The sequence below is a fragment of the Pseudocitrobacter sp. 2023LY-00077 genome (genome assembly GCF_055796175.1).
The window spans coordinates 115,344-227,945 of sequence record NZ_JBSPEI010000011.1 but is presented as its reverse complement, the minus strand read 5'-3'; the positions used below and the strand labels follow the sequence as shown (position 1 = coordinate 227,945).

Below are 112,602 nucleotides of genomic sequence, written 5' to 3'. Positions count from 1 at the left end.
AGGCTGCTGAGGATAAAAGCCAGGGGATACCGAAACCGGGAGCGCTTTAAACTGGGGGTGATGTTCCACTACGGAAAGCTGAATATGGCGTTCTGAGCCTTCCCACCATGATCGGGGAAGACCCATGTTTATACAGTATTATGCGCTATAACCGGGGGCGGACGTCAACAGATTTGTCACCAGTATCCCGCAAATTGCGCACTACATTTCAAAAATGTTAATAACCTTCTGCGTAATTGTTATTTTGTAGCCCTAAGGCTTTCCCCTACAGTGGCGAAACAGAAACAACAATAATCACATCGCACATTTGGGGCCGCACCATGCACGCTAAAAAAACCTTTTTCGCCAGAACCGCATCTGCGCTGGCGCTAACGTTCGCCGCGTTTTACAGCCAGGCAGAGGCGTTACCGACATTAAGTCTTGATTACGCTTACTACGCCCCGGAAAGCCTGATCGTGAAGAAAAATCACTGGCTGGAAGATGAATTAAAACCGCAGGGGACGGAAGTGCGCTGGGTATTATCGCGCGGCTCGAATAACTCGCTGGAGTTCCTGAACAGCGGCTCAACGCAGTTTGCGCTCACCTCCAGTATTTCGGCGTTTGTCAGCCGCACCAACGGCCAGCCGGTGAAAGCGGTATACAGCTATCTCTGGTACGTCCCAAGCCTGCTGCTCATTCAAAAAGATTCACCGCTGAAATCGATCGATGAACTGAAAGGCAAGAAAATTGCGGCGACCAAAGGCACCGATCCCTATTTCTTCCTGCTGCGCGCACTGGAAGCCAACCAACTGAAACCGAGCGATGTGAACATTGTTCATCTTCAGCATCCTGATGGCCGTACCGCACTGGAGCAGGGACGCGTTGACGCCTGGGCCGGGCTGGACCCGCATATGGCGGCGGGGCAACTGGCAGGAGATAAAGTGCTCTACAGTAACGACAAATTTGGCGTTGCGGCGTTCCTTAATACCAACGAGAAATTCCTTGCGGAACATCCTGACACGGTAAAACAGGTGATTGCCGCTTACGACAAAGCGCGCCAGTGGATCATCGCCAATCCGGACGAGGCCGTGAAAGTGATTGCCGCAGAAACCAAACTGCCGGAACCAGTTATCAAGCTGCAGCTCAGCCGTTATGACCTGACCAAACCGATCCCTGGCGAAGCGCATCTGAATGCCATCAAACCGGTGATTCCTCTGCTACAGCAGGACAAAATTTTGCGTTCCGGCACCGATCCTGAAAAAGCGTTGAATACGCTGGTGGATAGCGCGCTGGCCAAGCAGGTTGTGGGGGAATAAGCCTATGTCCGATATCTTGCGGGGGACGAAGGTTAAACCGCCACGACGATTTACCGTTAAGCGCTATAACCTGCGCGGATGGGCGCTGCCGATTCTGGCGGCGCTGGCCGTGGAGATAATCGTGCGGCTGGGGATTATCCCGGCATGGGTGATGCCGCCCCCGGAAGAGCTTTTCTACAGCTTTGTCGAGCTGGCGCAGGGGGAACTGTGGCAGCATATTCTGGCCAGTTCTCTGCGCGTGCTGGCAGGCTTTACCATCGGCGCGTCGCTGGGCGTGCTGGTGGGATCGCTGGTGGGGTTGAGCCGTAGCCTCGAAAGCTGGCTTGACCCGACCTTCCAGGCGTTGCGCGCGGTCCCAAGCCTCGCGTGGGTGCCGTTGCTGCTTATCTGGATGGGCATCGACGAAAGCGCCAAAATCACGCTGATCGCCATTGGCGCGTTCTTCCCGGTTTATCTCAACCTGGTGGCCGGGATCCGCAACGTCGATCGCAAATTGATTGAACTCGGCACGCTCTATCGCCTGAGCGGGGCGCAGCTGATCCGTCGAATTATCCTTCCCGCCGCGCGGCCTTATCTGTTTACCGGGCTGCGCAGTGGGCTTTCAATGTCCTGGCTCTGCGTCGTGGCGGCAGAACTGCTGGCGGCGACGCAGGGTGTCGGCTATCTGCTGACCGATGGTCGTGAAAATTCGCGCCCGGACCTGGTGCTGGTGGCGATTATTACGCTTGCGATGATGGGCAAACTCTCCGATAGCCTGCTGAAAAAACTGGAAAACCGCATGATGACCTGGCGGGATAACTACGAAGGAGGTCGTTAATCATGGGTGCAATTTTACAGCTGGAGCACATTGAGAAAAGCTTTGCCGAACGGACTATTCTGCGCGACATCCACATTCGCCTGGACGAGGGCGAAATCGTCAGCCTGTTGGGCGCCAGCGGCTGCGGCAAAAGTACGCTGCTGCGAATTGCTGCCGGGCTGGACACCGATTATCGCGGGCGTTGCCTGTACGGCGAAGAGCAGAGCACCCGCCAGGATCACCGCGTCGGCGTGGTGTTTCAGGAAGCGCGCCTGTTCCCGTGGCTGACCATTGAACAAAATATTGGCTTCGAAGACGACAACCGCGCCGACGAGGCCTGGGTGACACAATTGCTTAACGATGTCGGCCTCAGCAGCCATCGCGGCAAGCTGCCCAAACAGCTTTCCGGCGGACAGGCGCAGCGTGTAGCGATTGCGCGCGGACTGTACGGGCGCCCGAAGATTTTGCTGATGGATGAACCCTTTAGCGCCGTTGATCCGTTTACGCGCATGAACCTGCAAAATCTGGTGCTCAATCTGGCGCGTCAATACGGGATTGCGGTACTGCTGGTAACTCACGATCTGGATGAAGCGTTTTATCTCAGCGACCGGGTGGTCATCTTGGGCGGCGAACCAGGGCGTGTACTGCGTGATGTCGCGGTTTCGCTCCCGCATCCGCGCGATCGTAACGCCAGTGAACTCGCCAGTTATCGCAAGAGCGCGCTGGATTTACTGGTCAGTCACCACGCCGTTTCCTGAATCCTTTTCATGCATTTCTTACCTTTTATCGCCGCGTTGCGAGGGGAGCCCCTTGATGAAAAAACAGATACGACTGAATGCCTTTGAGATGAACTGCGTCGGGCATCAGGCTTCCGGGCTGTGGCGACACCCGCGCGATCGCTCCTGGCAGTATAAAGATCTCGCCTACTGGACGGAGCTCGCCTGCCTGCTGGAGAAAGGGCTGTTCGACGGCCTGTTTATCGCTGATGTGATTGGTTATTACGATGTTTACGGTGGTAATACCGAAGCGGCGCTGCGCGATGCGGCGCAGATCCCGCTTAACGATCCTTTACAGTTGATCGCGCCCATTGCAATGGTCACCGAACATCTGGGGATTGGCGTCACAATTTCCACCAGTTATGAGCATCCGTACACCTTTGCCCGCCGTCTGGCGACCGCCGATCATCTTTCCGGCGGTCGCGTGGGCTGGAATATTGTGACCTCCTATCTCGACAGCGGTGCGCGCAATACCGGGCAACAGGCGTTGCTGGAGCACGATGCGCGTTACCAGCGCGCCGGAGAGTACATGGAAGTGGTGTATAAGCTGCTGGAAGGCAGCTGGGAGCAGGATGCGGTGGTGCGCGACAAGGAAAAGGGCATTTTTGCGCATCCAGAGAAAGTGCATCCCATTCGCCACCACGGTGAACATTTTCGCGTGCCGGGCGTGCAGATGAGTGAACCTTCGCCCCAGCGCACGCCGCTGCTATTCCAGGCCGGTTCCTCCGGCGCGGGCGTCAACTTTGCGTCTCGCCACGCCGAGAGCGTGTTTGTGAATTCTCACACCCTGAGCGGCTTGAAGAGTTATGTCGCCTCCCTGCGCGAACAGGTTGTCGCTAACGGGCGGCAGGGAAGCGATGTGCTGGTCTACACCCTGGTGACGGTGATTGTGGAAGAGACCGATGAAAAAGCACAGCAAAAATATGAGGAGTATCAGCGCTATATCTCTCGCCCCGGCGCACTGGCGCTGATCTCGGGCTGGACGGGGCTTGATCTTGCTGCGCTGCCGCATGATGTGCCGTATCCACAATTACCGGAACCGGCATCTGGACTGGTGGCGCGTTTTGCGGCGGGCGACACCTCATGGACGCTGAACGATCTCGCTGATTATGGTGCCATTGGTGGCCTGGGCCAGGTGTTTGTGGGATCGGCCTCAACCGTCGCGGACAAGCTTCAGCAATGGGTTGAGGAGAGCGACGTGGACGGCTTCAACCTTTCGTATGTTGTGGCGCATGAAACCTTTAATGATGTGGTGAAGTGGCTGGTGCCGGAATTGCAACGGCGCGGCGTTTACCGAACCCATTATCCACAGGGAAAAACGCTGCGGGAAAAAATGTTTGGCCGGGGGCCGCTGCTGCCGGAAAACCATCCGGCGCACGCGTACCGCGATCCTGCCCGCTATACCGACAACTTCAAACAAGAGGTAAAACAATGACCGCATTCTGGGCGCTACAAAGCAATGATAACGATCCGCAATACGCCGCGCTGGCAGAAACTTTTCGCCCTGTGTTTGCGCGTATACGTGAAGGCGCGCAGGCCCGTGAGCAGCAGCGAGAACTGCTTTTTGAACCGCTCCAGTGGCTGAAAGCCGTGCGCTTCGGTGCGCTGCGCGTGCCGGTTGCGGCGGGCGGCTATGGTGCCAGCTTGCCGCAGTTCTTTGCGCTACTAACCGAACTTTCTGCGGCGGATTCCAATATTACCCAGGCGCTGCGTGGTCACTTTGGTTTTGTCGAAAGCGTGCTGGCGTCTGCGGATGTCGGGAAGCAATCACGCTGGTTTGCCCGACTCGCCCAGGGGGACTGGGTTGGCAACGCCTGGAGCGAACCGGGTGACGCGAAGCAGGGAACGTTTACCTCACAGATAGTGCGCGAAGGGGAACACTATCGACTGAACGGTAAAAAATATTACACCACCGGGTCGCTGTATGCCGACTGGATCAACACCGGCGTGAGCGATGAACAGGGTGTGTGGGTCAATGTGGTGGTGAATCGCCACGCTGAAGGGGTAACGGTAGAAGATGACTGGGACGGATTCGGTCAACGGCTGACGGCCAGCGGCACGACGCTGTTTGCCGACGCGCCAGTGCAGGCGGAAGAGTTGACGCGCCATGAATCGGCGACGTCCTACGATCCTGCGTTCTATCAACTGGTGCATCTTGCGACATTAACCGGCATTGGTCTGGCGGCCGCACAGGATGTGGCGCAGGCAGTGCGTACCCGCACGCGCAGCTACTCCCACGGCAACGGCCCGCGTGCAGCGCAGGACCCGCAAATCTTACAGATCGTGGGTGAGGTCTACAGCGCGGTGTATGGCGCGAATGCGATTGTGGTGCAGGGCGCCCGCGCCTTGCAGCAGGCATTTGACGCTATCGGACACGCCGAGGCGGCGGATCGCGCCAATCAGCAGGCGGAACTGGCTATTGCCCAGGGGCAAACCGTGGTGTCAGCGTTAATTCTGGATGCGGTGACGCGTCTTTTTGATGCGCTTGGCGCATCGGCAACGTCTTCTGCGCACGGGTTGGATCGCTACTGGCGCAATGCCCGCACGCTGGTCTCGCATAACCCGCGCGTTTACAAGGCGCGCATCGTGGGGGATTACGCCGTGAACGGCACGCCGCCGGGGTATCAGTGGCGAATTGGTACGGTGTGATTGATTGCCGGTGGCGCAGTTCGGCGCCATAGCCGGGGGCGCTGCGCTTGCCCGGCCTACAACGGCTCAAAACCCGTAGGCCTGATAAGCGCAGCGCCATCAGGCGCAGTTCGGCACAGTTGCCGGGGGCGCTGCGCTTGCCCGGCCTACAACGGCTCATAACCCGTAGGCCTGATAAGCGCAGCGCATCAGGCGCAGTTCGGCACAGTTGCCGGGGGCGCTGCGCTTGCCCGGCCTACAACGGCTCAAAACCCGTAGGCCTGATAAGCGCAGCGCATCAGGCGCAGTTCGGCACCATTGTCGGGGGCGCTGCGCTTGCCCGGCCTACAACGGCTCATACCCGTAGGCCTGATAAGCGCAGCGCATCAGGCGAGTTCGGCGCCATTGCCGGGGGCGCTGCGCTTGCCCGGCCTACAACGGCTCAAAACCCGGAAGACCTGATAAGCGTAGCGCCATCAGGCGCAACTCGGCACCGTTGCCGGGGGCGCTTCGCTTGCCCGGCCTACAACGGCTCAAAACCCGGAAGACCTAAAAAGTGCAGCGCCATCATTGCTCAAGTGTTGGAGGGAGAAAACGCTCGACTGGTTTACAGCAGTTGTGAGCCGATTCAGGGCCGGGTGGTCGGGCAGCTAAAAATTCGACTGGATACGCCGATGACGCGGGAGGTGTTGCGCCTGGCGGAGCAGGTAGCGGACAGGATTGCTGTACACGAATAGCGCGAAATTGACCGTCGTCTCAGGAGGTGACGCGGTCAATCAGTTAGCAGGGTGAGCGCACAGTTCATTCCAGTAGGTTTCGCGGATAAGACGTTTCTCAGCGTGCTTTGTCACGAAACCACTCCGGCTCAATATTAGCGACATCCACACCGTACAGGCTGGCGACGGGTAACACAGACTCGATAACGCGTTCAGCGCTATGTTCATCAGACCCCAGCCATATTTGTTGCAGATGCTGTAAAAGTGCTGTCAGTAATGTTTTCATTCTTCTCTCCAGAGTGATTTAAACCGTATAAAACCAGTAAACCCCCTTCCTTTGAAAAGATGAAATAACAATATTGGCTGACCTTTTGCGATAACTGGCATTAGGCTTTGTTAATTTGTTTACCTTCATACAACAATGTTTTCACTAATATTTTTTTGCTCTTGATAATAAAGATTCGTTATTTGGTGAGAACGAAAGCTTATGGGAGCGTAACAGCACACAACAAAAACAGGGATATCGGAGAAAAACTATGGCACTGAAATTACACACCGTACAGAAGCTGGCAATATTTGTGGGGCTGGCCGTCAGCTCGCTGGCGGTTATTCCGGCACAGGCCGATCAGCTGGCAGATATTAAAGCCAAAGGCGTGGTGAAAGTGGCAACCTTTGACGCCAATCCGCCGTTTGGCTCAGTCGATGCCAAAACGCATGAGCTGGTGGGGTATGACATTGACTTTGCTAAAGCCCTGGCAAAATCACTGGGCGTGAAACTGGAACTGGTGGCGACCAACCCGGCTAACCGCATTCCGCTGCTGCAATCGGGCAAGGCGGACCTCATCGTCGCGGATATCACCATCACCCCGGAGCGTGCGCAGGTTATTGATTTCTCGACGCCTTATTTCGTGACCGGGCAGCAATTCCTGGTGCCTGCGGCGTCTGGCGATAAACTGGATGATTACAGCAAAGCGCGCATTGGCGCGGTAAAAGGTACAACCGGCGAACAGACGCTTCACCAGCGTTATCCGCAGGCGCGTGTGCTCTCCTATGACGATATCCCGCTGGCGCTCACCGCGCTGCGTAATGGCAACGTGCAGGCGATAACCCAGGACAGTACTATCCTGGCGGGCCTGCTTGGCGAAGCGCCGGATAAAGCGAAATTCAAAATCATCCCGGATTTACTGAGCAAAGAAGAAATTGGCGTGGGTGTGAAAAAGGGCGAACCCGCGCTGTTAAAAGCGGTGAATGATGAGCTGGTGAGCCTGGAGAAATCGGGCGAAGCGGCAAAAATTTACGACACCTGGTTTGGCCCGGCGACCAAAGCGCCGCAGCCGCGTTCTTTCACCATTGAAGCAAAATAGTATGTTGTCGGCATTATTCTCTCGTTCCGCGGCAAAGGCCGCGGATTTCTCCCATCTTCAGCAGGCGAGCGTGCAATTTCGTCAGGCAGTGAAAAGCTATGGCGACCATCGCGTGCTGAACGGTATCGATTTAACGATTCACTCCGGGGAAGTGGTGGCAATCCTGGGCCCATCTGGCTCGGGAAAATCGACGCTGATTCGCCTGATAAACCAACTGGAAAATCTGAGCGGTGGTGAAATTCTGATTGATGGTAAAGCGACCTCTCAGCTTACGGGTAACGCGTTAAGGCAGTTGCGTAGTCGTATTGGCTTCGTTTTTCAGCAATTTAACCTCTACGCCCATCTGACTGCTCGACAAAATATCATGCTGGCGCTGGAGAAAGTGCATGGCTGGCCACATGCCAAAGCCGAAACCAGGGCGCTGGAGCTGTTGCGTAAGGTCGGGCTGGAAGAGAAAGCTGACCATATGCCCTCGCAGCTTTCCGGCGGCCAGCAACAACGCGTTGCGATTGCCCGCGCGCTCTCATCCTCACCGCAGATAATTTTGTTCGACGAGCCTACGTCGGCGCTGGATCCTGAAATGATCGGCGAAGTGTTGCAGGTCATGCAGACGCTGGCGCACAGCGGCATCACGATGATTGTGGTGACGCACGAAATGCAGTTTGCGCGTGAAATCGCTGACCGGGTGGTGTTTATCGACGGCGGTGACGTGCTGGAAGTTGCGCCGCCTGAGGCGTTCTTTACGCGGCCACAGCATCCCCGCGCCGTGCGGTTCTTGCAAAAAGTGCTCGACCCGCTGCATCAGGAGCGTGCTGAGTGACTCACTTGTTTGACTGGCAGGGCGTGCTGAGCGGGCAGCCTTTGCAATGGATCTTTTCCGGGTTCCTGACCACCCTGTGGGTAACGCTGGCAGGTATTGTGCTGGCGAGTCTGCTGGCGATTCTGTTTCTGGCGCTGCGTCTGTCGGGCGGAGGCGTGGGGCGTGGCATCACCGCCGCGTGGGTGTCTCTGTTTCGCAATACGCCACTGCTGGTGCAGCTTCTGTTCTGGTATTTCGCCGCGTGGAATCTGCTGCCGCAGGGCGTGCGGGATTTCGTCAATGACGACCACAGCTGGTCTATCCTGCCGGGTGATGTCTGGTGGCTAACGCCGGAGTTTCTCTGTTCTGCATGGGGGCTCGGCGTATTTACCTCGGCGTTCTTGATTGAAGAAGCGGCATCGGGCCTGCATAGCGTATCGAATGGTCAGCGGGAAGCTGCGCTGGCACAGGGTTTTAGCACGTGGGGTATGTTGCGACATATTCTGCTACCACAGGGGCTGGCGAACGCCTGGCAACCGATCGTGGGGCAGTATCTGAATCTGATGAAACTCTCCTCCCTCGCGAGTGGTATTGGTTTCGCCGAGCTGACCTATCAGGTGCGCCAGATTGAAAGTTATAACGCCCATGCGCTGGAAGCCTTTGCGGTCGGCACGGGGCTGTATCTTCTCACCGGGATCGTGTTGGGTTTACTGTTCACGCGCTTCGGCCCATCGCCAGTGGGCAGCGCGAAACGGGTAAAAAATGTCACGTTGAAGACAGCAAGGAGCGTTGAAGATGGACGCTAATATGGCGGTCATTATTGATAACCTGGATTATTTACTCTGGGGCCGCCTGATGGACGGCGAACCCGGCGGCGTAGTATTGACGCTGATGATGGCATTAGGGGCTGGGGCGCTGGCGCTGCCTGGCGGTATTGTTCTCGCCTGCCTGGCCTGGCGCTATGACGGTGTGGTACGCAAGCTACTCTATTTGTGGGCGGAAATTATTCGCGGTATCCCGCTGATTTTCGTCATCTTCTGGCTCTGGTATCTGTTGCCGATGTTGACCGGCAGTGATTTACCCGGCGCATTGACGGTCACACTGGCCCTGGCCTGGTTCACGGCCGCATCGGTGATGCATTCGGTACTGGCGGGGCTTCGCGCGCTTTCAGCCGGGCAATATGAAGCCGCGTTGACGCAAGGTTTTAGCGCCGGGCAGAGCTTGCGTTTTATCCTCCTGCCGCAGGTGCTGAAGAACGTCATGCCGTCGCTACTGGGGATAATCATCGGCCTGCTGAAAGATACCTCGCTGGCGTTTATCGTCAACGTGCCGGAATTGACCACCGTCGCCGGGCAGGTGAACAATCGGGTGCAAATCTACCCGATGGCGATATTTATCTTTGTCGGTCTGGTGTACTACCTGCTGTGCGCCGCGCTGGGCCTGCTGGCGAAACGCTGGCAGCCTGGCCGTTATTCGCCAACGTGATGAAATTAAGCGCTTAATCCCAGCTTTGCGAGCTAACCCCCGGAAAATTGTCACATTACTGTCACAATCAAGCGGTGGGTTATCACGCAAAGAGGATTGAGGGATGAAAAAAGCCGTACTGGCCGTCGCGGTGGCGACGACACTATTAACCTCCATTGCCGCGCAGGCAGAGACCTCCCCGGAGGGATACCAGCTCCAGCAAGTGTTGATTATGAGCCGGCACAACCTGCGCGCACCGCTCGCCAATAATGGCAGCGTGCTGGAACAATCCACTCCGCAAAGCTGGCCGGAATGGGATGTCCCTGGTGGGCAACTCACCACCAAAGGCGGCGTGCTGGAAATCTATATGGGCCATTACATGCGTGAATGGCTGGCGCAGCAGGGGATGGTGACTTCTGGCGAGTGCCCGACGGATAACACGGTTTATGCGTATGCCAATAGCCTGCAACGCACGGTGGCGACGGCGCAATTCTTTATCACGGGTGCGTTTCCGGGATGTGATATTCCGGTTCATCATCAGGCTGAAATGGGGACCATGGACCCGACCTTTAACCCGGTGATCACCGTCGATTCTGCGCAGTTCAGCCAGCAGGCCGTACAGGCGATGGAAAAAGAGCGCCAGCAGATGCATCTCGACGAGAGCTATAAGCTGCTGGAGCAAATCGCCGATTACCGCCAGTCGCCGAGTTGCAAAGAAAAACAGCAATGCGACCTGAACGGGGCGAAAGACAGCTTCAGCGCGCAATACCAGAAAGAGCCGGGCGTTTCCGGGCCGTTGAAGGTGGGTAACTCGCTGGTGGATGCCTTTACGTTGCAGTATTACGAGGGCTTCCCGCTGGATCAGGTGGCGTGGGGTAAAATCAAAACCGACCAGCAGTGGCGCGTGTTATCGCAGCTGAAGAACGGTTATCAGGACAGCCTCTTCACCTCAAAAGAGGTGGCGCAAAATGTCGCTGCGCCGCTGGTGAAATATATCAATAACGCGCTGGTTGCGCAGGCAGACAAATCTGCCAAAGTGACGTTGATGGTGGGACATGATTCCAATATCGCCTCGCTACTGACCGCGCTCGATTTCAAACCTTACCAGCTGCATGACCAGCACGAACGCACGCCGATTGGTGGAAAGATCGTCTTCCAGCGTTGGCATGACGCGAAGGGCAATCGTGATTTGATGAAGATTGAGTATCTGTACCAAAGCACGAAACAAATTCGCGACGCGCAGGCGTTAACGCTGCAATCGCCACCACAGCGCGTGACGCTGGCGCTGAACGGGTGCCCGGTCGATGCCAACGGTTTCTGCCCGATGGAGACGTTTAAAACGGTGATGAAGGACGCGGTGAAGTAGGGGAAGGGCATAATAACGAAAAGGCTCCCATCGGGAGCCTTTGTCTTTCACACAGAAATTTCATTAAACGTTTTTACGTTCAATGGTTTGCTCGCCCCAAAAGAGCGAATCTTTATCGGTTTTACTGAACGCCAGGGCGAGGACTTCATCACTGCCTTCTTCCCAGATCTGTTCGGCCAGTTTTTCATCATATTTGGCCACCTCGAAAATCGCCTGGGCGATTTCCGGCGAGGTGTTGCGCAAGCTCGCCCATTCGTTTACGTGGTGAGCTTTTGCTTCTTGTGTTGGCATAGAAATCCTCCTGCTGAAGATTAACCTTTTAACTTAACCGCAAGCCCGGCGACATGTTCACCCTGATAGCGGGCAATCGCGAGTTCTTCCTCGCTCGGCTGACGTGAACCGTCGCCGCCCGCGATGGTGGTCGCGCCATATGGCGTACCGCCGCGAACCTGGGAGACATCAAACAGTTCCTGCGCGCCGTAGCCGATAGGAACAATCACCATCCCATGATGAGCAAGCGTAGTCCATGTTGAGGTAATCGTCTGCTCCTGACCACCGCCGGTACCGGTAGAACTGAATACGCTACCGATTTTGCCGTACAGCGCGCCAGAAGCCCACAGACCGCCAGTTTGATCAAGGAAGGTCCTCATCTGCCCGGACATATTGCCGAAGCGGGTTGGGGTACCAAAGATGATGGCATCGTACTCAGCCAGCTCCTGTGGCGTGGCAACCGGCGCGGTGTGCGTTTTTCCGCCCGCTTTAGCGAAAGCTTCCGGTGACATGGTTTCCGGTACGCGTTTGACGACAACTTCGGCGCCAGAAACCTTATTTGCACCCTCTGCGACGGCTTTGGCCATCGTCTCAATGTGTCCATACATGGAATAATAAAGCACCAGAACTTTTGCCATCTGCAACACTCCTCGGTTTATCGTTACACAGCTTTTCGCTGTCCTTCTTTAAAGATAAGCCGTGTCGACAGGAGTGCAAACTTTAGAACCATTTCTTTGATTTGTAACAATGACGCATGTGATTGAATGTAAAATAAAGATTCTTTGTTAATGTTTTGAAATGCTCTGATTGAATAATGTGCAGAAAGACATCATCCTCTGGTTGCCAGGACGATTACGCGGGCAAGAAAAGCCCGCGTTTATTTTAAAATGTCACACCGCGTGTTTTAAGCCAGTGACGAGCACATACCTCCGAACAGGTACGAAAGTGAATATCAATAGTCAGCCTGCTGTCACGGGTGACGTTAAAAACGCTGGCTGGCCCGTTGGCGTTATGATCGTTGACCAATAGATCCCCTGAGGCTGGCCTTTCACCTGACAGCAACGTTCCAATGATAAACTCTCCATGTTCGTTAAGGCTGCAAATACACCCGGTTCTGGCGCTGAAATGCAACACCACATTGCACAATTCGCTTCCTCCTGCGATCGCTCAGTTAACCGGACGCAAGGTTGGGAAGAGAATGACATCGCGAATGGTAGGGGAGTCGGTGAAAAGCATCACCATCCTGTCGATACCAATACCCAGCCCTGCCGTGGGCGGTAATCCATATTCCAGTGCCGTGACATAATCAGCGTCGTAGTACATTGCTTCATCATCGCCCGCATCTCGTGATGCAACCTGTGCCATAAAACGTTCAGCTTGATCTTCGGCATCATTCAGCTCTGAGAAGCCATTGCCTATTTCTCGCCCACCGATAAAGAACTCGAAGCGGTCGGTTATCTCAGGGTCAAGATCATTACGACGTGCCAGTGGCGAAACTTCTGCAGGGTATTCAGTAATAAACGTTGGTTGAATCAGATGGCTTTCAGCGACGACGTCAAAGATTTCCGTGATGATGCGTCCGTGCCCCCAGCTTATCTCTGGCTTAATCCCCAGTCGTTGCGCCAGCGTGAGCGTTGACTCAGCCGAATCAAGCTCTTCAGGTTGGATGTCGCTGCCATATTTCACAATGGCTTCTTTCATCGTCAAACGTGTAAATGGTTTGCCAAAGTCAAAGGACCACTCGCCATAGGTTACTTCTGTACCGCCCGTAACGTCCTTTGCAACCTGTCGGAACAGCGCTTCTGTGAGGTCGATGAGATCGTTGTAATCGGCATAAGCCATATAGAGTTCCATCATGGTGAACTCGGGGTTATGGCGCGGCGAAATACCCTCATTGCGGAAGTTGCGGTTGATCTCGAATACGCGTTCAAAGCCGCCCACCACCAGGCGCTTGAGATACAGTTCGGGAGAAATACGCAGGAACATATCCTGGTTTAACGCATTATGACGCGTAATAAATGGCCGAGCCGATGCACCGCCAGGAATAAGCTGCATCATGGGCGTTTCGACTTCCATAAAGTGACGCGTATTCATAAAGTCGCGAATCACAGACATGATTTGTGAACGCACTTTGAAAGTGTGGCGTGTTTTTTCATTGGCGATGAGATCCAGATAACGCTGGCGATAGCGACGCTCCTGGTCTGTGAGGCCATGAAATTTATCGGGTAAGGGTTTGACGGCTTTGGTGAGGAGGCGCACGTCTTTGCAGTCGAGGGTTAGTTCTCCGGTTTGTGTTTTAAACAACACACCGGTTGCACCAAGGATATCGCCCTGATCGATGAGTTTAAGAAGCGCGTCGTAGCGGTCGGCGTTAAGACTCTTAGCGCTAATATAGAGTTGAATTCTTCCCCCCATATCTTGCAGCGTTAAGAACGACGCCTTTCCCATCACCCGACGAGTCATCAGCCGCCCTGCGACAGAAACGCTTATTTTATGATCGTTAAGTGCTTCAGCGCTAAATGCATCATAGAGATGATGCAGGGATTGTGATGTCGCATCTCGGCGAAAATCGTTAGGGAAGGCATTACCGGACTGACGAAGTAGCGCAAGCTTTTGTGTTCGCACGCTAAATTCGTCTTGTAAATTTTGCTCGTTATCTGAAGTTTCCATACTCGTAGCCTCCTGGGCAGTGGTCGCTATCGCGTACTGTACTGCCAGGATGAGCTTTATTGCAACACAAATTGATCGTTATAGAGATCAATTTGTGTTTGTTCTATATCTCGCTTTTTATCCTGGATTTCATTGTCGCCACCAGCGTGAGTGCCTGATTATAGAATTCACTTCGCTGAGTGCTGTTGAGTTCGGATAAGGCCTGAGCCAGGTTATTACGCTGTTCTGCCTCACGTAAAATCCCCTGAATCCCCTCTTTGTGAATCAGTTTAAGCAGCGCTTCTTGTTCGTGTTTGTCGAGTGAATTGAATACCAGCATCCAGGCCAACTGTAACGGATCGCTTTGCGCAGAATCCGTTCTATTTGCATGATAAATAGCAGATTCTTCTTGAAGGCTAACTGGCGACTCCTCGCGTTCCTTCCCGGCTAACCACTCAATGGACACGCCTTCCAGCTCGGCAATTTTTGCCGCCACACTGAGAGAGGGCTCCGTTCCGCGAGTGATGTAATTGTTAAGCGTAGAGTAGGAGAGTTGCCAGGCCTTCGCGGCAGCCCGAGTGCTTCGACTGCCAATCAGATAGCGCAGCCTGCCAGCTAAAGAAATCAGTTCATCCTTCTCATCAATGTGCCGCTCTTCATTACTCATTTTTATCCGTCCATCGTCATTGAGCGTTGCGATTGACTCACATAGAGATCAAAAAAGTACGACTAAACTCACATAATTTGTGTTTAGTACTTTTTGTGGACTCAAAAGAGATCAATGCTATTGCCAGCATCATCATATTGAATTCATCCCATGGGGTTAACCCAAGGGGTAACTGCAGAGGGTAATCCAATTATGGTCACAAATGAAGATCGTGCTGACTGGCACAGAGTAGATATTGTTGCGGCCCTCCATAAACAGGGGCTTTCTATTCGTGAACTGTCTGTACGTTCGGGCCTCAAGCCAGACACACTCAAGAATGCGCTTTCACGAGCCTATCCGAAAGCCGAACGCATTATCGCCGATGCGCTGGGCCTTACCCCGGACAAAATCTGGCCCAGCCGTTACCCCAATGCCGGAAACACATCGACAAAAACGCCTTCATTAATCAATTAATTCTCGTCTTACAAGGAGCGTCTTATGACGTAGCGAAACTGTACGCGGTAAAAAGAGTGTCGTATTCAAGGAAATTATAATTTTATTATAAAGAGAAGTCATTATGAGTAATCCCGGGAATAAAATGGGCGTAATGCACCTGACCATATTAACGGCAGTGAACATGCTGGGGTCAGGCATCATTATGTTACCAACAAAGCTTGCCGAAGTAGGAACAATGTCTATATTGTCCTGGCTGGTGACGGCATTTGGGTCACTTGCTCTTGCATGGGCATTTTCTAAATGTGGTTTATTTAGTACGAAAAGTGGCGGAATGGGTGGTTACGCTGAATATGCGTTTGGTAAATCAGGGAACTTTATCGCTAATTACACTTATGCAATAAGTTTATTAATTGCCAATATTGCCATAGCAATCTCTGCTGTAGGTTATGGAACCGTTTTATTCGGAGTTGACCTTACGCCAGTCCAGGTTTGCGTGGCAACCATTGTGGTGCTGTGGGTGACCACCGTACTTAATTTCGGTGGGGCGAAAATTACGGGGCAGATTGGTTCCATTACCGTTTGGGGGGTTATTATTCCTGTTGTTGGGTTATGCGTTATTGGTTGGTTCTGGTTTAGTCCATCGCTTTATATTAGCGCCTGGAATCCCAATAACATGGATTTCTTCTCCGCAATATCCACATCAATCTCCATGACGCTGTGGGCATTCCTTGGTCTGGAATCTGCTTGTGCGAATATGGATGCTGTAGAAAACCCGCAGAAGAATGTCCCCATCGCCGTCTTCGGTGGTACGCTGGTTTGCGCGATTATTTATATTTTATCCACTAATGTTATTGCTGGTATTGTCCCTAATATCGATCTGCTGCACTCCACTGCACCGTTTGGTTTGGCCTATGCCTCAATGTTTACGCCCGTTGTTGGAAGCGTTGTGATGTTCCTGATGGCCTTGGCCTGCATTGGGTCGCTGCTGGGCTGGCAGTTTACTGTTGCTCAGGTCTTTAAGTCTTCTGCGGATATCGGTTATTTCCCTCGCGTGTTTTCACGTATAACGGCGAAAGATGCCCCCGTTATTGGCATGATTATCTTAGGGGTTGTGCAGACGCTGTTAGCATTAATGACGATTAGCCCCTCGCTGAATAAACAATTTAACAGCCTGGTTAATCTGGCCGTTGTGACAAATTTGGTGCCTTACGTACTCTCTATGGCAGCATTAATACCGATGCAAAAATTATCCAGTATTCACGGTGGGCAGATGAAAACCAATACGGTTATTGCGCTGCTGGGCACTATCTATAGTTTCTATGCGCTCTACGCATCTGGAGAAGAGGCCATGATGTTAGGTGCGTTAGTCACATTCTCTGGCTGGACATTCTGGGGAATGTTTATTCAGAAAAAGGACGAAGGTTCAGTAACGGCTTATCAGGGATAAAAAATGAACATAATCGCAATTATGAATCACTTTGGTGTTCTGGCAAAAGAAGCGCCTATCGAAGAACTCCATAAAAAGTTACTGGCAGAAAATTATCGTATTATCTATCCAGAAGATGTGGATGATCTTATGGAGTTGGTTGAAAATAACGCGAAGGTTTGTGGCGTTATTTTTGACTGGGATACATGGTCAGTACTCTTGCCGAAGAACATTTCAGGGCTAAATGAGCAACTGCCAATGTATGCGTTTTCAAGTCAACGCAAGCAACTTGATATAGCTGTGGATGATCTCGGTCTTAACCTTCATTTCTTCGAGTATGCCTTTGACGCGGTTGAAGAGATTGCTGCACGTATTCAACGAGGAACTGATGTCTATTTTGACGCGATTCTCCCGCCTTTTACTAAAGCGCTATTTCGCTACGTTGACGAAGGGAAATACACATTTTGTACGCCTGGCCATATGGGCGGAACTGCTTTCCAGCAAAGTCCGGTAGGGAGTCTGTTTTACGACTTCTTTGGCGCAAATACCATGAAGTCGGATATCTCGGTATCCGTCTCTGAACTCGGTTCACTGCTTGACCACTCTGGTCCACATCGCGAGGCAGAGAATTACATCGCCGACGCCTTTAACGCTGACCGTAGCTACATGGTGACAAATGGCACATCGACGGCAAATAAGATTGTGGGCATGTACGCAGCACCAGCGGGAAGCACTATTTTAGTTGACCGTAATTGCCACAAATCGTTGACCCACTTAATGATTATGAGCGATGTCACGCCAATCTATTTCCGTCCAACGCGAAATGCGTGGGGGCTCTTAGGCGGAATTCCCCGCAGTGAGTTTGCGCGAGAAACGATTGAAGCGCGTGTAAGGCAAACACAAGGTGCCACCTGGCCTGTGCATGCAGTGATCACCAATTCCACGTATGACGGGCTGCTTTATAACACTGACTACATCAAACAGACGCTGGATGTAAAATCAATCCACTTTGATTCAGCCTGGGTGCCTTATACCAACTTTAGCCCCATCTACAAAGGACTCTGTGGAATGAGCGGCCAGCGCGTACCAGGTAAAGTGATATACGAAACGCAGTCTACGCATAAATTGCTGGCCGCCTTTTCCCAGGCATCGATGATTCATATTAAAGGTGAGGTGGAAGAAGAAACCTTCAACGAAGCGTTTATGATGCATACGTCCACGTCGCCGCATTACGGCATTGTTGCATCCATTGAAACCTCCGCAGCGATGATGAAAGGCAACTCGGGTAAGAGGTTGATGGACAATTCCATCCTTCGGGCTGTTCGCTTCCGTAAGGAGATTAAAAAAATCAAGTCTGCCTCTGATGACTGGTTCTTTGATGTCTGGCAGCCTGAAGGCGAGGCGTTAGCCCCTTGTTGCTGGAATCTCACGCCGGGTGCAGAGTGGCACGGATTTAACAATCTCGATGAAGGGCATATGTTCCTTGATCCTATCAAAGTCACTCTGCTAACGCCTGGTATGGATAAGCAGGGCAAAATGGAGGATCAGGGGATTCCGGCATCCATCGTGGCGAAGTATCTCGATCAACATGGCATTATTGTGGAGAAAACCGGCCCCTATAATCTCTTGTTCCTCTTCAGCATTGGTATCAATAAAACCAAAGCGCTGAGCCTGTTGCGGGCGTTGAATGACTTCAAACGTGACTACGATCGTAATGTGTTCGTCAAAGATATGCTGCCTTCCGTTTATGAGCAGCAGCCCACTTTCTACGCTGGTATGCGAATTCAGGAACTTGCAAACGGCATTCATCAATTGATTCGTCAGCATAAGCTGCCGGAACTCATGTTCCGCGCTTTTGAAAACTTACCGACGATGGTGATGAACCCTCATGCGGCTTTCCAGAAAGAGCTGCATGGTGAAATTGAGGAGGTTTATATCGACGAGATGATTGGCCGAGTCAGTGCAAATATGATCCTGCCTTATCCTCCAGGCGTGCCGTTAGTGATGCCCGGTGAGATGCTGACCGAGGAGAACCGTCCTACGCTCGAGTTTATTCAGATGCTCTGTGAAATCGGTGCCTGGTATCCGGGTTTTGAAACAGATATCCACGGCGCTTATCGACAGGCAGATGGGCGTTATACGGTTAAAGTGATTAAGAATGCGCGCTAAGCGCATCTGACAACCTGCCCCTTATCTCTGAGGGGCAGGCAGAAGCATCATGACACACTTTCAGTTATGCATTTTTCTTCTGCGATAAGAGTTAATTATGACCCGTGCTTATCGCACCGGGAATGTGAGACCCTAAACCCATTACAAAATGTTACGTTCTTCCTCATAAACCCGCACAGTCCGCTAAGCTTAGTGTCACGCAGCACAAAAAATGGTCAATGCCAGTGCTGTGGGGGAATGACTCCCTGATTTCACGTAATGCAATATGATGTCTAATCAACTGGAGGTCAGAAATGGCAAATCATCGTGGTGGTTCAGGTAACTTTGCTGAAGACCGGGACAGAGCATCAGAAGCAGGTCGTAAGGGTGGCCAGCACAGCGGCGGTAATTTCAAAAATGACCCGCAACGCGCCTCCGAAGCAGGTAAAAAGGGAGGGAAAAACAGCCATGGTAGCAACCGCAACAGCTAACCTCTTATAGGGCTGAGTTAATCCGTAGCGAGTGTTTCTGCACTCTGTAACCCCCTCCGCCGCCGATGGATTCGGCGGCTTTTTATTTTCACTTCACCGGGTTGAACTGTGACCTTGCTCACTGCACACTGTAAGGCTGTTTGATTTCCGGGCGGCATCATGTCTTTTTTCTCACGCTACGCATTTTCTGTTAAGCCTCAGGAAGCCATCCTGATCCTCATCACCATGTTCTGGGGCGGCACCTTTCTCGCTGTACAGTACGCCGTCACCCTCAGCGGGCCGTTCTTCTTCGTGGGCGTGCGCTTTGCGATGGCAGCGGTTGCCGTTGGGCTGCTTTGCGCCCGCTCACTGCGTGGCCTGACCCGGCTGGAACTGAAAGCGGGCGTCGTGATTGGCATCGCCATTGCGCTGGGCTACAGCCTGCAAACCTGGGGTTTGCAGTCGATTCCCAGCAGTAAATCCGCGTTTATCACCGCCATGTATGTGCCGCTGGTGCCGCTGTTGCAGTGGCTCTGTTTGGGGAGAATGCCGGGGCTGATGTCCTGCGTGGGCATCGTGCTGGCTTTTATCGGCCTGATTTTTCTTGCCGGGCCAAATGGCGATTTGCTGGCGCTCGGGCAGGGCGAGCTGATTACGCTTGCCAGCGCGGTGGCGATTGCGGCTGAAATTATTCTTATCAGCGCCTGGGCAGGGAAAGTGGATGTGCGGCGGGTCACCGTTGTGCAACTGGCGACGGCGTCGATTGTGGCGTTCGCTATGATGGTACCTGCCGGTGAAAGTGTGCCGCCTGTATCGTCTGGCTTGCTGCTCGTGGCGCTGGGGTTGGGCATTTTCAGCGCCGTTATTCAGGTGACCATGAACTGGGCGCAGCGTAGCGTGTCGCCGACGCGCGCGACGGTTATCTACACCGGTGAACCAGTATGGGCGGGGATTTTTGGCCGACTGGCGGGAGAGCGCTTACCGGCGCTGGCGCTGCTGGGCGCGGCCTTTATCGTGGTTGGCGTGTTGGTCAGTGAACTGAAGTTTAAGCGTAAAAAAAAGTCACAACTGACTACGGAAGCATCACTTAATCACGAGCCGTAAGTATCACTCCTGTGTATGCCTCCCGCTTTTGCTATGCTGTGGAGGCTAATAACAGGAGAGGGCGTATGGCTCAGGACGCAACAAAGAAAAGCGGAAAACGCTCGCAGGCAGTCAGTGCAAAAAAACAAGCCATTCTCTCGGCTGCGCTCAATACTTTTTCCCAGTACGGCATTCATGGCACGCGCCTTGAGCAGGTAGCGGAGCTTGCCGGCGTGTCAAAAACCAATCTGCTTTATTACTATCCGTCGAAAGAGGCGCTTTATGTCGCCGTGATGCGGCAAATTCTGGCTATCTGGCTGGCGCCGTTGAAAGCGTTTCGCGAAGATCTCGCCCCGCTGGTGGCGATTAGAGAGTACATCAGGCTGAAACTGGAGGTCTCGCGCGACTATCCGCAGGCTTCGCGACTGTTCTGCCTTGAGATGCTGCAAGGCGCGCCGTTGCTGATGAACGAACTGACAGGCGATCTTAAAGCGCTGGTCGAGGCTAAATCCGCGATTATCGCCGCGTGGGTGAATGCGGGAAAACTCGCGCCGGTTGACCCGCACCACCTCATTTTTATGATTTGGGCGACAACCCAGCACTATGCGGATTTCGCCACTCAGGTGGAAGCGGTTACGGGTGCGACATTGCAGGATGAAGCCTTCTTTCAGCGCACGGTCGACAATGTGCAGCAGATGATTATCGAAGGCATTCGCCTACGTTAATTGGCATTTGCTGGCGGCAGCGGGCAGCTCAGGTCGCCCTCTTCGCATTGTAAAAGGGAAGAGAGAAAGGCTTCGCGCTCGGCGGTTTTATCCGTCAGACATTGGTTGCGCACCATTGGCTGAACGCTACCGCCCTCGCTGCTGGAGCTGAGCAGTTCGCAATCGGCGTCACGGGAAGCAATCCATGCGATCTGCGCTTTTTTCAGCTGCTCACGCTGCGGTTCCTGCGCCCGTTTTTGTGCCGCCTGATACGTCTCGTTTAATTTTTTGTCCGCCGCCTGATACTGAGCAGCAGTGCATTGATTCAGGTCGCTCTGAGTGCTGGCGTCTTTGCATTCATCCGCCAGCGCCAGGCCGCTTGCCATCAGGGTGATCATCGCCAGCAAGGTACGTTTCATCTGTTCACTCCCTTAAAAAAGATGCCGTTGAATATAGTATGAATCATGGTCCATGTGAAAGGGGCGTTAATGCTTTGCACTCACAATTATCTCCTCCAACCAGCGTTCGCTTTTCTGATTTTTGACCCTGCCGTAGACCGCGCCAATAAAGATGGTTAATCATCATCTACTGCTATTTAAATAATGTTCAATAACAGGGATGGCGGACGATGTCAGGCGGGGAAAATACCTTCAGGCTTGGGCTTTATACATTGGCGTGGCCGATATTTATCGAACAGTTGCTGCGATTGCTGATGAACTATGTCAGCGTGTTTATGCTGGGGCATTACTCGGATGAAGCGGTTGCCGCCACCGGTGTCGCCAGTCAGATTCTGGCTATCTCGGTTATCTTTTATGGCTTTTTGACCGTGGGCGTGCAAATTGTCGTCGCGCAGCTTATCGGCGCGAAAAAATTTCACCGGGTGGAGTACGTCATCACCAATGGGCTGGTGGTGGCGTTTATCATCGGTGTGGTGATGAGTTTTATCTTCATCTTTCTGGGGGAAGGGTTCCTGCGTGCATTGGGGCTGAGTGAACGCCTGGTCAGCGTTGGTGCGCCCTTTATCCAAATCATTGGCGGCAGCTCGGTGATTATTGCGCTTTACTCCTCGATGCTGCCTATTTTACGTACCCATGGTTACGTGCGTCAGGCAATGGTCGTGCCCATCACCGTGAGCGTGGTTAACGTGATCCTCAACTATATGTTCCTCTATGGGCCGCTTCATTTTCTGGACATGGGCGTGACCGGCGTCGGCATTGCCAGCAGTTTTGCCAATATGGTTGGGATGGCGCTGAGCGTCTGGCTGCTGAATAAATACATTGGCTATCGTTTCCGCTGGCAGAAACTGAAACAGTGCTCGCGTAAGATGCTGGGTTCTATTCTGCAATACGGCCTGCCTTCCGCCGGAGAGAACTTGTCCTATGCAGGGTCGCAGTTGGTGGTGACCGCCATTATCGCGCTGTTGGGCACCGAAGCGCTGACCACCAAAATTTACGCCTCCAGCATAAGCCAGTTTGTGGCGCTGTTTGCCATGTCGATAGGCCAGGCCTCGCAAATCATTATTGGCCGGGCGATTGGCGCACGCGAGCTGGATACCGCGTATCGTCAGGGGATACGCAGTTGGCGAATTGGCTTGCTGATTGCCTTGCTGGTGAGCGCGTTATTAGCCACGTTTGCCAGGCCGATTATGGCGCTGTTTACGCCCAGCGAAACGATTATCGAGATGGCTCGGGTGCTGTTTATGTACTCTATTTTGCTGGAGCTGGGGCGGGCTACCAATATCATTGTGATCAGCTCGTTAAACTCGACCGGGGATGTGCGTTTCCCGTTTATCTGCGGGATTATTGTGATGTGGATTATCAGCCTGCCATTCTCGTATGTGCTCGGCATTTCCGCCGGCCTGGGGCTGGTGGGGGTATGGCTGGCATACATTATTGATGAGGGCGTGAGGGCCGCGTTGATGTACCGACGCTGGCAGAGCCGAATCTGGACGACGAAATCGCTGTTTTAATCATCGGCGAACCGGGGTTAATAATGTATTAATAAGCCATTATTAACCCCGCTTTCTGCATTGGTTCGGTAAACTCAGCGCCTGTTTTTTACCCGGTTTTGCTTGTTATGTCTTCGTTATCTCTCCCCGGATTTCTGCGCCCGGGTCTGTTTTCGCTATGTGTATTGCTTCCTGCTATGTCACTTGCTGCTACACCGCACACCGCCTTCAGCTACGCCGCCCGCCAGCGGATGCAAAACCGTGCGCGGGTACTCAAACGGTACCAGGCACATCTGAAAAAACAGGCCAGCTACATTGTGGAAGGCGATGCGCAAAGCAGAAGGGCGCTACGCCAGCACAACCGTGAACAGATAAAACAGCACCCCGAATGGTTCCCTGGCCCGCTGAAGCTGAGTGATAAACAGTGGCAAACGCTGGCGGAGAATAACCACTTCTTAAGCAGCGACCATCTGCACAATATTACCGAAGTGGCGATTCACCGTCTGGAGCAGCAGCTTGGTAAGCCTTACGTCTGGGGCGGCACGCGGCCTGATAAAGGCTTCGACTGTAGCGGGTTGGTTTTTTATGCCTACAACAAAATCCTCGAGGCGAAGCTCCCGCGCACGGCTAATGAGATGTATCACTACCATCGGGCAACGATTGTGGCGAACAACGACCTGCGCCGGGGAGATTTGCTGTTTTTCCATATTCACAGCCGCGAAATTGCCGACCATATGGGCGTGTATCTGGGCGATGGGCAATTTATCGAGTCGCCACGTACCGGTGAAACCATTCGGATAAGTCGGTTAGCCGAACCTTTCTGGCAGGACCATTTTTTGGGCGCGCGGCGGATTTTGACGGAGGAGACAATTTTGTAGGGCGGATAAGGCGTTCACGCCGCATCCGGCAATTGTGCGCTGATGCCGGATGCGCTTACGCTTATCCGGCCTACAAATCTGTGCATTTTTGCGAGCCGCTTTCCCGTTATTCCATCACCTCATTGCCGACCTTTCCTTTTCTTTTTACCGTTGAGAAAAAGGAGTCGCCATGTCTGAATATCGTCGTTATTACATCAAAGGGGGAACCTGGTTTTTCACGGTAAATTTACGGAATCGTCGAAGCCAGCTTTTGACCGCTCAGTTCCAGATGCTCCGTAAAGTCATTATTAACGTTAAGCGAGCCAGACCTTTTGAAATTAACGCCTGGGTAGTTTTGCCGGAACATATGCACTGTATCTGGACATTACCCGAAAGCGATGATGATTTTTCCTCTCGCTGGCGGGAGATTAAAAAACAGTTCACCCATGCTTCTGGATTGCAAAATATCTGGCAGCCGCGTTTTTGGGAGCACGCCATCCGCAATACCAAAGACTATCGCCATCATGTTGATTATATTTATATAAATTCAGTGAAACATGGCTGGGTAAAGCAGGTGAGTGATTGGCCATTCTCAACGTTCCATCGCGATGTCGCGAAAGGTTTATACCCCATCGATTGGGCGGGGGACGTAACGGATTTTAGTGCCGGGGAGCGTATCATTTTATAATTGTGCGCAGATGCCGGATGCGCTTACGCTTATCCGGCCTACGAATCGTGCCTTAACGGTAGGCCGGATAAGGCGTTCACGCCGCATCCGGCAATTGTGCGCCAGTGCCGGATACCTACATCAATGCCCCCATAATCTTCAACTCCAGCTCATCCGGCACTTCGTTATACGACAGTACATGCAGCCCCGGCGCAAACAACCTTGCATAACGCGCCAGCAAGGGGCGCAGCTGCGGCGGCACCAGCAGCACCGGGTCTTTCCCCGCCGCTTTCATCTGCTCTTTTACCTGCGGCATCGTGCTCTGGAACTGGTTGAGCATATTCGGGTCAACCGGCACGGTGTCGAGCATCACTTTCCCGCCCTGTTGCGCCTGATTCACCACATTGGTCAGCAGATTTTCCAGTTCATTATTCAGCGTATATACCGTCAGCTCCTGCTTGCGAACGAACGGATGGGTGATACTGCGCCGCAGTGCCAGGCGCACATCGGCCGCCAGCAGAATATGATCTTTGGTGACGGTGCTACTGGCGACCAGCACGGTGGCGATGGTGACGATATCGCGCAGGGAAACGCCTTCGGTCAGCAACGCCCGGTACACTTTCAGCAACTGGCTGTAATTCAGCGCCGCGCTCAAATCTTCCGCCAGACGCGGTGCCATCGACGACAATCGGTTATGCAACTGCGTAATATCATCATAGTTAAACAAATCAGGAATATAGCTGCGCACAATCTTATTTACATGGGTAGCAATCACGCTGGCGCTGTCGATCACCTGATACCCCATATTCAGCGCCTTCGCTTTCTGCGCAGGCTGAATCCAGGTGACCGGCATCCCGTACGCCGGGTCGTTCCCCAGCACGCCGCCAATCTCGCCGTAGGTTTCGCTGGAGGGCAGGGCCATCAGTTTATCCGCCGGAATATCCGCTTCATCGGCCTTTATGCCGTTGATGAAAATGGCGTACTGACTGGGCTTGAGGCGGAAATTTTCCCGAATGCGGATCTCCGGCAGCAGCACGCCGTTGCCGTCGGAAATCACCTGCCGCACGCCGCGAATACGCTGGGTGAGCGGGTTGCCCTGCGCTTTATCTACCAGCGCCACCAGTTTGTAACCGAGGCTTAAACTGATGGGCTCGATCAGCGGAATGGTTTCCCAACTGACCTGTTGCTCGCTGGTTTCGGTGATGGTGCGGGTCAGCGTTTCGAGGCTTTTCTCTTCCGCCTCCGCCGCCTGCGGCTGTTTGCTCATTCGCCAGCCGGTAAAACCCAGCAGGGCGCTGAACAGCAAAAACGGCAGGTGCGGCATCCCCGGCACCACCGCCAGCACAAACATAATCCCGGTGGCGGTGTAGAGCACCGACGGGCTTGCCAGCAACTGGTGGCGCACGTCATGGGCGATATCGCCGTTGTCGCTGACGCGGGTGACGATAATCGCCGCCGCCGTGGAGAGCAGCAGGGAAGGGATCTGCGCCACCAGGCCGTCGCCGATGGTCATCAGCACATACTGCTGGAAGGCGGCATCGGCGCTCAGGTTGTATTTGAAGATCCCGATACAGACGCCGCCTATCAGGTTGATCGCCAGAATCATCATCCCGGCGATGGCATCCCCGCGTACAAACTTCGATGCCCCGTCCATCGCGCCGTAGAAATCGGCCTCGCTGGCAACATCTTTACGCCGGGTTTGTGCCTGCGCCTGGTTGATCAACCCGGCGTTAAGATCGGCGTCAATCGCCATCTGTTTGCCGGGCATCGCGTCTAAGGTAAAGCGGGCAGAAACCTCGGAAATACGCTCGGCCCCTTTGGTGACGACGATAAAGTTGATTGTTAACAGCGTGAGTAAAACCGAGCGTGAAAGCATTATCGCCGCGCTGCACGGGCAGTCGATTTTCAACGGTGGCGGGTTATCGCCGTTAAATAAAATCAGCCCGACCCGCCCGCCGAAACCTGCCACCGTAGCGGTGCCGGAAGAGACGGAGAAAAAAGCGCGCGATGTAAATGAGAAAACAGCGCTGCTGAAGAAGAAATCCGCCACTGAGCTTGGCGAACTGGCAACCGATATCAACACCATCGCCCGTGATGCACATATGGAAGCGAATCTGGAGATGGAGATTGTCCCGCAGGGATTGCGCGTGCTGATTAAAGACGACCAGAACCGCAATATGTTTGAGCGCGGCAGCGCGAAGATTATGCCGTTCTTTAAAACGCTGCTGGTGGAACTCGCGCCGGTATTCGACTCCCTCGACAACAAAATTATTATTACCGGGCATACCGATGCAATGGCCTACAAAAGCAATATCTACAACAACTGGAACCTTTCGGGCGACCGCGCGCTTTCGGCTCGTCGGGTGCTGGAAGACGCCGGAATGCCGGAAGATAAAGTGATGCAGGTGAGCGCGATGGCCGACCAGATGCTGCTGGATGCGAAAAATCCGCAAAGCGCGGGCAACCGGCGCATCGAGATTATGGTGCTGACCAAAAGCGCGTCCGATACGCTATATCAATATTTTGGTCAGCATGGGGATAAAGTGGTCCAGCCGCTGGTGAAAAAGCTGGAACAACGAGGCCGGTAGGCCGGATAAGGCGTTTACGCCGCATCCGGCATCTGCGCGGTTTAACCAATCGTCATCAGACTCGCATTCCCACCCGCAGCCGCAGTGTTCACACTCAGCGAACGTTCGTGATACAGGCGTTCCAGCAGTAGATTCGTTTCGCCGCGTGCGAAGCCCTGCACTGAAACAATCGCGCCGTCGCGGGCCGCAACCTGTTCACACAGTTTACGCAGCTGATCGGAATCGCCGTGGTAAATCACCGCATCGAAGAACTGGCTCATGAGTACATCCGCTTTGGCGAAGCGGATACGCTCGCTCACCTCTTTCGGCAGCTTTTTCGCCAGTTCGCGCTGGAGTGGGGTTTCCGGCCACAGCACTTCGCTACCGACAGCCATGACGGCCGCCAGTTGGGTCAGCGCATCCTGTTCGTCATCGGCGACGCAAAGTACACGTTCGCGCGGCATCAGCGTCCAGGTGTTGCGTTCACCGGTCGGGCCCGGCAGTACGCGTTGGGTTCCGGCTTGCGCCAGTTCGCCATACTGCTGGCACAGCGCGCTCAGCGAGGCATTACCGTTGCCCCAGTTTTTCAGCGCGGTGAGCGGTTTTTCCAGCAGCGCTTTCAGCTGTGCGTCTACCGGGTATTCCGCGTCCTGACGTGCAAGCGTTTTGCCCAACGCCGTTTCCGGGCGGCTGGTCAGCAGGCGATAGAGATAGAGCGGGCCGCCCGCTTTCGGGCCGGTGCCGGATAATCCTTCACCGCCGAATGGCTGCACGCCCACCACTGCGCCGACCATGTTGCGGTTGACGTACAGGTTGCCGACTTTCGCGCTACCCGTGACCTGAGCGATGGTTTCGTCGATACGCGTATGCACACCCAGCGTCAAACCGTAGCCAGAGGCGTTAATTTGCTCAATCAGTTTGTCCAGATTATTGCGGTTGTAACGCACCACGTGCAGTACCGGGCCGAACACTTCTTTCTTCAGTTCATCAAAACTTTCCAGCTCGATAAGCGTCGGGGCAACAAAGGTACCGGACTGCCATTCGCGCGCGTCGTCGCTGTTTTCGCGTGCTGCCTGGAAGACGGTGCGGCCTTTGGCGCGCATCGCCTGAATGTGGCGTTCGATATTGGTTTTGGCTTCGTCATCAATCACCGGACCGATGTCGGTAGTCAGACGGCCAGGGTTGCCCATGCGGCATTCACCCATCGCACCGCGCAGCATCGTGAGGGTGTGATCGGCAATATCGTCCTGCAGGCAGAGTACGCGCAGGGCGGAGCAGCGCTGGCCTGCGCTATCAAAGGCGGAGGCGACGACATCCACCACAACCTGCTCGGTGAGCGCGGAAGAATCGACGATCATCGCGTTCATCCCGCCCGTTTCGGCGATAAGCGGTGTTGGGCGACCTTGTGCATCCAGACGCGATGCAATGTTGCGTTGTAGCAGGGTAGCGACTTCCGTCGAGCCTGTGAACATCACGCCACGTACGCGGTTGTCGGAGGTGAGTTGCGCGCCCACGGTTTCGCCTCGGCCCGGCAGCAGTTGCACCACGCCCGGCGGTACGCCTGCTTCCAGCAGAATGGCAATCCCCTGTGCGGCAATCAGCGGCGTTTGCTCGGCGGGTTTCGCCAGCACGCTGTTACCGGCGGCGAGGGCGGCGGCAATTTGCCCGGTAAAGATGGCCAGCGGGAAGTTCCACGGGCTGATACACACCACCGGGCCCAGCGGACGGTGAGTTTCGTTGTCGAAATCGTGACGCACCTGACCGGCGTAATAGTGCAGGAAATCGACCGCTTCACGCACTTCAGCAATCGCGTTGCTGAAGGTTTTCCCGGCTTCGCGCACCAGAATGCCAATTAACTGCTGCATCTGGCCTTCCATCAGCACGGCGGCGCGTTCCAGAATGGCGGCACGTTCCTGCGGTGGTGTGGCAAACCAGATTGGCGCATTGTTCACCGCGCTGGTGAGCGCCTGTTCGACTTCGTTTTCGCTGGCTTCACGCACGTAGCCAACGATATCCTTCGGCTCTGCCGGGTTAAGCAGCGGCGTCATTTCGCCTTCGGCGACCGGATGCTCCAGCATCGGCAGGGCACGCCATTTTTGCAGCGCACTGTTCAGCAGCGAGGAAGAGAGCGAGGCCAGACGATGTTCGTTAGCGAGATCGAGACCCGCAGAGTTGGCGCGGTCTTTCCCGTACAGATCGCGCGGCAGCGCGATTTTCGGATGCGGCAGGCCAGCGGCCCCTTCCTGAATGGCCATTTTCTCAACGGCTTCAACCGGATCGGCCACCAGTTCATCGAGCGGCAGGGTGGTATCCGCGATACGGTTTACGAAGGAGGTGTTCGCACCGTTTTCCAGCAGACGGCGCACCAGATACGCCAGCAGCGTTTCATGGGTGCCGACCGGGGCGTAAATACGGCACGGACGGTTTAATTTGCCCTCGGCGACTTTACCCACCACTTGTTCATACAGCGGTTCACCCATGCCGTGCAGGCACTGGAACTCATACTGACCCGGATAGTAGTTCTGCCCGGCCAGTTGATAAATGGCTGCCAGGGTGTGGGCGTTATGGGTGGCGAACTGCGGATAAATCAGGTTCGGCACGCCAAGCAGTTTCTTCGCGCAGGCGAGGTAAGAGACGTCGGTGTACACCTTGCGGGTGTAGACCGGATACCCTTCCAGGCCGTCCATTTGCGCGCGTTTGATTTCGCTGTCCCAGTACGCGCCTTTCACCAGACGAATCATCAGGCGGCGACGGCTGCGGGTCGCGAGGTCAATCAGATAATCAATGACGAACGGACAGCGTTTCTGGTACGCCTGAATAACAAAGCCAATGCCGTTCCATCCCGCCAGTTCTGGCTCGAAGCACAGTTTTTCCAGCAGGTCGAGGGAGATCTCCAGACGGTCAGCTTCTTCAGCGTCGATGTTAATGCCGATATCGTACTGGCGCGCCAGCAGCGTCAGCGATTTCAGGCGCGGATAGAGTTCGTCCATGACGCGGTCATACTGCGCACGGCTGTAGCGCGGATGCAGGGCAGAAAGCTTAATCGAGATGCCAGGGCCTTCATAGATGCCGCGCCCGTTAGAGGCTTTACCAATCGCATGGATCGCCTGTTGATAAGAGACCATATAGGCCTGCGCATCGGCGGCGGTCAGGGCTGCTTCACCCAGCATATCGTAAGAGTAGCGGAAACCTTTCTCTTCCAGTTTACGCGCATTGGCCAGCGCTTCGGCGATGGTTTCCCCGGTGACGAACTGTTCGCCCATCAGGCGCATCGCCATATCCACGCCTTTGCGGATCAGCGGTTCACCGCTTTTGCCGATAATGCGGTTGAGCGAGCGAGAAAGGCTGGCTTCGTTGTGGGTGGAGACCAGTTTACCAGTGAACAGCAGGCCCCAGGTCGCCGCGTTGACAAACAGCGATGGACTACGGCCAATGTGCGATTGCCAGTTGCCATTGCTGATTTTGTCGCGGATCAGCGCATCACGCGTCGCTTTATCCGGAATACGCAGCAGCGCTTCGGCCAGGCACATCAGCGCCACACCTTCCTGCGAGGAGAGTGAAAACTCCTGCAACAGGCTCTGCACCATGCCCGCACGTCCGCTGGCGGTTTTTTGATTGCGCAGTTTTTCCGCCAGTTTCCATGCCAGCTGGTGAGCCTGAGCGGCGATATTTTCCGGCAGACGAGCCTGCTCCATTAACATAGGAACCGCATCGGTTTCGCTGCGGCGCCAGGCGGCAGTGATGGCAGCACGACTCACGGACTGCGGCAGGATCTGTTCGGCGAATTCGAGGAACGGCTGGTGTGGCTCTTCCTGGGCGGTGATGATTTCATCGCTCTCATTGGCGGCCCCGGCGAGCAGTGCCGGTAATTCTGGCAAGACTTCATCGTTTTCCAGCTTTTCCAGGTAATTAAAGATTGCCTGCTTAATTAACCAGTGTGGGGTGCGATCAATTCGCGTGGCCGCACTTTTAATTCGCTCGCGCGTGGCTTCATCCAGCTTAACACCCATGGTGGTGGTGCCCATGCCATCTACTCCTGTTGTTTTGTAGTCATATTTTAGGCGTAGCAAGAATATCTACTATGTTGCAACTTTGTGCAACCGTGTTAAATGTGACATCAATTGCAACCTGAGAAATGAATTTATTGTTAAAAGAAAAACTGATGGTATGGAATGTAACCGATGTATCTGAAAGCTTGATTTTGAGGGCTAGTTAACAGTTCTAAATGGTGCAACCCTAAAAAGCGTGAGGGAGTGCAACCTATAGGAAAATGGTATTACGACAGGGATGCATTCGATGTGAATGCAGTGTTAAATCATTTGTGAAAAATCTTCGCTTCCGTCAGGATACGGTCGCCTGAATAACAGAACAGGCCTTTACCTCGTTCCGGTAAGGGAATAACGACAAGTCGGATGTTGTCGACGAATAAATCTGGAGAGTTTAATGAATATAAGCACACCGATGCTGGTGACTTTTTTTGTCTATATCTTTGGCATGATATTAATTGGGTTTTTCGCCTGGCGATCGACGAAAAACTTCGATGATTATATCCTCGGGGGACGAAGTCTTGGGCCTTTTGTGACGGCGCTTTCTGCGGGCGCGTCGGATATGAGCGGTTGGCTGCTGATGGGCCTGCCGGGGGCCATTTTTATCGCCGGTATCTCGGAAAGCTGGATTGCTATCGGCCTGACCGTTGGCGCGTGGATCAACTGGAAACTGGTTGCCGGTCGTCTGCGTGTACACACCGAAGCCAACAATAATGCGCTGACGCTGCCGGATTACTTCACCGGACGCTTTGAAGATAAGAGCCGCGTACTGCGCATTATCTCTGCGCTGGTGATTCTGCTGTTCTTCACCATCTATTGTGCGTCAGGCATTGTGGCCGGGGCGCGTCTGTTCGAAAGCACCTTCGGCATGAGTTATGAAACGGCGCTGTGGGCCGGTGCCGCCGCGACCATCATTTACACCTTTATCGGCGGCTTCCTCGCCGTGAGCTGGACCGACACCGTGCAGGCCAGCCTGATGATTTTCGCGCTGATTCTGACGCCGGTGATGGTTATCCTCGCCGTGGGCGGCCTGGATGATTCGATGGAGGTTATCAAGCAAAAGAGCATTGAGAACATCGATATGCTCAAAGGGCTGAACTTCGTCGCCATCATTTCCCTGATGGGCTGGGGGCTTGGTTACTTCGGTCAGCCGCACATTCTGGCGCGTTTCATGGCGGCAGATTCCCACCACAGCATCGTGCATGCGCGTCGTATCAGTATGACCTGGATGATCCTGTGTCTGGCGGGTGCGGTCGCGGTTGGCTTCTTTGGTATCGCCTACTTCCAGAATAACCCGGCGGTTGCGGGCCCGGTAAGTCAGAACGCCGAACGCGTGTTTATCGAACTGGCGCAAATCCTGTTTAACCCGTGGATTGCCGGTATTCTGCTTTCAGCGATTCTGGCCGCGGTGATGTCTACCCTGAGCTGCCAGTTGCTGGTGTGCTCCAGCGCGATTACGGAAGACCTGTACAAAGCGTTTCTGCGTAAAAACGCCAGCCAGAAAGAGCTGGTGTGGGTAGGGCGTTTGATGGTGCTGGTGGTGGCGTTGGTGGCGATTGCGCTGGCGGCAAACCCGGAAAACCGCGTACTTGGTCTGGTGAGTTACGCCTGGGCAGGCTTTGGCGCGGCGTTTGGCCCGGTGGTACTGTTCTCGGTGCTGTGGTCACGTATGACGCGTAACGGCGCGCTGGCGGGGATGATTATCGGTGCGGTAACCGTGATCGTCTGGAAGCACTTCGAGCTGCTGGGCCTGTACGAAATCATTCCGGGCTTCATTTTCGGTAGCCTGGGGATTGTTATCTTCAGCCTGCTGGACAAAGCACCGTCAGCGGCGATGCGTAAACGCTTCGAAGAAGCGGACGCACATTACCATTCTGCACCGCCGTCGCGTTTACAGGCGGAGTAAACACGTTGCCGGATGCGCTGCGCTTATCCGGCCTACAGGAGAATTTGTAGGCCGGATAAGGCGTTAGCCGCATCCGGCATTTTATCATCCGAAATTTCCCGCCTGCACATCTTACTGCTTTTACATTTGCTTATCATTTCCGACATATTTCACTTGAATTTCGTCTTTGCGTAATGATAATCGCTATCACTCACATTTACTTTTCTTTGCATGTGTTGACTGCGATTCACATTTAAGGACGTTCGCATGTTTGTGCCTTTTTTGATTATGCTGCGCGAAGGATTAGAAGCCGCGCTGATTGTTAGCCTTATCGCCAGCTATTTGAAACGCACACAGCGTGGTGGCTTGATAGGCGTGATGTGGATTGGCGTATTCCTGGCTGCGGCGCTCTGCCTCGGGCTGGGTATCTTTATCAACGAAACCACCGGCGAATTCCCGCAAAAAGAACAGGAGCTGTTTGAAGGTATCGTGGCGGTTATCGCCGTCGTCATCCTGACCTGGATGGTGTTCTGGATGCGCAAAGTATCGCGCAACGTAAAACAGCAGCTGGAACAGGCGGTGGATAACGCGCTGGCGCGGGGCAATCACCACGGCTGGGCGCTGGTGATGATGGTCTTTTTCGCCGTGGCGCGTGAAGGGCTGGAATCGGTGTTCTTTCTGCTGGCGGCATTCCAGCAGGATCTCGGTATCTGGCCACCGCTGGGCGCGGTGCTGGGGCTGGCGACAGCCGTCGTGCTGGGCTTCTTGCTCTACTGGGGCGGCATTCGCCTGAACCTTGGCGCGTTCTTCAAATGGACCAGCCTGTTTATTTTGCTGGTCGCCGCAGGGCTTGCCGCCGGAGCGATTCGCGCGTTCCACGAAGCCGGGCTGTGGAACCACTTCCAGGATGTCGCGTTTGATTTCAGCGGCACGCTCACCACCCACTCACTGTTTGGCACGTTGATGGAAGGCATATTTGGCTACCAGGAAGCGCCAAGCGTCAGTGAAGTGGCGGTCTGGTTACTCTATTTACTGCCTGCGCTGGCGCTCTTTTTCTGGCCAGCGCGCGCGCCGAATGCAGCATCACGTATCGCCCCGTAAGGCAAATGGCTTTTACTCATTGAAAGGGATGGACCATGAACACTATTTTTCGCCGTAGCGTGCTCGCCGCGCTGTGCTCTTTCGCATTCTCTGCGCAGGCTGCTGACATTCCGAAGGTCAATGTCACGGTAAACGACAAACAGTGTGAGCCGATGACGCTCACCGTCAATGCCGGTAAAACACAGTTTATCATTCAGAACCATAGCCAGAAGGCGCTGGAGTGGGAGATCCTCAAGGGCGTGATGGTGGTAGAAGAGCGTGAAAATATCGCGCCGGGCTTTACGCAAAAAATGACCGCCAATCTGCAACCGGGTGAATATGAGATGACCTGCGGCCTGCTGACCAACCCGAAAGGCAAGCTGATTGTTAAAGGTGAAGCCACGAAGGATGCGGCGAAAGCCGATGCGGTATTAAGCCTGGGCGAGGCGATTACCGCCTATAAAACCTATGTGACTGCGCAGACGGCAGAGCTGGTAAAAGCCACTAAAGCCTTTACCGATGCGGTGAAAGCGGGGGATATCGAAAAAGCGAAATCCCTGTACGCACCTACGCGTCAGTACTACGAACGTATTGAACCAATTGCAGAGCTGTTCTCTGACCTCGATGGCAGCATCGATGCCCGTGAAGATGATTATGAGCAGAAAGCCGCTGACCCGAAATTCACCGGCTTCCACCGTCTTGAGAAGGCACTCTTTGGCGACAACAGCACCAAAGGAATGGATAAGTATGCCGAACAGCTTTACAGCGATGTGGTTGACCTGCAAAAGCGTATTGCAGAATTGGCCTTCCCGCCGTCAAAAGTGGTCGGCGGTGCTGCCGGGCTGATTGAAGAAGTGGCCGCCAGCAAAATCAGCGGTGAGGAAGATCGCTACAGCCATACCGACCTGTGGGATTTCCAGGCCAACATTGATGGCGCGCAGAAGATTGTTGACCTGCTGCGTCCGCAACTGCAAAAAGAGAACAGTGCGCTGCTGGCGAAAGTGGATGCCAACTTTAAGAAAGTCGATGCGATCCTCGCCAAATATCGCACCAAAAACGGTTTTGAGACCTACGACAAACTGACCGATGCGGATCGCAACGCGCTGAAGGGGCCAATCACCACTCTGGCGGAAGATTTAGCGCAGCTGCGCGGGATTCTGGGTCTGGATTAAGCATCATGGCAGAGCAACATAAAACCGGCGTGAATGAACCTTCACGCCGTCGCTGGCTGAAGGGCGTAGGCGCGCTGGCGCTGGCGGCGGGTTGCCCGGTGGCGCACGGTGCGAAAGCCGTTGCGCCAGCGGTGACCGGGCGCGATGAGAAACAGCCTTTTTACGGGGTGCATCAGGCGGGCGTGCTAACACCGCAGCAGGCATCGATGATGCTGGTGGCGTTTGACGTGCTGGCCTCCGATCGCGCCGATCTACAACGGTTGATGCGTCTGCTGACCACGCGGATTGCCTTTCTCACTGAGGGAGGCCCGGCGCCAGAGACGCCAAATCCGCGTTTGCCGCCGATGGATTCCGGTATTCTTGGGGCGTGGATCGCCCCGGATAACCTGACCATGACGGTATCGGTCGGGCAGTCACTGTTTGATGAGCGTTTCGGGCTGGCAGCGCATGCGCCGAAAAAGCTGCAAAAAATGGCGCGCTTTCCGAATGATTCATTAGATGCGGCGTTATGCCACGGTGACCTGCTGCTGCAAATTTGCGCCAATACGCAGGATACGGTTATCCATGCGTTGCGCGACATCATTAAGCACACGCCGGATCTCCTGAGCGTACGCTGGAAGCGGGAAGGGTTTATCTCTGACCACGCCGCACGCAGTAAAGGTAAAGAGACGCCGGTTAACCTGCTCGGTTTTAAAGATGGCACCGCAAACCCGGATAGTGGCGATAAATCGCTGATGGACAACGTGGTGTGGGTGACGAAGGATCAACAGGAACCCGCGTGGGCGGTGGGCGGCTCGTATCAGGCGGTGCGCATCATTCAGTTCCACGTCGAGTTCTGGGATCGAACGCCGCTCAAAGAACAGCAGACCATTTTTGGCCGCGATAAGCAGAGTGGTGCGCCGCTCGGAATGCAGCATGAGCATGATGTACCCAATTATAGCCGTGATCCAGAAGGTGAGGTGATTGCGCTGGACAGCCATATCCGATTGGCAAACCCGAGAACCGCCGAGACGCAGTCCAGCCTGATGATGCGTCGGGGGTACAGCTATTCTCTCGGCGTGACCAATTCGGGGCAACTGGATATGGGGCTGTTATTTGTCTGCTATCAGCACGATCTGGAAAAGGGATTTCTCGCGGTACAGAAACGGCTGAATGGTGAAGCGCTCGAGGAGTATGTTAAACCCATCGGCGGCGGCTACTTCTTCGTGCTGCCGGGTGTGCCGTCATCGGCATCCTATCTTGGGCAAACGCTGCTTGAAGCCTGAATCATTCCAAACTTGCCTGATGGCGCTGCGCTTATCAGGCCTACAAAATGCCTGCAAAAATTTGTAGGCCGGATAAGGCGTTTACGCCGCATCCGGCATTAACCAGGCGCACGTTGTCAATAATCTGAAAAACACCTACCTCTTTGGGTAGGTGGTATATCCACTCTTTTTTCTTGTTTCTATCCCATTGATATAATTCTGTAATATAAATAGAAGAGACTGTCTGTGAACGGATGGGATCTAATTTGTTACTTTTAGGTAAAATTTAAATTGCATTCTTAATTATTTTTGATGTATTTAATAAGTAGTAGCGGTAGTTCCCGGTTGTGATGTAGCTCACTATGGAGATCGCGAATGGTAGCGTCCTTTATCGGACAAGGTAAAAACAGTCACCGCACCACTCCGAGCGGAGGTTCAGCTTCCGGCAGCGATTTCGTCACCTCAAAAATATCTCATTCTGAAAACAACACTCCCTTTCCCGATGTGGAACGCGATGCGCGTAGTCGTGCTTTCACGTCAGTTCGACAGGCAAGCAATGGCTTACAAGGAAGCCAAACCTCAGACGTTCGTGCGCATAATCGTGCTGCCAACGGCACGTGTGATGTAAACCTACAACTCAAGGTGCTATCCATGGGAAGACAAAAAGCAGTGACTAAAGCTCGTCGTGAAGCGAAACGTGTGCTGAGACGGGATTCACGTAGCCATAAACAGCGTGAAGAAGAATCGGTCACCTCGCTTGTGCAGATGAGTGGCGTGGAATCTATCGGTATGGCGCGGGACAGCCGCGATAACTCACCGATTAAGGCCCGCAATGACGCTCAGGCGCATTATTTGAATGCGATTGAAAGCAAACAGCTGATCTTCGCGACCGGCGAAGCAGGCTGCGGTAAAACCTGGATAAGTGCAGCAAAAGCGGCTGAAGCTCTGATTCATAAGGACGTGGAGAGGATAATCGTTACCCGCCCGGTATTGCAGGCTGATGAAGACCTCGGCTTCCTGCCCGGTGATATCTCTGAGAAGTTCGCGCCTTACTTCCGGCCCGTCTATGACGTGCTGGTGAAACGGCTAGGGGCGTCCTTTATGCAGTACTGCCTGCGCCCGGAAATCGGCAAGGTGGAAATCGCGCCGTTCGCTTATATGCGCGGACGTACATTTGAAAATGCGGTGGTCATTCTCGACGAGGCCCAGAACGTCACCGCTGCGCAAATGAAGATGTTTTTGACGCGCCTCGGGGAGAACGTGACGGTTATCGTCAACGGTGATATCACCCAGTGTGACCTGCCGCGCGGCGTCTTGTCCGGGTTAAGCGACGCGCTGGAGCGCTTTGAAGAAGATGAGATGGTAGGGGTAGTGCGCTTTACCAAAGAAGATTGTGTGCGCTCGGCGCTGTGCCAGCGAACGCTGAAAGCGTATTACTGATGCGGTGAGGTTGTGGCAAAGCCCGGGTAACCGGGCTTTGGTGTTTTTGGGCGTGGTGCGGTATTTGTCCCCTCACCCTAACCCTCTCCCCAAAGGGGCGAGGGGATCGAATGTGCTCGCTGTTAAGTTCGGCGCTGGTTTTCTCCCTCGCCCCTTTGGGGAGAGGGCCGGGGTGAGGGGAGCAGGCGACACCTGAACAACAGGCGAAAAAAAAGCCCGTACTTTCGTACGAGCTCTTTCTCGAATATGGCGGTGAGGCGGGGATTGACTCGCTGCGCTCGCCCTGCGGGCAGCCCGTTCACTACGTTCACGGTCTGTCCAACTGGCTGCGCCAGTTGTCGAACCCCGGTCCGGGCTTCTCACCCCGCCTGGCTGTGCAACAGGCGAAAAAAGAGCTCGTACTTTCGTACGAGCTCTTTCTCGAATATGGCGGTGAGGCGGGGATTCGAACCCCGGATACGTTGCCGTATACACACTTTCCAGGCGTGCTCCTTCAGCCACTCGGACACCTCACCATATTGTTTTGCTGCCGAACTGCTTGGGTGGCAACGGGGCGCTACTATAGGGAGTTGCCCTAAAACGGTCAAGCATAATTTCTTAATTATCTCTCGTTCGGTTAAGCATTGAACATATTCCCCGTCCGGATGCGAACGGGGAGGTAAATCAACGTTGTGAATCAAGCAATTCGTTATTTTTCACGACGTCCTGCGCTTTACCATAGCTTTCAATCAATAACTGATAGGCAGGGAAGATGTTGGTATAAACGTCTGCCCACTCTGCTGCGTCCTGGCGATTCCATGTGCCTTGCAATTCCGCAGCGACCGCTGCGGTATCCATTGGCACAACACCTGCCTGAACCACCCGTGCGAGGGTAATCTCTTGTGCCATTTTACTGTAAGTACCCGATGCGTCGATCACGGCAAAAACTTTGTATCCTTCAGCGACAGCCGCAATGGCCGGGAAAGCCATGCATACACTGGTGATCGTTCCGGCGATAATTAAGGTATTACGCCCCGTCGCTTTGACCGCTGCGACAAACTCCGGGTTATCCCAAGCATTAATCTCCCCCCGACGCGAAACGTACTGTGCATGTGGAGCATTCTGGTGAATCTCCGGGATCAAAGGACCGTTTGGCCCCTGTGGAACAGATGCCGTGGTGATGACCGGTAGTTTTGCCAGCGTCGCCATTTTTGCCAGCGCAGCCGCACGGGCACGCAATTCCGGCATAGGCATGTCGGCCACGGTCTGGAACAGGCCGCTTTGATGATCAATCAGTAGCATTACGGCATCATTAACATCAATAACCGGACGGGTATTGTTAAAATTAGCGGGAATAGACATGTTATTTACCTCGTGTTGTTAAATCTGGCCGAAGCGGCCTGAATTAAAATCGCGAATCGCTTCGGCGATTTGCGCCTTGTTATTCATCACAAATGGCCCGTACCCAATAATCGGCTCGTTCAGGGGCTCACCTGCCAGCAGGAGAACGCTGGAATCCGCTTGTGCCTGAAGATGTATCTCTTCACCCTGCTGGTCGAAAACCACTAACTGGCCCTCCAGCGCAGATTTCTCTCCGTTAAGGGTTACTTCGCCTTTTAGCACGACCAGCGCGGTGCTCCAGCCATTGGGCTGCTTAAATTCAACGTCATGCCCGCGTTTTAACTGCATATCCCACACATTCAGCGGCGAGAAGGTGTGCGCCGGCCCGTTGATGTCGTGATAGTGGCCTGCAATGATGCGCAGAGTGCCACCGCCATCGGGTAATGCGATGTGCGGAATATCCTCTGCACGGATGCTTTGGTAGCCTGGCGTCGCCATCTTGTCTTTTGCCGGCAGGTTGACCCATAGCTGAATCATCTTGAGTTCACCGCCGGTTTGGCTAAAGGCTTGAGAATGAAACTCTTCGTGCAAAATTCCCGCGCCTGCTGTCATCCACTGGACATCACCTGGGCCAATCACGCCACCTTTACCTGTTGAATCGCGATGTTCCACTTCGCCGTCGTACACCAGCGTGACGGTTTCAAATCCACGATGCGGATGTTCCCCGACACCGCGCTTCTCGCTTCCTGCCGGAAAAGTGAAGGGCCCGGCATAGTCGAGGAGCAGGAAGGGGCTCAACTGCTCACCGTGGCTCTGGTACGAAAACAGTGAACGTACCGGGAAGCCATTGCCCACCCAGTGCGGGGCGGGGGCGGTATACACGCCTGTAATCTTTTTCATCGTTATCTCCTGCATCTCTGTTTCTGATGTCATTAAGCTTACTTTCGGCGTTAATATCCCGGTAGATGGCAAAATAGCGCTACACTGTTCTGAAAATGGAACGATGAGGTAGATATGCAGGATCTCAATGATTTCGCATGGTTTGTGCAGGTGGTGGATCACGGAGGATTTGCAGCGGCCGGTAGGGCGCTCGATCAGCCGAAGTCGAAACTGAGTCGGCGCATTGCGCAGCTGGAGGCGCGGCTTGGGGTGAGGTTAATCCATCGCACCACCCGGCACTTTACGGTGACAGACGTTGGGCAGACGTTCTATCAGCACTGCAAAGCCATGCTGGTAGAGGCGGAGGCGGCGCAGGACGCGGTGGCGACATTACAATCAGAACCGCGCGGTACGGTACGGATCGTATGCCCTGTCACATTACTGCATGTGCACGTTGGTCCGATGCTGGCGCGTTTTATGGTGCGTTATCCGGGCGTCAATGTGCAGCTCGAGGCGACCAACAGACGTGTAGATGTCGTGGCGGAAGGGATAGATATCGCGATACGCGTACGTCCTCGGCCCTTTGAAGATAGCGATCTGGTGATGCGCGTGCTGGCGGATCGTGGCCATCGACTGGTCGCGAGCCCCGAGTTGGTTGCGCGTATGGGCAAGCCGCTGGCACCCGCTTCGTTGAGCAGTTGGCCTGGCTTAAGCCCTGGCGCGGGTAAACAGCATCGCTGGGAATTGAGTGGACCGGAGGGCGCGCGTGCTGAAGTCTGGTTTACACCGCGCATGATAACAAGCGACATGCTGGCGCTGCGTGAAGCCGCGATAGCGGGGGTAGGCATTGTGCAATTACCTCTATTGATGGTGAGGGAGCAGCTGGCGTCAGGGGAGCTTGTGTCAGTACTTGATGAGTGGCAACCGCGTCGCGAGGTGATCCATGCGGTGTTTGCATCCAGGCGTGGATTACTGCCTTCGGTCAGAGCATTGGTCGATTATCTGGCTGAGGAGTACCAGAAGATGGAGGAGGAATAAAAGGGGGGGGTGACCCGCTGCGCCAGTTGTCGAACCCCGGTCCGGGCTTCTCACCCCGCCTGGCGGTGCAACATGCGAAAAAAAAAGCCCGTACTTTCGTACGAGCTCTTCTTAAAATATGGCGGTGAGGCGGGGATTCGAACCCCGGATACGTTGCCGTATACACACTTTCCAGGCGTGCTCCTTCAGCCACTCGGACACCTCACCATATTGTTTGTTCCGTTGCTGCTGGAACGGGCGCTAATTTAGGGAAATCCGCTGCTTGCGTCAATAAACTTTTTTAAAAAAAGGTTCGTTTAGACAAACTTCAAGCAACTTGCTTTTAAATCAGTCATAAATCGCCTTTTTTGCCACCACAATGCTTTTTACGGGACTGATAAGATAATTTTGCTATGCTGAGGATCCGCTAAAAAAATCAATCAATACCGCGCCGAAGAGATAAAAATACGATGGCGCTTTATGTCAGGAGTAGTTATGGAGATCATCTTTTACCATCCGACCTTTGATACCCCGTACTGGATTGCCCAACTGAGCAAGCAACTGCCGGGCGCGAACGTTCGCGAGTGGAAAAAGGGCGACAATCAGCATGCCGACTATGCGCTGGTCTGGCATCCACCGGTAGAAATGTTGCAGGGCCGCGATTTAAAAGCCGTGTTTGCGCTGGGGGCTGGCGTAGATTCCATTCTCAGTAAGTTAAAAGCGAACCCGGAAATGCTGCCGGAGTCGATTCCGCTGTTTCGCCTCGAAGACACCGGCATGGGGCTGCAAATGCAGGAATATGCCGTAAGTCAGGTGCTGCACTGGTTCCGCCGCTTTGATGATTATCAGGCGCAGCAGCAGAAATCTGAGTGGCAGCCGCTGGCCGACTATCATCGCGAAGATTTCACTATTGGTATCATGGGCGCAGGTGTGCTGGGCGGTAAAGTGGCTGAAAGTCTGCTGGCGTGGGGCTTCCCGGTACGCTGCTGGAGCCGTAGCCGCAAAACGTTGCCCGGTGTGCAAAGTTTTGCCGGAACCGAAGAACTGGGCGATTTCCTGCGTGAAACGCGCGTTTTAATCAACCTGTTGCCGAATACGGCGGAAACCGTTGGCATTATTAATCTCGACCTGTTGAATCAGTTGCAGGATAAGAGCTATCTGTTGAATCTGGCGCGCGGCGTGCACGTCGTGGAGGATGACCTGTTGCAGGCGCTCAACAACCATAAGCTGAAGGGCGCGATGCTCGATGTCTTCAGCCGTGAGCCGCTGCCGCAGGAAAGCCCGTTGTGGCAGCATCCGCGCGTGGTGATGACCCCGCACATCGCAGCGGTCACCCGCCCGCAGGAGGCCATTGCCTATATCGCCCGTACAATTACGGGGCTGGAGCGCGGCGACCACGTGAGTGGCCAGGTCGACCGCCAGCGCGGCTATTAATCACCTCCACAAACCCGGCTTCTGCCGGGTTTTCGCTAATAAAAGGCCAGGTTTCCTGCTATTCTTGGCGCTAACACGATAGAGGAGAATGTGATGTATCCCGTTGACCTGCATATGCACACTGTTGCCAGCACGCATGCTTATAGCACGCTGCATGACTATATTGCCGAAGCGAAACGTAAAGGCATCAAACTCTTTGCTATCACCGATCACGGCCCGGATATGGCCGACGCACCGCACGCCTGGCACTTTATTAATATGCGTATCTGGCCGCGTATCGTTGATGGCGTGGGGATCCTGCGCGGTATCGAAGCAAACATCAAAAATACTCAGGGTGAAATCGACTGTACCGGGCCCATGCTGACCTCGCTCGATTTCATTATTGCGGGCTTCCACGAGCCGGTTTTCCCACCGCAGGATCAAGCCACGCACACCCAAGCGATGATTGCCTCGATGGCCAGCGGTAATGTGCATATGATTAGCCACCCGGGGAACCCGAAATTCCCGGTGGATATCCAGGCCGTAGCCGAGGCAGCAGCTAAATATCAGGTAGCGCTGGAGATCAATAACTCATCGTTCCTGACCTCGCGTGTGGGTAGCGAAGGTAACTGTCGCGCCATCGCCGCAGCGGTTCGCGATGCCGGCGGCTGGCTGGCGTTGGGCTCAGACTCCCACACGGCATTTACCCTGGGCGAATTTACCGAGTGTCGGAAGATCCTCGATGCCGTCAATTTCCCCGAAGATCGTATTCTTAATGTTACCCCACGTCGTTTCCTGAATTTCCTGGAGTCACGCGGCAAAGCTCCGGTTCCTGAATTTGCCGAATTTTAATGAATGAGATGGATTAATTAATGAACGAGTTTTCAATTCTCTGCCGGGCGCTGGGCTCGCTGTACTACCGTCAGCCGCAGGACCCGCTGCTGGTACCGCTGTTCACCCTGATCCGCGAAGGGAAGCTGGCGGCGAACTGGCCGCTGGAGCAGGATGAACTGCTGACCCGTCTGCAAAAGAGCTGTGATATTCAGCAAATTGCCGCAGATTATAATGCCCTGTTTGTGGGCGAAGAGTGCCGGGTTTCCCCATACCGTAGCGCATGGGTTGACGGTGCGGCAGAAACCGACGTGCGCGCGTTTCTGACTTCGCGCGGCATGCCGCTGGGTGAAAATCCAGCCGACCATATTGGGACGTTACTGCTGGCGGCTTCCTGGCTGGAAGATAATTCGGCAGAGGATGAAAACGAGGCGCTCGAGACGCTGTTCGAAACGTATCTTCTTCCATGGGTCGGCACTTTCCTTGGCAAAGTAGAAGCCCATGCCGCGACCACGTTCTGGCGTACTCTGGCGCTCCTGACCCGCGAAGCGATTAGCGCCATGTGGGACGAGCTGCAGGAAGAGGAAGAAGAGTGATTTAAATCACGTTTATGATGCAATGGATGTAATTGCATTGCGTAAAACGTGTTCACGATCTCAATAACTCGGCGGGCATCTGCTAAAATGCCCGCCATGAACATACTTCTCTCTATTGCAATCACCACAGGCATTCTCTCCGGCGTTTGGGGCTGGGTAGCGGTGTCGTTGGGATTATTAAGCTGGGCCGGTTTCCTCGGCTGTACCGCCTATTTTGCCTGCCCACAAGGTGGGCTGAAGGGCCTGCTTATCTCCGCATGCACCACGATGAGCGGCGTGCTGTGGGCGCAGGTGATTATTTACGGCAGCGCAATGGCGCCGCATCTGGAAATCGTTGGCTATCTGATGACGGGCGTGGTGGCGTTTCTGATGTGTATTCAGGCAAAACAGCTGTTGCTGTCGTTTGTTCCCGGAACGTTTATCGGGGCCTGCGCAACGTTTGCCGGGCAGGGCGACTGGCGCCTGGTGGTACCTTCACTGGCCGTTGGGCTGGTTTTTGGTTTCGCGATGAAAAACAGTGGGCTATGGCTGGCAAATCGGCGAACTTCTGCCTCAACACAACGCGCAGTAGAATAATAAAAACCGGCGACCTTGTGTCGCCGGTTTTGTTTTTTAGTTGCTCATGCCGCTAATTTCAATTTGCGAGGTTTGATTGGTTTTTCTATCGGTAATATTCATCACCAGCTGACCATCTGTATTGGTCACGTTAACGATAAAATCTTCCGTCACCAGCTTACCGGGTTTCCCCTGACTGACGTTACCCATCAAGCTCCCCAGCAACTGAGACTGGATTGATGATGTAAAGGCGCTGAGTGCAGAGGTTTGATCAAACGAATCATCGGAGTTCGGCGCTGAGTAGCCGTTTTGCGCCTGTGCTTCGGAAAGCAGCGTGGAGCCATTTAATGGGTTACCACCAAAATTTGGGTTAACCGGGGTATAGACAAGCTGCCCCGCGATACAGACGTTCGCCAGCATAATGCCTGCCAGACCCAACAGCACTTTATGACGTTTTAACATGGTGTGCCCTCAATCAAATACTGCGATATTGTTTTTTGAGAACGCGTGGTATCACGACGCTTTTATCATAGTTCCCCATACAAAGATTTCCACGGTATCTAATGTAAACGCTCTGAATAAGCAAAGCACAAAATAATATTAGTGAGAAAAATCAATCTGATTCTTTATTTGCGGCATAATACCTTGTCAGAAAAATAGCACTTTTTTCTGACGGAAACGGACAAATCCTGTTTTTGTATGAGTACGAAATATCCGCAGGGGAATAATCTTATTACCATATGTGAAATTTTGTATATGCTTGGCAACGTGCCGGGATGCAGTAACATATTCGTTTTTTACAAGGGGGTAATCAATAGTTTAATTACATCGACCGGAGGTATTCTATGAGAGGCTATGTCCTCGCAGCACTACTGACATTCACTCCTATGGGTGTTTATGCGCATTCTAATTCAAATGAACATCCTGATTTGTCCTCCCTGTCTGCTGAAGATTACGCGTTACCAGATAAATTGAACTTACCTCGCAATGCGACCAACGCATGGATCAAACAGAATGGTGATGGGCTCCGGGCTGATATTGATCAATATCATACAGGTAGAAATACCAACGCAATTATTCAACAACAAGGTGGAGGGCATACGGCTGATATTACACAACTTTATGGCAATAATGATCTTGCTATTATTAGTCAGGCGGGTTGGGGTAATGATGCTGAAATAATACAAAAAGGTTCTGGGAACGCAGCGGCTATTTCTCAGGACGGTTATTCGAATTATGCGAAAATTGTTCAGGTTGGAAATAACCTGGCAGGTATTAAGGTAAGTCAAACTGGAGTAGGTAAAACTATCACCGTAAAAGTCACCCATGGCTATACGAGGTAGTTCATTTAACCCGTTACGTTAACTACATAATAGGTACTACTATGAATCTCTGGAAATTGACAGCAATCGCATCATTAGTTATTTCTGGAAGTGCCTTCGCGCAATATACCGGACCTGCGGTAACCGACGGTGGTAATTCCGAACTCACCACAACCGCTGGGCTTGCTAACGACGCGGTTGCCGCACACGGCAGCGAATTACCAGGCTTCGGGCCGAATGCGGGTAACAACAGTGAACACGTCGCCATCTACCAGGGCGGCTCAAGCGGCAGTGGCCATGGTGGCCACGGCGGTCATGGCGGTTGGGATGATAAAGGCGGCTCGGGTTATGGCAGCGGCAATAATCTGGCCAACGTCGAGCAGGATGGGGCAAAAGGCTCCTCAACGCTGATTTATCAGGAAGGGGGAAATAACTCCCTGAGCACCCTGCAAACCGCCAAAAACAGCCTGTTGTATATCCGCCAAAGCGGGGGTAAAAACAACACCATCGGTACCGGTCTACTCGATTCGAAAGGCGGCTCTTCCGGTAATACCTTCACCCAAAGTGGTTCTGATAACCAAATGGTGATTAACCAGGATCAGAGTGATAACCACATCTACAGCCCTGGCCAATCAGGTACGCATAACAAGGCGGTGATTTACCAGAAAGGTAAAAATGACCTGACCGCGAACCTTTCCGGTAACTATAACGAAGCCTATATTAGCCAGAATGGCCAGGGCAACGGCGCAACCGTGAATCAGTCAGGTAGCTTCAACGACCTGACACTGAAACAGAAAGGCAACTACAACACCGCAGACCTGACGCAAACCGGCGGCGGCTTCTACGACGGTAAAAACGATCGTAAAGGCGGTAGTGGTCACAGCAGCGGAGGCAACGTGCTGGATGTGACTCAGCTTGGCTTCAAAAACGATGCTACGGTTAACCAGAATGGTAGCAGCAACACCATTACGCTTGAACAAAACAGCAGTAATGGTATCGCGACTATCGATCAAAGCGGCGGGACCAGTCGTAACACTGTCACTGCGACCACCAACGTCAATAATGGTCTGGTGGATGTCGATCAGACCAGCGGCACCAAAGACAGCGATGTTGTCATTAATCAGAGTGGCGGCAGCAGCTGGGATAAATCGTTCGATGATGATAAACACGGTGGCGGCTACGGCACCCTGGTGGCAGCCGCTAAAGTGCTGCAAACCAGCGCCAATGGCAGCAGTGTGAACATCAATCAAACCGTCGCAGGCATTTCAACCACGGCATATGTGAAACAGACCGGGTCTGGCAACACAGCAATTGTGAATCAACACTAAGTGATGTTTTGCCTGATGAGCCGCCACGTTTGTGGCGGCTTTTCTGTGCGCGGAATAAAGGAACAAAAACCGGCTGTGCAGAGCAGACAGCCGGCAAGATACGCTATCAGGAGCTGCTTTCGCTCGCGGCTTTCGGCAACGGTGCCTGCGGTGGGGCGAGATTCTGCTGTGGAGCCTGCGCTGGCACGTTCGGGCGAACCGTCTGCGGCGGCGGTGATTGGGTCAGCTCGTCGGGCATCAGCAAGCCTTCTACCGCCTCTTTACGGTAGCGGGTCAGCACTTCGGAGTTGATGTCCGCGGCATTACTCAGCGCCCACAGTTTCTTGTTGATTCCATCGTTAATCAGGTGGATGACGCCTTCTTCAATGGCCGACATCAGGCAGGTCATCACCGGCTCGTTGGTGGTAAAGCCCGCTTCGCCTTCTTACAGACGCTGGTAATCAATAAAGCGGAAGACGCCTGCCTGAATTTCATAAGAGAGAATCGTTTTGCTGGTATTCACCGAGGAGAGCACTTCGCCAGTATGGACATTCACAATACGCAAGTTAACGGCCACCTGATCTAATTGATACTGGGTGCTGCCGCCAATACCAAAATAGCGCGCGCCGAAGCCACCGGTTTTCACGTTGCTGGCATAGCCAATAATCGACCCTTCAACAATCACGTTTGCTGAATAGAGTGAAGGAAGCGGGCTGGCGTTATTATCACCGACGGTACCATTTTGCTGCGCCGCACGAATAATTTTTCGTTCATTAAGCAGGTTATTCAACCCCTGACGCTCCAGAGGAACAAACCAGCGAGAGTCTTTCAGAGAGGAAACCAACATTGCCGTGGCGCTTTGTGGTACCGATGTTGAAAAGTTACTGGCCGGATAAGGCTGGAACTGGCCCGTCTCATCCTGGATATTATAGACAGCAACATATATTTTTCCGCGCGGCTGAGGGAGCGAAACCAGATCTTTATAGGTCGCATCACGCGGAAGTAATGTAGGTTTGGCGGCTTCTTGTGGCGGTGTTGTAATGCACCCAGACAAGAGTCCAGCTACAACTGCCAGAGTAACGATACGCATCTTGTTCTTGCCTCTCTGAATGGTGACATTTAAATACCCCTCTGTGAAATATTTACGCAAGAAGCCGTGAGCACAATTAATAATAATTAATTGCGCTACGACTATTTTCCGGGTTGTAAATTACAACAGCACAAAAGGACTATTTCTATATAATATATTTCAGATTAGTATTCGTCGGAGGAAAGGTCTCCAGTTTGCAATAACGCTTGATTTATAATCCTTTTTTGTATTTCTTCCTGTACTGATGCGACGGCTTGTGTAATCACCGCATCATAATTTCGCATGACAGGTGAAACTATTGTCTGGAAGACAATATCTTGATTATAGCGAATGGTCATAATACTGCCCCAGCGTGCGCTGGGGCGTTCAATAATAATCAGGTTAATTTTATTATCTGTCCAGTGCTCGCTAAAATCTCGGCAGAACTTTTGTCCCACCGAGGTAACAGCACGAGTGACAATCAACCCTGGAACTTCAAGTTCTGCCGCCGGGGCTGGCGCAAGATGTAAAAGCAGAACTGTCGCCAATACAGGAACGGTTTTCATGATAGTCACCGTAGGTATTTGTTCGCCCAAAACACGGCCTGAGTTCGGTTCTTCACCGAGAGCTTTTTAAAGAGATTGTAGATATGCGTTTTGACTGTGTTCTCGCTGATGAACAGCAGATGAGCAATTTCGATGTTGGAGGCGCCTTGTCGAAGTTTGCTCAGGATCTGTTTTTCGCGATGTGTCAGGTCAACGGTTTCATTCCACTGCGGATGGGACAAATTTAGCTGCTGTGTAAGATAGTCATTAATCGACTTAGGAAAAAATTTCTCACCCCGGCATACGGTTCTGATACCTTCTATTAAATTTTCTTCGCCGGTTTCTGTATGGAATATGCCGTTAATCATCGGCCATTCGACAATGTCGCGGTGATGATAATGTGGCGGAATATTAAAAAGCAGTGTTTTAAACTTTTTCTGGCAGTTTTGCAGATCCTGGCACCACTGCCGCGAAGTCTGTTCTTCAAGGGACATCATGTCGAATAAAAGCAGATCGCCATCCTCAATCGTTGAACTGTCGATGACATCGCAATGTTTAAGTGTCACTTCATTGTAGAAACGCTTCTTAAGTGCCTGTAACAAAAGCGTTGATTGCAACGACGGCTTTGTTATCAGAAACAAAAATCTGGGCTCAGACGGATTCTTATTCGTTCTCATGGTTCACTCCAGAGAGATATATGCCATTTTTATATAGTTGAAATATAAGGTTAAACAGTAACAACACGCACGCTCAGGCGGCCGCAGGAAGCGCGGCAATGCCAATGGACTACGAAATATGAATTAATCTAAAATTTAGGTAGGGCAAATTAATTAAACAAGTTTATATAGTGTAACAAAATGTAAATTTGAGTTATGTTTTTTTCTAAACTCAGTTTCGTATGATGAATGTCAAAGTTTAAAAACAGAATTAATTTTTACTTTATTGATATCTAATGAATTTATCAAAAATAATAAAAAAGCATTAGTTACATTATCTGCACGGTTGAGATAGATTTTTATTAATTTTATTAAGCAATTTAATGGTATTATAAATAATATATTTGAGGATTTTCACCTGTGACAATAATAGCTTAGGACAATTCTTATTGAACTCATGGCGATGGAGGTTATGAGCGCGTTATGTTGGCTCGGTCTGGTCGCTGACACACTACAGAGAGGTTAATCATAAGATGCCTGGTCTCATTCTTGCTGCAATGGTCATTGGAACGTTGAGCTTTGAGTCGAAGAAAGAAGGCGATCAGGTTACCGTGATCCCGATGGTGACGCTGCCCGTAGAGTGCCAGTGCGAAGTCAGCATGGAAACCGAACGACTGGGCGCATCGGGCACCAGTCGAAGCCGGCAAAAAAGTGTGCTGGTGATTCATGCGCGCAGACCGCAGGCGCTGGCCACGCTGATACTGACGCCTGCGCCGGGCGACAACGTGGTGGTGACCGTGCGCGTGTCTGATGGCCGCAATATCGATCTCACAGAAACCTGGACCCTTGACCCACAAAAAACCTGAATGCCTCTCTGTCTAAAGTATCTTCCCCCACTGCCGATAGCTTCTCTGTTGGTAATCGCGGTTTGAATTGCCAATAGCGGGTCATTTAACTCTCTGAAAATAAATGACGTATTGAACAACACAACATTTAATTTCATTCGCTGATTGCTGATTCCTCCAAAACATCTCATGTGCTGCTAGCCTGAAAAGATGCACAGATGACCCATCGTAATCAACAATCAGGGATGAGGCTTTGTGAAGAGGCTTACATGAAAGCATTTTTCGGTAATGCGTTGTTGATACTCTGTTTTACTCCCGCCGTCTGTTTCGATGCGCTGGCGGGGTCCGAGCGATTAGGCCAGGGAGGCGTTATTCACTTTCGCGGGCAAATTGTTGAAGGGGGATGCACGGTGGACCCCTCGATGCGCAATGTTAAAGTTTCTTGTTACCGCGACGGTAATCATCATCAAAATACGATTCCTGTTACGTCGCTTTCGCACGGAGAAACACAACATCTGAAGGATGCCACGCTGGATATGCAGTGGCTGAATAAACAGAAAACGCTTGCTGTGATAAGCGTGCAGTATCAATAATGGCAACCCCGCAGAGGGTTTCTATTATTTGTCAGTAAGCTCACCACCTCTATTGTCTAAACGGATAACAGGTTTGTGGTCGGCAGGAGGTCAGCATGACAGCACGTATTCAGGTGTTGCAGGGAGATATCACCCAACTTGACGTGGATGTGATCGTCAATGCGGCAAACCCATCTCTGATGGGTGGTGGCGGCGTTGATGGTGCCATTCACCGTGCCGCAGGCCCGGCGTTAGAAGAAGCCTGTGCGGTCGTGCGTCAGCAACAAGGGACATGCCCGCCGGGTCATGCTGTGATTACCCACGCGGGTAATCTGAAGGCGAAGGCGGTTATCCATACTGTCGGGCCAGTATGGAAAGGCGGCGATGCGCATGAAGCCTCGCTGCTGGAGCAGGCCTATCGTAACAGCTTGCAGCTAGCGCTGGATAACGGCTATCAGAGCGTTGCGTTTCCGGCAATCTCGACAGGCGTGTACGGCTACCCGAAACCCGCCGCCGCAGAAATCGCTTTTCATACGGTTGAGCGTTTTCTGACGTTTCACCGCACGCCGGAGAAAGTCTGGTTTGTTTGTTATGACGAAGAGAACGCCCGGCTGTATAAACGGTTATTAAGCCAACAGGGCGACGACGTCGACGCATAAAAAAACGCCTGATACCGCAACGTATCAGGCGTTTTTGTTTGGGCGTTAGCCGCGTGAAGGCTGCGCTTTTTCAACCTTCTGCTGCGGTTTTCCTGAGAACAGGAAACGCAGTAGCGGAATACGCAGGTGGATCTCGTACAGCACCAGCGCGCACCCAATCACAAAGACCAGCCCGGTAACAAAGCCCACGATATTGGAGCTAATATTCGGCGTGATCCACGCGCCATAAAACAGCGTTAGCGGATGGTGCACCAGGTAGATAAACAGTGAGGCGTTAACGAAATAGGTCACGCGCGCAGACTGGAAATTCAGCAGGCGGTGGCCCAGCGAGAACACAACATTAACCATCCACAGACCCAGCACCATGGTGATCACCGACTCGGTTTCATACATCCACGCATCGCCGGAGCCGTATTGTTGATTCAGACGATAGGCGATGAAACCAGCAATGGCGGCAATCACGCACGGCCAGGAGGTGGTGGTAAACAGCTCTTTCACGCGTGGGTGAATAAATGCCAGCGCGCCCAGCACGAAGAAGGGGATATAGAACAGCGTTTGCATCACCGCAAAGTTAAACAGGCCGTCGCTGAGAATGGGCGGGTAAACGATAAACAGCGTGCGTCGGATTGCGGCGTACAGCACGCCCAACAGCAGGAACCAGACCGTCAGTTTTCCCATGGTCAGGTTATCTAAACACCCTGGCGTCTGACGGCGTTTAATGACCTTGAATGCCCAGATGCCAAGTGTGGTCAACACCACAAGAACCAATAAAAACCACAGATGTGACACCAGTTCCCATGCCAGCGTATTATATTTGTCATAGAGCGACAGCGTGTGCCAGCTTTCCGTCTTGCCTTTGACGTGTTGCAGCATCAAAAACTGCGGCAGCGTCAGCAGAGGGATCGCGGTCAACATGGGGATCCCGACGCGCTCTACGCGCACTTTCCACCATTTCTTCAGCGGATAACGCAAAAACAGCATGTAGGAGAAGTAGCCGGAGATGACAAAAAACACCTGCATGCGGAAGGCATGAATAAAATCATTAAATAGCGTGAGCCACCATGAGGGTTCAACGCTGTTAACATGCCAGGTGTGGCTGGAGTAAATCAGAGAAATGTGAAAAGGGATACCCAGGAGCATCAGCCATGCGCGGATGGAATCGAGGAAATACTCGCGCTGTGCAGGTACATTATTCATAGAGTTAGCTAAATTCTCAGACTATTCGTCTTATCGCACGCGGCGATAACGTTTACATTCGACGCAACCCTACACGAAGTCCGGGTACCTGTCTCCAGGATAAGCACGCAAAGTGCAAAAAGCAGTTAACGGTTGCTTATTCCCTGAGCCGCTATGCTGAACAATATGGGGATTATGTTGTCGGATTGCTTGAGTTTCCAGTAAAATGGATCGGATCGATTTAAGCACACAAAGGGGGAAGTGCTTAGCTATATGAACAATAAACCACAGATGATGAAAATGCGCTGGATTGGCGCTGCCGTAATGTTGTCCCTGTGTACTTCATCTGCATGGGCGTTTAGCATTGATGACGTTGCAAAGCAGGCGAAATCACTGGCCGGGAAGAGCTATGAAGCGCCGAAAAGCAACCTGCCTTCCGTATTCCGCGAGATGAAATACGCGGACTACCAACAGATTCAGTTCAACCACGATAAGGCCTACTGGAGCAACGTTAAGACCCCATTTAAGCTCGAGTTCTACCACCAGGGTATGTACTTCGACACGCCGGTTACCATTAACGAAGTTACCGCTACGTCCGTACGCAAAATTAAATACAACCCGGACTACTTTAACTTCGGTGATGTACAACACGATAAAGACACGGTAAAAGACCTTGGCTTCGCCGGTTTTAAAGTGCTTTATCCTATCAACAGCAAAGGCAAAAACGACGAAATCGTCAGCATGCTGGGTGCCAGCTATTTCCGTGTCCTGGGCCAGGGGCAGGTGTATGGCTTATCCGCACGTGGTCTTGCTATCGACACCGCTTTACCGTCCGGTGAAGAATTCCCGCGTTTCCGTGAATACTGGATCGAGCGTCCGAAAGCCACCGACAAGCGCCTGACCATCTACGCACTGCTGGATTCTCCACGCGCCACCGGAGCTTACCGTTTTGTCATCATGCCGGGTCGCGACACGGTTGTGGATGTACAAACCAAAATCTACCTGCGTGACAAAGTCGGTAAACTGGGTGTCGCGCCGCTGACCAGTATGTTCCTGTTCGGGCCGAACCAGCCGTCGCAGGTCACTAACTATCGCCCGGAACTGCATGACTCCAACGGTCTGTCTATTCACGCGGGCAACGGTGAGTGGATCTGGCGTCCGCTGAATAACCCGAAACATCTGGCCGTCAGCAGCTATGCGACTGAAAATCCGCAGGGTTTTGGCCTGCTGCAACGTGGCCGTCAGTTCTCCCGCTTTGAAGATCTCGACGATCGTTATGACCTGCGCCCAAGCGCCTGGATCACGCCGAAAGGTGACTGGGGCAAAGGCACCGTCGAACTGGTTGAAATTCCGACCAACGATGAAACCAACGATAACATCGTCGCTTACTGGACACCGGACCAACTCCCGGAAGCCGGTAAAGAGATGAACTACAAATACAGCATCACCTTCAGCCGTGACGAAGACAAACTGCATGCGCCGGATAGCGCGTACGTCATGCAGACGCGTCGCTCTACCGGTGATGTGAAACAGTCCAACCTGATTCGTCAACCGGATGGCACGATGGCCTTTGTGGTTGATTTCACCGGTGCGGACATGAAAAAACTGCCGCAGGATACGCCTGTTACTTCACAAGCCAGCATTGGCGACAACGGTGAAATCGTTGAAAACAGCGTACGTTATAACCCGGTCACTAAAGGCTGGCGCTTGACGTTGCGCGTTAAAGTGAAAGATCCGAAGAAAACCACTGAAATGCGCGCGGCGCTGGTCAACGCTGACCAAACGCTGAGTGAAACCTGGAGCTATCAGCTGCCTGCCAATGAATAAGACAACGAAGTACATTGACGCGCTGTCGCTCACGGAGGCTGAAAAATCGGCGCTGCCCGATTCCAGCCTGCGTGCCGTGCACGAAGCGCTGGATACCGAGCATCAAACGTTTGAACGCGATGACGATACCCCGCTCGCATCCGTGAAAGCGCGTCTTGAGCAAAACTGGCCAGACTCTCTGGCCGGTGACCAGCTCATCAAAGATGACGAAGGCCGCACCCAGCTTCAGGCAATGCCGAAAGCGAAGCGATCTTCCATGTTCCCGGACCCGTGGCGCACCAACCCAATTGGTCGCTTCTGGGATCGCCTGCGCGGTCGTGATGTTACCCCGCGCTATGTCTCTCGTCTGACGAAAGAAGAGCAGGAGCACGAGCAAAAATGGCGTACGACGGGTTCTATCCGCCGTTACATTTTGCTAATCCTGACGCTTGCACAGACTGTGGTGGCGACCTGGTACATGAAAACCATTCTGCCGTATCAGGGCTGGGCATTTATTAACCCTGCCGATATGGTCGGCCAGGACCTGTGGGTCTCCTTTATGCAGCTGCTGCCGTATCTGCTGCAAAGTGGCATCCTGGTGCTGTTTGCTGTGCTGTTCTGTTGGGTCTCTGCCGGTTTCTGGACCGCGCTGATGGGCTTCCTGCAACTGCTGATTGGCCGGGATAAATACAGTATTTCCGCGTCCACGGTGGGTGATGAAGCGCTGAACCCGGAACATCGCACTGCGCTTATCATGCCTATCTGTAACGAGGACGTCGATCGCGTCTTCGCGGGCCTGCGTGCAACGTGGGAATCGGTGAAAGCGACCGGTCAGCAGAAACACTTCGATGTGTACATTCTGAGCGACAGCTACAACCCGGATATCTGCGTTGCTGAGCAGAAAGCGTGGATGGAGCTGATTGCCGAAGTGCAGGGCGAAGGGCAGATCTTCTACCGTCGTCGTCGTCGTCGTGTGAAGCGTAAAAGCGGTAACATCGATGACTTCTGCCGCCGCTGGGGTAGCGAATACAGCTACATGGTGGTGCTGGATGCCGACTCCGTGATGTCCGGCGATTGCCTGACCAACCTCGTGCGCCTGATGGAAGCGAACCCGAATGCCGGGATCATCCAGTCATCGCCGCGTGCGTCCGGTATGGATACGCTGTATGCCCGTTGCCAGCAGTTCGCCACACGCGTCTATGGCCCGCTGTTTACCGCCGGTCTTCACTTCTGGCAGTTGGGTGAATCCCACTACTGGGGGCATAACGCGATTATCCGCGTGAAACCGTTTATCGAGCACTGTGCGTTAGCACCGCTGCCGGGCGACGGTAACTTTGCCGGGTCGATTCTGTCGCACGACTTCGTGGAAGCCGCGTTGATGCGTCGTGCAGGGTGGGGCGTGTGGATAGCCTATGACCTGCCGGGCTCCTATGAAGAACTGCCGCCAAACCTGCTCGATGAGTTGAAACGTGACCGTCGCTGGTGTCAGGGTAACCTGATGAACTTCCGCCTGTTCCTGGTAAAAGGGATGCACCCGGTTCACCGTGCGGTGTTCCTGACTGGCGTAATGTCTTACCTTTCTGCGCCGCTGTGGTTCCTGTTCCTGGCGTTGTCTACGGCGCTTCAGGTGGTGCATGCGCTCACCGAGCCGCAGTACTTCCTGCAACCCCGCCAGCTGTTCCCGGTGTGGCCGCAGTGGCGTCCTGAACTGGCGATTGCGCTGTTTGCTTCAACCATGGTGCTGCTGTTCCTGCCGAAACTGCTCAGTATTATTCTGGTGTGGTGTAAGGGGCCGAAAGAGTACGGCGGCTTTATCCGCGTGACGATTTCTCTGCTGCTGGAAGTACTGTTCTCCGTGCTGCTGGCACCGGTGCGTATGCTGTTCCACACCGTGTTCGTGGTCAGCGCGTTCCTTGGCTGGGAAGTGGTCTGGAACTCGCCGCAGCGTGATGATGACTCTACGCCGTGGGGCGAAGCGTTTATGCGTCACGGCTCTCAGCTGTTGCTGGGTCTGGTGTGGGCCGTTGGTATGGCATGGCTGGATCTGCGTTTCCTGTTCTGGCTGGCGCCGATTGTCTTCTCGCTGATCCTTTCGCCGTTCGTCTCGGTTATTTCGAGCCGTTCAACGATGGGTTTGCGCACCAAGCGCTGGAAATTGTTCCTGATCCCGGAAGAGTACAACACGCCGAAAGTGCTGGCGGATACGGATGCCTACCTGCAACTGAACCGCAATCGCACGCTGGAAGATGGCTTTATGCACGCGGTGTTTAACCCGTCATATAACGCGCTGGCGACAGCCATGGCAACCGCACGTCACCGTGCCAGCCATGTGCTGGAGATTGCGCGCGACCGCCACGTTGAGCAGGCGCTGAACGAAACGCCGGACAAACTTAACCGCGACCGTCGTTTAGTGCTGCTGAGTGACCCGGTGACCATGGCGCGTATGCACTATCGCGTATGGGCTGCGCCTGAGAAATACACATCCTGGGTGGATGAGTATTCGAAACTGGCGATTAACCCGCTGGCGATGAAAGCAAAATAAGCCGTAAAAATAAGAAAATACCGGCGTTAAAGCCGGTATTTTTTTGTCTGACGTTGAGGTATTGCATGAAATTCGTACTGGTCATCGCGATGACGCTGTTATTGAGCGGATGCGGCAGCGTTATCAGTCGCACCATTCCGGGCCAGGGGCACGGAAACCAATACTATCCCGGCGTGCAGTGGGACCTGCGTGACTCCGCGTGGCGTTGGCTGACGATAATTGACCTGCCATTTTCGCTGATCTTCGATACGCTCCTGTTGCCTATCGACGCCAGCCACGGCCCTTACGAATAATCAGCGCTCATCCCACTCATCTGCGGCAGCCTGGCCCTCCTCGGTATCCAGCGAGGGTTCAAGCTGAAATTCGCCTTCATCCCATTCATGCAGCGTATTCTCTTCCAGCCACTCCTGGCGTAACTCAATTTCGTCATAATCGCCGTCAAAGACGCTCTGGGCCGCTTCCCCACTCAGGACCGGCAGGCACTCGCCTTCTTCGCTGTCGTCGGCAAAGAATTCTGCCTGCCACATGATATCGCCATCCTGCAAAACGTACTTCTGGATATTCAACTGCTGAACATCCGCATCGCTCTCTTCAACGGAGGGGTTATCGGCGAGGAACTCTTCTCGCGCCGCGTCAATAGCTTCTTCAAGCGTGGCATACATAGTCATCTTATTCTCCCTGCGATTTGACGTGGTCTCGGGTGTTGCCCGTTCAGACGGGCAACATTCCGGGTATATTCAGGGAAAGAATAGCTTAAGATTGGAACGGGCAAGAAAAAATGGCTGAAAATCACCCGACTGTCTTAGCCGGGGCGCGACGACGCAGGCTAAAGCCGGTATAAATCGCATTGCACAACACCACCGCGGCGGTAATGCAGAACACCGCGCGAAAACCGTAGGTCGCCGACACCGCCGAGCCAATCAACGGCCCGGTCACGTTACCAATATCGCGAAACGACTGGTTATAGCTGAACACCCGCCCGGCAATCTGGTTGCTGGCGTTATACACCAGCAGCGTTTGCACTGCGGGCAGTAAAGCGCCATCGGCGGCGCCAAGCAGAAAACGCAGGATGCCAAGCTGCAACGGATTTTGTACAAACGACATGGGGATCAGCAGCAGCACGGAGAGAACCAGCGCGGTGATAAGAATTTTTTCCGGACCAATTCTGTCGCCCAGTTTCCCCAGCCTTGGCGCGCTCAGCAGCGCGGCGACGCCGGGTACGGAGGCAATCATCCCGCTGATAAACGCAATGTTGCTGACGTTGCCGGCGAGATCGCGCACGTAAAGCGTCAGAATCGGCGCAATAGAGCCGGTGGCGACCTGGATAATCAGGGTGGTGACAAACAGGCTGAGCACCAGTTTGGGGTTCTTCAGCGAGCTGATTACCTCGCGGGCGTGAAGCATCTCTTTTTTATTGACCGGGGTGAACTGTTCGCGAATCAGCAGCAAGGTCAATACAAAGCACAGGAACAGCACTGTGGCAGTAATGAAAAAGACGGGTCGTAAACCGTAGCTATCGGCCAGCAAACCGCCTGCCAGCGGCCCGAGGAGCGCGCCGCTGACGCCACCCGTTGAAAGTGTCCCCAACGCCCAGCCGCTTTTATTTCGTGGTACCTGAGTGGCAATCAGCGCATTGGCATTGGGCACAAAACCGCCCAGCACGCCAAGCAGCGCGCGCAGCACTAAAAATTGCCAGATATTCTGTGCCAGACCCATCAGCAGCATGACGATAGCCATTCCCAGCGCCGAGCGCAGTAGCATGATTTTTCGGCCTTTTCGATCGGCCAGACCGCCCCAGAATGGCGAAGCAATGGCGGAAAACAGGAACGTAATACTGAAGACAATCCCTGACCACAGATTAAGTTCGCTGTGGCCGGTCACGCCAAGTTGCTCGACGTAGAGAGGAAGAAAAGGCATCACCAGGCTGAATGCCGCGCCGGTCAGGAAGCAGCCAAGCCAGGCGATGGTAAGATTACGTTTCCAGTTTATGGGAGCATCAACATCAGAAGCAGGCATAAAATTCCAAAAGTGAGCAGGGGAACAGATAATTCAATAAGCCTGCTAATTATGCGCTCGTGTGATTGTTACTGCAATGCCAGGCATCAGCGCAGCCGTGAAGGCTGCGCTAACGTTCAGTAGCGGGAAGGCATCCCTTTCGGGCGCGTCTTGAAGCGACGGTGTAGCCACATATACTGCTCCGGGGCCATCATGATGCACTTCTCGACAATCTTGTTCATCCACGCGGCCGTGGTTTCTGCGTCATCCAGCGGCGGGGAGAGTTCCGGCTCAAGGATAATCAACTCGTAGCCTTTGCCGTCAGGTTTGCGGCGCGGCACAAATGGCACAATACTGGCCTTCGACATGCGTGCCAGCATCCAGGTGCCTGACGTCGTGGCGGCTTGCTCGACGGCAAACAACGGCGCAAATACGCTGGCGCGCGGGCCGTAGTCGTGGTCAGGCGCATACCAAACGATTTCGCCGTTTTTCAGCGCGCGGATCATGCCTTTCAAATCTTTCCGGTCGATCATCGATTTATTGGAACGCATCCGCCCCCAGGTTTGCAGTAAATCGATAACCGGGTTGTCGTTCGGGCGATAGACGCCAATGCCTGGGTTGAAGAAACCGAACATTCGCGCACCCATTTCGAGCGTCAGAAAGTGAATACCGATCAGCAAAATACCGCGTTTCTGTTCCTGCATGGCGGAGATATGCTCCAGACCGCTGGCATCCGTCCAGCGATCGATACGGCGATCGGGCCAGAACCACGCCATCCCGGTTTCCATCAGGCCCATACCGACCGATTCGAAATTCTTCACCACATGTTGATGACGTTCGGCTTCACTCATTTGCGGGAAGCATAATTCGAGATTGCGATAAGCGATTTTTGAGCGGCGTTTCATAAAACGCAGCGCCACGCGGCCAATGGCATTGCCGAGACGATAAATGATCGGGTAGGGCAACTGTACGATAAGCCACAGCAGGCCAATTCCCAGCCAGGTTAGCCAGTAACGTGGATGCAGCAACGCCGCGGTAAATTTGGGTAACTGGGTCATGTCTTTCCTGTTTTATCGAGCCACTCCCGCTATTGTCGCATTATTTTCCCGCCAGCCAAACTGACGAGGGTACGAGTGTCGATAATTCGAGCAAATGTTTCAGTCGATGTTTTTATAGAGAGACAAATGTAGCGCAAAATGTGTGGATGTAAATTGTCGATGATTGCTATATCATCCGCCCGATCTATATATTTCATTCCCTTTTGCAGGATTAGAGCACCATGCCAGTGTTACATAACCGCATATCGAATGAGACCCTGAAGGCGCAGATGCTCGCTGAAACCGAGCCGCGTACGACAATCTCATTCTATAAGTATTTCACCATCGTTAACCCGAAAGCGACCCGTGATGCCCTTTACCTCGCACTTTCCGAACTGAAAGTGTTTGGTCGCATCTATCTGGCCCATGAAGGGATCAACGCGCAGATTAGCGTTCCCGCAAGCAATGTCGAAGCGCTGCGCGAGTTGTTGTACCGTTTTGACCCTGCGCTGGACGGGCTGCGCTTTAACATCGCGCTGGATGACGACGGCAAATCATTCTGGGTGCTACGCATGAAAGTGCGCGACCGCATTGTGGCGGACGGCATTGACGATCCCTCGTTTGATGCGAACGATGTCGGCGCTTATTTAAAAGCGGCGGAAGTGAACGCGATGCTGGATGACCCGGATGCGGTGTTCATCGATATGCGCAACCACTATGAGTATGAAGTCGGCCATTTCGAACGCGCCATGGAGATCCCGGCAGATACGTTCCGCGATCAGCTACCGAAAGCCGTCGAGATGATGCAGGAACATAAAGACAAGAAGATTGTGATGTACTGCACCGGGGGAATTCGCTGCGAAAAAGCCAGCGCCTGGATGAAACATAACGGGTTTAAGCAGGTGTGGCACATTGAGGGCGGCATTATTGAATATGCCCGCCGCGCGCGTGAGCAGGGGTTACCGGTGCGCTTTATCGGCAAGAACTTTGTGTTTGACGAGCGGATGGGAGAGCGTATTTCTGACGAGGTGATTGCCCACTGCCACCAGTGCGGGACGGCCTGTGACAGTCACACCAATTGCCTGAACGACGGCTGCCATCTGCTCTTCATTCAGTGCCCGGCCTGCGCAGAGAAATATGACGGCTGCTGTAGCGAAGCCTGCCAGGAAGAGCACAAACTGCCGGAAGAGGAACAGCGTAAACGCCGCGCCGGACGTGAAAATGGCAACAAGATTTTCAATAAATCGCGTGGTCGGCTGAATACTAAACTGGGTATTCCTGACCCTCAGTGATCAGGCGAAAAAAATCCAGATAAGATCGATCAGGGCCAGCAGCAGACAGAGCGCGACGTAAATCATAAAGTGCTCGCGCAGATTGTTGACCAGATAGTGATATAGACGCTGCATCATTATTCTCTTTAAAGGCACATCATCGTATGTGCCTGCGTTTTTGTCAGGTGCTTTCGAGTGTAGGCCTGATAAGCGCAGCGCCATCAGGCAAACCGCACTAATTAATCGTCAAAACGGGAAAGCGAGAAGGGCGCCAGGTTAAAGGTTTCTGGCTGTGACTGCGCGAATCGCGTGGCGATTTCACCCAGCACGGTCGCGAACTTGAACCCATGACCACTCAACCCGCCAATCAGTAAAGTATTTGGCTGACCGGGTAGCGTATCGATAATGAAATCTTCATCCGCGGTGTTGTCGTAGGTGCAGGCGGCACCGTGCAAACAGCCGCCAATACCGGGCAGAATATTACGCAGGAAGCTGAAAGCCTCAGAGCCATCGGTGGCGACGGTACCGAACGGTTTGCGCCCTTGTGGCGTATTGATTAGCTGGCCGCCATTATGCTTGCCGATTTTAAGTTCATTCTCAACCGCCGGGAAACCGTAGAACTGATCGCCATTCGGCAACTCCCCCGTAAACGCCGGGAAGTTATTTTTGCGGCTGTAGCGCCCATCGGCCTGGAACCAGGCAAACACTTTCCTAACCGGTTGTATTGGCAATTGTGGGTAGAGCTGCTTAACCCAGGTACCGGCGCTGAGCAACAGTTTCTTCCCTTCAAAGCGGCCTTCTGACGTTTCTATCGCGACTCCGTTAGCGTGATGTTCAATTGCGGTGACAGGGCAATTGAAGAGCTGCGCGCAACCCGCTTCCTTTGCCAGCGCGATCAATGTTTTTACCGCCAGCTCGCTTTTCAGCACGCCAGACGCGGGCTCAAAGATGGCCTGATAGTCTTCGGGCACCTGAATTTCAGGCCAGCGGGCCATTACGCCTGCGGCATCCAGTCGTTCTACATCAAGGCCAAATTTTTCCGCACTCTCCGCCACGGTGGCAAGAAAGGTTGAATCTGCCGGGCCAAAATTCACCACGCCGCTACGTTCGAACAGGTCTTCACCGCTGGTGGCGGCCAGCGCGTCCCACAGCTGCTGCGCGCGCAGCACTAGAGGAACATATTTTTCGCCTTCACCATACGCGTGGCGAATCAGACGCGTGTCGCCGTGGTGGCTGCCTTCGGTATGAGGCGGCATGTGGGCATCGGTCATCAGGACATTCAGTCCCGCTTTACGGGCGTAGTATCCGGCAGCCGCCCCGACGGAGCCACTGCCGACAATGATTAAGTCATATTGCATAGCGCTTCCTGGAATTGTTTTTTGATAAGCCGCATCAGCATGCAGGATGATGTGTATAGCAGGGTAATTAACAAGCCAGCCTGATACAAGCCTGAAAATAAAGAAGGCACCCGAAGGTGCCTGTTTGATAATTATTCGTATCAGCACTAATGCCTGCGATACTCATTCGCCTGGTAATCGCCGGATTCAATTTTGGCGATGCCCGCCTCTAATATAGAAATAAATTGACGAGCGACATCGGTTGTTAACCAAAGCGTTTGACCTATTTCAGCTTCTTTCTTGCTCGATTCATTGGGGTCTTGGTAGTGCAGGCGCAGCATCAGCGCATCGTAGCTATCAACGGTGCTGATGTCCCATCCAACGAGGGGATGGGTCTGGATGACTTCATTATTCTTTTCCATCATAACCCCTTATATCTTTGTTAAAAGGCAACAACTCTCGAGGTTCAATGCAGGTTTTTTTCGAAGCTTTTTCAGTATACCAACAACTTACTTAATATTCGAGATTTTAAATAAAATGCAACACAAATTCCTAAAGTACGCGTTTTGTTGCGCAATAAATCACCATTGTGGCTGAGATTTTATTAATGGAATAAGAATAAGGCCAAAAAGAAGCGGGGCGGCGAGAAATAAAAAAGCCGGGGCGACCCGGCAAAGAACACAATGGGGAGCAAATTAGTCGGTTATGAACCAGTCATCCGCGCTTTCCCAGGTCTCCTGGAGAATTTCGCTGATCCGGTCTTTGTCTTCTTTAATGCCACCGATAACCGAAAGGTTATTTGCCGATGCGTAGCGTACCGAAACGGTGCCGCCGCTATCCGGAAACTGATTGTTAATTCGTCGGGAGAGTTCACCCGCCAGTGCGTCAAGCGCGCCAGCGGGGAGGGTTGTGGTTTTAGCAATAGTCACTTCAATGCGCATGGTTGCCCCCTGTATGTGTACTGTATATTTATACAGTTAAAGCAAAAAACTTACAACAGGGAGCGTGCGATTTATTTTTTTACCGTCCAGCGTACGGTTTCACCGGCGAGGAAGGGGATCAGGGCATCGTCAGAAAGGGCAATACTCTCAACCACCTGGCTCTCTTCACGTACCAGCTCAACGGTAGACTCATTCACCGGCAGGCCATAGAAACGTGGGCCGTTCAGCGAGGTGAAGGCTTCGAAGTGCTGTAGCGCATTCATCTCTTCAAAGACGGTGGCATAGCTACCGAGCGCGGTGGGCGCATTAAAGCAGCCTGCACAGCCGCAGCTGGCTTCTTTGCGATGACGTGCATGCGGCGCGGAGTCAGTCCCGAGGAATGCGCGCTCGAAGCCGCTGGCGACCAGTTCGCGTAGCGCCTGCTGGTGGATATTACGTTTGAGGATCGGCAGGCAGTAAAGATGTGGGCGCACGCCGCCAACCAGCATGTGGTTGCGGTTGAACATCAGATGCTGCGGGGTGATTGTCGCAGCCAGCAGTTCATTGCCCTCACGTACATAATCTGCCGCATCTTTGGTGGTGATGTGTTCAAACACGACTTTCAGCCCCGGCAGACGCTGGCGCAGTGGCTCCATAACCGTCTCGATAAAGCGTGCTTCGCGGTCAAAAATATCGATGTCGGCGTGAGTGACTTCACCGTGAACCAGCAGTGGCATTCCGAGTTTTTCCATCCGCTCCAGCACCGGCATAATCGCATCGATACTGGTGACGCCGTGGCTGGAGTTGGTTGTCGCGTTTGCCGGATACAGCTTAGCTGCTGTAAATACGCCTTCCTGAAAACCGCGTTCCACTTCATTCGGATCGAGGGAGTCGGTGAGGTAACAGGTCATCAGCGGGGTAAAATCGTGGCCTGCCGGAACGGCATCCAGAATGCGCTGGCGGTAGCTGATGGCCGCTTCCACGGTGGTGATAGGCGGCACCAAATTTGGCATGATGATCGCACGACCATAGAGCTCGCTGGTATAAGGCACGACGGTTTTCAGCATCTCGCCATCACGCAGATGGATATGCCAGTCGTCTGGGCGGCGAATTTTCAGAACTTGCGGTAATGCGGTCATGGGTGTGCTCCGGCCTGGTGGGAAATCAGTCATTAGGGCTGTTTTTTGCCGGGCACTAAGGATAAACGTAAACGTTTTCCTTTGCACTCCTTTCTGTAAAAAAAAGACGCCCGACGAAAATATCCGCCGGGCGTCTTTTTTACGATGTTAATCCGTAAACGGGATGATAATTTGTCCTGGTTTTACCTCAATGCCTTTCGCATATTTTTTAGCCAGTGCTTCGCCTTTGCTGGCATCTTCTTTCAGCACGTAAGCCGGTTGCTGATTAAAGTAATTGCGCAGTGACTGGTTCAGATAAGGCACTAAAGTTTGCACCACCGATTGCATTTTCTCCGGGGTCACTTTGGCATCGACCACTTCCATCTCCTGCAGGAAAATCGCACCTTTCTCTTTATTGAAGACTGGTAACGCCTTCAGTTTCAGGTCAATGGTCGCTTTCTGGCTGCCAAACAGCGAGTTTAAATCCAGTTTAGCGTCACCGGTGAGGGTGACTTTATTCGGCTCTTCACGGCCAATGGCGCTGGTGAGATTATTCAGCACGATGTGCGCGTCGGCCACGCCGGGCAGGCCAATATCTTTCGAGAAATTATTGTGCTTTTGCAGCGCCTGATTAATTTCCTGTTCACTCACTGTGTATTGCGTCAGTTGATTACAACCCGCCACCAGGCCGCCAACGATCAGTGCGGCAATGACAAAAAATTTCTTCATGAAGTTCCTCAATATGATGCTGTGCTGTAATCCTGTCCACAGGCAGCTTGCGCTTTCAGTCGTGATTATGACAGCGGAAAATACTGAAAGTGCCATCTCTTCTTTCTTAGGATGAGATTCTACTGATGGCCTGCGTGAATTGCAGGCCATCAATTGCGCGGAATAAAAGGGCTAAAGGCGGGGTTCAAGCATACCGGAGGCGGCGCGTTTAGGGCTGAACTGCCACCATAAGGCAACAAACGTGATGATGCCGATAAGCCCCAGCATCGCCCACGGCAGTTCCGGCTGGTTTAGCGCTTTCCCGCTATCGAACAGCCAGCCGCCACCGGTGTAGCCGAGTGCGCCGCCAAAGGCAAGCCCCAGACGGCTGAAGCCCATGTAGCTGCCGCGCGCGCGGGCATTGGCCAGATGTGCGCTCAGCGTTTCACGTGCCGGTTCCGCAATAATCGAACCGATGTAGAACGTACAAATTAACGTGAACAACTGCTGTAGCGAGGTTGCCAGACCAATCGGAAACATGGAAACCGTCATGATCAGCAGGCCCGCCATCAGACGCTGCTCAAGGCGAAAACGTTTTTCGCTCCATCGTGCGATAGGGTAGAGCAGCGTCAGCGACAGCGCCGCTTCGATGGCGTACATCCATTTCACGGCAGAAGGCGATCCTGCGATATCGTTCACCATGATTGGCAGCATCAGCATCACCTGTACCGCCAGCATGTAGTAACCGGTGAGGGTTAATACATAGGTGACAAAACGTTTATCACGCAACACCTGCGCAAGCCCTTCGCGAACTGGCGTTCTCACGGTAGAAAGTTTCCATGCCGGGAGGTAACAGGCGTTGAAGATAGCGCACAGAATGAACAGCACCGCGCCCGCGCTACACACCAGACGGAAGTCATATTGCAGCAGCCAACTGCCCATTAACGCGCCGATGACCGCGCCAGCACTGTCCTGCATCATCAATATCGAGAAAAAACGGCCACGATGCGCCGGACGCACCAGCTTCACCACCAGGGCGGAACGCGGCGGATCGAATAGCGTGCCGCCAAGCCCGGAAAGCAAACAAGAGAGCCACAGCACCCACGGCTCGTGCGCGACGGCCATAATGGCAAAACCGCCCGCGCGCATCAGCATGCCGGTCACAATCATCGGTTTGGCGCCGAAGCGGTCCGCAATCGCGCCGCCAAAAATACCCAGACCTTGTTGAATTAACTGGCGCAGACCGAGCGCAATCCCGACCATTAATGCCGCCCAGCCCATCTGATCAACAAAACGGATTGAGATCAGCGGAAAGACGACAAAAAAGCCCAGCACAACCAGCATGTTATCGACTAAGAGGAAATATTTACCCAGGCTCCTTGCCTGCGATACGCGGGACATTTCCCCTCCAGGGGAATAAAAAGAGATGAACATCTCCATTCTGCCGGGTCGCTTCACCTTTTCCCATATTGCCAGCGACAATATTTTTTTATCAAAATGCTGCTTTGATTGAGCTTGTTTATCGAAATCGCGATCGGGGTATGAAAAAAGGTATGTTGCTGTTTTCACAGACCCCCTGTGGACAGGTATAGTGAGTTAACCCGGGTTATTATTCAGGTACAGGAGTAAGAGATGTTTGGCTATCGCAGTAACGTGCCGAAAGTGCGTTTGACAACCGATCGTCTGGTTGTGCGTCTGGTCCATGACCGTGATGCATGGCGTCTTGCCGATTATTACGCAGAGAACAGGCAGTTTTTAAAACCCTGGGAGCCCATCCGTGACGATAGCCACTGTTATCCTTCCGGCTGGCAGGCTCGCTTGTCGATGATTAATGAATTTCATAAGCAGGGAAGCGCGTATTATTTTGCGCTGCTCGACCCGGAGGAGAAGGAAATTATTGGCGTCGCCAATTTCTCTAACGTGGTGCGCGGGTCGTTCCACGCCTGCTACCTTGGTTACTCGATTGGGCAAAAGTGGCAGGGGCAGGGGCTGATGTTTGAAGCGCTGACCAGCGCTATCCGCTATATGCAACGCACCCAACATATTCACCGCATTATGGCTAACTATATGCCGCACAATCAGCGCAGCGGCGATTTACTGGCGCGGCTGGGGTTTGAAAAAGAGGGTTATGCCAAAAACTATTTGCTGATTGACGGCGAATGGCGTGACCACGTATTGACTGCACTCACGACACAAGAATGGACAGCCGGTCGCTAAGGAGAAGAGATGAAATATGAGTTAAGCCCGCTTGAAGCGCGTGTGATTGGCTGCCTGTTGGAAAAACAGGTCACCACACCCGAGCAGTATCCGCTGTCGATTAATGGCGTAGTGACGGCCTGTAATCAGAAAACCAACCGCGAACCGGTGATGACGCTCAGCGAGTCTGATGTACAGGATCTGCTGGATACGCTGGTCAAACGCCACTATCTGCGCACGGTCAGCGGCTTTGGCAATCGCGTGACCAAGTATGAACAACGTTTCTGTAATTCTGAGTTCGGCGATTTGAAGCTTTCCAGCGCTGAAGTGGCGCTGGTGACTACGCTGTTACTGCGCGGTGCGCAAACGCCGGGTGAATTGCGTGGCCGCGCGCAGCGGATGCATGAATTTAGCGATATGGCAGAAGTGGAAGCCACGCTTGAGCGACTGGCTACGCGGGATGATGGCCCGTTTGTGATGCGTTTGCCGCGCGAACCTGGCAAACGCGAGAGCCGCTATATGCACCTTTTCAGCGGGGAAATGGAAGTACTGGCCCAGGTCGCCGATGATGTCGCCCCGGCGGATGACGATCTCCGCGCGCGCGTTGATGCACTGGAAGGCGAAGTGGCGGAGCTGAAACAGCGCCTGGATTCCCTGCTGGCGCATCTCGGAGAATAACGATGGCAAAATTACGCGTAGGCGTGGTTGGGCTGGGCGGGATCGCGCAGAAGGCGTGGCTTCCGGTACTCAGCGCCGCCACCGACTGGACGTTGCAGGCGGCCTGGTCGCCGGGTAAAGAGAAGGCGCTGAAAGTGTGCGAAACCTACCGCATGCCGTATGCGGACTCGTTAGCCTCACTGGCGGCGCAGTGCGATGCTGTGTTTGTCCACAGCGCAACGGCGTCTCACTATTCGGTGGTCAGCGAACTGCTGAATGCGGGCGTGCACGTCTGCGTCGACAAACCGCTGGCGGAGAAACTAAGCGATGCCGAGCGTCTGGTCGAACTGGCCGCGCGCAAGAAGTTAACGCTGATGGTGGGTTTTAATCGCCGTTTCGCGCCGCTGTATCGTGAGCTGAAAGGCAATCTCGCCAATGCGGCGTCGCTGCGGATGGATAAACACCGTACCGACAGCGTCGGCCCGCACGATCTGCACTTCACGCTGCTGGATGATTATCTGCATGTGGTCGACACCGCGCTGTGGCTGGCGGGCGGTAATGCGCCCTTAAGCAGCGGCACGCTGCAAACCACAGACGACGGTGAGATGCTCTACGCTGAGCATCACTTCAGCCATCCAACGCTTAGCGTCACAACCAGCATGCATCGCCGCGCCGGGAGCCAGCGCGAGTGGGTGCAGGCGGTGACGGACGGCGCGCTGTATGACATCACCGATATGCGTGAGTGGCGAGAAGAGCGGGGCGCAGGCGTGCTCACCCGTCCCGTACCCGGCTGGCAGACCACGCTTGAGCAGCGCGGATTCGTCGGCTGTGCGCGCCACTTTATCGAATGCGTGCAAAATCAGACGGTTCCGGAAACCGCTGGCGACCAGGCGCTGATGGCGCAACGCATCGTAGAAGCGCTGTGGCGCGAGGCCGTTGATGAATAACCTGCTGTAACATCTGGCAGTAGCAATTCATCCCGAACCCGGTAGACTAACGCCTCTTCAGGCTCCTGCCTGTAAACCGCAGCCCGGCAATCGCGCCGGGCTGTTGCAGGCATTTTGCTTCCGGTTGTGGAATAACACGTTAATGAATCTATTAAAATCGCTGGCGGCTGTCAGCTCGATGACCATGTTTTCGCGCGTGCTGGGTTTTGCGCGTGATGCCATTGTGGCAAGGGTTTTTGGCGCAGGAATGGCGACTGATGCCTTCTTTGTTGCGTTCAAACTGCCTAACCTGCTGCGCCGTATTTTTGCCGAAGGCGCGTTTTCTCAGGCTTTTGTGCCGATTCTCGCGGAATACAAAAGCAAGCAGGGCGAAGACGCGACCCGCGTATTTGTCTCGTATGTTTCCGGTTTATTGACGCTGGCGTTAGCGCTGGTGACGGTCATTGGCATGCTGGCGGCACCGTGGGTTATCACGATTACCGCGCCGGGCTTTGCCGATACGGTGGATAAATTTAATCTCACCTCACAGCTGCTGCGCATTACCTTCCCCTATATTTTGCTGATCTCACTCGCCTCGCTGGCGGGGGCTATTCTTAACACCTGGAACCGCTTCTCGGTGCCTGCGTTTGCGCCGACGCTGCTTAACGTCAGTATGATTGGCTTTGCGCTGTTTGCTGCGCCGTATTTCAACCCACCGGTGCTGGCGCTGGCGTGGGCGGTGACCGTAGGCGGCGTGCTCCAGCTGGCGTATCAGCTGCCGCATCTGAAAAAAATTGGCATGCTGGTACTGCCGCGCATCAATTTAAAAGATGCGGGCGCGATGCGCGTGGTGAAGCAAATGGGGCCGGCTATCCTTGGCGTCTCCGTCAGCCAGATTTCCCTGATCATCAACACCATTTTTGCCTCTTTCCTGGTTTCCGGTTCCGTTTCGTGGATGTACTACGCTGACCGTCTGATGGAGTTCCCGTCCGGCGTGCTGGGCGTGGCGCTGGGGACGATTCTTCTGCCGTCGCTGTCGAAAAGCTTTGCCAGCGGTAATCATGATGAATATTGCCGTCTGATGGACTGGGGGCTGCGTCTGTGCTTCCTGCTGGCGCTGCCGAGCGCGGTGGCGCTGGGTATTCTGGCGAAACCGCTGACCGTATCCCTGTTCCAGTACGGTAAATTCACTGCGTTTGATGCGGCGATGACGCAGCGCGCGCTGGTGGCCTATTCCGTCGGCCTGATGGGGCTTATCGTGGTAAAAGTACTGGCACCGGGATTCTATTCTCGTCAGGACATCAAAACGCCGGTAAAAATTGCCATTGTGACGCTGATTATGACCCAGCTGATGAACCTCGCGTTTATCGGCCCGCTGAAACACGCGGGTCTGTCGCTGTCGATTGGTCTGGCGGCCTGCCTGAACGCCAGCCTGCTCTACTGGCAGTTGCGTAAGCAGAAAATCTTTACCCCACAGCCGGGCTGGAGCAAATTCCTGGTGCGTCTGATTGTAGCGGTGCTGGTGATGGCAGCGGCATTGCTGGGAATGATGCACATCATGCCTGAGTGGTCACAGGGGACCATGCCGGTGCGCCTGTTACGCCTGATGGCGGTGGTTGTGGTGGGAATTTTTGCCTACTTCGCCACGCTTGCGGTGTTGGGTTTCAAAGTGAAAGAGTTTGCACGCCGGACGGCGTAATAAGATGCGGCGGCGGGAGCGTGATGGTTCCCGCCGTCCTGATTGCAGTTAGACGGTAAATTTCTTGCCGCTGCGCGGTTGTCCCGCCGTTTGCCCATCCTTGCCATACAATCCCGTCTCCTGAAAAGGCTTCAGCACGTCCAGCGCCTGCTGGTTACGGGCGATTTGGCCTTCCAGCAACCAGCCGTTGTGCTGATTGAGGTCACGCAACTGCTGCGTTTTCTGCGTAATGTTCAGCCAGCGCGAAGCCACGTCATCGTCATTGGCGCAACGCTGCGCTTCCTGCTCTACGCGACGCTGTTGTTCCAGATAATCGAGCGCCGCCAGCAGCGAGCTTTTATCTTCTGTTATGCGCTGCAGCAGGCTTCCGTTCACGCTTCCGGCAGAAAGCTGCTGTTGCTCGGCATCCATCACCTCTTTCAACGAGTTCAGGATAGCGGTCATTTGATCCAAAATATCGGGCAGACGACTCATGCGGTTAGTTACTCTGTAGATAATTCTGCGTTTCCTGAATCAACGCATCAGCAATTTTACCGGTATCCATTTTTAGCTCACCGTTGCGAATAGCGGTTTTCAACGCTTCCACGCGATCCAGATTGATATCACGCGTATCTGATTGCGTCAGGGTCGTTTGTGCGTCACTCAGTTTGACACTGGTGCTGTTAATCTCAGCGTTTTTTTCCACACGCGCTTTCGGCGTCTGGGTTTCGTTTGGTTCGCGAGCCTGTACCGCGTTAACAGGATTCAGAGGCGATGTACGTTCAATGCTCATGTGCTTTCCTCATGGAGGCTTATGATGGCGCGGGGATTGCCATTTTCATTTGTTAATACTTTATCGGCAATCGCCGCACTTTCTTTATCACGATTATAGGTTAATCAGAACATTCCCATCCGTATTCACTTCGCCGCTGACCACCTGGCCTGAGGACATACGCACGCGTGCGTTTTGCGCCACGGCGGCGTTATTCAGCGCCTGACCTTCACTGTTGACGCTAAAACCGTCGCCTTTCGCGATGACCTGGACGCGTTGCCCTGCTTTTACCCGCCAGGCGGCGCGAATCATGGTCAGCTGTAACGCTTGTCCGGCGGCAACATCGCGCAGGCTGACTGCATCCTGCGCCTGATTGATGTCCAGCATCGTGCGTGGCGGCAACTGATCCAGACGACCACGTTTCAGGGCGACCGATTGCGCATTCAGCACGGTGCCACGCACAATCGGCCCGGCGGCGACCACATAATTGCCCGTGGCCTGCACCGTCACCTGCAAATAGCGTTTCTCATTACCGCAGCGCGCCACCACGTTCAGGTTCCCCCAAAGCCGGGCATTGCCTGGCGTACTGAGCACCGGTTGCTCACAGGAGGGCAACATCGCGAGCGGGCTACGCAGTTGCACCATCACCTCATCACTTAACCCTTCCAGCCTTTGGCTGAAAAATGTCGACAGCTGGCTTTGCAGATCCTGCGCCAGGGTGAACGGGCTGGCGAGCAGTAAACACGCGGCCAGCGAGGTAGTGAGCTTTGGCATCGAACACTCCGTCAGAGAGGGTAGTGTGAGTATTTTACGCATCCGCCGCTGACATCAACGGAATAAATAGCGACGCATATTGCGTTTATTCCGGCGATAACGCGCGCATAAGGCGAATTAAGCTGTCGGCTGGAATTTTGTCATCTGCGGAGGAGCCATGCTCGATAAACTCGACGCCGCGCTGCGTTTTCAACAGGAAGCCCTGAATCTGCGCGCTGAGCGCCAGGAGATTCTGGCCGCCAATATCGCCAACGCCGATACCCCTGGGTATCAGGCGCGCGATATCGATTTTGCCAGTGAAATGAAAAAAGTGATGGAGCGAGGACGGGCTGGCACCAACGGCGTGGCGCTGTCGCTCACTTCCGACCGTCACATACCCGCACAAAACCTCTCATCTGCTGCCACTGATTTGCTCTACCGCATTCCCGATCAGCCCGCGCTGGACGGGAACACCGTCGATATGGATCGCGAGCGCACGCAGTTTGCCGACAACAGTTTGCAGTATCAGACCGGGCTAACGGTATTGGGTGGGCAAATCAAGGGGATGATGAGCGTCCTCCAGCAGGGGAATTAATACATGGCTTTACTGAATATTTTTGATGTGGCGGGTTCCGCACTCACCGCGCAGTCCAAGCGGCTGAACGTGGCAGCCAGTAACCTGGCAAACGCCGACAGCGTGACCGGCCCGGATGGCCAGCCGTATCGCGCAAAACAAGTCGTTTTTCAGGTGGATGCGCAGCCGGGGGCGGCAACGGGCGGGGTCAAAGTTGCCGATGTGATTGAAAGCCAGGAGCCCGACAAGCTGGTCTACCAGCCGGGTAATCCGCTGGCGGATGCGAAGGGCTATGTGCGCATGCCAAACGTTGATGTAGTCGGCGAGATGGTCAATACCCTGTCGGCCTCGCGCAGCTATCAGGCCAACGTCGAGGTGATGAACACCGTGAAAAGCATGATGCTCAAAACCCTCACGCTGGGTCAATAACGGAGAGAACAATGTCCATTGCAGTGAACGTTAATAGCGCCAGCGCGACCAGCGCAACCAGTACCAGCGGGTCGCTGACCAGCAGCAGCGCGGATGATTTACAGAACAGTTTCCTGACGCTGCTGGTGGCGCAGCTGAAAAACCAGGACCCCACCAACCCGATGGATAACAGCCAGCTCACCAGCCAGCTGGCACAAATCAGCACCGTAAGCGGTATTGAGAAACTCAATACGTCGCTGGGTTCCATTTCCGGGCAAATCGACAGCAGCAAATCATTGCAGGCGTCATCGCTGATTGGTCACGGCGTGATGATCCCCGGTACTACCGTGCTGGCGGGCAAAAACAGCGATGGCGACGGCACGGACACCACACCGTTTGGCGTTGAGCTTGAGCAGGCGGCCGACAAAGTGACCGCCACGATAACCGACAGTAACGGCAATGTCGTCAAAACGCTGGATATCGGCGCGCTGACCGCAGGCGTGCACACTTTTACCTGGGACGGCACCGGCACGGACGGCGCTGCGGTGGCGGATGGCGCGTACAACGTCAGCGTTACCGCCAGCAGCGGCACCACGCAACTGGTGGCGCAGCCGTTGAAATTTGCGCTGGTGCAGGGGGTGACGCTGAGCGGCAATGGCAACCAGTTGGATCTCGGCACTTACGGCACCACCACGCTCGACGAAGTTCGTCAGATTATTTAATTCAGGAGTGAATCATGGGCTTTTCCCAAGCAGTCAGCGGCATGAATGCCGCGTCCAGTAATCTTGATGTTATCGGCAACAACATTGCTAACTCCGCAACCTACGGCTTTAAATCAGGCACCGCCTCGTTTGCCGATATGTTTGCCGGTTCAAAAGTGGGGCTGGGGGTGAAAGTCGCCGGGATCACCCAGGACTTTACCGACGGTACCACCACCAGTACCGGGCGCGCGCTGGACGTCGCCATCAGCCAGAACGGTTTTTTCCGCCTCACCGACAGTAACGGTTCTGTTTTCTATAGCCGTAACGGCCAGTTTTCCCTCGATGCCAATCGTACGCTGGTGAACTCTCAGGGCTTGCAGGTGACCGGTTATCCGGCGTCCGGCACGCCGCCAACCATTCAGCAGGGGGCGAATCCGACAGCGATTACCATCCCGAACTCGCTGATGTCGGCAAAGACCACGAGCACAGCAGCGATGCAGGTCAACCTTAATTCGACGGATGCTAAGCCGAGCGTTACGACCTTCGATCCGGCTAATGCCGACAGCTACAACAAAAAAGGCACTATCACCGTTTATGACAGTCAGGGTAATGCCCATGACATGAACGTGTATTACGTGAAATCCGATGATAATCAGTGGGATGTTTATACTCAGGATTCCAGTGTTACTGGTGCTGACGCGGTTAAATCGGGGCAGATGACGTTCGATAAGAGCGGTGTGCTGGAGTCAGTTCGCCCTTATGTGAACGGTGTGCTCGGTACGGCGGATGCGAATTCGCAAATCCCGATTGAGGTCGCTGCGCTTAACGGCTCTGCCGCCGGTTCTTTCTCCCTGAGCTTCCTCAACTCCATGCAGCAGAATACCGGTGCCAACAACATCGTCGCCACTTCGCAGAACGGCTACGCGCCGGGCGATCTGGTGAGCTATCAGATTAACGAAGATGGCACCGTGGTCGGGAACTACTCCAACGAACAGAGCCAGCTGCTCGGTCAAATCGTACTGGCAAACTTCGCCAACAACGAAGGTCTGCAATCGGAAGGCGATAACGTCTGGTCTGCCACCCAGTCATCCGGCGTGGCGCTGCTGGGCACCGCGGGTAGCGGTAACTTCGGCAGCCTGACCAACGGCGCGCTGGAAGCCTCTAACGTCGACCTCAGCAAAGAGCTGGTCAATATGATTGTCGCCCAGCGTAACTATCAGTCCAATGCGCAAACCATCAAAACCCAGGATCAGATCCTGAACACGCTGGTTAACCTGCGTTAATCCCGATAAGGCAGCTTTATGGATCACGCAATATACACGGCGATGGGCGCGGCGAGCCAGACAATGGAGCAGCAGGCGGTCACCGCCAGCAACCTGGCCAACAGTTCGACGCCGGGCTTTCGCGCCCAGCTTAACGCCATGCGCGCGGTGCCGGTAGAGGGTTTGTCGGTGCCAACGCGTACGCTGGTAACGGCCTCCACGCCGGGCGCGGATATGACGCCTGGTCAGCTCGACTACACCTCACGTCCGCTGGACGTGGCGCTGCAACAGGATGGCTGGCTGGCGGTGCAAACCGCCGATGGCGGGGAAGGGTATACCCGCAACGGTAACATTCAGGTGGGGCCCACCGGGCAACTGACCATTCAGGGTAATCCGGTGATGGGCGATGGCGGCCCGCTCACCGTGCCGGAAGGTGCGGAAATCACCATCGCGGCGGACGGCACCATTTCGGCGCTTAACCCTGGCGATCCGCCGAATACGGTGGCGCAGGTGGGACGGCTGAAACTGGTAAAAGCGGATAACACGGAAATCGTGCGCGGCGATGATGGCGTCTTTCGCCTGACCGCAGAAGCGCAAGCCACCCGTGGCCCGGCGTTGCAGGCCGATCAGTCTATCCGTTTGCAGTCCGGCGTGCTGGAAGGCAGTAACGTCAAACCCGTGGCGGCGATGGCCGATATGATATCCAGCGCCCGCCGATTCGAAATGCAGATGAAGGTTATCAGCAGCGTGGATGAAAACACGCAGAAAGCTAACCAGTTGCTGTCAATGAGCTAAGGAAAATCATGATCAGTTCATTATGGATCGCCAAAACCGGCCTCGATGCGCAGCAGACCAATATGGACGTTATCGCCAACAACCTGGCGAACGTCAGTACCAATGGTTTTAAGCGTCAGCGCGCGGTGTTTGAAGATCTTCTTTATCAAACGGTCCGTCAGCCGGGGGCGCAGTCTTCAGAGCAAACCACGCTGCCGTCCGGTTTGCAGATTGGTACCGGTGTGCGCCCGGTTGCCACCGAACGTCTGCACAGCCAGGGCAACCTGTCGCAGACCGATAACAGCAAAGACGTGGCGATTAAAGGCCAGGGCTTCTTCCAGGTGCTGCTGCCGGATGGCACGTCCGCGTACACCCGTGATGGTTCATTCCAGGTCGATCAGAATGGTCAACTGGTGACGGCAGGCGGTTTCCAGGTGCAGCCGGCGATCACCATTCCGGCGAATACGCTGAGTATCACCATTGGCCGCGATGGCATTGTTAGCGCGACCCAGCAGGGGCAGACCAACCCGGTGCAGGTGGGGCAGCTTAATCTGACCACCTTTATGAATGACAGCGGGCTGGAGAGCATTGGTGAAAACCTGTATGTCGAAACCCAGGCATCCGGTGCGCCGAATGATTCCACGCCGGGGCTGAACGGCGCGGGGCTGCTCTATCAGGGTTATGTCGAAACGTCCAACGTTAACGTAGCGGAAGAACTGGTCAATATGATTCAGGTACAGCGCGCCTACGAAATTAACAGTAAAGCGGTATCGACCACCGACCAGATGTTGCAGAAATTGACGCAACTGTAGCGGTTGTGCCGATTTGTCGGATGCGCTGCGCTTATCCGACCTACGAACGGATGAACTCTGTAGGCCGGATAAGCGCAGCGCATCCGGCGCAAACCAAAAGATGAAAACCATGCAAAAAACCGCAGCGTTTCGTTATCCGCTCTTAACGGCACTGGCGCTCTCCATGAGCGGGTGCGCTTTCATTCCCAGCAAGCCGCTGGTGGAAGGCGCAACGTCGGCGCAGCCGATCCCCGGCCCGGTACCGGTAGCGAACGGCTCAATATTTCAGACGGCGCAGCCGATTAACTACGGTTATCAGCCGCTGTTTGAAGACCGGCGCCCGCGCAATATTGGCGATACGCTCACCATCGTATTGCAGGAAAACGTCAGCGCCAGCAAGAGTTCCTCGGCCAACGCCAGCCGCGATGGCAAAACCAACTTTGGCTTTGACGTCGTGCCGCGCTATCTGGAAGGGCTGTTCGGCAACGCGCGTGCGGATGTTGACGCCTCCGGCGGTAACACCTTCAACGGCAAAGGCGGCGCGAATGCCAGCAATACCTTTAGCGGTACATTAACCGTCACGGTCGATCAGGTTCTGGCGAACGGTAACCTTCACGTGGTGGGGGAAAAACAGATAGCTATCAATCAGGGCACCGAATTTATCCGCTTCTCGGGCGTGGTTAACCCGCGCACCATCAGCGGTAGTAATACCGTGCCGTCCACCCAGGTGGCGGATGCACGTATCGAATATGTGGGCAACGGCTATATCAACGAAGCGCAGAATATGGGCTGGTTGCAGCGTTTCTTCCTGAATTTATCGCCAATGTAATGAGGTGGAACATGTTTAAAACCCTGATTGGCATGGCGCTGATTCTGGTGAGTACTCTGGCGCAGGCCGATCGCATTCGCGATCTCACCAGCGTGCAGGGCGTCAGGGAAAACTCCCTGATTGGCTATGGTCTGGTGGTAGGGCTGGACGGCACGGGTGACCAGACCACCCAGACGCCGTTCACCACCCAGAGCCTGAACAACATGTTGTCGCAACTGGGGATCACCGTTCCGGCGGGCACCAACATGCAGCTGAAAAACGTGGCCGCGGTGATGGTCACCGCCCAGTTCCCGGCGTTTGCGCGTCAGGGGCAAACTATCGATGTGGTGGTCTCCTCGATGGGTAACGCCAAAAGCCTGCGCGGCGGCACGCTGTTGATGACGCCGCTGAAAGGGGTCGATAGCCAGGTGTATGCGCTGGCGCAGGGTAACATTCTGGTGGGCGGCGCAGGCGCGTCGGCGGGCGGCAGTAGCGTGCAGGTCAACCAGCTTAACGGTGGGCGAATTACCGGCGGGGCCACCATTGAACGCGAGCTGCCGACACAATTTGGCGCGGGGAACACCATTAACCTTCAGCTGAATCAGGATGATTTCACCATGGCGCAGCAGATTGCCGACACCATTAATCGTCGCAGTGGTTTTGGCAACGCCACCGCGCTGGATGCGCGTACCGTGCAGGTTCGTGCGCCGCAGGGCGGCAGTGGTCAGGTGCGTTTGCTGGCGGATATCCAGAATCTGGAAGTGGGCGGCGTACCGCAGGATGCAAAAGTGATTATTAACTCACGTACCGGTTCGGTGGTGATGAACCGCGAAGTGACGCTGGATACCTGTGCCGTGGCACAGGGCAACCTCTCCGTTACCGTTAACCGCCAGGCGCAAGTCAGCCAGCCGGATACACCATTTGGCGGCGGTCAGACGGTGGTGACACCGCAAACGCAGATCGATCTGCGTCAGAGCGGCGGCTCGCTGCAAAGCGTGCGGGAAAGTGCCAACCTCAACAATGTCGTGCGTGCGCTGAACGCACTGGGCGCGACGCCGATGGAGCTGATGTCGATTCTGCAATCGATGCAAAGCGCCGGATGCCTGCGTGCGAAAGTGGAGATTGTCTGATGCTGGGCGACAGCAAATTAACTGCCAGCGCGGCGTGGGATGCGCAATCGCTTAACGAACTCAAGGCGAAAGCCGGGCAGGATCCGCAGGCTAACCTGCGGCCTGTCGCCCGTCAGGTGGAGGGCATGTTCGTGCAGATGATGCTGAAGAGTATGCGCGAGGCGCTGCCGAAGGATGGCCTCTTCAGCAGCGATCAGACCCGGCTCTACACCAGCATGTACGATCAGCAAATTGCCCAGCAGATGACCGCCGGGAAAGGACTGGGGCTGGCGGAAGAGATGGTGAAGCAGATGCAGACGCAGAAGGAACCGTCCGCCACGGTGGGCCAGGTACCGATGAAATTTGATCTGCAAACGGTCACCAGCTTCCAGAACGATGCGCTGACTCAGATGGTACGCAAAGCGCTGCCGAAAACGTCGGGCGGGAGCGATGCGCCGCTCTCCGGTGACAGCAAAGATTTCCTCGCGAAACTGGCGCTTCCGGCGCAGGTGGCGAGCGAGCAGAGCGGTATTCCGCACCACCTGATTCTGGCACAGGCCGCGCTCGAGTCGGGCTGGGGCCAGCGGCAAATTCGCCGTGAAAACGGTGAGCCAAGCTATAACCTTTTCGGCGTGAAAGCCTCTGGAAACTGGAAAGGGCCAGTGACGGAAATCACCACCACCGAATATGAAAACGGTGAAGCGAAAAAGGTAAAAGCGAAATTCCGCGTCTACGGTTCGTATCTGGAAGCGCTGTCGGATTATGTGGGTTTGCTGACGCGTAATCCGCGCTATGCCGCGGTCACCAACGCATCAACGGCCGAGCAGGGGGCGCAGGCGTTGCAGAATGCCGGATACGCCACTGACCCACAGTACGCGCGCAAGTTAACCAATATGATTCAGCAGCTTAAAGCTTTAAGCGATAAAGTCAGCAGCGCGTACCGAAATGATATTGAAAATCTCTTCTGATACACCTCAAGTTTGCCAGGCGGCGACCGATAACGATTAAAGGCCACGCGTCTGAACGTATAAAAGGAAGAACATGTCCAGTTTAATCAATAGCGCCATGAGTGGATTGAGTGCGGCACAGTCGGCACTGAATACCACCAGTAATAATATTGCCAGCTACAACGTCTCGGGCTATACCCGCCAGACCACGGTGCTCGCTTCGGCGAACAGTTCGTTAGGTGCGGGAGGCTGGGTCGGCAATGGCGTCTACGTTTCTGGCGTTCAGCGTGAATACAATGCATTCATCACCAACCAGCTGCGTACGGCGCAAAGCCAGAGCAGCGGGCTGACCACGCGTTATGAGCAGATGTCGAAAATCGACGATATGCTTTCCGGCACCACTAATTCCCTCTCCACCACGCTTCAGGATTTCTTCTCCAGTATGCAAACGCTGGTGAGCAACGCTGAAGATCCCGCCGCGCGTCAGACCGTTCTGGGTAAAGCGGATGGCCTGGTCAATCAGTTTAAAGTCGCCGATCAGTATCTCCGCGACCAGGATAAACAGGTAAATCTTTCTATCGCCACCACGGTTGATCAAATCAACAACTACGCGAACCAGATTGCCAGCCTGAACGATAAAATTTCTCGCCTGACCGGCGTCGGCGCGGGCGCTTCACCTAACGACTTGCTGGATCAGCGCGATCAGTTAGTCGGCGAGTTAAACAAGCTGGTGGGCGTGGAAGTGAACGTGCAGGATAGCGGAACGTTCAACGTCACCATGGCGAATGGCTATACGCTGGTACAGGGCAGTAATGCCCGCCAGCTGGCCGCCGTGCCGAGCAGCAGCGACCCGACGCGCACCACCGTGGCGTATGTTGATAACGTTGCGGGGAATATCGAAATCCCGGAAAAGCTGCTTAACACTGGCTCGCTTGGCGGCTTGTTGACCTTCCGCTCGCAGGATCTTGACCAGACCCGTAATAGCCTTAACCAAATGGCGCTGGCTTTTGCGGATGCGTTTAACGCGCAGCATAAAGAGGGTGTCGATGCGAACGGAAAAGACGGGAAGGACTTTTTCACCATCGGCGACCCGTCTGTTGTGGCGAACAGTAAAAATAGCGGTAAGGCGTCGCTGACGGCGGAAGTGACGGATGCCTCCAGCGTACAGGCCACGGATTATCGCGTGAGCTATAAAAACGGTGAATGGCAGGTGACGCGCCTTTCCGATAACACCACGGTGAAAGCGGAACAGAAGGATGGCGCATTAAACTTTGACGGGCTCTCCGTCACGGTGAGTGGCACACCAGCGGAAAACGACAGCTTTACCGTGAAGCCGGTCAGTGATGCGATCGTCAATATGGGTGTGGCGATAAGCGATGAATCTGAGCTCGCACTGGGTATTGATGACGCTGAAAATGGCGAAAGTGATAACCGTAACGGCCAGGCTTTGCTGGACCTGCAAAACGCTAAGCTGGTGGGAAATTCGAAAACCTTCAACGACGCGTATGCGGCCCTGGTCAGCGATATCGGGAATAAAACTTCAACGCTTGAAACCAGCAGCACCACGCAAAGCAACGTCGTCACCCAGCTCAGCAAACAGCAGCAATCCATTTCCGGCGTGAACCTGGATGAAGAGTACGGCAACCTGCAGCTCTTCCAGCAGTACTATCTGGCGAATGCCCAGGTGCTGCAAACGGCAAGCACCCTGTTTGATGCCCTGATTAATATTCGCTAAGGAGAGGAATAACGCATGCGTGTCAGTACCCTGATGATGTATCAGCAGAATATGCGCGGGATCACCAGCTCCCAGTCAGAATGGCTGAAATACGGTGAACAAATGTCGACCGGCAAGCGGGTGAACCGCGCATCCGACGACCCGGTGGCGGCATCGCAGGCGGTGGTGCTGTCCCAGGCTCAGGCGCAAAACAGCCAGTTTGCTACCGCCAGGACATTCGCCACCCAGCGCGTGTCGATGGAAGAAAATACGCTGGCGCAGGTGACTACCGCGATTCAGTCGGCACAGGAGAAAATCGTTTACGCCGGTAACGGCACGTTAAGCGATGACGACCGGGCCTCGCTGGCAACCGACCTGCAAGGGATCCGCGATCAGCTTCTCAATCTGGCAAATAGCCAGGACGGTAACGGTCGCTATATTTTTGCCGGTTATAAAACCGATACGGCACCGTTTACGGATGACGGTACGTATGTCGGCGGCTCGGAAAATGTCGCGCAGCAGGTCGATGCGTCTCGCTCAATGGTGATTGGTCATACGGGCGACAAGATTTTTGATAGCCTGACCAGTAATGCTAAACCGGGAACGGATAGCAATCTTTTTGAGATGCTGGATACTGCTATTGCACAATTGAAAATTCCGGTTAGTGATGATGAAAGCGCTCAGGAGATAGCATCTGCCGCTATCGATAAAACCAACCGAGGGCTAAGCAACTCGCTCAACAATGTACTGAGTGTACGTGCTGAGCTGGGCACTCAGCTTAATGAACTGGATAAACTTGACGCCCTGGGCGATGACCGCGCGTTAAGCCAGACGCAGCAGATGAGTAACCTGGTGGATGTGGACTGGAATGAGACTATCTCTAACTACGTGATGCAGCAAACCGCGCTACAGGCATCGTATAAAGCGTTTAGTGATATGCAGGGGATGTCGCTGTTTCAGCTGAATAAGTAAGTTGACGGGCCGGATGCGTATATCCGGCCCGATGAATTAAAATCCTGGCTGTAACGCAGCGCGGTGCAGCCGTCGGGTTTCCAGCCAACGAACCACCCACGCGCAGCCACCCGCAACCGTCGCCAGCCCGACAACACCTTCCCAACCCGCCAGCGCATACAATTGGCTACCCAGAACGGACCCCAGCGCCATACCGATAAATACCACCGTAAACAGCAGCGCGTTCAGGCGACCGCGTGCCTGAGGCTCCAGGCTATAAACCAGGTTCTGGTGCGCAACCAGGCTTGATTGCAGGCCCAGGTCGAAGCCAATGGCAGAGAGGGCGATTAACGCCAGTTGGGCCAATGGTGGCAAAACAGGCAGAATAAACATCAGCGCAAAGGAAACCGTGACCAGTGCCGCACCCAACTGGGTGACTTTTTCGGCACCAACTTTATCTGCCAGCCCACCGGCCAGCGGCGCGGCCAGGGCGCCCGCCGCACCGGCAATCCCGAAACCACCCGCAACGGCGCTGCCCATATGATGATGTTCCAGCAGCATGACCGCGAGCGTTGACCAGAATGCGCTGAAGGCAATTGAAAGCAAGCCCTGCGCCAGCGCTGCGCGGCGTAACGTGGGATAACGTTGCCACAGATGCACCAGTGAAACCATTAATGCCGGATAGTTCAGGCTGGAATGCGCGGTAAAACGTGGCAGCACGCGCCACATCAGCACGCCAATCAGCGCGATACTCACTGCTGCAGCCTGATACACCACGCGCCAGCCGAAGAGTTCGCCAATCACGCCGCTCACGGTACGCGACAGCAAAATTCCCAGCAATAACCCCGTCATCACGGTGCCGACCATTTTTCCCTGCTTCCCGGCTGGGGCGAGGATGGCGGCAGCAGGCACGATATCCTGCGCCATCGTTGCCGCCATGCCGATCAGCAGGCTGACGACTAACAGTGGATGAAAATGCTGCGTCACGCTGCACATCAGCAGAAGGGCTGCCAGCATTACGCTTTTCAACAGGATCAGCGTACGACGATCGTAGCGGTCGCCGAGTGGCAGCAGAAATAAAATCCCCAGCGCGTAGCCTGCCTGGGTGAGAGTAGGGATGAGCCCCATCCCTTCAACATTCAGATGCAAGGTGTCGCCCATCAGCGGCAGCAGCGGCTGCGAGTAGTAGATGGCGGCGACGCTAAACCCTGCGCCGAGCGCAAGGATGAAGATAAGCCAGCCCGCATTAACATGTGTTTTCATCAGGTGTTCCTCAGATTCGGTATGGCGCTATTTTTCCCTGAAGCGCGCTGGCGCGGTAGCCAGCGTGGTGGTAAAACAGTTATACGTTTGACGTATAGGTAAGTGGTTAATGAAGAAGCAGGAGCGTATAGATAGGGTTGAGCTGATGCGGACCTTTATTCGCATTGTCGAATCGGGTTCGCTATCGGCTGCCGCCCGTCAGCTGGAGACAACGCAGGCCACCATCAGCCGTCGTTTACAGTCGCTGGAATCGCTGCTGGGGGCGAAATTGATTCTGCGCTCCACGCATGCGATGAAACTGACTGACGATGGCGAGCGCTGTTATCAGCACGCGCGTCAGGTCGTGGACGCCTGGTTAGCGCTGGAAGATGAATTACAGCTCACGGACGATCAGCCCGTCGGCACGCTACGGGTGCGCGCGCCGCATGCGTTCGGCCAGGAGCAGCTGTTGATGCCGCTGATTGGTTTTCTGGCCGATCATCCACAATTGTCGGTGGAATGGATGCTCAATGATAAAAACGTCGACTTTATGAGTGACAATATTGATTGTGCGCTCCGCGTTGGGGCGGAAGTTGACCCGGCCACCGTCTCCGTACTGCTGGCCGAGGTGCCGCGCTGTACGGTGGCCTCTCCTGAACTGTTAGCAAAATACCCGATAATCACCCATCCGCAGATGATGTCCACATTGCCGTGGATTGCGATCAGTACCTTCTACCAGCATGATGTCACGCTGCGTCATCAGGAGGAGAGCGTGACGTTTTCACTAGTGCCGCGCCTGAGTACGGACAGCCTGTATGTCGCCAAAAATGCTGCGCTGGCGGGGCTTGGGATAGCTATCGTATCAAGCTGGACGGTGGAGGAGGATCTGGCGCAGGGTAGGCTGGTTGAACTGTTACCGGACTGGCAGGCGGCAGCGCTACCTGTTCATCTGGTCTATCCGTGGGCGCGTTATTATCCGACCCGCTTACGTAAGTTTCTTGATTTGATGCGCGAAGTCATGCCGAAAATTGCCGGGATGCAGCTACCGGGAAAAGCATAAAAAAAACCGGCCACAGGGGCCGGTTTGCTTTTTAGCGTGTAAGTTACTCAACAGGCTGCGGACGCGTCGGCGCCGCAGAGGCCTGATGGGTTGCGCTATGGCCACCCGCAGCACCTTTACCGTCGAAGCCGAACGCCGGGCGAACCCAGTCGCTATGGCGCGTCGCTTCCGGCACATAAGCCGGAGCCGGTGCTCGAGTCATCGGCGCGCTGGCGTGATGGGCCGCAGCAGGTGCAGTTTCGACAACAGGATTAGCCACCACTTCTGGCTCGGCGACGGCAACCGGTGCTTCTTCGACCACTGGCGCTTCAACCGGCGCAGCGGTTTCAGCAACCACTTCTGCAACCGGCGCTTCCGGCTCAACTGCGGCAGGCTGCACTTCCTCAACCACTTCCTGCGCAACCACAGCGTCTTCTTCGGCGATGATTTGTGGCTGTTCAGTCACCGGCGCTTCAATCACTTCCGGATGGCTGGTTTCAACCACTGGCTCAACGATTTCAGCAACAGGCTGCGGTTGGGCAACAGGTTCAACGGTTTCTACCGGGGCAACGGGTGCTTCGGCAACGATGGTTTCAGCAACCACAGGTTCAGTGGCCGCGACTGGCGCAACAACCTGCTCAATGGTTTCCTGAACCACGACGTCCTGCTCGCGTTGTTCTTCAACAACCTGATCCTGCGGACGGGTTACCGGGTAACGGATCCACACTTTACCTGACGCCAGTTCCGGCGATGCGCACGCTACGGTCAGCGGCATCGGAGACTGGGTCGGATAACGCTCGTCACGATAGCGACGACGACGCTGACCGCTCACGCGCAGATGACGCGGGGAACGGCGTGAACGACGCGGCATACCCGCGGCATCACGTGCTTCGCCGTTGTCATCGTGCTCGGCCTGAACCGGTGCGCTTTCAACGACAGCAGGCAGATCGACTTTCGCCAGCTCGGTACGTGGTGCGACAGTTTCCTGCGGGATATCGTCTTCGAAGGTTTCGCGTGCCGCCGTTTCTTCCGCTGTTTCAATGCGGATTTTCTGCGTCAGCTGACGTTGCTTACGACGCGGCATGGTCTGAACGCGTTCTTCCTGCGCATTGTCGTCGGCAACGATATCTTCACGAACCTGCGGTTTCGCTTCCTGCTGCGTCTGACGTTTTTCGTCGTTGTTACGACGACGGTTACGTTCACGGCGCGGCTGCTGCTCGTCGCGGGATTTTGCTTTATCGCCATCTTCAGCGATGTTCTGCTGACGGTTGTCGCGCGTTTCCGCATTTTGCTGCGGTTTTTCGCGACGATTGCGACGGTTGTCTTCACGACCTTCGCGGCCTTCACGCGGTTCGCGGGCTTCGCGTCCTTCGTTATCGCCACGGTTGTTATCACGACGTTCGTTGCGGTCGCCACGATCGCCTCGGTCGTTGCGGTCATTACGATCGCGACGGTTGTTTTGACGCGGCTTGCGACGCTCCTGCTGGCGAGCAGGTTTCTCTTCTTTCTTCTCCGGCTGCGGCTCGACAACGGGTTCTTCGCTACCGCCAAACAGGTTTTTCAGCGCGCTGAAGAAGCGAGACAGCAGGCCCGGTGCGGCAGGTGCAGCAACGGCGGCCGTTTTGACTGCGGTCGGCGCAGAAACTGCTGGTTTTTCAGTCGTCGGTTCCGGCGGAACTTCCGGCATCACAAAGGTCGCGAGAGCCGGTTGTTCAGGCAGTTTACGTTCAGCAGGCTCATCTTCAGACGGCAGCGCCATCTCTTCTTCGTGCAGTTTCGGCAGAAGATAGCTCAGGGTTGAGGTCTCTTCACCTTTACGCACGCGCAGTACGTGATAGTGCGGCGTTTCCATCTGATCGTTCGGCACGATGATGCAGCGAACATCGCCACCCTGACGGGTTTCAATAGCGCTCACAGCGGCACGTTTTTCGTTCAGCAGGTAAGACGCAATCGGCACAGGGACGATGGCGTGAACTTCTTTGGTGTTCTCTTTCAGCGCTTCTTCTTCAATCAGACGCAGAATAGAGAGCGCCATGGATTCGTTGTCACGCACGGTACCGGTACCGGAGCAGCGCGGGCAGACGTGATGGCTGGATTCACCCAGTGAAGGGCTCAGACGCTGACGCGACATTTCCAGCAGACCAAAGCGAGAGATGTGGCTGATTTGGATACGCGCACGGTCCTGACGCACCGCTTCACGCAGACGGTTTTCTACCGCGCGCTGGTGGCGTACCGGCGTCATATCAATGAAGTCGATAACGATCAGACCGCCCAGGTCGCGCAGGCGCAGCTGGCGGGCAATTTCATCGGCGGCTTCAAGGTTAGTGTTGAACGCGGTTTCTTCGATATCGCCGCCGCGGGTGGCTCGTGCGGAGTTGATGTCGATAGCGGTCAGCGCTTCGGTGCTATCGATAACGATAGAACCACCGGACGGCAGGCGAACTTCACGCTGGAAAGCGGATTCGATCTGCGATTCGATTTGATAGTGGCTGAACAGCGGGATTTCACCGGTGTACAGTTTGATTTTGCTGCTGAAATCCGGACGGCCCAGCGCGGAGATATGCTGGCGAGCCAGCTCCAGCACTTTCGGGTTGTCGATGAGGATTTCACCGATGTCCTGGCGCAGGTAGTCGCGGAAGGCACGCACAATAACGTTGCTTTCCTGGTGAATCAGGAACGGCGCAGGGCGGCTTTCAGCGGCTTTTTTGATGGCTTCCCAGTGTTTCAGGCGGAAGCTTAAATCCCACTGCAATGCTTCGGCAGATTTGCCAACGCCTGCGGTGCGAACGATAAGCCCCATGCCATCCGGCAGCTCAAGGCTTGCCAGCGCTTCTTTCAGTTCAGTGCGATCGTCGCCTTCGATACGGCGAGAGATTCCGCCCGCACGCGGGTTGTTCGGCATCAGCACCAGATAGCTACCCGCCAGGCTGATAAAGGTCGTCAGCGCAGCGCCTTTATTGCCGCGTTCTTCTTTATCAATCTGAACAATCACTTCCTGACCTTCACGCAGCACGTCTTTGATGTTCGGACGGCCATGTGCGCTGTAGTTAGCAGGGAAGTATTCGCGGGCAATTTCTTTGAGGGGGAGGAAACCGTGACGTTCAGCGCCGTAATCGACAAACGCTGCTTCAAGACTCGGTTCAATGCGGGTAATTTTGCCTTTGTAGATGTTCGCTTTTTTCTGTTCATGACCTGGGCTTTCGATATCCAGATCATACAGACGCTGCCCATCAACGAGGGCGACACGCAACTCTTCCTGCTGAGTTGCGTTGATTAACATTCTTTTCATCGTAACTTACTCATTATTCTTACATTGACGACTAAGCTGCGAGCAGAGTGATACCTTTCCGGGGTAAACCGATGGCCTCGTGACTGTTCACGTCGCCAACCTCACGGTTGTCGCTCGCTTAAGAGGCGCAGAGTGTCGGTAGCCTGTATTTCAAACGGAAACACAGCGCAATTATCAGGGGAACAGCCTGGGATAACTCTCCAGAGAAGATTCCATTTATACTCATCGTCATTCACTCAACAGACGCGTGGCTTCGCCTGCTTACCCCAGTTGCTTTGACTTAGGTAAGCTTCCGGGGACGCCCGGCTTGCCGTCATTCTGTTGGGTGAAATCCAGTAAAGTATCTACCGGTAAGGACTGCAACCCGCAGCCCGCTAACTGTCTGAAAGATCAATACGTCTTACGCCATTGCTGCGTGGATGATCGGACAGACAAAACTGGTCATTCCGTTTAATTCCTTGCACTAACAAGATGAACACGGAAAACGTCTTCATTATTCCTTGCTAACCTTGTTATAGCAAGTTGACTTTCACCTTTTATCACCCGGTTAATCACAGTTTTTTCACTTGCTCGTTGAGATTGCTCTAATAACCATCAACGCATTCAGTGAAGAAGACCGTGAGTCAGGGCAATGATAAATATAAGCACAGAAAAATGAGTGGCGCTATTGAGCGGGGATATTTAGAATCGCCCACCATGAAAACTGAGACTCCAACCGTAAAAATGGTTGCCATTAGCGCTGACGAAGCCGGGCAACGAATTGATAACTTTTTGCGCACCCAACTGAAGGGCGTGCCGAAGAGTATGATTTACCGCATCCTGCGCAAGGGCGAAGTGCGGGTGAACAAAAAACGCATCAAACCCGAATACAAACTGGAAGCGGGCGATGAAGTGCGTATCCCGCCAGTGCGCGTCGCGGAACGTGAAGAAGACGCCGTTTCACCGCATCTGCAAAAAGTGGCCGCGCTGAGCGACGTTATTCTTTATGAAGATGAACACATTCTGGTGCTGAATAAGCCATCGGGTACGGCGGTGCACGGTGGTAGCGGTTTGAGCTTCGGCGTGATTGAAGGCCTGCGCGCGCTGCGCCCGGAAGCTCGCTTCCTGGAACTGGTCCATCGTCTTGACCGTGATACATCCGGCGTGCTGCTGGTGGCGAAAAAACGTTCTGCGCTGCGTTCGCTGCATGAACAGCTGCGTGAAAAAGGGATGCAGAAAGATTATCTGGCGCTGGTGCGCGGTCAGTGGCAGTCACATGTCAAAGCGGTGCAGGCGCCATTGCTGAAAAATATTCTGCAAAGCGGCGAGCGTATTGTGCGTGTCAGCCAGGAAGGGAAACCGTCGGAAACGCGTTTTAAAGTGGAAGAGCGCTATGCGTTCGCCACGCTGGTGCGCTGTAGCCCGGTGACGGGGCGTACACACCAGATTCGTGTGCATACCCTTCATGCAGGTCATCCGATTGCTTTTGACGATCGCTACGGCGACCGCGAATTCGATCAGCAGCTCACCGAAGCGGGGACCGGGCTGAAACGTCTGTTCCTGCACGCGGCGGCGTTAAAATTCACTCACCCAGGCACGGGCGAAGTGATGCGCGTAGAAGCGCCAATGGATAACGCGCTGAAGCGCTGTTTGCAGGTGCTGCGGAATATCAAATAAAAGAAGGGCAGCGTCAGGCTGCCCTTCCTGTCTATGATGTACGGCCTACATACTTAACGGATTAGCCCCTTCCCGACGCAGCATCTGGCACAGCGCAATCAGCGGCAGCCCAACCAGCGTGTTGGGGTCGCGCCCTTCGAGGCGTTCAAACAGCGCGATGCCGAGCCCTTCGCTTTTGAAACTGCCAGCACAATTTAGCGGGCTCTCTTTCTGCACGTAATGGTTTATTTCTTGCTCAGTCAGGTGACGAAAATGGACGTCAAAAGGTTCGCATTCAGTTTGTAACTGACCATTAACAGAATTATAAAGCGCCAGACCCGTATAAAAGGTCACAATATTGCCACTGGCTTTCTTTAATTGTTTACGCGCGTTTTCTTCCGTGTGCGGTTTGCCGGTTATTTCGCCATCCAGCACGCAAACCTGGTCAGAACCAATAATCAGGTGATGCGGAAATCGCTCGGCCAGCGCCTGCGCTTTCGCCTGTGCCAGACGTAGCACCAGATGGCGCGGCGTTTCGGCGGGCAGCGGCAGCTCATCGACTTCCGGCGCGGCACAGGTGAAAGGGATGCCGAGTTTCTCTAACAGCAGGCGACGGTATGGCGATGTGGAGGCTAAAATAAGTTCAGGCATAATTTTTTAGGTAAACTCTGGCGAATTAGATTGCGACATTTTAAACTACACGCCGCAATGTGTGCGAATTATTGGCAAAAGGCAACCTGAGGCTGCCTTTTTCTTTGACTCTATGACGTTACAAAGTTAATATGCGCGCCCTATGCAAAAGGTAAAATTACCCCTGACTCTCGACCCGGTTCGTACGGCTCAAAAACGCCTTGATTACCAGGGTATCTATACCCCCGATCAAGCGGAGCGCGTCGCCGCGTCCGTAGTCAGTGTAGACAGTGATGTAGAATGCGAGATGTCCTTCGCTATCGATAACCAACGCCTCGCGGTTCTGACCGGTGATGCGAAGGTGACGGTATCGCTGGAATGTCAGCGTTGCGGGAAACCGTTTACTCACCAGGTTTACACAAAGTATTGTTTCAGCCCGGTCAAAAATGATGATCAGGTTGAAGCACTCCCGGAAGCGTATGAGCCGATTGAGGTTAACGAATTCGGTGAAATCGATCTGCTGGCGGTGGTTGAAGATGAAATCATCCTCGCCTTGCCAGTGGTTCCGGTGCATGATTCTGAACACTGTGAAGTGTCCGAGGCGGACATGGTCTTTGGTGAATTGCCTGAAGAGGCGCAGAAGCCAAACCCATTTGCCGTATTAGCCAGCTTAAAGCGTAAGTAATTGAGGAGTAAGGTCCATGGCCGTACAACAAAACAAACCAACCCGTTCCAAACGTGGCATGCGTCGTTCCCATGACGCGCTGACTGCAGTTACCAGCCTGTCTGTAGACAAGACTTCTGGTGAATCCCACCTGCGTCACCACATCACTGCCGACGGTTTCTACCGCGGTCGCAAGGTTATCGCTAAGTAATCACGCGAAAGCGTGGTGAAGCTTAGTGAGGCGTTCCCTGCTTCGACAGGGAACATCCAAACCGAGCGGCGACGATAACCTTGACACATCTAACCCTGGCGTTAGATGTCATGGGGGGAGATTTTGGCCCTACCGTGACAGTGCCTGCAGCACTGCAGGCACTGAATTCCTATTCGCAACTCACACTTCTTCTGGTCGGTAACCCCGACGATATTACGCCATTACTCGCCAAAGCTGATTTTGAGACACGTTCTCGTCTGCAGATTATCCCTGCCCAGTCAGTTATTGCCAGTGATGCACGGCCTTCGCACGCCATCCGCAACAGTCGCGGAACATCGATGCGTGTGGCGCTGGAGCTTGTGAAAGAAGGGCGAGCCGAAGCTTGTGTTAGCGCCGGGAATACCGGTGCGCTGATGGGGCTGGCAAAATTACTGCTCAAACCGCTACAGGGGATTGAGCGCCCGGCGCTGGTGACGGTATTACCGCATCAGCAGAAGGGGAAAACGGTGGTGCTCGATCTGGGCGCTAACGTTGATTGTGATAGCACAATGTTGGTTCAGTTTGCGGTGATGGGCTCGGTGCTCGCGGAAGAAGTGGTTGGCATTGAAAACCCTCGCGTGGCGCTGCTAAATATCGGTGAAGAAGAGACGAAAGGGCTGGACAGCATTCGCGATGCTTCACAGAAACTAAAAACATTGCCGTCTCTGAACTATATTGGCTACCTGGAAGCGAACGAATTGCTGACCGGGAAAACAGATGTATTGGTTTGTGACGGGTTTACAGGTAACGTCACGCTAAAAACCATGGAAGGGGTTGTCAGAATGTTCCTTTCGCTGCTGAAATCGCAGGGCGAGGGGAAAAAAACGGCGTGGTGGCTGATTTTATTAAAACGTTGGTTACAAAAAAGTCTGACCCGGCGATTCAGTCACCTCAACCCCGACCAGTATAATGGTGCCTGTCTGTTAGGATTACGCGGCACGGTGATTAAGAGTCATGGTGCGGCGAATCAACGCGCATTTTGCGTGGCGATCGAACAGGCAGTGCAGGCGGTGCAGCGACAAGTCCCTCAGCGGATTGCCGCTCGCCTGGAATTGTTATACCCGGCTGGTTTTAAGCCGCAGGACGGCGACGCAAAGTAAGCGGGCGACGTGCTGATGTGCCAGGCTGATGGGTATATTACCGGATAAGATTGAGCGTACATGTATACGAAGATTATTGGTACCGGCAGTTATCTGCCCAAGCAAGTGCGTACGAACGCCGACCTGGAAAAAATGGTGGATACGACTGACGAGTGGATTGTCACGCGCACAGGTATCCGTGAACGCCGTATTGCAGGCCCGGATGAATCCGTTGCAACAATGGGCTTTGAAGCTGCTCAGCGCGCGCTGGAAATGGCGGGCGTGGATAAAAATGATATCGGCTTGATCGTTGTTGCTACCACCTCTGCAACGCACGCTTTCCCCAGCGCTGCCTGCCAAATTCAGAGCATGTTAGGCATCAAAGGCTGCCCGGCGTTTGACGTCGCTGCGGCCTGTGCGGGTTTCACCTATGCCCTGAGCGTAGCGGACCAGTATGTTAAATCCGGTGCGGTTAAAAATGCGCTGGTGATCGGCTCTGATGTGCTGGCGCGTACCTGCGATCCGACCGATCGCGGCACGATCATTATTTTCGGTGACGGCGCGGGCGCCGTGGTTCTTGGTCAGTCCGAAGAACAGGGAATCATCTCCACCCACCTGCACGCAGACGGAAGCTATGGCGACCTGCTGACGCTGCCTAACGCCGATCGCGTTAATCCAGAAAATTCCATTTATCTGACCATGGCCGGGAACGAAGTGTTCAAGGTTGCGGTCACTGAACTGGCACACATCGTCGAAGAGACGCTGGCGGCCAACAATCTTGACCGTGCTGAACTCGACTGGTTAGTGCCGCATCAGGCCAACCTGCGTATCATCAGCGCGACGGCGAGAAAACTCGGCATGCCAATGGACAACGTCGTGGTGACGCTGGATCGTCACGGCAATACCTCTGCGGCCTCTGTGCCGTGCGCATTTGATGAAGCCGTGCGCGATGGTCGTATTAAGCGCGGGCAGCTGGTGCTGCTGGAAGCCTTTGGTGGCGGGTTCACCTGGGGCTCTGCACTGGTTCGTTTTTAAGTATAAGGATAAAAAAATGACGCAATTTGCTTTTGTGTTCCCTGGGCAGGGTTCTCAAACGGTTGGCATGTTGTCCGAATTAGCGGCAACCTACCCAATTATTGAAGAGACTTTCCGTGAAGCGTCTGACGCACTGGGTTATGATCTGTGGGCATTGACCCAGCAGGGCCCGGCGGAAGAACTGAACAAAACCTGGCAGACACAGCCTGCGCTGCTGACCGCATCCGTTGCGCTGTACCGTTTGTGGCAGCAGCAGGGCGGTAAAGCGCCGGTTCTGATGGCAGGTCATAGCCTGGGTGAATATTCTGCGCTGGTTTGCGCTGGCGTCATTGATTTCGCTGATGCTGTTCGTCTGGTAGAACTGCGCGGCAAGTTTATGCAGGAAGCAGTTCCGGCAGGTACCGGCGGCATGTCCGCTATCATTGGCCTGGACGACGCGTCTATTGCCAAAGCCTGTGAAGAGTCTGCCGAAGGGCAAGTGGTTTCTCCGGTGAACTTTAACTCACCGGGCCAGGTGGTTATCGCTGGTCATAAAGAAGCCGTTGAACGCGCAGGCGCTGCCTGTAAAGCCGCAGGCGCAAAACGTGCGCTGCCGCTGCCTGTTAGCGTGCCGTCTCACTGCGCGCTGATGAAGCCTGCAGCTGAAAAACTGGCCGTTGAGCTGGCAAACATTACCTTCAACGCACCGCAGATCCCGGTAATCAATAACGTGGATGTGCAGTGTGAAACCGCGCCAGACGCGATTCGTGATGCCCTGATCCGCCAGCTGTATAGCCCGGTTCAGTGGACGAAGAGCGTGGAGCTGATGGCGGCGAAAGGTGTTGAGCACCTGTATGAAGTTGGCCCGGGCAAAGTGCTTACCGGTCTGACTAAACGTATTGTAGATACCCTGACGGCATCGGCGATTAACGAGCCGGAAGCCCTGTCAGCGGCACTTGCGCAATAAAAGAGGAACGCATGAGCTTTGAAGGAAAAATTGCCCTGGTAACAGGTGCAAGCCGCGGTATTGGCCGCGCAATCGCTGAAACTCTCGTCGCTCGCGGCGCGAAAGTTATCGGCACTGCGACCAGCGAAAGCGGCGCGCAGGCGATTAGCGACTACCTGGGTGCGAACGGTAAAGGTCTGATGTTGAATGTGACCGACCCGGCATCTATCGAATCTGTTCTGGAAAATATTCGCGCAGAATTTGGCGAAGTGGACATTCTGGTCAATAATGCCGGGATTACACGTGATAATCTGTTAATGCGCATGAAAGACGATGAGTGGAACGATATCATCGAAACCAATCTTTCATCAGTTTTCCGTCTGTCAAAAGCAGTAATGCGCGCTATGATGAAAAAGCGTCACGGTCGTATTATTACTATCGGTTCTGTGGTTGGTACCATGGGAAATGCTGGTCAGGCTAACTACGCTGCGGCGAAAGCAGGTCTGATCGGTTTCAGTAAGTCGCTGGCGCGTGAAATTGCGTCTCGCGGCATTACGGTGAACGTTGTTGCTCCGGGCTTTATTGAAACGGACATGACGCGTGCGCTGTCTGATGACCAGCGTGCGGGTATCCTGGCGCAGGTTCCTGCGGGTCGCCTCGGCGGCGCACAGGAAATCGCCAACGCGGTTGCATTCCTGGCATCCGACGAAGCAGCTTACATCACGGGTGAAACTTTGCATGTGAACGGCGGGATGTACATGGTCTGACCGCGATTTGCACAAAATGCTCAGGATGCGCGCAGTCTACGTAGTTCTGGGCATAATTAGTGCAAAATGATTTGCGTTATAGGGGGGTATGGCCTCAAAATAACGTAAAATCGTGGTAAGACCTGCCGGGATTTAGTTGCAAATTTTTCAACATTTTATACACTACGAAAACCATCGCGAAAGCGAGTTTTGATAGGAAATTTAAGAGTATGAGCACTATCGAAGAACGCGTTAAGAAAATTATCGGCGAACAGCTGGGCGTTAAGCAGGAAGAAGTTGTGAACTCCGCTTCCTTCGTTGAAGACCTGGGCGCAGATTCTCTTGACACCGTTGAGCTGGTAATGGCTCTGGAAGAAGAGTTTGATACTGAGATTCCGGACGAAGAAGCTGAGAAAATCACCACCGTTCAGGCTGCCATTGATTACATCAACGGCCACCAGGCGTAAGTGAACATCTCCAGGCGGTCATTCGACCGCCTGAGTTTTATCTTTTTATCCCAACGAATCTTATTTTTTCCCTCCCTGGAGGACAACCGTGTCTAAGCGTCGTGTAGTTGTGACCGGACTGGGCATGTTGTCTCCTGTCGGCAATACCGTAGAGTCTACCTGGAAAGCTCTCCTTGCCGGTCAGAGTGGCATCAGCCTGATCGACCATTTCGATACTAGCGCCTATGCAACGAAATTTGCTGGCTTAGTAAAGGATTTTAACTGTGATGACATTATCTCGCGCAAAGAACAGCGCAAGATGGATGCCTTCATTCAATATGGAATTGTCGCTGGCGTACAGGCCATGCAGGATTCTGACCTTGAAGTGACGGAAGAGAACGCAACCCGCATCGGTGCCGCTATTGGTTCCGGTATCGGTGGTCTCGGCTTGATCGAAGAAAACCACAGTTCGCTTGTCAAAGGCGGACCGCGTAAGATCAGCCCGTTCTTTGTTCCATCCACAATTGTTAATATGGTGGCCGGTCATCTGACCATCATGTTTGGTTTGCGTGGGCCAAGTATCTCTATCGCAACGGCTTGTACTTCAGGCGTACATAACATCGGCCATGCTGCACGTATCATCGCTTATGGCGATGCAGACGCGATGGTGGCTGGCGGCGCAGAAAAAGCCAGTACCCCGCTCGGTGTGGGTGGCTTTGGCGCAGCGCGTGCACTCTCTACTCATAACGAGAATCCGCAGGCGGCGAGCCGTCCGTGGGATAAAGAGCGTGATGGCTTCGTGCTGGGCGACGGTGCAGGTATGGTGGTACTCGAAGAGTACGAGCATGCGAAAAAACGCGGCGCGAAAATCTACGCTGAAGTTGTCGGCTTTGGTATGAGCAGCGATGCTTACCATATGACGTCACCGCCGGAAGATGGCGCAGGTGCTGCGCTGGCGATGGTCAATGCACTGCGTGATGCGGCGCTTGAACCGAGCCAGATTGGCTACGTCAACGCACACGGTACCTCGACGCCGGCGGGCGATAAAGCAGAAGCGCAGGCAGTGAAATCTGTCTTCGGTGATGCTGCCAGCCGCGTAATGGTGAGCTCGACGAAATCCATGACCGGTCACCTGTTAGGTGCGGCGGGAGCGGTAGAATCAATCTACTCCATTCTCGCGCTGCGCGATCAGGCTGTACCGCCAACCATCAACCTGGATAACCCGGATGAAGGTTGCGATCTGGACTTCGTTCCTCACGAAGCCCGTCAGGTAAGCGGAATGGAATACACCCTGTGTAACTCCTTCGGCTTCGGCGGCACCAACGGCTCGTTGATCTTCAAAAAGATCTAACGCTGACGGCGGGCACGCTCGCTGACAGAAAGACCGTTTAAGAAGGCCCGCTCTGCGGGTCTTTTTTTATCTTCAGTTTTCTCTGCTTGTCCTGTACTAATCATCCTGCGACACTATCCGCCCACCGAAAAGGAGCGCCTTATGTTCTTGATTAACGGCCTGGAACAGGACACCCTCGCGGTCAACGACAGGGCCACCCAGTTTGGCGATGGCTGCTTTACAACGGCCCGGATCGAGCAGGGGCGCGTATCTTTACTCTCTGCCCATCTCGCGCGCTTACAGCTTGCCTGCCAGCGTTTAAGCATCGCCTTCAATGACTGGATTCTCCTGCAAGAGGAAATGTGCCAACTGGCGGCCCAACAACAGCAGGGCGTGCTGAAAGTTATTATTAGCCGCGGCACGGGCGGCAGAGGCTACAGCGGTGCGGCGTGTCTCTCCGCTACGCGTATTCTTGCTACGTCCGCATCACCTGCCCATTACGCACGCTGGCGCCGTGACGGCATAACGCTAGCGCTCAGCCCGGTACGCCTGGGGCGCAATCCGTATCTCGCCGGGATGAAACACCTTAACAGACTGGAACAGGTGCTGATTCGCTCTCATCTTGAGCAGACGGACGCTGATGAGGCGCTGGTTCTTGACAGCGAAGGGTGGGTTACGGAATGCTGTGCGGCTAACTTGTTCTGGCGCAAGGGGCAGGACGTTTTCACACCGCGTCTCGATCAGGCGGGCGTGAACGGGATCATGCGCCAGCATATTATTGCGCAGCTTGCCGCATCGCCTTATCAATTGATCGAGGTGGTCGCGCTGCCGGAAGCGTTAGTCGATGCAGACGAAGTGTTAATCTGCAATGCGTTGATACCATTAGCGCCTGTGCAACACTATGCCGGGCTCGATTGGCCGTCGCGCGAACTTTACCAATATTTAGCCCCACTTTGTGAGTTGTCTGATTAGCATGAAGAAATTGTTAGGCGTTATTTTGATACTGCTGGTAGTGATGGCTATCGCTGCGGGCATTGGCGCGTGGAAAGTTCGTCAACTGGCGAACAGCACGCTGTTAATTAAAGAAGATACCATTTTCTCCCTCAAAGCAGGAACGGGTCGACTGGCGCTGGGCCAACAGCTTTACGGCGAAAAAATCATTAATCGTCCGCGCGTGTTTCAGTGGCTGCTGCGCCTTGAGCCCGAGCTCTCTCACTTTAAAGCCGGGACCTATCGCTTTACTCCATCGATGACCGTACGCGAAATGCTGCAATTGCTCGAGAGCGGCAAAGAGGCGCAGTTCCCGCTGCGTTTCGTCGAGGGTATGCGGGTGAGTGATTATCTGCGTCAGCTGCGTGATGCGCCGTATGTGAAGCATACGCTGGCCGACGACAGTTACGAAACCGTCGCAAAGGTGCTTGAGCTTGAGCACCCGGATTGGGTGGAAGGCTGGTTGTGGCCAGATACCTGGATGTACACCGCCAATACCAGCGATGTGGCGATCCTCAAACGTGCGCACCAGAAAATGGTGACCGAGGTCGATAAGGTCTGGGAAGGGCGTATGGAAGGGCTACCGTATAAAGACCAGAACGAACTGGTGACGATGGCCTCGATTATCGAGAAAGAGACTGCCGTGGCTGAGGAGCGCGATCGCGTGGCTTCTGTCTTTATCAACCGTCTGCGTATTGGTATGCGCCTGCAAACTGACCCGACCGTGATTTACGGGATGGGTGAGCGTTATAATGGTAAATTGACGCGTAAAGATCTGGAGACACCGACGGCGTACAATACCTATGTGATTGCCGGTATGCCGCCAGGGCCGATCGCGGCACCTGGGGAAGCGTCGCTGAACGCTGCGGCGCATCCGGCCAAAACGCCGTATCTCTATTTTGTTGCTGACGGAAAAGGCGGTCACACCTTTAATACCAATCTGGTCAGCCATAACCGCTCAGTGCAGGACTATTTAAAAGCACTTAAGGAAAAAAATGCGCAGTAACTATATCGTCATCGAAGGTCTGGAAGGCGCAGGGAAAACCACCGCACGCGACGCAGTGGTAAAAACCTTGCAGGAACTGGGCATCACGGATCTGGTTTTTACCCGTGAGCCGGGCGGGACCGTCCTTGCTGAAAAACTGCGTAGCCTGGTGCTGGATATCAAATCTGTCGGCGATGAAGTGATCACCGATAAAGCCGAAGTCTTGATGTTTTACGCCGCGCGCGTACAACTGGTGGAGACGGTCATTAAACCGGCGCTGGCGAAGGGTGAATGGGTGATTGGCGATCGTCATGACCTCTCGACTCAGGCGTATCAGGGCGGCGGACGCGGTATCGATCAACACATGCTGGCGACGCTGCGCAATGCGGTACTGGGCGATTTTCGCCCGAATCTGACGCTCTATCTGGATGTTACCCCGGAAGTAGGCCTGAAACGCGCCCGTGCGCGCGGCGACCTGGACCGTATTGAGCAGGAGTCACTGAACTTCTTCAACCGTACCCGGGCGCGTTATCTTGAGCTGGCGGCGGCAGATGACAGCATTCGCACTATCGATGCGACGCAGCCGCTGGAGCAGGTCATGAGCGACATCCGCCAGACGGTTATCAACTGGGTTGCGGAGCAGCAGGCATGAAATGGTATCCGTGGCTGCGTCCCGCTTTTGAGCAGCTGATTACCAGCTATCAGGCCGGTCGAGGCCATCATGCGCTGCTGGTGCATGCGCGCGTTGGCATGGGCGATGAAGCGCTGGTCTATGCTCTGACGCGTTACCTGATGTGCCAGCAGCCTGATGGACATAAAAGCTGCGGAAAATGTCATAGTTGCCAGTTAATGCAGGCCGGCACGCATCCGGACTATTACGCGCTTGCGCCAGAAAAGGGCAAGAGCACGCTGGGTATCGATGCGGTGCGTGAGGTCAGCGAGAAGCTGTACGAGCATGCCCGGCTGGGCGGCGCGAAAGTGGTGTGGATTGCCGATGCGGCGATCCTCACAGAAGCGGCCGCCAATGCGTTGTTGAAAACGCTGGAAGAGCCGCCGAAAAATACCTGGTTCTTCCTCGCCTGTGAAGAGCCCGCGCGTCTGCTGGCAACCTTGCGCAGTCGTTGTCGTCTTTTCCATCTCGCGCCGCCGTCAGAGCAGTACGGTTTAGCCTGGCTGGAACGCGAAGTGACAATGTCACGAAATGAATTGCTGGCGGCGCTACGCCTTAGCGCCAGCGCGCCTGCTGCGGCGCAAACGCTGCTTCAGGAAGAGAGCTGGCCATCCCGGGCAAAACTGTGTCAGGGGCTCTCTGCTACCCTTAGCAGCGGTGACTGGCTGGCGCTGCTGCCATTACTGAACCATGAAACGGTCGCCCAGCGTTTGCACTGGCTGGCATCGCTGCTGCTGGATGCGCTTAAACAGCAGCAGGGCATTAGCGCTATCGTGAATGTTGATTATGGTGCGTTGGTGCACCAGATTGCCCACGCAATAGCAGCCACACGTCTCCAGGCTATCGTGGCGGATATCTGTACCTGTCGCGAGCAACTGCTGAACGTGACGGGCCTGAACCGCGAATTGATCCTCACCGAGCGCCTTCTGCGCTGGGAACATTACTTGCAACCTGGTGCGGTACTGCCGGTATCGCATCTCTAAGAGAGACATTATGTTTTTAGTCGACTCGCACTGCCATCTTGATGGCCTCGATTATGAAAACCTGCATAAAGATGTAGATGACGTGCTGGCCAAAGCCGCCGCACGCGATGTGAAATTTTGTCTGGCTGTGGCCACTACCTTGCCCGGATATCGTGGCATGCGCGATCTGGTCGGCCAGCGGCCTGGCGTGGTTTTCTCCTGCGGCGTGCATCCCCTGAATCAGGATGAAGAGTACGATGTAGAAGAACTGCGCCGTCTGGCGGCAGAAGAGGGCGTGGTCGCCATGGGCGAAACCGGGCTCGACTACTATTACACGCCGGAAACAAAACCCCGTCAGCAGATCTCCTTCCGCCAGCATATCCAGATTGGTCGCGAACTGAACAAACCGGTTATCGTTCATACGCGCGACGCACGGGTTGATACGCTGGCGATTCTTCGCGAAGAAAACGTGACGGATTGCGGTGGCGTACTACACTGTTTCACAGAAGACAGAGAAACCGCAGGTAAGTTGCTGGATATGGGGTTCTATATCTCTTTCTCGGGGATTGTGACCTTCCGTAATGCCGAACAGCTGCGTGATGCCGCGCGTTACGTGCCGCTGGATCGTCTGCTGGTTGAGACGGACTCGCCGTATCTGGCGCCGGTACCGCATCGCGGTAAAGAGAATCAGCCCGCGATGACGCGTGATGTTGCGGAGTATATGGCCGTTCTGAAGGGCGTTTCTGTCGAAGAACTGGCGCAGCAGACGACGCAAAACTTCGCCAACCTCTTCCATATCGACCCCGCCCGCCTGCAACTTCCCTGATTTCTCAGCTTATTTTAAAGCTCGTAATTAATAATCAAAGCGAGTAAAGTTCACCGCCATTAAAATGGCGGTGGATGGGGTTTTTGTAACATTTGGCAATCAGTTATGTAAAGTTACATAAGTATTTCATCTGTCGCTCATTGAAACGTGATAGCCGTCAAACAAAGTTCAGGGTATTTATTTTACTCTGTGTAATAAATAAAGGGCGCTTAGATGCCCGTTACACGACGAGGTTACTCCCCCCTCGTTAATGCGTGAAAACGTAGAAAAAATACACAACATCATTCTTGTTGCGTCAGCTGGCACCGTAACTGCCGCTTACGCAGACGTAGCCCGAAAGGTGATGTGTAAAAGCACAAATACTCAGGAGCACTCTCAATTATGTTTAAGAATGCATTTGCTAACCTGCAAAAGGTCGGTAAATCACTGATGTTGCCAGTATCCGTACTGCCTATCGCAGGTATCCTGCTGGGCGTCGGTTCTGCAAACTTCAGCTGGCTGCCAGCCGTCGTTTCCCATGTTATGGCGGAAGCGGGCGGTTCCGTTTTTGCCAACATGCCGCTCATCTTCGCTATCGGTGTTGCACTGGGCTTCACCAATAACGACGGTGTTTCCGCTCTGGCTTCCGTTGTGGCCTACGGCATCATGGTGAAAACCATGGCTGTGGTTGCGCCGCTGGTCCTGCATCTCCCGGCTGAAGAAATCGCCGCGAAGCACCTGGCGGATACCGGTGTTCTCGGCGGTATTATCGCCGGTGCGATCGCCGCGTACATGTTCAACCGCTTCTACCGTATCAAGCTGCCTGAGTATCTGGGCTTCTTCGCCGGTAAACGTTTCGTTCCGATCATTTCTGGTCTGACCGCAATCTTTATGGGCATCGTGCTCTCCTTCATTTGGCCGCCGATTGGTACGGCTATCCAGACCTTCTCTCAGTGGGCTGCTTACCAGAACCCGGTTGTGGCGTTTGGTATCTACGGCTTCATCGAGCGCTGCCTGGTACCGTTCGGTCTGCACCACATCTGGAACGTACCTTTCCAGATGCAGATTGGTGAATTCACCAACGCAGCAGGCCAGGTGTTCCACGGTGATATCCCGCGTTACATGGCCGGTGACCCGACTGCGGGCAAACTGTCCGGTGGCTTCCTGTTCAAAATGTACGGCCTGCCGGCTGCAGCGATTGCTATCTGGCACTCTGCTAAACCGGAAAACCGTGCAAAAGTGGGCGGTATCATGATCTCCGCGGCGCTGACCTCGTTCCTGACCGGTATTACCGAGCCGATCGAGTTCTCCTTCATGTTCGTTGCGCCGATCCTGTACATCATCCACGCGATTCTGGCGGGTCTGGCATTCCCGATCTGTATCCTGCTGGGTATGCGTGACGGTACGTCGTTCTCTCACGGCCTGATCGACTTTATCGTTCTGTCTGGTAACAGCAGCAAACTGTGGCTGTTCCCGATTGTCGGTATCTGCTATGCGATCGTTTACTACACCATCTTCCGCGTGCTGATTAAAGCACTGGACCTGAAAACTCCGGGTCGTGAAGATGCATCCGAAGACAGCAAAGCTGGCGTAACCAGCGAAATGGCACCGGCTCTGGTGGCAGCTTTCGGCGGTAAAGAAAATATCACCAACCTTGATGCCTGTATCACCCGTTTACGTGTCAGCGTGGCGGACGTTGCGAAAGTTGACCAGCCTGGGCTGAAGAAACTGGGCGCGGCAGGTGTGGTTGTTGCGGGTTCCGGCGTTCAGGCGATTTTCGGTACTAAATCCGATAACCTGAAAACCGAAATGGATGAATACATCCGCAATAACTAAGCTCGGTTGAGCGAAGTTGGGGAGAAGAAAAGGGGAGCCGAATGGCTCCCCTTTTTGCAACCTGAGATTGCCTGATGCGCTGCGCTTATCAGGCCTGGCATTCACTGTTTTGTAGGCCTGACATTCGGCATTACGCGATAGCGTTCTCTTCTAACTGACGCATAAACTGACGCACCCATTCCATTCGCGCTTTACGCTCGCTCAGGTCCTGGAAGAACTTCAGCCGCGTTGGGCCGTCCAGGCGATAGTGCTGTGGCTGTTTCTGCAACAGACCAATCAGCCAGCTCGGGTTCACATGGTTTTTCTCCGCGAACTCAATCACCCCGCCTTTCTCGTTGCCTTCCAGCTTTCGAATACCCAGTTTCTGGGCCTGTTGGCGCAGACGGGCGATATCCAGCAGCGTACGCGCCGCATCCGGCAACAGACCAAAGCGGTCAATCAGTTCCACTTTGATCTCATCCAGTTCGCTTTCGCTTTTCGCACTGGCGATACGCTTGTAGAAGGAGAGACGCGTATTGACGTCAGGAATGAAATCGTCCGGCAGCAGCGACGGCATCCGCAGCTCTACTTCCGTTTGCTGGCTGGTGAGATCCTCCAGCGACGGTTCACGGCCTTCTTTTAACGCATCGACGGCGTTTTCCAACAGTTCCATATAAAGTGAGAAGCCAATGGTTTCCATTGAACCGCTCTGGTCTTCGCCCAGCAGTTCCCCCGCGCCGCGAATTTCAAGGTCGTGAGTCGCCAGCGCGAATCCAGCGCCGAGATCTTCCAGCGAAGCAATGGCTTCCAGACGTTTCTGCGCATCGGTGGTCATCGCCTTTGGATGCGGGGTCAGCAGCCACGCATAGGCCTGGTGATGCGAACGCCCCACGCGGCCACGCAACTGGTGCAGCTGCGCCAGACCGAAGTGATCCGCCCGCTCAATAATGATGGTATTGGCGGTCGGAATGTCGATACCGGTCTCGATGATGGTGGTACATACCAGCACGTTAAACCGCTGGTGGTGGAAATCGTTCATCACGCGTTCCAGTTCACGTTCGCGCATCTGACCATGGCCTATCGCGATACGCGCCTCCGGCACCAGTTCGGCCAGTTTATCCGCTGTTTTCTGGATATTTTCAACGTCATTGAACAGGTAATAGACCTGACCGCCACGCAGAATTTCACGCAGAATGGCTTCACGAACCACCAGGTTATCGTATTCACGCACGAAGGTTTTCACCGCCAGTCGACGCGCCGGCGGCGTGGCAATAATCGACAAATCGCGCATGCCGCTCATCGCCATATTCAGCGTACGCGGGATTGGCGTGGCGGTGAGCGTCAGGATATCCACGTCGGCGCGCATCGCTTTAATGCGTTCTTTGTGGCGCACGCCGAAGCGGTGCTCTTCATCGACAATCAGCAAGCCTAAATCTTTCAGCTTCACATCGTTTTGCAGCAGCTTGTGGGTGCCGATCAGAATGTCGATTTTACCTTCCGCCACCTGTTCCAGAATTTGTGCCTGCTCTTTGGCGCTACGGAAGCGGGAGAGCATTTCAATGCGCACCGGCCAGTTGGCAAAACGGTCGCGGAAGTTGTCGTAGTGCTGTTGCGCCAGCAGGGTAGTCGGCACCAGCACGGCCACCTGTTTATTGTTTTCGACAGCGAGGAATGCGGCACGCATCGCTACTTCAGTTTTACCGAAGCCAACGTCGCCGCACACCAGGCGGTCCATCGCCAGCGGCTGGCACATGTCGCTTAACACAGCATTTATGGCCTGCGCCTGATCCGGCGTGGTTTCGAACGGGAAGCTATCGCAGAAAAGCTGATACTGTTCACGGTCGTGTTTAAAGGCAAAGCCTTCTTTCGCTGCACGCTGGGCATAAATATCAAGCAACTCGGCCGCGACATCGCGCACTTTCTCAGAGGCTTTCTGTCGGGCGCGCGCCCAGGCATCGCCGCCCAGTTTGTGCAGCGGCGCATTTTCTTCCGCACCCCCGGCGTAGCGGCTAATCAGGTGCAGCGAGGAGACCGGCACATACAGTTTGGCCTCGTTGGCGTAGGTCAGCATCAGGTATTCGCCTTTGATGCCACCGGCCTCCAGCGTGGTCATCCCTGCGTAGCGGCCAACCCCGTGTTCCAGATGCACCACCGGCTGGCCGATATGCAGCTCAGCCAGGTTGCGGATTAGGGTATCCGGATTAATGGTGCGACGGGAGTCCTGACGACGTCGCGCCACGCGCTCGCCCAGCAGGTCGCTTTCGCAAATCAGCGCCCGGTTATTCTGCGTGTCGATAAACCCGTGTTCCGCCGCGCCAATCATCAGATAGCGCCCGGTGTCCGTGGCTTCATCCAGCCGCAGAATGCGTTTTGGCGATAGCTTGATACGCGCCAGAAGTTCGCCTAACGCTTCCCGACGGCCTTCGCTCTCTACGGAGAAAATCACCGGGCCGGTGAACGATTCCAGGAAGCGGCGCAGGTTATCCAGCGGCGCTTTATTTTGCGCCTGAATCGCCAGCTCGGGCAGCGGCTGGAAGCCGAGGTTAGTATTGGCGGCTTTCTCTGCCAGATGCTCTGTTTTAAGCTGAATGCGCGGCCATTTTTTTAGCTCACCGTTGAGCTCGTCCGGGCGCAGCCACAGCAGTTCGGGCTCCAGTAAAGGGCGCATCGGGTCAACGCCGCGATTCTCGAAGCGCGCCTGTGCATCAGCCTGGAAGCGCGTAGCGCTGGCGTCGAGGTCACCGGTATTCACCAGCAGCGTATTGGCCGGGAAATAGCTGAACAGCGGCGGCAACGGCTCGCTAAAGAACAGCGGCTGCCAGTACTCGATCCCCGCTGGCAGCGTACCTTTACTCACCTGTTGATAGATATGCTCGGCATCGCGCTTCACATCGAATTTATCGCGCCACTGGCTGCGGAACAGTTCGATGGCGGTCTTATCCGTCGGGAATTCGTGTGCAGGCAGAAGATTAATGGAATCGACTTCTTCCAGCGTGCGCTGGCTGTCCGGGTCGAACACGCGCAGGCTGTCAATTTCATCATCGAAGAAATCGAGACGATACGGCTGCTCGCTGCCCATCGGGAAGAGATCGAGCAGCGCGCCACGCGTGGCGTACTCGCCGTGCTCCATGACCTGATCCACGTGACGATAACCCGCGCTGTCCAGTTGCGCACGCAAGGCATCGCGTGACAGACGCTGGCCTTTTTTCATCATCAATGCGTGGCCGTGCAGATAACTGTGCGGGCAAACGCGCTGCATCAGTGTGCTTACGGGCACTATCAACACGCCGCGCTGCATCATCGGCAACTGATAAAGCGTTGAAAGACGGGACGAAATAATGTCCTGGTGCGGCGAGAAACTGTCGTACGGCAGCGTTTCCCAGTCGGCGAGGTTCATCACCAGATTATCGGTAAATTGGCTGATTTCATCGTGCAGTCGCAGGGCATTCTGCATATCCGGCGCAATCAGGATAACCGGGCCGGCATGACGTTCGGAAATCTCCGCGACCAGGGTGGCGCAGGCCGCACCGGTCAATTCCCCCAGTTGACGCTGATCGCCAGCTTTGGTGGGTAGGGCGTAACGGGCTAGTTCAGGCATAGCGGGGCACGTTCTCCAGAAACCGCAAAGTGACACGGTAAAAATATCAATTTATTACGCTTATTATCCGTGATGGCGGCGGGAGTGCAACTGCGGAAAATCGAGGAGGGAAAACGCCAGGCCCGGAAGCCTGGCGCGTGGGGTCAGGACGCCGCCAGCGCGCGTTTTGCCGGCGGGCTAAACAGCAGATCGTCCGTCAGGCGGCGTGAAATCTGACGCACTAAAAGACCAAACAGTGTGCACACGAAAAGGCTTAGCAGCGGGTAAGTCAGCAGCAATGCCAGTTCGCTGGTCGCCGTGAGCGCATGCCCGTTTACCTGTTTGATGAGTACCAGGCTTGCGCCTTCGACCAGAATACGGTGCGTGGTGTAGATGGCGATGGTGTTTGAACCCACGACGTTCAGCCAGTTATTTTCGCTCGGTTGAATAACGTGACTGGCTCGCCAGAACAGCTTCATGATGACGAAAATCGACAGCAGCGCCATCAGCAGCGGAATACCTTTGAAGTAGAGCGCCACGGCGGCAAGTGCGAAAATCAGAAGCGGAACAAACGCCTTGCGCGGCAGCGCTGTCGTCAGCCAGGTCATCACCGCCGTACCGTACCACGCGCCCAGCGCATAATAGATAACGTTACGCAGCACGCTGTTCATTCCCCACCACGGTAGCGGCAGGTAGTTGATTGCCACGCTGAGGACGGCTAACGCGACAAGTAGCGGCGCCTTCGCGCGCACAAACAGTTTGCAGAACACGAAATAGACGACCAGCGCGTAGAGATACCACAGGCTGGTGCTGGCGGTGAGCATGCCATACAAAAACTCGCCGGGGTTATCAGCGTAGGCTGCGTTGGCGGCATTACCGAGGTCGCGTTCAGGCGCCAGCCAGCCGTTTAGCTGGCGCAGTGCCAGCCACTGCAACAGCCCCCACAGCGCCAGCACATAGACAATATGCCAGATGCGTTTATCTACGCAACCTTTCCACGGTACTTCGGCGACATAGCGCTTAATGAGAAAGCCCGAGATGAAGAAGAAGACCGGCATGCGGAACGGGGCAAGGTATAAATTAAAGTAGATCCAGCATTTCGAGAGTGTCTCTGACCAGGGATGCTGGAACGCATAGAGGTGCGGATAGAAGGTAATCACCGAGTGATACACCACCACCAGGCAGATGCATAGCCCTTTTATCTGGTTGATCCATAATGTTTTTTGTTGCATGTCGCCGTGCCTTCGTTGCCATAAAATAAAGCGTTATCCTGAAGGCCGTAAAAAGGGATGTAATGGGTAACAGTCTGTATTCAGACCATTTTCAGAAAAGGATCAGGTAACAACCAGGTATCGTTTTCCACGTTATTGCGCAAATCAATCGCCTGTTTTATCTGCGAATCTGAAATCATTTGCTTGATTTTTAGGAATATTTTAACCCGGCGATGACGAAAACTTACTGTTTCACTCATTTACGCTCTTTGCTTTCGCTTATATACTCATGCCTCTGCTATCAGCAAAGACGGATTACATGTATCAACCTGTCGCACTATTCATTGGCCTGCGTTATATGCGTGGGCGCGCAGCGGACCGTTTCGGTCGCTTTGTTTCCTGGCTGTCGACAATCGGCATTACGCTTGGCGTAATGGCGCTGGTTACCGTACTTTCGGTGATGAACGGCTTTGAACGCGAGCTGCAAAACAACATTCTGGGGCTGATGCCTCAGGCCATCCTGAGCGCTGAAAACGGTTCGCTCAATCCTCAAACGCTGCCTGAGAAAGACATCAAGCTGCAAGGCGTCACGCGCGTTGCGCCGTTAACCACCGGCGATGTGGTGCTGCAAAGCGCGCGCAACGTCTCGGTTGGCGTGATGCTGGGTGTTGATCCCGCCCAGAAAGATCCGCTGACGCCATATCTGGTTAACGTCAAACAGAGTGCGCTGGAAGCGGGCAAATATAACGTCATTCTCGGTGAACAGCTGGCGGGGCAACTGGGCGTTAACCGTGGCGATCAGCTGCGCGTGATGGTGCCGTCGGCCAGCCAGTTTACGCCGATGGGCCGCGTTCCGAGCCAGCGCCTGTTTAATGTCATCGGCACCTTCGCCGCAAGCAGCGAAGTCGATGGTTATCAAATGCTGGTCAACATTCAGGATGCTTCGCGCTTAATGCGCTATCCGGCGGGGAATATCACTGGCTGGCGTCTGTGGCTCGATAAACCGTTGCAGGTCGATACCCTCAGCCAGCAAACGCTGCCGGAAGGCACCAAATGGCAGGACTGGCGCGAGCGTAAAGGCGAGTTGTTCCAGGCCGTGCGCATGGAAAAAAACATGATGGGGCTGTTGTTGAGCCTGATCATCGCGGTAGCAGCCTTCAATATCATCACCTCGCTGGGTCTGATGGTGATGGAGAAGCAGGGCGAAGTCGCCATTCTGCAAACCCAGGGGCTGACACCACGTCAAATTCTGATGGTCTTTATGGTCCAGGGCGCGAGCGCAGGCGTGATAGGTGCACTGCTTGGTGCCGTACTCGGCGTGTTGCTCGCCAGTCAACTTAACAATTTAATGCCGATAATCGGCGCGTTTCTCGATGGCGCGGCGCTGCCGGTAGCTATCGACCCATTGCAGGTTATCGTGATTGCGCTGGTGGCGATGGCGCTGGCGTTACTCTCTACGCTTTATCCTTCCTGGCGCGCTGCCGCCACTCAACCCGCTGAGGCTTTACGTTATGAATAAGATCCTGTTGCAATGCGACAACCTGTGCAAACGCTATCAGGAAGGCTCTGTGCAAACCGACGTGCTGCACAATGTGAGCTTTAACGTGGGCGAAGGCGAGATGATGGCGATTGTCGGTAGCTCCGGCTCCGGTAAAAGTACGCTGTTGCACCTGCTGGGCGGGCTTGATACACCGACCTCCGGCGACGTTATTTTTAGTGGTCAGCCAATGAGCAAGCTCTCTTCGGCGGCGAAAGCTGAACTGCGTAACCAGAAACTCGGCTTTATCTATCAGTTCCACCACCTGCTGCCCGATTTCACCGCGCTGGAAAATGTGGCAATGCCACTGCTTATCGGCAAGAAGAAACCGGCGGAAATCAATGCGCGCGCATTAGAGATGCTGAACGCCGTTGGGCTTGGGCATCGTGCCCGCCATCGCCCGTCGGAACTCTCCGGCGGCGAACGCCAGCGCGTGGCAATTGCCCGTGCGCTGGTCAACAACCCGCGTCTGGTGCTGGCGGATGAACCGACCGGCAACCTGGATGCTAAAAACGCTGACAGCATTTTTAAACTGCTGGGTGAACTGAACCAGTCCCAGGGCACCGCGTTCCTGGTTGTCACCCATGACCTGCAACTGGCGAAACGCATGGGCCGCCAGCTTGAGATGCGCGATGGCCGTCTTACCGATCAACTCTCCCTGATGGGAGCAGATTGATGGCCCCGTCACTCTCCCTTCTGATTGGCCTGCGCTTTAGCCGCGGGCGTCGCCGCAGCGGCATGGTGTCGCTGATCTCCGTGATTTCCACCGTCGGTATCGCGCTGGGCGTCGCAGTATTGATCCTCGGCTTAAGCGCGATGAACGGTTTTGAACGCGAGCTGAACAACCGCGTACTTGCCGTAGTACCGCACGGGCAAATTGAAGCGGTAAACCAGCCGTGGACCAACTGGCGCACCATTCTGCCACAGGTTGAAAAAGTGAACGGTATCGCGGCTGCGGCGCCTTACATCACCTTCACCGGGCTGGTCGAAAGCGGCAGCAATATGCGCGCGATTCAGGTGAAAGGTGTCGATCCTGCGCAGGAAAGCCGTTTAAGCGCGTTGCCGAAATTTGTGCAGGGCGAAAGCTGGAGCGACTTTAAGGCGGGCGGTCAGCAAATCATTATCGGCAAAGGTGTGGCGGATGCGCTGAAGGTGAAGCAGGGTGACTGGCTGACCATCATGATCCCGAACGCCAATGCGGAACACAAGCTGCTGCAACCCAAACGCATTCGTTTGCATGTTTCCGGCATTTTGCAGCTTAGCGGCCAGCTCGATCATAGCTTTGCCATGATTCCATTGCAGGATGCGCAGCAGTATCTGGAAATGGGTGACAGTGTCACGGGCATCGCGATTAAAGTAAACGACGTCTTCAACGCCAATAAACTGGTCCGTTCCGCAGGCGAAGTGACCAACAGCTATGTCACTATTCAGAGCTGGATTGGCACCTACGGCTATATGTACCGCGATATCCAGATGATCCGCGCGATTATGTATCTGGCGATGGTGCTGGTGATCGGCGTGGCCTGCTTCAACATCGTCTCAACACTGGTGATGGCGGTGAAAGATAAAAGTAGCGATATTGCGGTACTGCGCACATTGGGCGCAAAAGACGGGCTGATCCGCGCAATTTTCGTGTGGTATGGTTTACTCGCTGGCCTGTTAGGCAGCCTGCTCGGTGTGGTGATTGGCGTGCTGTGTGCGCTGAATCTGACGCCGATTATGAAGTGGATTGAAGGTGTTACTCGCCATAAATTTTTGTCTGGCGATATCTATTTTATTGACTTCCTGCCGTCTGAACTTCACTGGCTGGATGTCTTTTATGTGCTGGTCACCGCACTGTTGCTGAGTTTGCTGGCGAGCTGGTATCCGGCTCGCCGCGCCAGCCGTATCGACCCGGCGAGGGTGCTGAGTGGCCAGTAATTTAACGTCCTGACGGTGCAGTTTTGCCGCTGTGCGCGTCAGTAAGAGGAATTTACGATGATGCATTATGGATTTGATATTGGCGGCAGCAAAATTGCACTCGGCGTGTTCGATACGAAGCGACAGCTAGTCTGGGAAACGCGTGTCGCGACGCCGAAAGAGAGTTATGACGCGTTTCTTGACGCCGTTTGCGGGCTGGTGGCGCAAGCCGATGCGCGCTTCAACTGTCAGGGAACCGTGGGTATTGGTATTCCAGGCATGCCGGAAACCGAAGACGGTACACTGTATGCGGCCAACGTGCCTGCTGCTACCGGCAAACCGCTGCGCGCAGACTTAAGCCGCTTGCTGGAGCGCGATGTCCGTCTCGATAACGACGCCAACTGCTTCGCAATCTCAGAAGCGTGGGACGATGAATTCACCCAATACCCGTTGGTGATGGGGTTAATTCTCGGCACCGGCGTCGGTGGCGGCATTGTGCAGAACGGCAAATCGATTACCGGCCATCGTTACATTACCGGAGAGTTCGGACACATCCGCTTGCCGGTGGATGCGTTAGAGGTGGTGGGGCGTGATTTTCCGTTAACGCGCTGCGGCTGCGGGCAACTGGGCTGCATCGAAAATTACCTTTCCGGGCGCGGATTTGCCTGGCTTTATACACATTTTTATCACCAGCAACGCACCTCTCCGGAGATTGTCGCATTGTGGGAGCAGGGCGACACGCAGGCGCGCGAACACGTTGAGCGCTATCTGGACCTCCTGGCGGTGTGCCTGGGCAATATTTTAACTATCGTGGACCCCGATTTAGTGGTCCTCGGTGGCGGGTTATCAAACTTTTCAGCTATCACAGATGGGCTAGCGCAGCGCCTGCCGCGCCATTTACTTCCCGTCGCTGCCGTACCGCGCATAGAACGCGCGCGACACGGTGACGCGGGAGGAATGCGCGGCGCTGCCTTCCTTCATCTCACAAACTAATACATGGAGTAGATATGCAGTCGCGCCGCTTACATCGATTGAGCCGTTTTCGTCGGAATAAACGTCAGCTGCGCCAGCGTCTGCGCCAGCGGATTTTTTTCACTGACAGGGTGATACCAGAGCATATGGATAAACCAAGAGTTCTTGTGCTAACGGGTGCCGGTATTTCGGCTGAATCGGGTATTCGCACGTTTCGCGCGGCTGATGGACTGTGGGAAGAGCATCGGGTTGAGGATGTCGCGACGCCTGAAGGGTTCCAGCGCGATCCGGCGCTGGTTCAGGCGTTTTACAACGCGCGCCGCAGGCAGCTTCAGCAGCCGGAAATCCAGCCGAATGCCGCGCATATTGCGCTGGCCAGGCTGGAAGAGG

General features: G+C 54.3%; 107 protein-coding genes, 2 tRNA genes and 2 pseudogenes (1 of these 111 cut by a window edge). 75 read left to right on the top strand and 36 right to left on the bottom strand.

Annotation, left to right across the window (positions count from 1 at the left end; all coding sequences use genetic code 11):
* The first annotated feature begins 320 nt into the window (after nt 1–320).
* The 5 genes from ACWWFX_RS16030 to ACWWFX_RS16010 are packed head-to-tail and all read left to right on the top strand — an operon-like array spanning nt 321 to nt 5,516.
* Complete coding sequence (locus ACWWFX_RS16030; RefSeq protein WP_473224238.1) at nt 321–1,295, top strand: aliphatic sulfonate ABC transporter substrate-binding protein; 975 nt, start codon at nt 321–323, stop codon at nt 1,293–1,295.
* A gap of 4 nt (nt 1,296–1,299) precedes the next feature.
* Complete coding sequence (locus ACWWFX_RS16025; RefSeq protein WP_108474460.1) at nt 1,300–2,112, top strand: ABC transporter permease; 813 nt, start codon at nt 1,300–1,302, stop codon at nt 2,110–2,112.
* 2 nt (nt 2,113–2,114) lie between these two features.
* A complete protein-coding gene (locus ACWWFX_RS16020) occupies nt 2,115–2,849 on the top strand; it encodes an ABC transporter ATP-binding protein (RefSeq protein WP_015964950.1) in 735 nt (244 codons plus the stop codon).
* Nucleotides 2,850–2,904: 55 nt separating this feature from the next.
* Nucleotides 2,905–4,302, top strand: coding sequence for an LLM class flavin-dependent oxidoreductase (locus tag ACWWFX_RS16015; protein ID WP_473224237.1), 1,398 nt, complete (start codon nt 2,905–2,907; stop codon nt 4,300–4,302).
* The gene (locus ACWWFX_RS16010; protein WP_473224236.1) at nt 4,299–5,516 is read left to right on the top strand and encodes an acyl-CoA dehydrogenase family protein; all 1,218 of its coding nucleotides are present in this window, start codon (nt 4,299–4,301) and stop codon (nt 5,514–5,516) included. Before ACWWFX_RS16015 ends, ACWWFX_RS16010 begins: the two co-directional genes overlap by 4 nt.
* Nucleotides 5,517–6,329: 813 nt before the next feature.
* Here the strand turns inward: ACWWFX_RS16010 and ACWWFX_RS16005 are convergent.
* Nucleotides 6,330–6,497, bottom strand: a complete 168-nt coding sequence (locus tag ACWWFX_RS16005; RefSeq protein WP_276220268.1) for a hypothetical protein — start codon at nt 6,495–6,497, stop codon at nt 6,330–6,332.
* Between the two features lie 250 nt (nt 6,498–6,747).
* Here ACWWFX_RS16005 and ACWWFX_RS16000 point away from each other — a divergent pair, with 250 nt between their 5' ends.
* The 5 genes from ACWWFX_RS16000 (at nt 6,748) to agp (ending at nt 11,204) form a co-directional block, all read left to right on the top strand.
* Nucleotides 6,748–7,575 (top strand): ABC transporter substrate-binding protein, encoded by an 828-nt coding sequence (locus ACWWFX_RS16000; protein WP_231827716.1) that lies wholly within the window; start codon nt 6,748–6,750, stop codon nt 7,573–7,575.
* 1 nt (nt 7,576) lies between these two features.
* The gene (locus ACWWFX_RS15995) at nt 7,577–8,395 is read left to right on the top strand and encodes an amino acid ABC transporter ATP-binding protein (protein ID WP_473224235.1); all 819 of its coding nucleotides are present in this window, start codon (nt 7,577–7,579) and stop codon (nt 8,393–8,395) included.
* Entirely contained in the window at nt 8,392–9,180 is a 789-nt protein-coding gene (locus tag ACWWFX_RS15990) for an amino acid ABC transporter permease (protein ID WP_473224234.1), read from the top strand. Before ACWWFX_RS15995 ends, ACWWFX_RS15990 begins: the two co-directional genes overlap by 4 nt.
* Nucleotides 9,170–9,859, top strand: a complete 690-nt coding sequence (locus ACWWFX_RS15985) for an amino acid ABC transporter permease (RefSeq protein WP_473224233.1) — start codon at nt 9,170–9,172, stop codon at nt 9,857–9,859. The genes ACWWFX_RS15990 and ACWWFX_RS15985 overlap by 11 nt, the downstream gene beginning before the upstream one ends.
* A gap of 103 nt (nt 9,860–9,962) precedes the next feature.
* Nucleotides 9,963–11,204 (top strand): bifunctional glucose-1-phosphatase/inositol phosphatase, encoded by a 1,242-nt coding sequence (gene agp, locus ACWWFX_RS15980; RefSeq protein ID WP_473224232.1) that lies wholly within the window; start codon nt 9,963–9,965, stop codon nt 11,202–11,204.
* Between the two features lie 63 nt (nt 11,205–11,267).
* Here the strand turns inward: agp and ACWWFX_RS15975 are convergent, their stop codons facing one another.
* The 4 genes from ACWWFX_RS15975 to ACWWFX_RS15960 form a co-directional block, all read right to left on the bottom strand.
* Complete coding sequence (locus ACWWFX_RS15975) at nt 11,268–11,495, bottom strand: YccJ family protein (RefSeq protein WP_015964936.1); 228 nt, start codon at nt 11,493–11,495, stop codon at nt 11,268–11,270.
* Between the two features lie 20 nt (nt 11,496–11,515).
* Nucleotides 11,516–12,112, bottom strand: coding sequence for an NAD(P)H:quinone oxidoreductase (wrbA, locus tag ACWWFX_RS15970; RefSeq protein WP_015964935.1), 597 nt, complete (start codon nt 12,110–12,112; stop codon nt 11,516–11,518).
* 529 nt (nt 12,113–12,641) lie between these two features.
* Entirely contained in the window at nt 12,642–14,144 is a 1,503-nt protein-coding gene (lysS, locus tag ACWWFX_RS15965) for a lysine--tRNA ligase (RefSeq protein WP_473224231.1), read from the bottom strand.
* A gap of 103 nt (nt 14,145–14,247) precedes the next feature.
* Entirely contained in the window at nt 14,248–14,790 is a 543-nt protein-coding gene (locus tag ACWWFX_RS15960) for a helix-turn-helix domain-containing protein (RefSeq protein ID WP_473224230.1), read from the bottom strand.
* Between the two features lie 192 nt (nt 14,791–14,982).
* On the opposite strand from ACWWFX_RS15960, the gene ACWWFX_RS15955 reads away from it, so the two are divergent.
* From ACWWFX_RS15955 to rutR, 6 genes are all read left to right on the top strand, one after another.
* Nucleotides 14,983–15,243, top strand: coding sequence for a helix-turn-helix domain-containing protein (locus tag ACWWFX_RS15955; protein ID WP_276220260.1), 261 nt, complete (start codon nt 14,983–14,985; stop codon nt 15,241–15,243).
* Between the two features lie 103 nt (nt 15,244–15,346).
* Nucleotides 15,347–16,672 (top strand): putrescine-ornithine antiporter, encoded by a 1,326-nt coding sequence (gene potE / locus ACWWFX_RS15950; RefSeq protein ID WP_473224229.1) that lies wholly within the window; start codon nt 15,347–15,349, stop codon nt 16,670–16,672.
* 3 nt (nt 16,673–16,675) lie between these two features.
* Nucleotides 16,676–18,820: a lysine decarboxylase gene (cadA, locus tag ACWWFX_RS15945; protein ID WP_473224228.1), complete on the top strand. Its 2,145-nt coding sequence runs from the start codon at nt 16,676–16,678 to the stop codon at nt 18,818–18,820.
* A gap of 293 nt (nt 18,821–19,113) precedes the next feature.
* A complete protein-coding gene (locus ACWWFX_RS15940; RefSeq protein ID WP_015964929.1) occupies nt 19,114–19,290 on the top strand; it encodes a con-10 family general stress protein in 177 nt (58 codons plus the stop codon).
* Nucleotides 19,291–19,449: 159 nt separating this feature from the next.
* The gene (locus tag ACWWFX_RS15935; RefSeq protein WP_473224227.1) at nt 19,450–20,373 is read left to right on the top strand and encodes a DMT family transporter; all 924 of its coding nucleotides are present in this window, start codon (nt 19,450–19,452) and stop codon (nt 20,371–20,373) included.
* A gap of 65 nt (nt 20,374–20,438) precedes the next feature.
* Nucleotides 20,439–21,077, top strand: a complete 639-nt coding sequence (gene rutR / locus ACWWFX_RS15930) for an HTH-type transcriptional regulator RutR (RefSeq protein ID WP_473224226.1) — start codon at nt 20,439–20,441, stop codon at nt 21,075–21,077.
* On the opposite strand, the gene ACWWFX_RS15925 is transcribed toward rutR, so the two are convergent.
* Nucleotides 21,074–21,475 carry a lysozyme inhibitor LprI family protein gene (locus ACWWFX_RS15925; RefSeq protein ID WP_456145287.1) on the bottom strand — a complete coding sequence of 134 codons (402 nt, stop codon included), beginning with the start codon at nt 21,473–21,475 and terminating at the stop codon, nt 21,074–21,076. The genes rutR and ACWWFX_RS15925 overlap by 4 nt on opposite strands.
* Nucleotides 21,476–21,684: 209 nt before the next feature.
* On the opposite strand from ACWWFX_RS15925, the gene ACWWFX_RS15920 reads away from it, so the two are divergent.
* The 3 genes from ACWWFX_RS15920 (at nt 21,685) to ACWWFX_RS15910 (ending at nt 24,549) form a co-directional block, all read left to right on the top strand.
* Nucleotides 21,685–23,025, top strand: a complete 1,341-nt coding sequence (locus tag ACWWFX_RS15920; protein ID WP_473224225.1) for an MATE family efflux transporter — start codon at nt 21,685–21,687, stop codon at nt 23,023–23,025.
* Nucleotides 23,026–23,132: 107 nt separating this feature from the next.
* The gene (locus ACWWFX_RS15915) at nt 23,133–23,882 is read left to right on the top strand and encodes a C40 family peptidase (RefSeq protein WP_276220254.1); all 750 of its coding nucleotides are present in this window, start codon (nt 23,133–23,135) and stop codon (nt 23,880–23,882) included.
* A 169-nt stretch (nt 23,883–24,051) separates the two neighbouring features.
* A complete protein-coding gene (locus tag ACWWFX_RS15910) occupies nt 24,052–24,549 on the top strand; it encodes an REP-associated tyrosine transposase (RefSeq protein ID WP_473224224.1) in 498 nt (165 codons plus the stop codon).
* Between the two features lie 115 nt (nt 24,550–24,664).
* On the opposite strand, the pseudogene ACWWFX_RS15905 reads toward ACWWFX_RS15910, so the two are convergent.
* A pseudogene (locus ACWWFX_RS15905) lies at nt 24,665–26,377 on the bottom strand (flagellar biosynthesis protein FlhA); the annotation flags it as partial.
* Between ACWWFX_RS15905 and lafU the strand changes: the two are divergent.
* On the top strand, nt 26,349–27,116 hold the full coding sequence (lafU, locus tag ACWWFX_RS15900) for a putative lateral flagellar export/assembly protein LafU (protein ID WP_473224223.1): 768 nt from the start codon (nt 26,349–26,351) through the stop codon (nt 27,114–27,116). The pseudogene ACWWFX_RS15905 and the gene lafU overlap by 29 nt on opposite strands.
* Before the next feature lie 41 nt (nt 27,117–27,157).
* Here lafU and putA read toward each other — a convergent pair whose 3' ends face one another.
* A complete protein-coding gene (gene putA, locus ACWWFX_RS15895; RefSeq protein ID WP_473224222.1) occupies nt 27,158–31,120 on the bottom strand; it encodes a trifunctional transcriptional regulator/proline dehydrogenase/L-glutamate gamma-semialdehyde dehydrogenase in 3,963 nt (1,320 codons plus the stop codon).
* A 418-nt stretch (nt 31,121–31,538) separates the two neighbouring features.
* On the opposite strand from putA, the gene putP reads away from it, so the two are divergent.
* The 5 genes from putP (at nt 31,539) to phoH (ending at nt 37,962) form a co-directional block, all read left to right on the top strand.
* The gene (gene putP, locus ACWWFX_RS15890) at nt 31,539–33,047 is read left to right on the top strand and encodes a sodium/proline symporter PutP (protein ID WP_276220250.1); all 1,509 of its coding nucleotides are present in this window, start codon (nt 31,539–31,541) and stop codon (nt 33,045–33,047) included.
* 246 nt (nt 33,048–33,293) lie between these two features.
* Nucleotides 33,294–34,127 carry an iron uptake transporter permease EfeU gene (gene efeU, locus ACWWFX_RS15885; protein WP_231827702.1) on the top strand — a complete coding sequence of 278 codons (834 nt, stop codon included), beginning with the start codon at nt 33,294–33,296 and terminating at the stop codon, nt 34,125–34,127.
* A 35-nt stretch (nt 34,128–34,162) separates the two neighbouring features.
* A complete protein-coding gene (gene efeO, locus ACWWFX_RS15880) occupies nt 34,163–35,278 on the top strand; it encodes an iron uptake system protein EfeO (protein ID WP_473224221.1) in 1,116 nt (371 codons plus the stop codon).
* Between the two features lie 5 nt (nt 35,279–35,283).
* Complete coding sequence (efeB, locus tag ACWWFX_RS15875) at nt 35,284–36,543, top strand: iron uptake transporter deferrochelatase/peroxidase subunit (protein ID WP_473224220.1); 1,260 nt, start codon at nt 35,284–35,286, stop codon at nt 36,541–36,543.
* A gap of 630 nt (nt 36,544–37,173) precedes the next feature.
* A complete protein-coding gene (gene phoH, locus ACWWFX_RS15870) occupies nt 37,174–37,962 on the top strand; it encodes a phosphate starvation-inducible protein PhoH (protein WP_231827699.1) in 789 nt (262 codons plus the stop codon).
* Between the two features lie 427 nt (nt 37,963–38,389).
* Here phoH and ACWWFX_RS15865 read toward each other — a convergent pair.
* The 3 genes from ACWWFX_RS15865 to ACWWFX_RS15855 all read right to left on the bottom strand — a co-directional run bounded on the left by ACWWFX_RS15865 (nt 38,390) and on the right by ACWWFX_RS15855 (nt 40,182).
* Nucleotides 38,390–38,477: transfer RNA gene (locus ACWWFX_RS15865), tRNA-Ser, on the bottom strand.
* Between the two features lie 148 nt (nt 38,478–38,625).
* Nucleotides 38,626–39,303 carry an isochorismatase family protein gene (locus tag ACWWFX_RS15860; RefSeq protein WP_473224219.1) on the bottom strand — a complete coding sequence of 226 codons (678 nt, stop codon included), beginning with the start codon at nt 39,301–39,303 and terminating at the stop codon, nt 38,626–38,628.
* A gap of 18 nt (nt 39,304–39,321) precedes the next feature.
* Nucleotides 39,322–40,182, bottom strand: a complete 861-nt coding sequence (locus tag ACWWFX_RS15855) for a pirin family protein (RefSeq protein WP_473224218.1) — start codon at nt 40,180–40,182, stop codon at nt 39,322–39,324.
* A gap of 114 nt (nt 40,183–40,296) precedes the next feature.
* Here ACWWFX_RS15855 and ACWWFX_RS15850 point away from each other — a divergent pair, with 114 nt between their 5' ends.
* Nucleotides 40,297–41,199 carry a LysR family transcriptional regulator gene (locus tag ACWWFX_RS15850; RefSeq protein WP_473224217.1) on the top strand — a complete coding sequence of 301 codons (903 nt, stop codon included), beginning with the start codon at nt 40,297–40,299 and terminating at the stop codon, nt 41,197–41,199.
* Nucleotides 41,200–41,318: 119 nt separating this feature from the next.
* On the opposite strand, the gene ACWWFX_RS15845 is transcribed toward ACWWFX_RS15850, so the two are convergent.
* Nucleotides 41,319–41,406: transfer RNA gene (locus tag ACWWFX_RS15845), tRNA-Ser, on the bottom strand.
* A gap of 267 nt (nt 41,407–41,673) precedes the next feature.
* On the opposite strand from ACWWFX_RS15845, the gene ghrA reads away from it, so the two are divergent.
* The 4 genes from ghrA to ACWWFX_RS15825 all read left to right on the top strand — a co-directional run bounded on the left by ghrA (nt 41,674) and on the right by ACWWFX_RS15825 (nt 44,594).
* A complete protein-coding gene (gene ghrA, locus ACWWFX_RS15840; protein ID WP_276220246.1) occupies nt 41,674–42,612 on the top strand; it encodes a glyoxylate/hydroxypyruvate reductase GhrA in 939 nt (312 codons plus the stop codon).
* A gap of 93 nt (nt 42,613–42,705) precedes the next feature.
* Nucleotides 42,706–43,443: a PHP domain-containing protein gene (locus ACWWFX_RS15835; protein WP_473224216.1), complete on the top strand. Its 738-nt coding sequence runs from the start codon at nt 42,706–42,708 to the stop codon at nt 43,441–43,443.
* Nucleotides 43,444–43,463: 20 nt separating this feature from the next.
* Nucleotides 43,464–44,018, top strand: a complete 555-nt coding sequence (locus tag ACWWFX_RS15830; RefSeq protein ID WP_276220244.1) for a TorD/DmsD family molecular chaperone — start codon at nt 43,464–43,466, stop codon at nt 44,016–44,018.
* 96 nt (nt 44,019–44,114) lie between these two features.
* Nucleotides 44,115–44,594 (top strand): DUF1097 domain-containing protein, encoded by a 480-nt coding sequence (locus ACWWFX_RS15825; protein ID WP_276220243.1) that lies wholly within the window; start codon nt 44,115–44,117, stop codon nt 44,592–44,594.
* A gap of 36 nt (nt 44,595–44,630) precedes the next feature.
* On the opposite strand, the gene ACWWFX_RS15820 is transcribed toward ACWWFX_RS15825, so the two are convergent.
* Nucleotides 44,631–45,035 carry a curli assembly protein CsgF gene (locus ACWWFX_RS15820; RefSeq protein WP_276220242.1) on the bottom strand — a complete coding sequence of 135 codons (405 nt, stop codon included), beginning with the start codon at nt 45,033–45,035 and terminating at the stop codon, nt 44,631–44,633.
* 383 nt (nt 45,036–45,418) lie between these two features.
* On the opposite strand from ACWWFX_RS15820, the gene ACWWFX_RS15815 reads away from it, so the two are divergent.
* A complete protein-coding gene (locus tag ACWWFX_RS15815) occupies nt 45,419–45,916 on the top strand; it encodes a hypothetical protein (protein ID WP_276220241.1) in 498 nt (165 codons plus the stop codon).
* Nucleotides 45,917–45,957: 41 nt separating this feature from the next.
* Nucleotides 45,958–47,223 (top strand): hypothetical protein, encoded by a 1,266-nt coding sequence (locus ACWWFX_RS15810; RefSeq protein ID WP_456145329.1) that lies wholly within the window; start codon nt 45,958–45,960, stop codon nt 47,221–47,223.
* 250 nt (nt 47,224–47,473) lie between these two features.
* Here the strand turns inward: ACWWFX_RS15810 and ACWWFX_RS15805 are convergent.
* From ACWWFX_RS15805 to csgD, 3 genes and pseudogenes are all read right to left on the bottom strand, one after another.
* Nucleotides 47,474–48,292: pseudogene (locus tag ACWWFX_RS15805) on the bottom strand (CsgG/HfaB family protein); the annotation flags it as partial.
* Between the two features lie 164 nt (nt 48,293–48,456).
* Nucleotides 48,457–48,837, bottom strand: coding sequence for a CsgE family curli-type amyloid fiber assembly protein (locus ACWWFX_RS15800; protein WP_015964903.1), 381 nt, complete (start codon nt 48,835–48,837; stop codon nt 48,457–48,459).
* A 5-nt stretch (nt 48,838–48,842) separates the two neighbouring features.
* The gene (gene csgD, locus ACWWFX_RS15795) at nt 48,843–49,493 is read right to left on the bottom strand and encodes a biofilm master transcriptional regulator CsgD (RefSeq protein WP_473224215.1); all 651 of its coding nucleotides are present in this window, start codon (nt 49,491–49,493) and stop codon (nt 48,843–48,845) included.
* 512 nt (nt 49,494–50,005) lie between these two features.
* Between csgD and csgC the strand changes: the two genes are divergently transcribed.
* The 3 genes from csgC to ymdB all read left to right on the top strand — a co-directional run bounded on the left by csgC (nt 50,006) and on the right by ymdB (nt 51,548).
* The gene (gene csgC, locus ACWWFX_RS15790) at nt 50,006–50,338 is read left to right on the top strand and encodes a curli assembly chaperone CsgC (RefSeq protein ID WP_473224214.1); all 333 of its coding nucleotides are present in this window, start codon (nt 50,006–50,008) and stop codon (nt 50,336–50,338) included.
* A 197-nt stretch (nt 50,339–50,535) separates the two neighbouring features.
* Nucleotides 50,536–50,910 (top strand): fimbrial protein, encoded by a 375-nt coding sequence (locus ACWWFX_RS15785; protein ID WP_456145332.1) that lies wholly within the window; start codon nt 50,536–50,538, stop codon nt 50,908–50,910.
* A 95-nt stretch (nt 50,911–51,005) separates the two neighbouring features.
* On the top strand, nt 51,006–51,548 hold the full coding sequence (gene ymdB, locus ACWWFX_RS15780; RefSeq protein WP_015964899.1) for an O-acetyl-ADP-ribose deacetylase: 543 nt from the start codon (nt 51,006–51,008) through the stop codon (nt 51,546–51,548).
* Nucleotides 51,549–51,593: 45 nt separating this feature from the next.
* Here ymdB and mdoC read toward each other — a convergent pair whose 3' ends face one another.
* Nucleotides 51,594–52,745, bottom strand: coding sequence for a glucans biosynthesis protein MdoC (gene mdoC / locus ACWWFX_RS15775; RefSeq protein ID WP_473224213.1), 1,152 nt, complete (start codon nt 52,743–52,745; stop codon nt 51,594–51,596).
* A 252-nt stretch (nt 52,746–52,997) separates the two neighbouring features.
* Between mdoC and mdoG the strand changes: the two genes are divergently transcribed.
* The 3 genes from mdoG (at nt 52,998) to ACWWFX_RS15760 (ending at nt 57,365) form a co-directional block, all read left to right on the top strand.
* A complete protein-coding gene (gene mdoG, locus ACWWFX_RS15770) occupies nt 52,998–54,551 on the top strand; it encodes a glucans biosynthesis protein MdoG (RefSeq protein WP_276220233.1) in 1,554 nt (517 codons plus the stop codon).
* Nucleotides 54,544–57,072, top strand: coding sequence for a glucans biosynthesis glucosyltransferase MdoH (gene mdoH / locus ACWWFX_RS15765; protein WP_473224212.1), 2,529 nt, complete (start codon nt 54,544–54,546; stop codon nt 57,070–57,072). The genes mdoG and mdoH overlap by 8 nt, the downstream gene beginning before the upstream one ends.
* A 65-nt stretch (nt 57,073–57,137) precedes the next feature.
* Nucleotides 57,138–57,365 carry a YceK/YidQ family lipoprotein gene (locus ACWWFX_RS15760; protein WP_015964895.1) on the top strand — a complete coding sequence of 76 codons (228 nt, stop codon included), beginning with the start codon at nt 57,138–57,140 and terminating at the stop codon, nt 57,363–57,365.
* On the opposite strand, the gene ACWWFX_RS15755 is transcribed toward ACWWFX_RS15760, so the two are convergent.
* The 3 genes from ACWWFX_RS15755 to ACWWFX_RS15745 form a co-directional block, all read right to left on the bottom strand.
* Nucleotides 57,366–57,740 (bottom strand): MysB family protein, encoded by a 375-nt coding sequence (locus tag ACWWFX_RS15755; protein ID WP_015964894.1) that lies wholly within the window; start codon nt 57,738–57,740, stop codon nt 57,366–57,368. It abuts the gene before it with no gap.
* 121 nt (nt 57,741–57,861) lie between these two features.
* Complete coding sequence (gene mdtG, locus ACWWFX_RS15750; protein ID WP_276220230.1) at nt 57,862–59,088, bottom strand: multidrug efflux MFS transporter MdtG; 1,227 nt, start codon at nt 59,086–59,088, stop codon at nt 57,862–57,864.
* Nucleotides 59,089–59,204: 116 nt separating this feature from the next.
* Nucleotides 59,205–60,125 carry a Kdo(2)-lipid IV(A) acyltransferase gene (locus ACWWFX_RS15745; protein ID WP_276220229.1) on the bottom strand — a complete coding sequence of 307 codons (921 nt, stop codon included), beginning with the start codon at nt 60,123–60,125 and terminating at the stop codon, nt 59,205–59,207.
* A 221-nt stretch (nt 60,126–60,346) separates the two neighbouring features.
* On the opposite strand from ACWWFX_RS15745, the gene trhO reads away from it, so the two are divergent.
* Nucleotides 60,347–61,396, top strand: a complete 1,050-nt coding sequence (trhO, locus tag ACWWFX_RS15740) for an oxygen-dependent tRNA uridine(34) hydroxylase TrhO (protein ID WP_276220228.1) — start codon at nt 60,347–60,349, stop codon at nt 61,394–61,396.
* On the opposite strand, the gene ACWWFX_RS15735 is transcribed toward trhO, so the two are convergent.
* From ACWWFX_RS15735 to mdtH, 7 genes are all read right to left on the bottom strand, one after another.
* The gene (locus ACWWFX_RS15735) at nt 61,397–61,510 is read right to left on the bottom strand and encodes a DUF2770 family protein (RefSeq protein ID WP_015964890.1); all 114 of its coding nucleotides are present in this window, start codon (nt 61,508–61,510) and stop codon (nt 61,397–61,399) included.
* A 104-nt stretch (nt 61,511–61,614) separates the two neighbouring features.
* Nucleotides 61,615–62,733, bottom strand: a complete 1,119-nt coding sequence (gene solA, locus ACWWFX_RS15730) for an N-methyl-L-tryptophan oxidase (RefSeq protein WP_473224211.1) — start codon at nt 62,731–62,733, stop codon at nt 61,615–61,617.
* Between the two features lie 146 nt (nt 62,734–62,879).
* Complete coding sequence (gene bssS / locus ACWWFX_RS15725) at nt 62,880–63,134, bottom strand: biofilm formation regulator BssS (RefSeq protein WP_015964888.1); 255 nt, start codon at nt 63,132–63,134, stop codon at nt 62,880–62,882.
* A 273-nt stretch (nt 63,135–63,407) separates the two neighbouring features.
* Nucleotides 63,408–63,653 carry a DNA damage-inducible protein I gene (dinI, locus tag ACWWFX_RS15720; RefSeq protein ID WP_276220226.1) on the bottom strand — a complete coding sequence of 82 codons (246 nt, stop codon included), beginning with the start codon at nt 63,651–63,653 and terminating at the stop codon, nt 63,408–63,410.
* A 71-nt stretch (nt 63,654–63,724) separates the two neighbouring features.
* Complete coding sequence (gene pyrC / locus ACWWFX_RS15715; RefSeq protein WP_473224210.1) at nt 63,725–64,771, bottom strand: dihydroorotase; 1,047 nt, start codon at nt 64,769–64,771, stop codon at nt 63,725–63,727.
* 147 nt (nt 64,772–64,918) lie between these two features.
* The gene (locus ACWWFX_RS15710; RefSeq protein WP_149464674.1) at nt 64,919–65,479 is read right to left on the bottom strand and encodes a lipoprotein; all 561 of its coding nucleotides are present in this window, start codon (nt 65,477–65,479) and stop codon (nt 64,919–64,921) included.
* A 171-nt stretch (nt 65,480–65,650) separates the two neighbouring features.
* Complete coding sequence (gene mdtH, locus ACWWFX_RS15705) at nt 65,651–66,859, bottom strand: multidrug efflux MFS transporter MdtH (protein ID WP_473224209.1); 1,209 nt, start codon at nt 66,857–66,859, stop codon at nt 65,651–65,653.
* Between the two features lie 231 nt (nt 66,860–67,090).
* Here mdtH and rimJ point away from each other — a divergent pair, with 231 nt between their 5' ends.
* From rimJ to murJ, 4 genes are all read left to right on the top strand, one after another.
* Nucleotides 67,091–67,675 (top strand): ribosomal protein S5-alanine N-acetyltransferase, encoded by a 585-nt coding sequence (gene rimJ, locus ACWWFX_RS15700; RefSeq protein ID WP_108475757.1) that lies wholly within the window; start codon nt 67,091–67,093, stop codon nt 67,673–67,675.
* Nucleotides 67,676–67,684: 9 nt separating this feature from the next.
* Nucleotides 67,685–68,332, top strand: a complete 648-nt coding sequence (locus ACWWFX_RS15695) for a YceH family protein (RefSeq protein WP_473224208.1) — start codon at nt 67,685–67,687, stop codon at nt 68,330–68,332.
* 2 nt (nt 68,333–68,334) lie between these two features.
* Nucleotides 68,335–69,258 carry a Gfo/Idh/MocA family protein gene (locus ACWWFX_RS15690; RefSeq protein WP_276220222.1) on the top strand — a complete coding sequence of 308 codons (924 nt, stop codon included), beginning with the start codon at nt 68,335–68,337 and terminating at the stop codon, nt 69,256–69,258.
* 142 nt (nt 69,259–69,400) lie between these two features.
* Nucleotides 69,401–70,936, top strand: a complete 1,536-nt coding sequence (gene murJ / locus ACWWFX_RS15685; protein ID WP_276220221.1) for a murein biosynthesis integral membrane protein MurJ — start codon at nt 69,401–69,403, stop codon at nt 70,934–70,936.
* Between the two features lie 48 nt (nt 70,937–70,984).
* Here murJ and flgN read toward each other — a convergent pair whose 3' ends face one another.
* The 3 genes from flgN to flgA all read right to left on the bottom strand — a co-directional run bounded on the left by flgN (nt 70,985) and on the right by flgA (nt 72,461).
* Nucleotides 70,985–71,410, bottom strand: a complete 426-nt coding sequence (gene flgN, locus ACWWFX_RS15680) for a flagella biosynthesis chaperone FlgN (protein ID WP_276220220.1) — start codon at nt 71,408–71,410, stop codon at nt 70,985–70,987.
* Nucleotides 71,411–71,414: 4 nt separating this feature from the next.
* Complete coding sequence (gene flgM / locus ACWWFX_RS15675; protein WP_149464680.1) at nt 71,415–71,708, bottom strand: flagellar biosynthesis anti-sigma factor FlgM; 294 nt, start codon at nt 71,706–71,708, stop codon at nt 71,415–71,417.
* Nucleotides 71,709–71,801: 93 nt separating this feature from the next.
* Nucleotides 71,802–72,461: a flagellar basal body P-ring formation chaperone FlgA gene (gene flgA / locus ACWWFX_RS15670; protein ID WP_276220218.1), complete on the bottom strand. Its 660-nt coding sequence runs from the start codon at nt 72,459–72,461 to the stop codon at nt 71,802–71,804.
* Nucleotides 72,462–72,618: 157 nt separating this feature from the next.
* On the opposite strand from flgA, the gene flgB reads away from it, so the two are divergent.
* The 11 genes from flgB (at nt 72,619) to flgL (ending at nt 82,500) form a co-directional block, all read left to right on the top strand.
* On the top strand, nt 72,619–73,035 hold the full coding sequence (gene flgB / locus ACWWFX_RS15665; protein ID WP_276220217.1) for a flagellar basal body rod protein FlgB: 417 nt from the start codon (nt 72,619–72,621) through the stop codon (nt 73,033–73,035).
* Nucleotides 73,036–73,038: 3 nt separating this feature from the next.
* Complete coding sequence (gene flgC, locus ACWWFX_RS15660) at nt 73,039–73,443, top strand: flagellar basal body rod protein FlgC (RefSeq protein WP_015964875.1); 405 nt, start codon at nt 73,039–73,041, stop codon at nt 73,441–73,443.
* 11 nt (nt 73,444–73,454) lie between these two features.
* Nucleotides 73,455–74,144, top strand: a complete 690-nt coding sequence (gene flgD, locus ACWWFX_RS15655; protein WP_473224207.1) for a flagellar hook assembly protein FlgD — start codon at nt 73,455–73,457, stop codon at nt 74,142–74,144.
* Nucleotides 74,145–74,158: 14 nt separating this feature from the next.
* Nucleotides 74,159–75,406: a flagellar hook protein FlgE gene (gene flgE, locus ACWWFX_RS15650; RefSeq protein WP_276220215.1), complete on the top strand. Its 1,248-nt coding sequence runs from the start codon at nt 74,159–74,161 to the stop codon at nt 75,404–75,406.
* 18 nt (nt 75,407–75,424) lie between these two features.
* Complete coding sequence (locus ACWWFX_RS15645) at nt 75,425–76,180, top strand: flagellar basal body rod protein FlgF (protein WP_473224206.1); 756 nt, start codon at nt 75,425–75,427, stop codon at nt 76,178–76,180.
* Between the two features lie 8 nt (nt 76,181–76,188).
* Complete coding sequence (gene flgG, locus ACWWFX_RS15640) at nt 76,189–76,971, top strand: flagellar basal-body rod protein FlgG (RefSeq protein WP_015964871.1); 783 nt, start codon at nt 76,189–76,191, stop codon at nt 76,969–76,971.
* Nucleotides 76,972–77,080: 109 nt separating this feature from the next.
* On the top strand, nt 77,081–77,779 hold the full coding sequence (gene flgH / locus ACWWFX_RS15635; RefSeq protein ID WP_473224205.1) for a flagellar basal body L-ring protein FlgH: 699 nt from the start codon (nt 77,081–77,083) through the stop codon (nt 77,777–77,779).
* 11 nt (nt 77,780–77,790) lie between these two features.
* Complete coding sequence (locus ACWWFX_RS15630) at nt 77,791–78,888, top strand: flagellar basal body P-ring protein FlgI (RefSeq protein ID WP_276220212.1); 1,098 nt, start codon at nt 77,791–77,793, stop codon at nt 78,886–78,888.
* Nucleotides 78,888–79,835 (top strand): flagellar assembly peptidoglycan hydrolase FlgJ, encoded by a 948-nt coding sequence (flgJ, locus tag ACWWFX_RS15625; RefSeq protein ID WP_473224204.1) that lies wholly within the window; start codon nt 78,888–78,890, stop codon nt 79,833–79,835. Before ACWWFX_RS15630 ends, flgJ begins: the two co-directional genes overlap by 1 nt.
* Before the next feature lie 73 nt (nt 79,836–79,908).
* The gene (flgK, locus tag ACWWFX_RS15620) at nt 79,909–81,549 is read left to right on the top strand and encodes a flagellar hook-associated protein FlgK (protein ID WP_473224203.1); all 1,641 of its coding nucleotides are present in this window, start codon (nt 79,909–79,911) and stop codon (nt 81,547–81,549) included.
* 15 nt (nt 81,550–81,564) lie between these two features.
* Nucleotides 81,565–82,500, top strand: a complete 936-nt coding sequence (gene flgL / locus ACWWFX_RS15615; protein WP_276220209.1) for a flagellar hook-associated protein FlgL — start codon at nt 81,565–81,567, stop codon at nt 82,498–82,500.
* Nucleotides 82,501–82,536: 36 nt separating this feature from the next.
* Here the strand turns inward: flgL and ACWWFX_RS15610 are convergent, their stop codons facing one another.
* Entirely contained in the window at nt 82,537–83,742 is a 1,206-nt protein-coding gene (locus tag ACWWFX_RS15610) for an MFS transporter (RefSeq protein WP_473224202.1), read from the bottom strand.
* 109 nt (nt 83,743–83,851) lie between these two features.
* Between ACWWFX_RS15610 and ACWWFX_RS15605 the strand changes: the two genes are divergently transcribed.
* Complete coding sequence (locus ACWWFX_RS15605) at nt 83,852–84,781, top strand: LysR family transcriptional regulator (RefSeq protein WP_473224201.1); 930 nt, start codon at nt 83,852–83,854, stop codon at nt 84,779–84,781.
* Between the two features lie 43 nt (nt 84,782–84,824).
* Here the strand turns inward: ACWWFX_RS15605 and rne are convergent, their stop codons facing one another.
* On the bottom strand, nt 84,825–88,049 hold the full coding sequence (gene rne, locus ACWWFX_RS15600; protein ID WP_473224200.1) for a ribonuclease E: 3,225 nt from the start codon (nt 88,047–88,049) through the stop codon (nt 84,825–84,827).
* Nucleotides 88,050–88,745: 696 nt separating this feature from the next.
* Here rne and rluC point away from each other — a divergent pair.
* Nucleotides 88,746–89,705: a 23S rRNA pseudouridine(955/2504/2580) synthase RluC gene (gene rluC, locus ACWWFX_RS15595; RefSeq protein WP_231827666.1), complete on the top strand. Its 960-nt coding sequence runs from the start codon at nt 88,746–88,748 to the stop codon at nt 89,703–89,705.
* Nucleotides 89,706–89,750: 45 nt separating this feature from the next.
* Here the strand turns inward: rluC and ACWWFX_RS15590 are convergent, their stop codons facing one another.
* Nucleotides 89,751–90,335, bottom strand: coding sequence for a Maf family protein (locus tag ACWWFX_RS15590; RefSeq protein ID WP_473224199.1), 585 nt, complete (start codon nt 90,333–90,335; stop codon nt 89,751–89,753).
* Between the two features lie 142 nt (nt 90,336–90,477).
* Here ACWWFX_RS15590 and yceD point away from each other — a divergent pair, with 142 nt between their 5' ends.
* From yceD to ptsG, 14 genes are all read left to right on the top strand, one after another.
* Nucleotides 90,478–90,999 carry a 23S rRNA accumulation protein YceD gene (gene yceD / locus ACWWFX_RS15585; protein ID WP_276220204.1) on the top strand — a complete coding sequence of 174 codons (522 nt, stop codon included), beginning with the start codon at nt 90,478–90,480 and terminating at the stop codon, nt 90,997–90,999.
* A gap of 16 nt (nt 91,000–91,015) precedes the next feature.
* A complete protein-coding gene (gene rpmF / locus ACWWFX_RS15580) occupies nt 91,016–91,189 on the top strand; it encodes a 50S ribosomal protein L32 (RefSeq protein ID WP_002440227.1) in 174 nt (57 codons plus the stop codon).
* An 80-nt stretch (nt 91,190–91,269) separates the two neighbouring features.
* Complete coding sequence (gene plsX / locus ACWWFX_RS15575; protein ID WP_149464701.1) at nt 91,270–92,328, top strand: phosphate acyltransferase PlsX; 1,059 nt, start codon at nt 91,270–91,272, stop codon at nt 92,326–92,328.
* 60 nt (nt 92,329–92,388) lie between these two features.
* Nucleotides 92,389–93,342, top strand: a complete 954-nt coding sequence (locus tag ACWWFX_RS15570; protein WP_015964858.1) for a beta-ketoacyl-ACP synthase III — start codon at nt 92,389–92,391, stop codon at nt 93,340–93,342.
* Between the two features lie 16 nt (nt 93,343–93,358).
* Nucleotides 93,359–94,288 (top strand): ACP S-malonyltransferase, encoded by a 930-nt coding sequence (gene fabD / locus ACWWFX_RS15565; RefSeq protein ID WP_473224198.1) that lies wholly within the window; start codon nt 93,359–93,361, stop codon nt 94,286–94,288.
* Between the two features lie 11 nt (nt 94,289–94,299).
* A complete protein-coding gene (gene fabG / locus ACWWFX_RS15560; RefSeq protein ID WP_015964856.1) occupies nt 94,300–95,034 on the top strand; it encodes a 3-oxoacyl-ACP reductase FabG in 735 nt (244 codons plus the stop codon).
* 209 nt (nt 95,035–95,243) lie between these two features.
* Nucleotides 95,244–95,480 (top strand): acyl carrier protein, encoded by a 237-nt coding sequence (gene acpP, locus ACWWFX_RS15555; RefSeq protein WP_003857954.1) that lies wholly within the window; start codon nt 95,244–95,246, stop codon nt 95,478–95,480.
* Nucleotides 95,481–95,568: 88 nt separating this feature from the next.
* On the top strand, nt 95,569–96,810 hold the full coding sequence (gene fabF, locus ACWWFX_RS15550; RefSeq protein ID WP_473224197.1) for a beta-ketoacyl-ACP synthase II: 1,242 nt from the start codon (nt 95,569–95,571) through the stop codon (nt 96,808–96,810).
* Nucleotides 96,811–96,951: 141 nt separating this feature from the next.
* Entirely contained in the window at nt 96,952–97,761 is an 810-nt protein-coding gene (pabC, locus tag ACWWFX_RS15545; protein ID WP_473224196.1) for an aminodeoxychorismate lyase, read from the top strand.
* A 1-nt stretch (nt 97,762) separates the two neighbouring features.
* Nucleotides 97,763–98,785: a cell division protein YceG gene (gene yceG / locus ACWWFX_RS15540; RefSeq protein ID WP_456145362.1), complete on the top strand. Its 1,023-nt coding sequence runs from the start codon at nt 97,763–97,765 to the stop codon at nt 98,783–98,785.
* On the top strand, nt 98,775–99,416 hold the full coding sequence (gene tmk, locus ACWWFX_RS15535; RefSeq protein WP_473224195.1) for a dTMP kinase: 642 nt from the start codon (nt 98,775–98,777) through the stop codon (nt 99,414–99,416). Before yceG ends, tmk begins: the two co-directional genes overlap by 11 nt.
* Nucleotides 99,413–100,417 (top strand): DNA polymerase III subunit delta', encoded by a 1,005-nt coding sequence (gene holB, locus ACWWFX_RS15530; protein WP_473224194.1) that lies wholly within the window; start codon nt 99,413–99,415, stop codon nt 100,415–100,417. Before tmk ends, holB begins: the two co-directional genes overlap by 4 nt.
* Nucleotides 100,418–100,427: 10 nt before the next feature.
* Nucleotides 100,428–101,222, top strand: coding sequence for a metal-dependent hydrolase (locus ACWWFX_RS15525; RefSeq protein ID WP_473224193.1), 795 nt, complete (start codon nt 100,428–100,430; stop codon nt 101,220–101,222).
* 381 nt (nt 101,223–101,603) lie between these two features.
* Nucleotides 101,604–103,037, top strand: a complete 1,434-nt coding sequence (ptsG, locus tag ACWWFX_RS15520) for a PTS glucose transporter subunit IIBC (RefSeq protein ID WP_276220198.1) — start codon at nt 101,604–101,606, stop codon at nt 103,035–103,037.
* 130 nt (nt 103,038–103,167) lie between these two features.
* Here the strand turns inward: ptsG and mfd are convergent, their stop codons facing one another.
* The 3 genes from mfd to ACWWFX_RS15505 form a co-directional block, all read right to left on the bottom strand.
* Nucleotides 103,168–106,614 carry a transcription-repair coupling factor gene (gene mfd / locus ACWWFX_RS15515; RefSeq protein WP_473224192.1) on the bottom strand — a complete coding sequence of 1,149 codons (3,447 nt, stop codon included), beginning with the start codon at nt 106,612–106,614 and terminating at the stop codon, nt 103,168–103,170.
* A 143-nt stretch (nt 106,615–106,757) separates the two neighbouring features.
* Nucleotides 106,758–107,825 carry an acyltransferase family protein gene (locus tag ACWWFX_RS15510; RefSeq protein WP_473224191.1) on the bottom strand — a complete coding sequence of 356 codons (1,068 nt, stop codon included), beginning with the start codon at nt 107,823–107,825 and terminating at the stop codon, nt 106,758–106,760.
* Nucleotides 107,826–107,905: 80 nt separating this feature from the next.
* Entirely contained in the window at nt 107,906–108,064 is a 159-nt protein-coding gene (locus ACWWFX_RS15505; RefSeq protein ID WP_473224190.1) for a hypothetical protein, read from the bottom strand.
* Nucleotides 108,065–108,123: 59 nt separating this feature from the next.
* Here ACWWFX_RS15505 and lolC point away from each other — a divergent pair, with 59 nt between their 5' ends.
* The 5 genes in view from lolC to cobB are tightly spaced (at most 60 nt apart) and all read left to right on the top strand, a layout consistent with a single transcriptional unit that may run on beyond the window.
* Nucleotides 108,124–109,323: a lipoprotein-releasing ABC transporter permease subunit LolC gene (gene lolC / locus ACWWFX_RS15500; protein WP_473224189.1), complete on the top strand. Its 1,200-nt coding sequence runs from the start codon at nt 108,124–108,126 to the stop codon at nt 109,321–109,323.
* A complete protein-coding gene (gene lolD, locus ACWWFX_RS15495; RefSeq protein ID WP_276220194.1) occupies nt 109,316–110,017 on the top strand; it encodes a lipoprotein-releasing ABC transporter ATP-binding protein LolD in 702 nt (233 codons plus the stop codon). Before lolC ends, lolD begins: the two co-directional genes overlap by 8 nt.
* Nucleotides 110,017–111,261: a lipoprotein-releasing ABC transporter permease subunit LolE gene (gene lolE, locus ACWWFX_RS15490; protein WP_276220193.1), complete on the top strand. Its 1,245-nt coding sequence runs from the start codon at nt 110,017–110,019 to the stop codon at nt 111,259–111,261. The genes lolD and lolE overlap by 1 nt, the downstream gene beginning before the upstream one ends.
* A gap of 60 nt (nt 111,262–111,321) precedes the next feature.
* Nucleotides 111,322–112,233: an N-acetylglucosamine kinase gene (gene nagK, locus ACWWFX_RS15485; RefSeq protein ID WP_276220352.1), complete on the top strand. Its 912-nt coding sequence runs from the start codon at nt 111,322–111,324 to the stop codon at nt 112,231–112,233.
* A gap of 14 nt (nt 112,234–112,247) precedes the next feature.
* Nucleotides 112,248–112,602 carry the 5' end (the start) of a Sir2 family NAD+-dependent deacetylase gene (cobB, locus tag ACWWFX_RS15480; protein ID WP_149464716.1) on the top strand. It continues 467 nt past the right edge of the window, so only the first 355 of its 822 coding nucleotides appear in the window; it begins with the start codon at nt 112,248–112,250; its stop codon lies off the right edge, out of view.

What these genes read in the sequence shown, in the direction of transcription:
- ACWWFX_RS15815 (WP_276220241.1), top strand. Translation starts at nt 45,419, where the DNA reads ATGAGAGGCTATGTCCTCGCAGCACTACTGACATTCACTCCTATGGGT.
- potE (WP_473224229.1), top strand. Translation starts at nt 15,347, where the DNA reads ATGAGTAATCCCGGGAATAAAATGGGCGTAATGCACCTGACCATATTA.
- ACWWFX_RS15985 (WP_473224233.1), top strand. Translation starts at nt 9,170, where the DNA reads ATGGACGCTAATATGGCGGTCATTATTGATAACCTGGATTATTTACTC.
- holB (WP_473224194.1), top strand. Translation starts at nt 99,413, where the DNA reads ATGAAATGGTATCCGTGGCTGCGTCCCGCTTTTGAGCAGCTGATTACC.
- flgG (WP_015964871.1), top strand. Translation starts at nt 76,189, where the DNA reads ATGATCAGTTCATTATGGATCGCCAAAACCGGCCTCGATGCGCAGCAG.
- ACWWFX_RS15910 (WP_473224224.1), top strand. Translation starts at nt 24,052, where the DNA reads ATGTCTGAATATCGTCGTTATTACATCAAAGGGGGAACCTGGTTTTTC.
- ACWWFX_RS15940 (WP_015964929.1), top strand. Translation starts at nt 19,114, where the DNA reads ATGGCAAATCATCGTGGTGGTTCAGGTAACTTTGCTGAAGACCGGGAC.
- yceD (WP_276220204.1), top strand. Translation starts at nt 90,478, where the DNA reads ATGCAAAAGGTAAAATTACCCCTGACTCTCGACCCGGTTCGTACGGCT.
- ACWWFX_RS15570 (WP_015964858.1), top strand. Translation starts at nt 92,389, where the DNA reads ATGTATACGAAGATTATTGGTACCGGCAGTTATCTGCCCAAGCAAGTG.
- flgL (WP_276220209.1), top strand. Translation starts at nt 81,565, where the DNA reads ATGCGTGTCAGTACCCTGATGATGTATCAGCAGAATATGCGCGGGATC.
- rutR (WP_473224226.1), top strand. Translation starts at nt 20,439, where the DNA reads ATGGCTCAGGACGCAACAAAGAAAAGCGGAAAACGCTCGCAGGCAGTC.
- murJ (WP_276220221.1), top strand. Translation starts at nt 69,401, where the DNA reads ATGAATCTATTAAAATCGCTGGCGGCTGTCAGCTCGATGACCATGTTT.
- ACWWFX_RS15735 (WP_015964890.1), bottom strand. Translation starts at nt 61,510, where the DNA reads ATGCAGCGTCTATATCACTATCTGGTCAACAATCTGCGCGAGCACTTT.
- ACWWFX_RS15510 (WP_473224191.1), bottom strand. Translation starts at nt 107,825, where the DNA reads ATGCAACAAAAAACATTATGGATCAACCAGATAAAAGGGCTATGCATC.
- csgC (WP_473224214.1), top strand. Translation starts at nt 50,006, where the DNA reads ATGCCTGGTCTCATTCTTGCTGCAATGGTCATTGGAACGTTGAGCTTT.
- flgE (WP_276220215.1), top strand. Translation starts at nt 74,159, where the DNA reads ATGGGCTTTTCCCAAGCAGTCAGCGGCATGAATGCCGCGTCCAGTAAT.
- ACWWFX_RS16015 (WP_473224237.1), top strand. Translation starts at nt 2,905, where the DNA reads ATGAAAAAACAGATACGACTGAATGCCTTTGAGATGAACTGCGTCGGG.
- ACWWFX_RS15605 (WP_473224201.1), top strand. Translation starts at nt 83,852, where the DNA reads ATGAAGAAGCAGGAGCGTATAGATAGGGTTGAGCTGATGCGGACCTTT.
- acpP (WP_003857954.1), top strand. Translation starts at nt 95,244, where the DNA reads ATGAGCACTATCGAAGAACGCGTTAAGAAAATTATCGGCGAACAGCTG.
- ACWWFX_RS15525 (WP_473224193.1), top strand. Translation starts at nt 100,428, where the DNA reads ATGTTTTTAGTCGACTCGCACTGCCATCTTGATGGCCTCGATTATGAA.
- lolE (WP_276220193.1), top strand. Translation starts at nt 110,017, where the DNA reads ATGGCCCCGTCACTCTCCCTTCTGATTGGCCTGCGCTTTAGCCGCGGG.
- flgA (WP_276220218.1), bottom strand. Translation starts at nt 72,461, where the DNA reads ATGCCAAAGCTCACTACCTCGCTGGCCGCGTGTTTACTGCTCGCCAGC.
- rne (WP_473224200.1), bottom strand. Translation starts at nt 88,049, where the DNA reads ATGAAAAGAATGTTAATCAACGCAACTCAGCAGGAAGAGTTGCGTGTC.
- ACWWFX_RS16030 (WP_473224238.1), top strand. Translation starts at nt 321, where the DNA reads ATGCACGCTAAAAAAACCTTTTTCGCCAGAACCGCATCTGCGCTGGCG.
- efeB (WP_473224220.1), top strand. Translation starts at nt 35,284, where the DNA reads ATGGCAGAGCAACATAAAACCGGCGTGAATGAACCTTCACGCCGTCGC.
- ACWWFX_RS15505 (WP_473224190.1), bottom strand. Translation starts at nt 108,064, where the DNA reads ATGAGTGAAACAGTAAGTTTTCGTCATCGCCGGGTTAAAATATTCCTA.
- rimJ (WP_108475757.1), top strand. Translation starts at nt 67,091, where the DNA reads ATGTTTGGCTATCGCAGTAACGTGCCGAAAGTGCGTTTGACAACCGAT.
- phoH (WP_231827699.1), top strand. Translation starts at nt 37,174, where the DNA reads ATGGGAAGACAAAAAGCAGTGACTAAAGCTCGTCGTGAAGCGAAACGT.
- solA (WP_473224211.1), bottom strand. Translation starts at nt 62,733, where the DNA reads ATGCAATATGACTTAATCATTGTCGGCAGTGGCTCCGTCGGGGCGGCT.
- ACWWFX_RS15860 (WP_473224219.1), bottom strand. Translation starts at nt 39,303, where the DNA reads ATGTCTATTCCCGCTAATTTTAACAATACCCGTCCGGTTATTGATGTT.
- ACWWFX_RS15935 (WP_473224227.1), top strand. Translation starts at nt 19,450, where the DNA reads ATGTCTTTTTTCTCACGCTACGCATTTTCTGTTAAGCCTCAGGAAGCC.
- ACWWFX_RS16005 (WP_276220268.1), bottom strand. Translation starts at nt 6,497, where the DNA reads ATGAAAACATTACTGACAGCACTTTTACAGCATCTGCAACAAATATGG.
- ACWWFX_RS15925 (WP_456145287.1), bottom strand. Translation starts at nt 21,475, where the DNA reads ATGAAACGTACCTTGCTGGCGATGATCACCCTGATGGCAAGCGGCCTG.
- ACWWFX_RS15855 (WP_473224218.1), bottom strand. Translation starts at nt 40,182, where the DNA reads ATGAAAAAGATTACAGGCGTGTATACCGCCCCCGCCCCGCACTGGGTG.
- flgK (WP_473224203.1), top strand. Translation starts at nt 79,909, where the DNA reads ATGTCCAGTTTAATCAATAGCGCCATGAGTGGATTGAGTGCGGCACAG.
- dinI (WP_276220226.1), bottom strand. Translation starts at nt 63,653, where the DNA reads ATGCGCATTGAAGTGACTATTGCTAAAACCACAACCCTCCCCGCTGGC.
- mdoG (WP_276220233.1), top strand. Translation starts at nt 52,998, where the DNA reads ATGAACAATAAACCACAGATGATGAAAATGCGCTGGATTGGCGCTGCC.
- ACWWFX_RS16025 (WP_108474460.1), top strand. Translation starts at nt 1,300, where the DNA reads ATGTCCGATATCTTGCGGGGGACGAAGGTTAAACCGCCACGACGATTT.
- ACWWFX_RS15830 (WP_276220244.1), top strand. Translation starts at nt 43,464, where the DNA reads ATGAACGAGTTTTCAATTCTCTGCCGGGCGCTGGGCTCGCTGTACTAC.
- ghrA (WP_276220246.1), top strand. Translation starts at nt 41,674, where the DNA reads ATGGAGATCATCTTTTACCATCCGACCTTTGATACCCCGTACTGGATT.
- ACWWFX_RS15995 (WP_473224235.1), top strand. Translation starts at nt 7,577, where the DNA reads ATGTTGTCGGCATTATTCTCTCGTTCCGCGGCAAAGGCCGCGGATTTC.
- trhO (WP_276220228.1), top strand. Translation starts at nt 60,347, where the DNA reads ATGCCAGTGTTACATAACCGCATATCGAATGAGACCCTGAAGGCGCAG.
- lysS (WP_473224231.1), bottom strand. Translation starts at nt 14,144, where the DNA reads ATGGAAACTTCAGATAACGAGCAAAATTTACAAGACGAATTTAGCGTG.
- ACWWFX_RS15825 (WP_276220243.1), top strand. Translation starts at nt 44,115, where the DNA reads ATGAACATACTTCTCTCTATTGCAATCACCACAGGCATTCTCTCCGGC.
- efeO (WP_473224221.1), top strand. Translation starts at nt 34,163, where the DNA reads ATGAACACTATTTTTCGCCGTAGCGTGCTCGCCGCGCTGTGCTCTTTC.
- ACWWFX_RS15630 (WP_276220212.1), top strand. Translation starts at nt 77,791, where the DNA reads ATGTTTAAAACCCTGATTGGCATGGCGCTGATTCTGGTGAGTACTCTG.
- pyrC (WP_473224210.1), bottom strand. Translation starts at nt 64,771, where the DNA reads ATGACCGCATTACCGCAAGTTCTGAAAATTCGCCGCCCAGACGACTGG.
- mdoH (WP_473224212.1), top strand. Translation starts at nt 54,544, where the DNA reads ATGAATAAGACAACGAAGTACATTGACGCGCTGTCGCTCACGGAGGCT.
- agp (WP_473224232.1), top strand. Translation starts at nt 9,963, where the DNA reads ATGAAAAAAGCCGTACTGGCCGTCGCGGTGGCGACGACACTATTAACC.
- efeU (WP_231827702.1), top strand. Translation starts at nt 33,294, where the DNA reads ATGTTTGTGCCTTTTTTGATTATGCTGCGCGAAGGATTAGAAGCCGCG.
- ACWWFX_RS15955 (WP_276220260.1), top strand. Translation starts at nt 14,983, where the DNA reads ATGGTCACAAATGAAGATCGTGCTGACTGGCACAGAGTAGATATTGTT.
- ACWWFX_RS15835 (WP_473224216.1), top strand. Translation starts at nt 42,706, where the DNA reads ATGTATCCCGTTGACCTGCATATGCACACTGTTGCCAGCACGCATGCT.
- wrbA (WP_015964935.1), bottom strand. Translation starts at nt 12,112, where the DNA reads ATGGCAAAAGTTCTGGTGCTTTATTATTCCATGTATGGACACATTGAG.
- csgD (WP_473224215.1), bottom strand. Translation starts at nt 49,493, where the DNA reads ATGAGAACGAATAAGAATCCGTCTGAGCCCAGATTTTTGTTTCTGATA.
- ACWWFX_RS15810 (WP_456145329.1), top strand. Translation starts at nt 45,958, where the DNA reads ATGAATCTCTGGAAATTGACAGCAATCGCATCATTAGTTATTTCTGGA.
- rluC (WP_231827666.1), top strand. Translation starts at nt 88,746, where the DNA reads ATGAAAACTGAGACTCCAACCGTAAAAATGGTTGCCATTAGCGCTGAC.
- ACWWFX_RS15785 (WP_456145332.1), top strand. Translation starts at nt 50,536, where the DNA reads ATGACCCATCGTAATCAACAATCAGGGATGAGGCTTTGTGAAGAGGCT.
- flgJ (WP_473224204.1), top strand. Translation starts at nt 78,888, where the DNA reads ATGCTGGGCGACAGCAAATTAACTGCCAGCGCGGCGTGGGATGCGCAA.
- fabG (WP_015964856.1), top strand. Translation starts at nt 94,300, where the DNA reads ATGAGCTTTGAAGGAAAAATTGCCCTGGTAACAGGTGCAAGCCGCGGT.
- yceG (WP_456145362.1), top strand. Translation starts at nt 97,763, where the DNA reads ATGAAGAAATTGTTAGGCGTTATTTTGATACTGCTGGTAGTGATGGCT.
- ACWWFX_RS15645 (WP_473224206.1), top strand. Translation starts at nt 75,425, where the DNA reads ATGGATCACGCAATATACACGGCGATGGGCGCGGCGAGCCAGACAATG.
- flgB (WP_276220217.1), top strand. Translation starts at nt 72,619, where the DNA reads ATGCTCGATAAACTCGACGCCGCGCTGCGTTTTCAACAGGAAGCCCTG.
- flgC (WP_015964875.1), top strand. Translation starts at nt 73,039, where the DNA reads ATGGCTTTACTGAATATTTTTGATGTGGCGGGTTCCGCACTCACCGCG.
- ACWWFX_RS15695 (WP_473224208.1), top strand. Translation starts at nt 67,685, where the DNA reads ATGAAATATGAGTTAAGCCCGCTTGAAGCGCGTGTGATTGGCTGCCTG.
- ACWWFX_RS15755 (WP_015964894.1), bottom strand. Translation starts at nt 57,740, where the DNA reads ATGACTATGTATGCCACGCTTGAAGAAGCTATTGACGCGGCGCGAGAA.
- pabC (WP_473224196.1), top strand. Translation starts at nt 96,952, where the DNA reads ATGTTCTTGATTAACGGCCTGGAACAGGACACCCTCGCGGTCAACGAC.
- mdtG (WP_276220230.1), bottom strand. Translation starts at nt 59,088, where the DNA reads ATGCCTGCTTCTGATGTTGATGCTCCCATAAACTGGAAACGTAATCTT.
- ACWWFX_RS15800 (WP_015964903.1), bottom strand. Translation starts at nt 48,837, where the DNA reads ATGAAAACCGTTCCTGTATTGGCGACAGTTCTGCTTTTACATCTTGCG.
- tmk (WP_473224195.1), top strand. Translation starts at nt 98,775, where the DNA reads ATGCGCAGTAACTATATCGTCATCGAAGGTCTGGAAGGCGCAGGGAAA.
- ptsG (WP_276220198.1), top strand. Translation starts at nt 101,604, where the DNA reads ATGTTTAAGAATGCATTTGCTAACCTGCAAAAGGTCGGTAAATCACTG.
- ACWWFX_RS15760 (WP_015964895.1), top strand. Translation starts at nt 57,138, where the DNA reads ATGAAATTCGTACTGGTCATCGCGATGACGCTGTTATTGAGCGGATGC.
- lolD (WP_276220194.1), top strand. Translation starts at nt 109,316, where the DNA reads ATGAATAAGATCCTGTTGCAATGCGACAACCTGTGCAAACGCTATCAG.
- mdoC (WP_473224213.1), bottom strand. Translation starts at nt 52,745, where the DNA reads ATGAATAATGTACCTGCACAGCGCGAGTATTTCCTCGATTCCATCCGC.
- ACWWFX_RS15975 (WP_015964936.1), bottom strand. Translation starts at nt 11,495, where the DNA reads ATGCCAACACAAGAAGCAAAAGCTCACCACGTAAACGAATGGGCGAGC.
- rpmF (WP_002440227.1), top strand. Translation starts at nt 91,016, where the DNA reads ATGGCCGTACAACAAAACAAACCAACCCGTTCCAAACGTGGCATGCGT.
- ACWWFX_RS16020 (WP_015964950.1), top strand. Translation starts at nt 2,115, where the DNA reads ATGGGTGCAATTTTACAGCTGGAGCACATTGAGAAAAGCTTTGCCGAA.
- putA (WP_473224222.1), bottom strand. Translation starts at nt 31,120, where the DNA reads ATGGGCACCACCACCATGGGTGTTAAGCTGGATGAAGCCACGCGCGAG.
- ACWWFX_RS16000 (WP_231827716.1), top strand. Translation starts at nt 6,748, where the DNA reads ATGGCACTGAAATTACACACCGTACAGAAGCTGGCAATATTTGTGGGG.
- ACWWFX_RS15745 (WP_276220229.1), bottom strand. Translation starts at nt 60,125, where the DNA reads ATGACCCAGTTACCCAAATTTACCGCGGCGTTGCTGCATCCACGTTAC.
- ACWWFX_RS15690 (WP_276220222.1), top strand. Translation starts at nt 68,335, where the DNA reads ATGGCAAAATTACGCGTAGGCGTGGTTGGGCTGGGCGGGATCGCGCAG.
- ACWWFX_RS15915 (WP_276220254.1), top strand. Translation starts at nt 23,133, where the DNA reads ATGTCTTCGTTATCTCTCCCCGGATTTCTGCGCCCGGGTCTGTTTTCG.
- putP (WP_276220250.1), top strand. Translation starts at nt 31,539, where the DNA reads ATGAATATAAGCACACCGATGCTGGTGACTTTTTTTGTCTATATCTTT.
- flgH (WP_473224205.1), top strand. Translation starts at nt 77,081, where the DNA reads ATGCAAAAAACCGCAGCGTTTCGTTATCCGCTCTTAACGGCACTGGCG.
- cadA (WP_473224228.1), top strand. Translation starts at nt 16,676, where the DNA reads ATGAACATAATCGCAATTATGAATCACTTTGGTGTTCTGGCAAAAGAA.
- bssS (WP_015964888.1), bottom strand. Translation starts at nt 63,134, where the DNA reads ATGGAAAAGAATAATGAAGTCATCCAGACCCATCCCCTCGTTGGATGG.
- ACWWFX_RS15850 (WP_473224217.1), top strand. Translation starts at nt 40,297, where the DNA reads ATGCAGGATCTCAATGATTTCGCATGGTTTGTGCAGGTGGTGGATCAC.
- ymdB (WP_015964899.1), top strand. Translation starts at nt 51,006, where the DNA reads ATGACAGCACGTATTCAGGTGTTGCAGGGAGATATCACCCAACTTGAC.
- lolC (WP_473224189.1), top strand. Translation starts at nt 108,124, where the DNA reads ATGTATCAACCTGTCGCACTATTCATTGGCCTGCGTTATATGCGTGGG.
- ACWWFX_RS16010 (WP_473224236.1), top strand. Translation starts at nt 4,299, where the DNA reads ATGACCGCATTCTGGGCGCTACAAAGCAATGATAACGATCCGCAATAC.
- flgM (WP_149464680.1), bottom strand. Translation starts at nt 71,708, where the DNA reads ATGAGCATTGAACGTACATCGCCTCTGAATCCTGTTAACGCGGTACAG.
- fabD (WP_473224198.1), top strand. Translation starts at nt 93,359, where the DNA reads ATGACGCAATTTGCTTTTGTGTTCCCTGGGCAGGGTTCTCAAACGGTT.
- ACWWFX_RS15960 (WP_473224230.1), bottom strand. Translation starts at nt 14,790, where the DNA reads ATGAGTAATGAAGAGCGGCACATTGATGAGAAGGATGAACTGATTTCT.
- flgN (WP_276220220.1), bottom strand. Translation starts at nt 71,410, where the DNA reads ATGAGTCGTCTGCCCGATATTTTGGATCAAATGACCGCTATCCTGAAC.
- mfd (WP_473224192.1), bottom strand. Translation starts at nt 106,614, where the DNA reads ATGCCTGAACTAGCCCGTTACGCCCTACCCACCAAAGCTGGCGATCAG.
- ACWWFX_RS15820 (WP_276220242.1), bottom strand. Translation starts at nt 45,035, where the DNA reads ATGTTAAAACGTCATAAAGTGCTGTTGGGTCTGGCAGGCATTATGCTG.
- ACWWFX_RS15590 (WP_473224199.1), bottom strand. Translation starts at nt 90,335, where the DNA reads ATGCCTGAACTTATTTTAGCCTCCACATCGCCATACCGTCGCCTGCTG.
- ACWWFX_RS15710 (WP_149464674.1), bottom strand. Translation starts at nt 65,479, where the DNA reads ATGAAGAAATTTTTTGTCATTGCCGCACTGATCGTTGGCGGCCTGGTG.
- flgD (WP_473224207.1), top strand. Translation starts at nt 73,455, where the DNA reads ATGTCCATTGCAGTGAACGTTAATAGCGCCAGCGCGACCAGCGCAACC.
- nagK (WP_276220352.1), top strand. Translation starts at nt 111,322, where the DNA reads ATGCATTATGGATTTGATATTGGCGGCAGCAAAATTGCACTCGGCGTG.
- mdtH (WP_473224209.1), bottom strand. Translation starts at nt 66,859, where the DNA reads ATGTCCCGCGTATCGCAGGCAAGGAGCCTGGGTAAATATTTCCTCTTA.
- ACWWFX_RS15610 (WP_473224202.1), bottom strand. Translation starts at nt 83,742, where the DNA reads ATGAAAACACATGTTAATGCGGGCTGGCTTATCTTCATCCTTGCGCTC.
- ACWWFX_RS15920 (WP_473224225.1), top strand. Translation starts at nt 21,685, where the DNA reads ATGTCAGGCGGGGAAAATACCTTCAGGCTTGGGCTTTATACATTGGCG.